At 63.1% G+C, this 112,567-nt stretch carries 110 protein-coding genes (2 of these 110 cut by a window edge); 58 read left to right on the forward strand and 52 right to left on the reverse strand.

All coding sequences use genetic code 11. From position 1 onward, the window contains the following. From AAGS40_RS00995 to AAGS40_RS01030, 8 genes are all read right to left on the reverse strand, one after another. A protein-coding gene (locus AAGS40_RS00995; RefSeq protein ID WP_345812604.1) for an ion channel crosses the window boundary here: on the reverse strand, positions 1–432 show its 5' end (the start). 537 nt of this gene lie to the left of the window's left edge; 432 of the gene's 969 nt are visible here — the first part of the coding sequence; its start codon is at positions 430–432; its stop codon lies beyond the left edge, outside the window. Between the two features lie 104 nt (positions 433–536). Further along, on the reverse strand, positions 537–782 hold the full coding sequence (locus tag AAGS40_RS01000) for a hypothetical protein (protein WP_345812605.1): 246 nt from the start codon (positions 780–782) through the stop codon (positions 537–539). A gap of 77 nt (positions 783–859) precedes the next feature. Further along, on the reverse strand, positions 860–1,090 hold the full coding sequence (locus AAGS40_RS01005; RefSeq protein WP_345812607.1) for a hypothetical protein: 231 nt from the start codon (positions 1,088–1,090) through the stop codon (positions 860–862). Positions 1,091–1,209: 119 nt separating this feature from the next. Continuing rightward, positions 1,210–2,127 (reverse strand): carbohydrate kinase, encoded by a 918-nt coding sequence (locus AAGS40_RS01010; RefSeq protein ID WP_345812609.1) that lies wholly within the window; start codon positions 2,125–2,127, stop codon positions 1,210–1,212. After that, positions 2,124–3,404 (reverse strand): AGE family epimerase/isomerase, encoded by a 1,281-nt coding sequence (locus AAGS40_RS01015; protein WP_345812610.1) that lies wholly within the window; start codon positions 3,402–3,404, stop codon positions 2,124–2,126. Before AAGS40_RS01015 ends, AAGS40_RS01010 begins: the two co-directional genes overlap by 4 nt. Continuing rightward, positions 3,401–4,387: a LacI family DNA-binding transcriptional regulator gene (locus AAGS40_RS01020; RefSeq protein ID WP_345812611.1), complete on the reverse strand. Its 987-nt coding sequence runs from the start codon at positions 4,385–4,387 to the stop codon at positions 3,401–3,403. The genes AAGS40_RS01015 and AAGS40_RS01020 overlap by 4 nt, the downstream gene beginning before the upstream one ends. A 197-nt stretch (positions 4,388–4,584) precedes the next feature. Continuing rightward, the gene (locus tag AAGS40_RS01025) at positions 4,585–6,435 is read right to left on the reverse strand and encodes an EAL domain-containing protein (protein ID WP_345812612.1); all 1,851 of its coding nucleotides are present in this window, start codon (positions 6,433–6,435) and stop codon (positions 4,585–4,587) included. A gap of 276 nt (positions 6,436–6,711) precedes the next feature. Continuing rightward, on the reverse strand, positions 6,712–7,737 hold the full coding sequence (locus AAGS40_RS01030) for a bile acid:sodium symporter family protein (protein ID WP_345812614.1): 1,026 nt from the start codon (positions 7,735–7,737) through the stop codon (positions 6,712–6,714). Between the two features lie 849 nt (positions 7,738–8,586). Here AAGS40_RS01030 and AAGS40_RS01035 point away from each other — a divergent pair. From AAGS40_RS01035 to AAGS40_RS01045, 3 genes are all read left to right on the forward strand, one after another. Further along, complete coding sequence (locus AAGS40_RS01035; RefSeq protein ID WP_345812615.1) at positions 8,587–8,877, forward strand: hypothetical protein; 291 nt, start codon at positions 8,587–8,589, stop codon at positions 8,875–8,877. Between the two features lie 553 nt (positions 8,878–9,430). Beyond that, positions 9,431–10,516 (forward strand): porin, encoded by a 1,086-nt coding sequence (locus tag AAGS40_RS01040; RefSeq protein WP_345812616.1) that lies wholly within the window; start codon positions 9,431–9,433, stop codon positions 10,514–10,516. 369 nt (positions 10,517–10,885) lie between these two features. Beyond that, a complete protein-coding gene (locus AAGS40_RS01045) occupies positions 10,886–11,833 on the forward strand; it encodes a LysR family transcriptional regulator (RefSeq protein ID WP_345812618.1) in 948 nt (315 codons plus the stop codon). 81 nt (positions 11,834–11,914) lie between these two features. Here AAGS40_RS01045 and AAGS40_RS01050 read toward each other — a convergent pair whose 3' ends face one another. Further along, a complete protein-coding gene (locus AAGS40_RS01050) occupies positions 11,915–12,874 on the reverse strand; it encodes a nitronate monooxygenase family protein (protein ID WP_345812619.1) in 960 nt (319 codons plus the stop codon). 318 nt (positions 12,875–13,192) lie between these two features. On the opposite strand from AAGS40_RS01050, the gene AAGS40_RS01055 reads away from it, so the two are divergent. Then, positions 13,193–14,083, forward strand: a complete 891-nt coding sequence (locus AAGS40_RS01055) for an alpha/beta hydrolase (RefSeq protein WP_345812620.1) — start codon at positions 13,193–13,195, stop codon at positions 14,081–14,083. A gap of 361 nt (positions 14,084–14,444) precedes the next feature. Here the strand turns inward: AAGS40_RS01055 and AAGS40_RS01060 are convergent, their stop codons facing one another. The 6 genes from AAGS40_RS01060 to AAGS40_RS01085 form a co-directional block, all read right to left on the reverse strand. After that, a complete protein-coding gene (locus AAGS40_RS01060; RefSeq protein ID WP_345812622.1) occupies positions 14,445–15,359 on the reverse strand; it encodes an MBL fold metallo-hydrolase in 915 nt (304 codons plus the stop codon). After that, positions 15,356–15,835 (reverse strand): MaoC family dehydratase, encoded by a 480-nt coding sequence (locus AAGS40_RS01065; RefSeq protein ID WP_345812623.1) that lies wholly within the window; start codon positions 15,833–15,835, stop codon positions 15,356–15,358. Before AAGS40_RS01065 ends, AAGS40_RS01060 begins: the two co-directional genes overlap by 4 nt. Then, positions 15,832–16,065, reverse strand: a complete 234-nt coding sequence (locus tag AAGS40_RS01070; RefSeq protein ID WP_345812624.1) for a DUF1289 domain-containing protein — start codon at positions 16,063–16,065, stop codon at positions 15,832–15,834. The genes AAGS40_RS01065 and AAGS40_RS01070 overlap by 4 nt, the downstream gene beginning before the upstream one ends. Positions 16,066–16,069: 4 nt before the next feature. Next, a complete protein-coding gene (locus AAGS40_RS01075; RefSeq protein WP_345812625.1) occupies positions 16,070–16,591 on the reverse strand; it encodes a YbaK/EbsC family protein in 522 nt (173 codons plus the stop codon). Positions 16,592–16,665: 74 nt separating this feature from the next. Beyond that, the gene (locus tag AAGS40_RS01080; protein WP_345812626.1) at positions 16,666–17,592 is read right to left on the reverse strand and encodes a hydroxymethylglutaryl-CoA lyase; all 927 of its coding nucleotides are present in this window, start codon (positions 17,590–17,592) and stop codon (positions 16,666–16,668) included. A 61-nt stretch (positions 17,593–17,653) separates the two neighbouring features. Continuing rightward, positions 17,654–18,595, reverse strand: a complete 942-nt coding sequence (locus AAGS40_RS01085) for a glyoxylate/hydroxypyruvate reductase A (RefSeq protein WP_345812627.1) — start codon at positions 18,593–18,595, stop codon at positions 17,654–17,656. A gap of 334 nt (positions 18,596–18,929) precedes the next feature. Between AAGS40_RS01085 and AAGS40_RS01090 the strand changes: the two genes are divergently transcribed. Continuing rightward, complete coding sequence (locus AAGS40_RS01090) at positions 18,930–19,541, forward strand: alpha/beta hydrolase (RefSeq protein WP_345812628.1); 612 nt, start codon at positions 18,930–18,932, stop codon at positions 19,539–19,541. Positions 19,542–19,731: 190 nt separating this feature from the next. Beyond that, positions 19,732–20,721, forward strand: a complete 990-nt coding sequence (locus AAGS40_RS01095; RefSeq protein ID WP_345814448.1) for a sulfate ABC transporter substrate-binding protein — start codon at positions 19,732–19,734, stop codon at positions 20,719–20,721. Positions 20,722–20,826: 105 nt separating this feature from the next. On the opposite strand, the gene bioB is transcribed toward AAGS40_RS01095, so the two are convergent. From bioB to AAGS40_RS01155, 12 genes are all read right to left on the reverse strand, one after another. Further along, entirely contained in the window at positions 20,827–21,909 is a 1,083-nt protein-coding gene (bioB, locus tag AAGS40_RS01100; protein WP_345812629.1) for a biotin synthase BioB, read from the reverse strand. A gap of 33 nt (positions 21,910–21,942) precedes the next feature. Next, positions 21,943–22,662 carry a dethiobiotin synthase gene (gene bioD, locus AAGS40_RS01105; RefSeq protein WP_345812630.1) on the reverse strand — a complete coding sequence of 240 codons (720 nt, stop codon included), beginning with the start codon at positions 22,660–22,662 and terminating at the stop codon, positions 21,943–21,945. After that, positions 22,659–23,843, reverse strand: a complete 1,185-nt coding sequence (bioF, locus tag AAGS40_RS01110) for an 8-amino-7-oxononanoate synthase (protein ID WP_345812631.1) — start codon at positions 23,841–23,843, stop codon at positions 22,659–22,661. The genes bioD and bioF overlap by 4 nt, the downstream gene beginning before the upstream one ends. Then, positions 23,843–25,207 (reverse strand): adenosylmethionine--8-amino-7-oxononanoate transaminase, encoded by a 1,365-nt coding sequence (bioA, locus tag AAGS40_RS01115; RefSeq protein ID WP_345812632.1) that lies wholly within the window; start codon positions 25,205–25,207, stop codon positions 23,843–23,845. The genes bioF and bioA overlap by 1 nt, the downstream gene beginning before the upstream one ends. A gap of 689 nt (positions 25,208–25,896) precedes the next feature. Then, positions 25,897–27,183 carry a CocE/NonD family hydrolase gene (locus tag AAGS40_RS01120; RefSeq protein ID WP_345814449.1) on the reverse strand — a complete coding sequence of 429 codons (1,287 nt, stop codon included), beginning with the start codon at positions 27,181–27,183 and terminating at the stop codon, positions 25,897–25,899. Positions 27,184–27,767: 584 nt separating this feature from the next. Continuing rightward, positions 27,768–28,217 (reverse strand): YchJ family protein, encoded by a 450-nt coding sequence (locus AAGS40_RS01125; protein WP_345812633.1) that lies wholly within the window; start codon positions 28,215–28,217, stop codon positions 27,768–27,770. Between the two features lie 5 nt (positions 28,218–28,222). After that, positions 28,223–29,353, reverse strand: coding sequence for an acyl-CoA dehydrogenase family protein (locus AAGS40_RS01130; protein ID WP_345812634.1), 1,131 nt, complete (start codon positions 29,351–29,353; stop codon positions 28,223–28,225). 32 nt (positions 29,354–29,385) lie between these two features. Continuing rightward, positions 29,386–30,063, reverse strand: coding sequence for an SDR family oxidoreductase (locus tag AAGS40_RS01135; protein ID WP_345812635.1), 678 nt, complete (start codon positions 30,061–30,063; stop codon positions 29,386–29,388). Between the two features lie 11 nt (positions 30,064–30,074). Beyond that, positions 30,075–31,268, reverse strand: coding sequence for an acetyl-CoA C-acetyltransferase (locus AAGS40_RS01140; protein WP_345812636.1), 1,194 nt, complete (start codon positions 31,266–31,268; stop codon positions 30,075–30,077). A 20-nt stretch (positions 31,269–31,288) separates the two neighbouring features. Then, on the reverse strand, positions 31,289–32,065 hold the full coding sequence (gene can, locus AAGS40_RS01145; RefSeq protein WP_345812637.1) for a carbonate dehydratase: 777 nt from the start codon (positions 32,063–32,065) through the stop codon (positions 31,289–31,291). A 137-nt stretch (positions 32,066–32,202) separates the two neighbouring features. Further along, entirely contained in the window at positions 32,203–34,032 is a 1,830-nt protein-coding gene (gene aceK, locus AAGS40_RS01150; RefSeq protein ID WP_345812638.1) for a bifunctional isocitrate dehydrogenase kinase/phosphatase, read from the reverse strand. Then, positions 34,029–34,433 carry a MerR family DNA-binding transcriptional regulator gene (locus AAGS40_RS01155; RefSeq protein WP_345812640.1) on the reverse strand — a complete coding sequence of 135 codons (405 nt, stop codon included), beginning with the start codon at positions 34,431–34,433 and terminating at the stop codon, positions 34,029–34,031. The genes aceK and AAGS40_RS01155 overlap by 4 nt, the downstream gene beginning before the upstream one ends. A 166-nt stretch (positions 34,434–34,599) precedes the next feature. Here AAGS40_RS01155 and AAGS40_RS01160 point away from each other — a divergent pair, with 166 nt between their 5' ends. Beyond that, entirely contained in the window at positions 34,600–35,673 is a 1,074-nt protein-coding gene (locus tag AAGS40_RS01160; protein ID WP_345812642.1) for an MBL fold metallo-hydrolase, read from the forward strand. 120 nt (positions 35,674–35,793) lie between these two features. Here AAGS40_RS01160 and AAGS40_RS01165 read toward each other — a convergent pair whose 3' ends face one another. From AAGS40_RS01165 to argS, 5 genes are all read right to left on the reverse strand, one after another. Continuing rightward, complete coding sequence (locus AAGS40_RS01165; RefSeq protein WP_345812643.1) at positions 35,794–37,380, reverse strand: ABC transporter substrate-binding protein; 1,587 nt, start codon at positions 37,378–37,380, stop codon at positions 35,794–35,796. Between the two features lie 357 nt (positions 37,381–37,737). Next, positions 37,738–38,517, reverse strand: coding sequence for an SDR family oxidoreductase (locus tag AAGS40_RS01170; RefSeq protein WP_345812644.1), 780 nt, complete (start codon positions 38,515–38,517; stop codon positions 37,738–37,740). 16 nt (positions 38,518–38,533) lie between these two features. After that, positions 38,534–39,172: a thiol:disulfide interchange protein DsbA/DsbL gene (locus AAGS40_RS01175; RefSeq protein WP_345812645.1), complete on the reverse strand. Its 639-nt coding sequence runs from the start codon at positions 39,170–39,172 to the stop codon at positions 38,534–38,536. Between the two features lie 168 nt (positions 39,173–39,340). After that, positions 39,341–40,153, reverse strand: a complete 813-nt coding sequence (locus AAGS40_RS01180; RefSeq protein WP_345812646.1) for an SPOR domain-containing protein — start codon at positions 40,151–40,153, stop codon at positions 39,341–39,343. Positions 40,154–40,214: 61 nt separating this feature from the next. Continuing rightward, positions 40,215–42,005: an arginine--tRNA ligase gene (gene argS / locus AAGS40_RS01185; protein ID WP_345812647.1), complete on the reverse strand. Its 1,791-nt coding sequence runs from the start codon at positions 42,003–42,005 to the stop codon at positions 40,215–40,217. Positions 42,006–42,452: 447 nt separating this feature from the next. Here argS and AAGS40_RS01190 point away from each other — a divergent pair, with 447 nt between their 5' ends. Continuing rightward, on the forward strand, positions 42,453–42,779 hold the full coding sequence (locus AAGS40_RS01190; protein ID WP_345812648.1) for a DUF1840 domain-containing protein: 327 nt from the start codon (positions 42,453–42,455) through the stop codon (positions 42,777–42,779). Between the two features lie 229 nt (positions 42,780–43,008). Here the strand turns inward: AAGS40_RS01190 and AAGS40_RS01195 are convergent, their stop codons facing one another. The 6 genes from AAGS40_RS01195 to AAGS40_RS01220 form a co-directional block, all read right to left on the reverse strand. Continuing rightward, entirely contained in the window at positions 43,009–43,218 is a 210-nt protein-coding gene (locus AAGS40_RS01195; RefSeq protein ID WP_345812649.1) for an acid-shock protein, read from the reverse strand. Between the two features lie 157 nt (positions 43,219–43,375). Next, on the reverse strand, positions 43,376–46,093 hold the full coding sequence (gene metH, locus AAGS40_RS01200) for a methionine synthase (protein ID WP_345812651.1): 2,718 nt from the start codon (positions 46,091–46,093) through the stop codon (positions 43,376–43,378). Between the two features lie 70 nt (positions 46,094–46,163). Continuing rightward, complete coding sequence (locus tag AAGS40_RS01205) at positions 46,164–47,234, reverse strand: homocysteine S-methyltransferase family protein (protein ID WP_345814450.1); 1,071 nt, start codon at positions 47,232–47,234, stop codon at positions 46,164–46,166. Positions 47,235–47,581: 347 nt separating this feature from the next. Beyond that, complete coding sequence (locus AAGS40_RS01210) at positions 47,582–47,839, reverse strand: DUF3567 domain-containing protein (protein WP_074762832.1); 258 nt, start codon at positions 47,837–47,839, stop codon at positions 47,582–47,584. A gap of 716 nt (positions 47,840–48,555) precedes the next feature. Further along, a complete protein-coding gene (locus tag AAGS40_RS01215; protein ID WP_345812652.1) occupies positions 48,556–49,785 on the reverse strand; it encodes a DUF3108 domain-containing protein in 1,230 nt (409 codons plus the stop codon). Between the two features lie 164 nt (positions 49,786–49,949). After that, positions 49,950–50,837 (reverse strand): IclR family transcriptional regulator, encoded by an 888-nt coding sequence (locus AAGS40_RS01220; RefSeq protein WP_345812653.1) that lies wholly within the window; start codon positions 50,835–50,837, stop codon positions 49,950–49,952. 160 nt (positions 50,838–50,997) lie between these two features. Between AAGS40_RS01220 and AAGS40_RS01225 the strand changes: the two genes are divergently transcribed. The 6 genes from AAGS40_RS01225 to rfaE2 all read left to right on the forward strand — a co-directional run bounded on the left by AAGS40_RS01225 (position 50,998) and on the right by rfaE2 (position 57,547). After that, positions 50,998–51,981 (forward strand): fumarylacetoacetate hydrolase family protein, encoded by a 984-nt coding sequence (locus AAGS40_RS01225; protein ID WP_345812654.1) that lies wholly within the window; start codon positions 50,998–51,000, stop codon positions 51,979–51,981. Between the two features lie 319 nt (positions 51,982–52,300). Next, on the forward strand, positions 52,301–53,443 hold the full coding sequence (locus tag AAGS40_RS01230; protein WP_345814451.1) for an ABC transporter substrate-binding protein: 1,143 nt from the start codon (positions 52,301–52,303) through the stop codon (positions 53,441–53,443). Between the two features lie 171 nt (positions 53,444–53,614). Then, on the forward strand, positions 53,615–54,517 hold the full coding sequence (locus tag AAGS40_RS01235; RefSeq protein ID WP_345812655.1) for an enoyl-CoA hydratase/isomerase family protein: 903 nt from the start codon (positions 53,615–53,617) through the stop codon (positions 54,515–54,517). Positions 54,518–54,611: 94 nt separating this feature from the next. Next, positions 54,612–55,439, forward strand: a complete 828-nt coding sequence (locus AAGS40_RS01240) for a PhaM family polyhydroxyalkanoate granule multifunctional regulatory protein (protein ID WP_345812656.1) — start codon at positions 54,612–54,614, stop codon at positions 55,437–55,439. Positions 55,440–56,035: 596 nt separating this feature from the next. Next, a complete protein-coding gene (locus AAGS40_RS01245) occupies positions 56,036–56,908 on the forward strand; it encodes a ferritin-like domain-containing protein (protein ID WP_345812657.1) in 873 nt (290 codons plus the stop codon). A gap of 156 nt (positions 56,909–57,064) precedes the next feature. Then, positions 57,065–57,547 (forward strand): D-glycero-beta-D-manno-heptose 1-phosphate adenylyltransferase, encoded by a 483-nt coding sequence (gene rfaE2 / locus AAGS40_RS01250; RefSeq protein ID WP_345814452.1) that lies wholly within the window; start codon positions 57,065–57,067, stop codon positions 57,545–57,547. 37 nt (positions 57,548–57,584) lie between these two features. Here the strand turns inward: rfaE2 and AAGS40_RS01255 are convergent, their stop codons facing one another. The 3 genes from AAGS40_RS01255 to AAGS40_RS01265 are packed head-to-tail and all read right to left on the reverse strand — an operon-like array spanning position 57,585 to position 59,655. Then, entirely contained in the window at positions 57,585–57,824 is a 240-nt protein-coding gene (locus AAGS40_RS01255; protein ID WP_345812658.1) for a hypothetical protein, read from the reverse strand. Positions 57,825–57,859: 35 nt separating this feature from the next. Beyond that, positions 57,860–58,741 (reverse strand): type III pantothenate kinase, encoded by an 882-nt coding sequence (locus tag AAGS40_RS01260; protein ID WP_345812659.1) that lies wholly within the window; start codon positions 58,739–58,741, stop codon positions 57,860–57,862. Then, complete coding sequence (locus tag AAGS40_RS01265; RefSeq protein ID WP_345812660.1) at positions 58,738–59,655, reverse strand: biotin--[acetyl-CoA-carboxylase] ligase; 918 nt, start codon at positions 59,653–59,655, stop codon at positions 58,738–58,740. Before AAGS40_RS01265 ends, AAGS40_RS01260 begins: the two co-directional genes overlap by 4 nt. 105 nt (positions 59,656–59,760) lie before the next feature. On the opposite strand from AAGS40_RS01265, the gene AAGS40_RS01270 reads away from it, so the two are divergent. The 9 genes from AAGS40_RS01270 to AAGS40_RS01310 all read left to right on the forward strand — a co-directional run bounded on the left by AAGS40_RS01270 (position 59,761) and on the right by AAGS40_RS01310 (position 67,761). Next, positions 59,761–60,894, forward strand: a complete 1,134-nt coding sequence (locus AAGS40_RS01270; RefSeq protein ID WP_345812661.1) for an ABC transporter permease — start codon at positions 59,761–59,763, stop codon at positions 60,892–60,894. Next, positions 60,891–61,769 (forward strand): ATP-binding cassette domain-containing protein, encoded by an 879-nt coding sequence (locus tag AAGS40_RS01275; protein ID WP_345812662.1) that lies wholly within the window; start codon positions 60,891–60,893, stop codon positions 61,767–61,769. Before AAGS40_RS01270 ends, AAGS40_RS01275 begins: the two co-directional genes overlap by 4 nt. A 25-nt stretch (positions 61,770–61,794) precedes the next feature. Next, on the forward strand, positions 61,795–62,760 hold the full coding sequence (locus AAGS40_RS01280; RefSeq protein ID WP_345812664.1) for an MlaD family protein: 966 nt from the start codon (positions 61,795–61,797) through the stop codon (positions 62,758–62,760). A gap of 57 nt (positions 62,761–62,817) precedes the next feature. Next, a complete protein-coding gene (locus AAGS40_RS01285) occupies positions 62,818–63,444 on the forward strand; it encodes an ABC-type transport auxiliary lipoprotein family protein (protein ID WP_345812665.1) in 627 nt (208 codons plus the stop codon). Positions 63,445–63,475: 31 nt separating this feature from the next. Further along, positions 63,476–64,633: a VanZ family protein gene (locus tag AAGS40_RS01290; protein WP_345812667.1), complete on the forward strand. Its 1,158-nt coding sequence runs from the start codon at positions 63,476–63,478 to the stop codon at positions 64,631–64,633. Positions 64,634–64,859: 226 nt separating this feature from the next. Next, positions 64,860–65,183 carry a (2Fe-2S) ferredoxin domain-containing protein gene (locus AAGS40_RS01295; RefSeq protein WP_345812668.1) on the forward strand — a complete coding sequence of 108 codons (324 nt, stop codon included), beginning with the start codon at positions 64,860–64,862 and terminating at the stop codon, positions 65,181–65,183. A gap of 9 nt (positions 65,184–65,192) precedes the next feature. After that, positions 65,193–65,837: an alpha/beta hydrolase gene (locus tag AAGS40_RS01300; protein WP_345812669.1), complete on the forward strand. Its 645-nt coding sequence runs from the start codon at positions 65,193–65,195 to the stop codon at positions 65,835–65,837. Positions 65,838–66,156: 319 nt separating this feature from the next. Beyond that, positions 66,157–67,386, forward strand: coding sequence for a D-alanyl-D-alanine carboxypeptidase family protein (locus AAGS40_RS01305; protein WP_345812670.1), 1,230 nt, complete (start codon positions 66,157–66,159; stop codon positions 67,384–67,386). Between the two features lie 105 nt (positions 67,387–67,491). Further along, entirely contained in the window at positions 67,492–67,761 is a 270-nt protein-coding gene (locus tag AAGS40_RS01310; RefSeq protein WP_345812671.1) for a DUF493 family protein, read from the forward strand. Between the two features lie 21 nt (positions 67,762–67,782). On the opposite strand, the gene AAGS40_RS01315 is transcribed toward AAGS40_RS01310, so the two are convergent. Then, on the reverse strand, positions 67,783–68,751 hold the full coding sequence (locus AAGS40_RS01315; protein ID WP_345812673.1) for a transcriptional regulator GcvA: 969 nt from the start codon (positions 68,749–68,751) through the stop codon (positions 67,783–67,785). 98 nt (positions 68,752–68,849) lie between these two features. On the opposite strand from AAGS40_RS01315, the gene AAGS40_RS01320 reads away from it, so the two are divergent. From AAGS40_RS01320 to lipA, 3 genes are all read left to right on the forward strand, one after another. After that, positions 68,850–69,176 carry a DUF2917 domain-containing protein gene (locus AAGS40_RS01320; protein WP_345812675.1) on the forward strand — a complete coding sequence of 109 codons (327 nt, stop codon included), beginning with the start codon at positions 68,850–68,852 and terminating at the stop codon, positions 69,174–69,176. Positions 69,177–69,404: 228 nt separating this feature from the next. After that, complete coding sequence (gene lipB / locus AAGS40_RS01325; protein WP_345814454.1) at positions 69,405–70,130, forward strand: lipoyl(octanoyl) transferase LipB; 726 nt, start codon at positions 69,405–69,407, stop codon at positions 70,128–70,130. 13 nt (positions 70,131–70,143) lie between these two features. Next, the gene (gene lipA / locus AAGS40_RS01330; RefSeq protein ID WP_345812676.1) at positions 70,144–71,148 is read left to right on the forward strand and encodes a lipoyl synthase; all 1,005 of its coding nucleotides are present in this window, start codon (positions 70,144–70,146) and stop codon (positions 71,146–71,148) included. Positions 71,149–71,296: 148 nt separating this feature from the next. Here lipA and AAGS40_RS01335 read toward each other — a convergent pair whose 3' ends face one another. Then, positions 71,297–72,067, reverse strand: coding sequence for a DeoR/GlpR family DNA-binding transcription regulator (locus AAGS40_RS01335; RefSeq protein ID WP_345812677.1), 771 nt, complete (start codon positions 72,065–72,067; stop codon positions 71,297–71,299). A 260-nt stretch (positions 72,068–72,327) separates the two neighbouring features. On the opposite strand from AAGS40_RS01335, the gene ugpQ reads away from it, so the two are divergent. From ugpQ to AAGS40_RS01375, 8 genes are all read left to right on the forward strand, one after another. Next, positions 72,328–73,113: a glycerophosphodiester phosphodiesterase gene (gene ugpQ, locus AAGS40_RS01340; protein WP_345812678.1), complete on the forward strand. Its 786-nt coding sequence runs from the start codon at positions 72,328–72,330 to the stop codon at positions 73,111–73,113. Between the two features lie 102 nt (positions 73,114–73,215). Beyond that, on the forward strand, positions 73,216–74,340 hold the full coding sequence (locus AAGS40_RS01345) for an ABC transporter substrate-binding protein (RefSeq protein ID WP_345812679.1): 1,125 nt from the start codon (positions 73,216–73,218) through the stop codon (positions 74,338–74,340). 114 nt (positions 74,341–74,454) lie between these two features. After that, positions 74,455–75,393, forward strand: coding sequence for an ABC transporter permease subunit (locus tag AAGS40_RS01350; RefSeq protein ID WP_345812680.1), 939 nt, complete (start codon positions 74,455–74,457; stop codon positions 75,391–75,393). Beyond that, positions 75,390–76,181 carry an ABC transporter permease gene (locus AAGS40_RS01355; RefSeq protein WP_345812681.1) on the forward strand — a complete coding sequence of 264 codons (792 nt, stop codon included), beginning with the start codon at positions 75,390–75,392 and terminating at the stop codon, positions 76,179–76,181. Before AAGS40_RS01350 ends, AAGS40_RS01355 begins: the two co-directional genes overlap by 4 nt. A gap of 46 nt (positions 76,182–76,227) precedes the next feature. Beyond that, positions 76,228–77,298: an ABC transporter ATP-binding protein gene (locus AAGS40_RS01360; RefSeq protein WP_345812682.1), complete on the forward strand. Its 1,071-nt coding sequence runs from the start codon at positions 76,228–76,230 to the stop codon at positions 77,296–77,298. 429 nt (positions 77,299–77,727) lie between these two features. Beyond that, positions 77,728–79,008 (forward strand): dicarboxylate/amino acid:cation symporter, encoded by a 1,281-nt coding sequence (locus tag AAGS40_RS01365; RefSeq protein WP_345812683.1) that lies wholly within the window; start codon positions 77,728–77,730, stop codon positions 79,006–79,008. Positions 79,009–79,053: 45 nt separating this feature from the next. Then, positions 79,054–81,054 (forward strand): ATP-binding protein, encoded by a 2,001-nt coding sequence (locus AAGS40_RS01370; RefSeq protein WP_345812684.1) that lies wholly within the window; start codon positions 79,054–79,056, stop codon positions 81,052–81,054. A 16-nt stretch (positions 81,055–81,070) separates the two neighbouring features. Next, a complete protein-coding gene (locus AAGS40_RS01375) occupies positions 81,071–82,423 on the forward strand; it encodes a sigma-54 dependent transcriptional regulator (RefSeq protein WP_345812685.1) in 1,353 nt (450 codons plus the stop codon). A gap of 80 nt (positions 82,424–82,503) precedes the next feature. On the opposite strand, the gene AAGS40_RS01380 is transcribed toward AAGS40_RS01375, so the two are convergent. Further along, positions 82,504–83,052 carry a TlpA disulfide reductase family protein gene (locus AAGS40_RS01380; protein ID WP_345812686.1) on the reverse strand — a complete coding sequence of 183 codons (549 nt, stop codon included), beginning with the start codon at positions 83,050–83,052 and terminating at the stop codon, positions 82,504–82,506. Positions 83,053–83,383: 331 nt separating this feature from the next. Between AAGS40_RS01380 and AAGS40_RS01385 the strand changes: the two genes are divergently transcribed. Next, positions 83,384–83,932 carry a hypothetical protein gene (locus tag AAGS40_RS01385; protein WP_345812687.1) on the forward strand — a complete coding sequence of 183 codons (549 nt, stop codon included), beginning with the start codon at positions 83,384–83,386 and terminating at the stop codon, positions 83,930–83,932. 331 nt (positions 83,933–84,263) lie between these two features. On the opposite strand, the gene AAGS40_RS01390 is transcribed toward AAGS40_RS01385, so the two are convergent. After that, a complete protein-coding gene (locus tag AAGS40_RS01390; protein ID WP_345812688.1) occupies positions 84,264–85,892 on the reverse strand; it encodes a YifB family Mg chelatase-like AAA ATPase in 1,629 nt (542 codons plus the stop codon). A 125-nt stretch (positions 85,893–86,017) separates the two neighbouring features. Beyond that, entirely contained in the window at positions 86,018–86,275 is a 258-nt protein-coding gene (locus tag AAGS40_RS01395) for an accessory factor UbiK family protein (RefSeq protein ID WP_345812690.1), read from the reverse strand. Between the two features lie 416 nt (positions 86,276–86,691). On the opposite strand from AAGS40_RS01395, the gene AAGS40_RS01400 reads away from it, so the two are divergent. The 7 genes from AAGS40_RS01400 to ptsP all read left to right on the forward strand — a co-directional run bounded on the left by AAGS40_RS01400 (position 86,692) and on the right by ptsP (position 94,449). After that, positions 86,692–87,030 (forward strand): P-II family nitrogen regulator, encoded by a 339-nt coding sequence (locus AAGS40_RS01400; RefSeq protein ID WP_006048089.1) that lies wholly within the window; start codon positions 86,692–86,694, stop codon positions 87,028–87,030. A gap of 43 nt (positions 87,031–87,073) precedes the next feature. Further along, a complete protein-coding gene (locus AAGS40_RS01405) occupies positions 87,074–88,546 on the forward strand; it encodes an ammonium transporter (RefSeq protein WP_345812731.1) in 1,473 nt (490 codons plus the stop codon). Positions 88,547–88,790: 244 nt separating this feature from the next. Then, positions 88,791–90,080 (forward strand): glutamate--cysteine ligase, encoded by a 1,290-nt coding sequence (gene gshA / locus AAGS40_RS01410; protein WP_345812732.1) that lies wholly within the window; start codon positions 88,791–88,793, stop codon positions 90,078–90,080. A 101-nt stretch (positions 90,081–90,181) separates the two neighbouring features. Next, positions 90,182–91,138, forward strand: coding sequence for a glutathione synthase (gshB, locus tag AAGS40_RS01415; RefSeq protein WP_345812733.1), 957 nt, complete (start codon positions 90,182–90,184; stop codon positions 91,136–91,138). A gap of 367 nt (positions 91,139–91,505) precedes the next feature. Next, entirely contained in the window at positions 91,506–92,033 is a 528-nt protein-coding gene (locus AAGS40_RS01420) for a PTS mannose transporter subunit IIA (protein ID WP_345812734.1), read from the forward strand. Between the two features lie 118 nt (positions 92,034–92,151). Next, complete coding sequence (locus AAGS40_RS01425; RefSeq protein WP_345812735.1) at positions 92,152–92,421, forward strand: HPr family phosphocarrier protein; 270 nt, start codon at positions 92,152–92,154, stop codon at positions 92,419–92,421. Positions 92,422–92,700: 279 nt separating this feature from the next. Beyond that, a complete protein-coding gene (gene ptsP / locus AAGS40_RS01430; protein ID WP_345812736.1) occupies positions 92,701–94,449 on the forward strand; it encodes a phosphoenolpyruvate--protein phosphotransferase in 1,749 nt (582 codons plus the stop codon). Positions 94,450–94,538: 89 nt separating this feature from the next. Here the strand turns inward: ptsP and moeB are convergent, their stop codons facing one another. From moeB to gpmA, 3 genes are all read right to left on the reverse strand, one after another. Next, complete coding sequence (gene moeB, locus AAGS40_RS01435; RefSeq protein WP_345812737.1) at positions 94,539–95,291, reverse strand: molybdopterin-synthase adenylyltransferase MoeB; 753 nt, start codon at positions 95,289–95,291, stop codon at positions 94,539–94,541. Positions 95,292–95,453: 162 nt separating this feature from the next. Then, the gene (locus AAGS40_RS01440; protein WP_345812739.1) at positions 95,454–97,028 is read right to left on the reverse strand and encodes a S41 family peptidase; all 1,575 of its coding nucleotides are present in this window, start codon (positions 97,026–97,028) and stop codon (positions 95,454–95,456) included. A gap of 313 nt (positions 97,029–97,341) precedes the next feature. After that, a complete protein-coding gene (gpmA, locus tag AAGS40_RS01445) occupies positions 97,342–98,091 on the reverse strand; it encodes a 2,3-diphosphoglycerate-dependent phosphoglycerate mutase (protein WP_345812740.1) in 750 nt (249 codons plus the stop codon). 135 nt (positions 98,092–98,226) lie between these two features. Here gpmA and AAGS40_RS01450 point away from each other — a divergent pair, with 135 nt between their 5' ends. The 5 genes from AAGS40_RS01450 to AAGS40_RS01470 all read left to right on the forward strand — a co-directional run bounded on the left by AAGS40_RS01450 (position 98,227) and on the right by AAGS40_RS01470 (position 101,248). Beyond that, a complete protein-coding gene (locus tag AAGS40_RS01450) occupies positions 98,227–98,667 on the forward strand; it encodes a rhodanese-like domain-containing protein (RefSeq protein WP_345812741.1) in 441 nt (146 codons plus the stop codon). After that, complete coding sequence (gene grxC, locus AAGS40_RS01455; RefSeq protein WP_345812742.1) at positions 98,664–98,927, forward strand: glutaredoxin 3; 264 nt, start codon at positions 98,664–98,666, stop codon at positions 98,925–98,927. Before AAGS40_RS01450 ends, grxC begins: the two co-directional genes overlap by 4 nt. A gap of 183 nt (positions 98,928–99,110) precedes the next feature. Continuing rightward, positions 99,111–99,581, forward strand: a complete 471-nt coding sequence (secB, locus tag AAGS40_RS01460) for a protein-export chaperone SecB (protein WP_345812743.1) — start codon at positions 99,111–99,113, stop codon at positions 99,579–99,581. 22 nt (positions 99,582–99,603) lie between these two features. Further along, entirely contained in the window at positions 99,604–100,602 is a 999-nt protein-coding gene (locus AAGS40_RS01465) for an NAD(P)H-dependent glycerol-3-phosphate dehydrogenase (protein ID WP_345812744.1), read from the forward strand. Between the two features lie 97 nt (positions 100,603–100,699). After that, positions 100,700–101,248: an O-acetyl-ADP-ribose deacetylase gene (locus tag AAGS40_RS01470; protein ID WP_345812746.1), complete on the forward strand. Its 549-nt coding sequence runs from the start codon at positions 100,700–100,702 to the stop codon at positions 101,246–101,248. Here AAGS40_RS01470 and trmL read toward each other — a convergent pair. Together trmL and AAGS40_RS01480 are read right to left on the reverse strand one after the other, a co-directional pair. Continuing rightward, complete coding sequence (gene trmL, locus AAGS40_RS01475; RefSeq protein WP_345812748.1) at positions 101,221–101,691, reverse strand: tRNA (uridine(34)/cytosine(34)/5-carboxymethylaminomethyluridine(34)-2'-O)-methyltransferase TrmL; 471 nt, start codon at positions 101,689–101,691, stop codon at positions 101,221–101,223. The genes AAGS40_RS01470 and trmL overlap by 28 nt on opposite strands. Positions 101,692–101,709: 18 nt before the next feature. Beyond that, the gene (locus AAGS40_RS01480) at positions 101,710–102,495 is read right to left on the reverse strand and encodes a ComF family protein (RefSeq protein ID WP_345812749.1); all 786 of its coding nucleotides are present in this window, start codon (positions 102,493–102,495) and stop codon (positions 101,710–101,712) included. Between the two features lie 84 nt (positions 102,496–102,579). Here AAGS40_RS01480 and AAGS40_RS01485 point away from each other — a divergent pair, with 84 nt between their 5' ends. From AAGS40_RS01485 to AAGS40_RS01520, 8 genes are all read left to right on the forward strand, one after another. After that, complete coding sequence (locus AAGS40_RS01485; RefSeq protein WP_345812750.1) at positions 102,580–103,545, forward strand: methyltransferase domain-containing protein; 966 nt, start codon at positions 102,580–102,582, stop codon at positions 103,543–103,545. A gap of 329 nt (positions 103,546–103,874) precedes the next feature. Beyond that, on the forward strand, positions 103,875–104,348 hold the full coding sequence (locus AAGS40_RS01490; RefSeq protein WP_345812751.1) for a DUF2244 domain-containing protein: 474 nt from the start codon (positions 103,875–103,877) through the stop codon (positions 104,346–104,348). Between the two features lie 66 nt (positions 104,349–104,414). Further along, the gene (coxB, locus tag AAGS40_RS01495) at positions 104,415–106,070 is read left to right on the forward strand and encodes a cytochrome c oxidase subunit II (protein ID WP_345812752.1); all 1,656 of its coding nucleotides are present in this window, start codon (positions 104,415–104,417) and stop codon (positions 106,068–106,070) included. A 44-nt stretch (positions 106,071–106,114) separates the two neighbouring features. Further along, positions 106,115–107,728, forward strand: a complete 1,614-nt coding sequence (ctaD, locus tag AAGS40_RS01500) for a cytochrome c oxidase subunit I (protein ID WP_345812753.1) — start codon at positions 106,115–106,117, stop codon at positions 107,726–107,728. A gap of 166 nt (positions 107,729–107,894) precedes the next feature. After that, positions 107,895–108,029, forward strand: a complete 135-nt coding sequence (locus tag AAGS40_RS01505) for a cytochrome oxidase small assembly protein (protein WP_345812754.1) — start codon at positions 107,895–107,897, stop codon at positions 108,027–108,029. A gap of 42 nt (positions 108,030–108,071) precedes the next feature. Next, entirely contained in the window at positions 108,072–108,692 is a 621-nt protein-coding gene (locus tag AAGS40_RS01510) for a cytochrome c oxidase assembly protein (RefSeq protein WP_345812755.1), read from the forward strand. A 35-nt stretch (positions 108,693–108,727) separates the two neighbouring features. Then, complete coding sequence (locus AAGS40_RS01515; protein WP_345814456.1) at positions 108,728–108,937, forward strand: DUF2970 domain-containing protein; 210 nt, start codon at positions 108,728–108,730, stop codon at positions 108,935–108,937. Positions 108,938–109,049: 112 nt separating this feature from the next. Next, positions 109,050–109,907: a cytochrome c oxidase subunit 3 gene (locus tag AAGS40_RS01520; protein WP_345812756.1), complete on the forward strand. Its 858-nt coding sequence runs from the start codon at positions 109,050–109,052 to the stop codon at positions 109,905–109,907. Between the two features lie 224 nt (positions 109,908–110,131). Here AAGS40_RS01520 and AAGS40_RS01525 read toward each other — a convergent pair whose 3' ends face one another. Beyond that, complete coding sequence (locus tag AAGS40_RS01525; protein WP_007179452.1) at positions 110,132–110,341, reverse strand: twin transmembrane helix small protein; 210 nt, start codon at positions 110,339–110,341, stop codon at positions 110,132–110,134. Positions 110,342–110,452: 111 nt separating this feature from the next. Here AAGS40_RS01525 and AAGS40_RS01530 point away from each other — a divergent pair, with 111 nt between their 5' ends. The 3 genes from AAGS40_RS01530 to AAGS40_RS01540 form a co-directional block, all read left to right on the forward strand. Beyond that, positions 110,453–111,169 (forward strand): SURF1 family protein, encoded by a 717-nt coding sequence (locus AAGS40_RS01530; protein ID WP_345812757.1) that lies wholly within the window; start codon positions 110,453–110,455, stop codon positions 111,167–111,169. A 68-nt stretch (positions 111,170–111,237) separates the two neighbouring features. Continuing rightward, positions 111,238–111,927, forward strand: a complete 690-nt coding sequence (locus tag AAGS40_RS01535) for a cytochrome C oxidase subunit I (protein WP_345812758.1) — start codon at positions 111,238–111,240, stop codon at positions 111,925–111,927. A gap of 22 nt (positions 111,928–111,949) precedes the next feature. Next, positions 111,950–112,567: the 5' portion of a COX15/CtaA family protein gene (locus AAGS40_RS01540; RefSeq protein WP_345812759.1), read on the forward strand. It continues 492 nt past the right edge of the window; only the first 618 of its 1,110 coding nucleotides appear in the window; its start codon is at positions 111,950–111,952; its stop codon lies off the right edge, out of view.

The raw sequence follows: 112,567 nt of genomic DNA on the forward strand, positions 1-112,567 counted from the left end.
GATCAGTCCGGTCGCCAACGCGATGCTCGACATGCCGACGAAAATTTCCAGCGTGGCGATCCAGTGCGCGTAAACGGTTTGCGGGTGCATGTCGCCGTAGCCGACAGTGGCGAGCGTTTCCACGCTAAAGAAAAACGCACCGCCGAAGCCGGCCGGGAACTGGTTCGCGATCGGCGATTGACCGGCCATGTAAAGCGCGGCAAACGCGGTGTTGAGCAGCAGGAACAGCACGGCGAGCGAGACGAAAAACATCGGCCAGCGTACGACCAGTGCGCGGTGATAGAGGTCTTGCCAGAGCGGCGTCGGCATTCCGTGCGAAATGATGACGCGGTCGTCCAGACGCAACTCGCGGCTGCCTCGTGCACGGCGCGGCGCGCTACGTGTGTCCGCGTCTTCGATGTCTGAAAAGCGCTCTGACGGTTCAGTGGCCATCGCATGCTCGCGAAGATGAGGACGCGCAAAGCGTAGCACGGCGCGCCGCCGGAAGATCACAGCGTGCCGGGTAGAACGGGTGTGAAGCGGTGTCGTGCCGCTACTTATGGAAACGCGCGCGGCTTTGGAATGCCCGCGCCGTGCTCGATGTCGTCGACGGCCTGCTGATGAGCGGCGGCGATCGCTTCGGCTTCATCGCCATAACCCATATCGCCGCCGATGGGCGTCCACGGTTTGACGGCTTTCTCGCGGTGGCGGATTTCGTATTCCGCGTCCCAGCGCGCGCCATGGCGTTCGATTGGACGGACGTGAATGGAGTACACGCCGTAGAGGAAGAGCTGTTCAGCCATGATCGCCTCCAGCCGGTTGATTCAGGGTTGGCGCAACGTCGCCGTGATGAACGGTGCAAGCGCTGCGCCCGGTCTGTCTACAGTTCGATTTCCCCGAGGATGCGGTGAGCGAGCGCCTTGGCTTCCTCCAGCGCTTCTTCTGGCGTCGACGACGTGGCTTCGACTTCGTAGAGCGTGGTTTCCGGTTCGGCGCTTGTATCGCCTTCGTCGCGTGAGAGCGAGACCACACCTTGCCACGTGTCGGCCTTTACCTCTCTGATCGAGGCAGTGGCCGTATAGAGCCCTTTGGTGTAGGTGATGTCCTCCATGGTGCCGCTCCTTGATCCAAAGGTTTCAGTTTTTTCATCGTAGCACGATGATGCTTTGCGGTACTCGACGGGCGGCGCGCCGTCTCTGGTGAGAATGCGCGCCGCACGAGGCAGCAGCATTACAACAGCGCGACGACTTCATCGAGCGACGGCGCGTGCGCGCCGGCATGCCGGCAGGCGGCTGCGCCCGCCGCCAGAGCGAACTGCAGATGTTCGGACCACGCGCGTTGCGGCGCTGTCATCAGGCTGAACAGCAGACCGCCAATCGACGCGTCGCCGGCGCCGACCGTATCCACCACTTCCACGCGCGGCGGACGCGCTTCGGTGATCGTCGCGCCGTCGATCAGCGTGGCCGTTTCCGGCCCGCGCGTGACCATGACGGTGGCCGCCGGGTTCAGCGCACGCAATCGGGCGAGGGCGGCTGCTTCGTCGTCGGTCTTGAAGATCAGGCGCAGGTCTTCGTCGGATACCTTGATCAGATCGGCGAGCGCGGCCATCTTGCGCAGCGTCGGCTCGTAGCCGTGTTCCATCAGGTTGCGGTAGTTCGGATCGAAGCTGATTTTCACGCCTTGCGCGCGCAGGTCGGCGGCGAGCGTGGCGAGGGTATCGCCGAGCGGCTGCCGCACGAGGCTGATGCAGCCGAAGTGCGCCCACTTCACGTGGCTCGTCCAGCCGTCCGGCAAGCGGGACGGATCGAACGCGAGATCGGCGCTGTTCTCGCCCATGAAGAAGTACGCGGGCGGATGCGTCTGGTGGACGATCGCCAGCAGCGGCGCACGCTCCACGCGCTGCATGAAGCGCATGTCGAGCCCGGCGGCGACGCTCGCGTTCCACAGTTCGTCGGAGAAATTATCCACGCCGAGCGAACCCGCGCAGGCGGTCGGCAAACCCAGCCGCGCGACGCAGCGCGCGACGTTCCAGCCCGCGCCGCCTGGCCGCGAGAGCCACTGCGACGCGCCGGTGCGCACGAGATCGGTGAGGATGTCCCCAGCCGAGACGAATTGAGGAAACCCGTTGTTCGTGTTCAGGTGGCTCATTGTGCGTGCTCCGCGGAATCAGACTCGGCGGCCGTGCCGTCGGACAGCGCATGCGCGAGGACTTCGTAGCACGCGCCCATGGTGTGATAGTCGGTTTTGCCGGCCGGGCTTTTTTCGTCGCTGTATTTGCGGTTGTCGCACGTGAGTATGCGATACCACGCGCCGTATTTGTGATCGACGAAGTGCGCCCAGCTATAGCGCCAGATCTCGTCGTACCAGTCCCAGAAGCGTTCGTTGCCGGTGCGCTTGCCGAGCAGCGCAGCCGCTGCGAAGGTTTCCGCCTGCACCCAGAAATATTTGTCGTGATCGCACACCGTGCCGTCCGGCCCGAAGCCGTAATACAGGCCGCCGTGATCTTCGTCCCATGCGTGCGTCATGGCGGCGTCGAATAGCTCGATCGCGCGCGGCAGCAGCCACGGCAGCGGACGGAAGCGTTCGAGAATCAGCAGCAGCTTCGCCCATTCTGTCTGGTGCCCCGGCTGGAAACCCCACGGCCGGAAAATGTTCGAACTGTCTTCTTCGTTGTAATGCCAGTCGACCGACCAGTCCGCGTGAAAATGCTCCCACACGAGCCCTTGCGACAACTTGGCCTGGCGCAGCGTGATGTTCGACGCCACCCGCTCGGCGCGATCCAGATACACCAGATGACCGGTCGCCTCGTGCGCGGCGAGGAGCGCCTCGGTGGTGTGCATGTTCGCGTTCTGTCCGCGATACGAGCTGACGTGCCATTCCGGCGACGCTTCGTCCGCGTACAGACCGGCGGCGGCATCCCAGAAGCGGTGTTCCATCAACTCGAAAGTGGCGGCGATCATCGGCTTTGCTTCTTCGATGCCGGCCATCGCCGCATGCGCATACGCGAGCAGCACGAACGCAAGACCGTAGCAATGACGCGTGGCGTCGATGACGCGCTTGCGGCCGTCGCGCCATTCGAGTTCCCAGTCGTAGCCTTCCTTTTGCGCGTCCCAGTGCACCTCGCGCAGAAAGCGCAACCCGTGGCGCGCGTATTCGAGATGCTGCGGGTCGCCGAACTCACGGTACGCCATCGCGTAGTTGAACACGTAGCGGCAACTGCTGACCAGGTGCCGCGTGGTCGCGTCGTACACCGAGCCGTCGTCGCGGAAGAAGTGGAAGAACCCGCCGCTCGGATCGAGCACGTTCGGCGCGTAAAAGCGCAGCGTGTGCTGAATGTGCGAGAGCAGGAAATCCCGGCTGCGATAGCTTTCGACAGCCGGCACGGCGGAGCTGTTGGCGGAGTGAAGCGAATCGGATGGCGTCATGGCGTTTTCACCAGAGTACTGGCACGGGCAATGAGATGGACGGGCAGGCGCACCTCGAGTTCGGCGGGTGCGTCTTCCAGCAGGAGTTCGACGCCGCGCCGGCCAAGCGCTTCCTTGTCGACGCAGATGGTCGATAGCGGCGGCGTGGCATGCGCGGCGGCGGGAATGTCGTCGAAGCCGATGATGGCGATGTCCTCGGGCACGCGCAGTCCGCGCGCGAGGCACGCGCGCAGCGCGGCGAGCGCGGCGGCGTCGTTGTAGGCGAACACGGCGTCGGGATGTGGGCCGGGTGCTTCGAGCAATTGATGCATTGCGCGCGCGGCGCCGCTGTCGGGATCAAGACCGGCGTCGATGACGACTTCGAGCGACGGGTCGAACAGCAGCCCCGCTTCGAAAAAGGCACGCCGGTAGCCAAGCGCGCGCTGCGCAATGCTGAAGTGCGCGAGCGAGCCGCCAATGAATGCGACGCGCTTGCGTTGCTGGTCGAACAGATGTTGCATCGCGAGCATCGCGCCCGCGGCATTGTCGAGATTCACCGAGCGCAGGCCGGGCGCCCACAGATCGATCAGCACGAGCGGGCGCTGCATGGCGACCAGCGTGCTCAGCGTCTCCGGCTCGACAAAACCGGCGATCGCCACTGCGTCGGGCGCATGCAGCCGCATCTGCTGGATGACGTCCTCGGTCGGACCGGCTGTCAGCACGGAAGGCACAATGCCGCGCTCGCGGCATGCGTCTTCGACACCGTGCAGTACGTGCGAGAAGAACGGGCTGACCGCGAAGTTGTTGTGCTGACGATGCAGCAGGAAAGTCAGCCGCCGGATGCGCGGCCGCAGTTGGGCGGCGTCATAGCCGAGTTTGCGCGCGGCCTGAACGACGCGCTCGCGCGTCGCCTCCGACAAGCCCGGCTGATTCTTCAACGCGCGCGACACGGTGCCGATCGATACGCTGGCCTCGCGGGCGACGTCGCGGATGGTTGTTGCCATCGAATGCTGCGGCCGCTCGGACGGTCGCTGAGATTGGGGTTCGGCGATTGTATAGTAAAACGCTGCCGACACCGCTCAACAAACGCGGCTCCAAAACGAGGAAATACCCGGATAACGGGATGCTGGCCTGCACAATCGCGTTTAGTAAAATTCACTAAACATCGCGTTGCTGCGTGGTGCGGAAGGCCTCCTCGCGCTCAGTCCGCCTTCGGCGGTGCAGCATCGTTCTGTCCGCGCAGCAGCGCCACGCACTCATCTGCGCCAATCAGCACGAAGCCGCCTGGCTCCTGCTTTGCGCGGCGTTTGGCGAGCGCCGCCACGGACGCAATTTCCTCGCTGCTGAACACAATCGTGCCATTGCCGGGTTCCACGCGTACGCAGCCAATCGCCATCGTCACGAAACCGAAAAAAGTCGGGTTGCCGCGCCGGTCTTCGCCGTGGATGCCGCCTGCAAGACGGTCCGCAGGCGCATAGAAACGCTGCGCGCCTTCGTTGAACAGATGAATCGCGCGAGACACGCGCTCCTCCCAGTCGTCGCTCTGAAAGAGGATCAGAAAGTCGTCGCCGCCCACATGGCCGAGAAAATCGCGCGTCGGGTCGCAGACGTCGACCAGCACGGCGGCGGCGAACTTCAGCACTTCGTCGCCCTGCCAGTAGCCGTACTGGTCATTGAATGGCTTGAAGTGGTTCAGATCCACATAGCACGCATAAAAGCCGGCTTCGTTGCCGAGCAGCCGGACGATGTGCGAACTGATCGGAATGTTGCCGGGCAGGAAGGTCAGCGGATTGGCGTAGCGCGCGGCTTCGATACGCACTTCGGTCACCGCGCGCACGAGCTTTTCGCCTGTGCCGAGGCCGGCGTATTTGCCGTTTTCGGTGATGACGAAACCGTCGGCGAGATAGCGCTGGTCGTCGCTCGCAAGGAGCTTGGCCATCTGCTCGACAGTCATCGACTTTTCGATGATCACCGGCGATGCATTCGCGAATTGCAAACATGGCCGCTTGCCGAACAGTTCGCGGTGGTACGGCAGCGCGTAGCGGTCCATGAAGCTGCGGCGGTTGATCAGCGCCACCGGTTCGTCGCGTTCGACCACGGCCACCGCGTGCAGCTCGGGCATGCGGTTGAACAGGTCGAGCACGTCGTTGTTGGTCGCCTGGCGCGGCAACGCGGGCGCATGCACGAGCATCTTCTCCGACGCCATGCCGCCCGATGGCGACGCGCTGCTCACCGTGCGCGTCGTCTCCGGAAACACGGCGATGTGGCCGGCGCAGAGCGCGTCGCGAGCGTCGTCCGTCACGCTGCGCGCAGGTCGCGCGTTGGGACGCCCGAAGAAGAAGCCTTGTCCGCAGTCGATTCCCATATCGCGGACCACGATCAGATCGGCTTCGTTTTCGATGCCCTCGGCGACGAGCCGCGCGCCGCTCGCGTTGGCGAAATGCTGCATGGCGCGCACCGCCTCAAACTTGAGCGGGTCGCTCGCAATGTCATGGATGAAGAAGCGGTCGATCTTCACGACGTCCGGTTGCAGATGTACCCACAAGCTCATGCTGGCGTTCGCGGTGCCGTAATCGTCGAGCGCGAATTGTGCGCCCGTGGTGCGCAGCGCGGAGATCACGGGGGCGAAACTGCCGACGTCGAGAATCGTGCTCTGTTCGGTCAGTTCGATCACGATTCGCTGGGGATCGACGCCGTGATTTCTCAGCATGGCAAGCGAGTTGTCGTGCGAGTCGGCCAGCTGCACGAGCGCCCCCGCGCTGAAATTCAGGAACAGCTTGCCGTCGAAGTCGAGTTGCGCGAACGCATCGATGCAGGTGCGCGCCGCGGCCCGCTCGAGCGCGATCGTGCAGTCTTCGGCGTGCGCCTGCGAGAAAAGCGCGAACGGCGATTCGAGCGGCGTGCTTGCCGGGCCGCGAATCAGACCTTCGTAGCCAAGAATCGCGGCGCCATCGAAATCGATGATCGGCTGGAACACTGCGGACAGCTCACGCCGGGCGATCAACTCCTCGATGCGCGGCGCGGCGGATCGGGAGGGCGAGCGAGGTTGCATGGCGGGGACGCGAAGTGATCGATCTTCGACATATCGGCTTGCAGCAACGCGGAGTTAAGTGAACTTTTAATGAAGCGTCGCACCGGCGTGGTGCGACTGATGCCTCTGGCGTCCCCGATCTTTTCCTATGTCTCTTATGTCTTCTGGCTGAGGCGACAACAACCGCGTTTGCGCGTGAAATAACAAAAAAGCCGCACGAGGCGGCTTTCTTCAGAAGACGTTAATTGCCGCTCAGGGAGGGCGCTTATGAATGTCCTGTTTGCATTACGCGCGCATTCAGCGGCGCGCGACGGCGGCGGTGGGCTGCTCTTGCGTGGTGGCGAGATTCTCGCCACTGGTGTCGCGTGCACCCCAACGCTGCGCGAGCGCGGCGCACACCATCAACTGGATCTGATGGAAGAGCATCAGCGGCAAGACCACCGCGCCGACCGCGTGCGAAGCGAAGATGACCTTCGCCATCGGCACGCCCGAGGCGAGGCTCTTCTTCGAGCCGCAAAAAATGATGGTGATCTGGTCAGCGCGGTTAAAGCCGAGCCGCTTGCTGACGAACACGGTCACCGCAAGCGCGAGCGCGAGCAGCACCACGTTGATCAGCACGAGGCCGCCGAGTGCCGACAGCGGAATCTGGTGCCACAGTCCTTCGTTCACGGCCTCGCTGAATGCGCCGTAGACCACCAGCAGAATCGACCCTTGGTCGACGAATTTCAGCACGCTGCGATTGCGCTCGATCCACTCGCCGATCACCGGACGCAGCAGTTGCCCGGCCACGAACGGCACCAGCAACTGCAGCACGATATTGCCGACCGTATGCCACGGCGACGCGCCGCCCGCCCCCTGGCTCGTGATCATCACGCCGACGAGGGCGGGCGTGATGAAGATGCCGAGCAGGCTGGAAGCGGATGCACTGCATACGGCAGCCGGAACATTGCCCTTGGCGATGGACGTAAACGCGATCGACGACTGCACCGTCGACGGCAACGTACAGAGGAAGAGGATCCCCGCGTAGAGCGCCGGCGTGACAAGTGGCGAAAGGAGCGGTTTAAGCGCGAGGCCGAGCAGCGGAAAGAGCGCGAACGTACAGAGCAGCACTACCAGATGCAGCCGCCAGTGCGTCGCGCCCGCAATGATCGCTTCGCGTGAGAGCTTCGCGCCGTGCAGGAAGAACAGCAGGCCGACCGCCACGTTCGTCAGCCAGTTGAACCCGACCGCGGCCTGACCGTGGACGGGTAGAAAGCTGGCAAAAATCACCGTGCCGACGAGGCACAACGTGAAGTTGTCGGGGAGCAGTTTTGGGCGAACCATGTTGGGATCTCTGATCGCGAGGCGGGACGTTTCATCAGCGCAGAAGGCGACTCGCGGTTCGCGCTTTCTGCCATGTCGACCATCTATTGTTGTTGCAATGCAATTGAAAAAGCAAATTCATTTACCGTATTGATTAATGAGCGTAGCGCATTTTATGCCTGCATTGACGAACTCGGCTGCGTGCTGCCGCCGAGCAAGGAATGCAGACTGGCGACTCTGTTATTGGCGTCGCGATGTATGGGTCCGTCCCATTTTTTGCGTTCCGACGCTCTTGGGTTTGTCTTATACAGACTCGACTTAGTCGTCCTGAAAAAACGCCCATGCATGGGCGTTTGAACTATGGACGCGCAAGTGCCTTGTCGCAAAAAAACGTCGCAGTAACAAGGTGTTACAACCAGGGTGGAGGCCTAACACTTTTTGGCTCGACACCCTTCGCGCGCACCAATAAATTACGTTTCAAAGGCCGTTGAGATGCGCCGCGCTGCAGCATGCGAGCAGCGCGTACAGCCGTCTCAAAACAAGTCCATCGCAGCTCGAACGATGGTCTTCAGGCAAGTTTTCGGGCATGTGAGTTTTTAGGTGGCCGGGTTGTCGACATCGAGGCATTGGGCGTTGGGCGCGGTTTTCGCCGCGCTATGCTCGCTCGCCTGTGCGAAAGCGCCGGGTGTGCCGCATGGTGCGGGATACTCGCGTGCCGCGGCCGGCCATGCGTATCGCGCTGCTCACGATAATAGGCATCGCGCTAATCACGCTTACGCGGCAACGCCGGACGCTCCTTCTCACTCAGCCGATGCCGATCGCAATGTGCCGCCGCTGCGCGGTGCGGCAGGTTATGCCACCGCGCTGGATATGAACAGCCTTGCCGCGTACAACCCGGTCCTTCAATCGGGCGTGCGGCGAATGGCTGGCGTGCCGGGTTACGACGCGGATATGCGCAGCGGCATGCAGTACACCGGCGCGATGACCCCTGTTAGCACGGAATCGCGCGGCGGTCCGCGGCCGCCTGTCAATGCGCCGGTTCGTACCGGATCGATCCGCGCGGATGTCGCGCGCTACAACGAAGAGCGTGGCGCCCCGCGCGGCATGCAGCGCCAGTCGGACGATCCTCGGCAGCAAGACGGTTCACCTTACCGGAACTAGGTCCCGACTCGCTTCGTCCGTTGGGGCAACCGCGTTCCAGCACGCGTCGACAAGACGCTCAATATCGTTTAATTCCTTTCCTCAACGTGCGCTTCGCCTGATTACAAAAGGCTTGGAAGCGACGTTCCTCCTGTTCAAGCCCTTTCCCATCGCCGCCATGTGACGTTTCGACGCCACACTTTTTTGAAAAAGATCGGCAGCACATTCCCTCCCGTCGTCAAATTTGGTCGTTTCTGCGGCACCGCGTCATCCACATGTCATATGGAGCGTTATCACCGCGTCGGGCGCAATGTCAGTAAAGCTTTGCGCGCGGCCGGACGTTTTGCGGCGGCACGCCTGGAACATCGTTGCATGGCGGTTTAACCGGCCGATAAGCGACAAAACTAATCAGACCGATATACCCGCAATAACCAGCGATATTTTTGTTCATAAAAATGGTCCGCAAAGATGGTCCCGCCCAGATTGGCTCGACGATCGAACGGACAACAACAACGGTTCGCGTGAGTTACCCCTTTCGCACAGCCACCCCCTTTTGACAAAGACAGGAGAACCCATGAAAACAAGCATCAGCAGTGCACTGAAGACCACCCTCAAGGCGACCGCGTGTGCCGCTCTGCTGGCCAGTGCATCGTCTGCTTTTGCGCAATCGAGCGTGCAGCTTTATGGTCAGGTCGACGAATGGGTCGGCGCGCAGAAATTTCCGGGCGGGAAGACGGCCGTGGAAGTGTCTGGCGGCGGTATGTCCACGTCGTACTGGGGTTTGAAGGGGGCTGAAGATCTGGGCAACGGCTACAAGGCGATCTTCGCGCTGGAAGGCTTCTTCCTTGCGCAGAACGGCCAGTATGGCCGCTTTACCGGCGACACGATGTTCTCGCGTAACGCGTACGTCGGTATCGAATCGCCTTACGGTACAGTCACGGCCGGCCGTTTGACCACGCCGCTGTTCGTGTCGACGATTCTGTTCAACCCGTTCGTCGATTCGTACGAATTTTCGCCGATGATCTGGCACACGTACCTGGGACTCGGCACCTTCCCGGCCTACACGACGGATCAGGGCGTGACGGGCGACTCCGGCTGGAGCAACGCGGTGTCGTACGCATCGCCGAACTTTAACGGCCTGTCCGCGACCGCGATGTACGCGCTCGGCAACACCACGGAAAACGGTGCGAAGAAGTGGAGCGGCCAGGTGCTGTACTTCCACGGCCCGTTCGCGGCGACCGCCGTCTACCAGTACGTGAACTTCAATAACGTGCCGAGCGACCTGGGCAGCTTCGCCAATTCCGGCGTGCCGGGCCTGAAGAGCCAGAGCGTCGCCCAGGCAGGCGTGTCGTACGACCTGAAGTACGTGAAGTTCTTTGGTCAGTACATGTACACGTACAACGATCAGCAGATCACGAGCTGGCACGTGAACACCGCGCAGGGCGGCGCGTCGATCCCTGTGGGGCCGGGCACGGTGATGGCGTCGTACGCGTACTCGCGCGACGGCGGCGGCCTCGATCAGACGCGTCAGACTGCGGCACTCGGCTACGACTACCCGCTGTCCAAGCGGACGGACGTCTACGCGGCTTACATGTATGACCACATCACGAATCAGTCAAGCGGCAACACGTACGGCGTCGGCCTGCGCGCGAAGTTCTGAGCGCAGCCGGAGCCAGACTGGCGCCTCGGCGCCGTGTGAACGGGGCCGCAGTGGCGCTCAAAGTGGCACTCAGCGGCAGATGAGTGGCAGATGAGTGGCAGATGAGTGGCAGATGAGTGCCCCATGAGCCGCATGGCCGCCATCTGAGCGCCGGCGCCCGGTGCACATAGCTTTGTCGGCATCACCCTTGAAGCCCGCTTTCTCCGGAAAGCGGGCTTTGTCTTTTTTAGCGCGCAGCGTTCTCGAAAGGGCTCACGTTCTTTTCCGAGGGGGCGAGCCACAACGAGCGGCTCATGTCACGCTTTGTCCACCAGCTTTTAATAAACCCGGCAAAATGACGCCGATTGATTCCCCAAGCGAGCGATTTGGATGGATACCCTCGTCAGCATGAAAGTGTTCCGGCATGTGGTCGAAGCTGGCAGCTTCGTCGGCGCGGCCGAACGGATGGAGATGTCGGCGGCGATGGCGAGCAAGCATGTGATGCATCTCGAACAGCAACTCGGCGCGCGTCTGCTGAATCGGACCACGCGCCGCGTCGCGCCGACCGAGGCGGGCCGCGAGTATTACGAGCGTCTGTCGCAGGTGCTGACCGAACTCGAAGAAGCCGAGCAGGTGGTCGGCGCGGCAAGCGTCGTGCCGCAGGGGCGGCTGAGAGTGTCGTCGTTATCCGCGTTCGGGCTGAGCCATGTGATGGCGGCGGTTGCGGACTACGCTGCGCAACATCCGCAAGTCACTGTCGACATTACCTTGTCCGACCGCGTGGTCGAACTGATCGACGAGGGCTTCGATGTCGCGATCCGCGCATCGCCTGGCGGGATGAAGTCGTCCTCGCTGATTGCGCGGCAGATTGCGACTGCCCACCTGGTCCTGTGCGCGTCGCCGGCTTATCTGAAGCGGCACGGCATGCCGAAAACCGTCGCCGACCTCGCGCGCCACAACTACCTGCAATACGCAGGCGTGTCACCGCTCGACATTGCCCCTGCGATCGGCGACGCGTCGCCGCGTGTGCGCCTGTCGGGCAATCTGATCGTCAATCATCTGGAAGCGCAGCGCGTGATCGTGCTGCAGGGCGCGGGAATCGCGATGCTCGGCACCGAGGTGATCGGCGACGATCTCGCCAAAGGGCGCCTCGTCCCGTTGCTCGTGGATGAAGTGCCGCCGCGCGAGTTGCCCATTCATGTGGTGTACGCGAGCCGGCGGCATCTGTCGGCGAAAGTGCGCTCGTTCGTCGATTTCCTCGCCGACCGCTTCGCAAACGAATCGCTGTGGCCGTCGCTAGAACAGATCAACGCGCTGGCGAAGCACCAGGCGAGTTGATGGAGCCGCGGCGCGCGAGCGGGCGAACACCTTGCCCGCCACGCCGCTCCCCGCTCGACCTGTGACGGTCAACCCGGCTAACTAGCGTGCAATGCCCAGCCGCGCTTTCGCGTCGTTGTATTCCTTCGACAGACGCTGCACCAGTTCGGCGACGCCCGGCACATCGTCCATCAGCCCGACACCCTGGCCCGCGCCCCAGATGTCTTTCCACGCTTTGGCCTTGTCGTTGCCGAAGTTCATCTTGGTTTTGTCCGATTCGGGCAGTGCTTCGGGGTCGAGACCGGCGTTCACGATACTCTCGCGTATGTAATTGCCGTGCACGCCGGTGAAGAGGTTCGTGTAGATGATGTCCGACGCAGTGGACTTGACGATGGCCTGCTTGTAGCTCTCCACCGCGTGCGCCTCTTTGGTGGCGATGAAACGCGTGCCCATGTACGCGAGATCCGCGCCCATCGCTTGCGCGGCGAGAATCGAGCCGCCGTTCGCAATCGAGCCCGACAGCACGATCGGGCCGTCGAAGATGCGCCGCACTTCGCCGACCAGTGCGAACGGCGACGTCGTGCCCGCATGTCCGCCGGCACCCGAAGCCACCAGGATCAAACCGTCGACGCCTGCTTCCAGCGCCTTCTGCGCATGCCGTAGGTTGATCACGTCGTGCAGCACGATGCCGCCGTAGCTGTGCACCGCATCGACGATCTCGCGCGCCGGCGCCCGTAGACTCGTGATGAAAATCGGCACCTTGTGTTCGACGCAAACACGCACGTCATGCTCGAGTCGCGTATTCGACTGATGTACGATCTGGTTCACGGCGACCGGCCCGATGATCGCGTCGGGATTCGCTGCCCGGTGTTCGGCGAGTTGCGTTTGAATCTGCGTGAGCCATTCGTCGAGCAGTTCGGCTGGGCGGGCGTTCAGCGCCGGAAACGAGCCGACGATTCCCGCCTTGCATTGGGCCAGCACGAGTTCCGGATAGCTGACGATGAACATGGGCGACGCCACGACGGGAAGTGCGAGTTTTTGCAGGACGGCGGGCAAAGCCATGGTGCGAGTCTCCTGTTATTGAGCGGGCGGTGCGGGGCGAGCGCCCGGCGACGATTGAGTTTAGCGGTACAGGGCGCGCCGTGCGTTTGGACCGGCACGCCGATGCTGCGACTCACATGTGCGCCGGCATTCACCAACACTGCCCGCATTTAAGAACGATCGTTCGATTATAGGCGAAGCATACGCCGTGTGTTGAGCTCCGCGCAGTGAGAACAGTTGGAGTGAGAGTTCAGCTTCTATGCTTGCGTGGGCTGTCCCACCTCACTGGACACATCGCGCTCCTACAATGTCAATACATCCAACGACCCGAGACATGTCATGGCCTTCGAGGATTTCACGCCCTTTCGCATTGCCGTGGGCGATGTCGACATTTTCGGGGTGAAGGGCGGCGCAGGGCCACCGCTTCTTCTGCTGCATGGTCATCCGCAGTCGCATCTGATATGGGCGCGCTGCGCGGCGCAACTGGCCGAGCACTTCACTGTCATTGCCACCGATCTGCGCGGCTACGGCGCGTCCGGCAAACCGCCGAGCGACGCAACCCACGCGCCGTATTCCAAACGCACGATGGCAGCCGATCAGGTCGCCGTGATGCGCCACTTCGGCTTCGAACGATTCCTCGTGTGCGCGCATGATCGTGGCGCGCGCGTCGCGCATCGGATGGCGCTCGATCATGCGGACGCCGTCGAACGCCTGATGCTGCTCGACATCGCACCGACGCTCGCCATGTACGAAGCCACGGACCGCACGTTCGCCACGCTGTACTTCCACTGGTTTTTCCTGATCCAGCCGGAGCCGCTGCCCGAGACGCTGATTGGCGCGAATCCGGCCGCTTATGTGGACGCCGTCATGGGCAGCCGGCACGCTGGGCTGGCACCGTTCGAGCCGTCCGCGCTCGACGCCTATCGCGCGGCGCTTGCGGAACCGGCTGCCGTGCATGCGATGTGCGAGGACTATCGTGCGTCCGCAAGCATCGACCTCGAACACGATCGCGCCGACGTCGAGCGGGGGCACAAGATCGGCTGTCCGCTGCGCGTGTTGTGGGGTGATAAAGGCGTGATCGAGAAATGCTTCGACGCGCTCGCGGAGTGGCGTCACGTGGCGCGCGACGTGAGCGGCCGCGCGATGCCGTGCGGCCATTACATACCGGAGGAGGCGTCGCAAGAACTGGTCGCCGAAATGCTGTCTTTCTTCGAGGCAGTGGAACAATAGACGCCGTGTACGTGGACTGCGTCGTGCTATAACGAAAGATGGTCGAATATTACGGATTGCAGAATAATCGCGCACGCAGTGCGCTGTCTCGCCTGCATCTGAGCGCACGGCATGTATGCGCCTTTAAAACCCGGCGTCATGGAACTGTAGGGAAATCACCGATGCGGTCAGAAAACTGGCGCGCGTATCATTCGTTCTGACGCTGATCACGTCAAACAGAGCTTGCGCCGCTCGCCTTCACGGGCCGAGCGGCTTTTCTTTTTGCGTGGTGGCGCTTCTGGATGGCTGCACGGCAACGGTTGCCGCATCGGAGTGTCGAAGCGTCGAAGTGTCGAAGCGTCGGCACGTCGCAACTTCACGCTCAGCGTGCGCTGATGCGCGAGCCCTCCACTTCCAGCGGTCCGTTCTTCGCGGCCAGCTCCTGCACAATGCTCGCCAGAAGCGCCGGCCATTCGCTGCGAGGTTTGAGCATCGACGCGGCGGCGCGCATGACGGCCGCATCGTCGAGCATGCGCAGCAGCGCGTCGAAAGTCATTGCGCGCACGTCCAGCAACTTGAATACGATCAGCACTTTCAGCGCGTTCTTTGCATTGCGCGCAGGATCGGCGCGCAACCATGCGACGCGTGAAAACGCCCGTTCGAGTGCTGCGCCGACATTCGTAAAAGGCGCACCGTGGCCGGGAATGACCACGCGCACGTCGAGCTGTGCGATCGCTTCGAGTACGGCCTGTTCTTCGGCGAAGCCGCTTTCGCCTTCCAGTTCGGGAAAAATCACGCCAAAGCCGTTTTCCCACAGCGCGTCCGCGCTGATCAGGATGCACTCGTCCGCGCAATACAGCATCAGCGAATGGGGATCGTGGCCTGGTGCGCCGAGCACTTGCCAATCGAGCGCGCCCAGCCGCAGGTCCATGCCGGGCTCGATCGTCCCCGTAAAAGTAAAACGTTCGCACGGCTGGCCGGTAGCGCGAAACGTGAGGCGCGCCTCGTCCCAATCGCGCACCGCTGGCCCCTCCGACGCCGGTATCACGGTGCGGCACGAGTAGGTTTCCTGCAGCAGCGCGTTGCCGCCGCAATGGTCCGAATGCAGATGCGTGTTGACGATCAGATCGAGCGGCCGCGCGCCGAGCGTCTGCCGGATGAGCGCGAGCGTTTGTGGCGCGTGCGTCGCATAGCCGGTATCGACGAGCGCAGCGCTGGCGTCATCGAGCAGCAGCACATTGTTCGACGAAAGCCAGCCGCGTTCGAACACGCGTACCGATGCGGGCAACGCGATCATGGCGCTTTTGCTCCCTTTTCTGATCCCGCTTTCAAGGCAGCCTCAGGCTTCGGCATCACGAGAATGGTCGACGTACCGACCAGCATGACGTCGCCGCGCTGGTTCACCACTGTTCCTTCGAGATGCGTCAGGTCGCCGTTCAGGCCCGGCTTCCAGTACGCGTCTCGCACGCGCCAGGTAATCGTGAGCGTGTCGTCGGCGTGAACGGCCTTCTTCAGTTTGATATCGAATTCGAGCCCAAGCGGCTGTGCGTAGGTGGAAAAATGCGTGGCCAGCAGCGCCATGAAGTGCGCGGTGGGCTGCGTGCCCGACGCGATCAGTCCACCGAAGCGGCTCTGCGCGGCGTAGGCGTCGTCATGATGCAGCGGGTTGAGATCGTTGACGAGCGTGGCGAACGACTTGATCGAATCCACCGATAACGCGAGCGTCGAACTGAAGGTCTCGCCGAGTGTGACAATGCGCGGCGCGGCGTTCATCGTGCTCCTCTTGCCTGTTGTCGGGCCATGAATTCGACGTGACGCAGCTCGATCGCGTTCCAGATGCCGCGTTTGGCATCGTCGCTGAAAAGCGACCAGCCGGCGATTTCGTCGATGGTGCGCAGGCAGCCTTCGCACCATCCGGTTGACGCGTCCATTCTGCACACGCTGATGCAAGGCGACGGCACGCCGCCGCTGTGCCCGTCGTCGTGTCCGTTCGCCGCTGTCATGGTGTCATGCCGTTTCGCGCAGCGCCACGTCGGCCACCGGCGCGCCTGTCAGCGCGATCAACTCCTGCGCCGTCAGATTGAAGACCGCATGCGGATGGCCAGCCGCGGCCCACAAGCTGTCCAGTGCGAGCAGGTCGGCGTCGATCAGCGTGACCGGTTCCGTGGCGTGGCCGATCGGGCACACGCCGCCAATCGCATAACCGGTTTTTTCGCGCACGAACTTCGCGTCCGCCCGGCCGATATCGCCCACTTGCGCCGCCACTTTCTGTTCGTCGACGCGGTTTGCGCCGCTCGCCACGACGAGCACCGGCGCGTCGTCCTCGCGGCGGCGAAACAGGATCGACTTGGCGATCTGCGCCACCGAACAACCGAGACCGGCAGCGGCTTCGGCGGAGGTCTTGCCGGTTTCCGGCAGCATCACGATCCGGCCCGCGTGACCGCGTTCGCGCAACAGCAACGCGACGCGGCGGGCAGAGTCAGGCAGCGCGGTGAGATCCAGAGAGTCGGGTGAAGCGTGGTCTGTCATCGTTTCAGGTCCTGATGGTTAATCTGAAGAGCCCGGTTGTGTGCGTGGCGCGCAGCAAGCGCACACCTGCGCACTCAGACGCAGTTGGCCGCTTCGTTGCGCGCCTTCGCGAGCAACGCCTTGCCGGCGCGCGATACGTTGGGCCGGCCAATCGAAGTCGAGATGAAATCGCCGATTGCCACCACCTGTGCGAGGTCGATGCCCGTGTCGATACCGAGTCCGTTCAGCAGATACAGCACGTCCTCGGTTGCCACGTTGCCGGTGGCGCCCTTCGCATACGGGCAGCCGCCAAGCCCCGCCACCGACGCGTGAAAAATCTCGATGCCTTCCTGCAACGCGGCGTAAATGTTGGCGAGCGCCTGCCCATACGTGTCGTGGAAATGACCGGACAGCTGCTCACGCGGGAACACCTGAGTGACGGCTTCGAACACTTCACGCGTGCGCCTGGGTGTGCCGACGCCGATCGTGTCGGCAATGTCGATTTCGTCGCAGCCCAGTGCGGCGAAACGCTGCACGACGTCGACGACCGACGCGACCGGCACCTCACCCTGATAGGGACAACCGAGTGCGCACGATACGCTGCCGCGAATCCGCACGCCATGTTCCCGCGCCGCCTGCGCGACCGGCGCGAACCGCTCGATACTTTCCGCAATGCTGCAGTTGATGTTCTTCTGCGAAAACGCTTCGCTCGCCGCGCCGAAAATCACGATTTCGTCCGCGCGGGCGGCGAGCGCCCCTTCGAAGCCGCGCAGGTTCGGCGTCAGCACTGAATAGATCGTGCCGGGGCGTCGCTCGATGCCGGCCATCACGTCGGCGCCGTCTGCCATTTGCGGGACCCACTTCGGCGACACGAACGAGGCCGCCTCGACATTGCGCAAACCTGCCGCCGACAAGCGGTTGATCAACTCGATCTTGACGGCTGTTGGCACGAATTCCTTTTCGTTCTGCAAGCCGTCACGCGGACCGACTTCCACGACTTTCACTTGCTGGGGTAGGGCCATGATCTGTCTCCTGCCGCACGCGGCGGCGCTTCTTCGGTTGAGTCTTCAGTTTCCGGTAGGTTCAGTATCCGCGTTCGATGTCGACCACGCCACTCACACGTTCCCCGCGAATCAGCGCGGTAATCTTTTGCGCAACCTGTGCGACGCTTTCCTCGCGTAGAGTAAGCGCGGACACGTGTGGCGTGATCGTGATGCGCGGTTCGCGCCAGAACGGATGATCGGGCGGCAACGGTTCTTCGCGAAACACATCGAGCGTGGCGGCCGTCAGTTGGCCGCTGGCTAGCGCGTCGAGCAGATCCTGTTCGACGAGATGCGCGCCGCGCGCAACGTTGATCAGATAGGCGCCGCGCGCGAGTTTCGAAAACGTGTGAACGTCGAGCACGTCGCGTGTGTCGGGCGTGTGCGGCAGCAGGTTCACCAGCACCTTGACACCGTCGAGGAAAGCGTCGAACTGCGCTTGACCGGCGAATGTCGCGACACCGTCCACGACGCGCATCCCGCGGCTGTATCCACGCACCGGCAGGCCGAAACCCGCGAGGGTGTGTGCGACATGCGAGCCGAGCACGCCAAGTCCGAGCACGCCGACAATAAACGTGTCGCGCGGATGCGGGTCGAGCACCTGCCAGCGGTGTTCGTTTTGCAGCATCTGATATTCGTCGAAACGACGCAGATATCGCAGGACCGCATGCGACACGTATTCGGCCATTTGCGGCGCCATGCCGGAGTCTTCGAGACGGATCAGTTGCGCCGCGCGCGGCAGCATGCCCGGATGCTCGTGCTCCAGGGCGAGGATCGCGTCGACGCCCGCGCCGAGGTTGAAGATCGCGCGCAGGTCGTCGCGGCCCGCCAGCATTTCGCGCGGCGGGCGCCACACCACCGCGAAATCCGCCGGCGCGGTGTCGCCCGGGCGCCACTCGCGCACATCGGCTTCGGGCAGCGCGCGCGCAAAATCGTTGAGCCATGCGCGGGCGTCGGCATGCGGCATGTAGAAGAGGACTTTCATACGGTGCGGTAGGCGCCTGCGTCATCAAGTCGGTCGGCGGAGAAGGTCAGGCGCGGCGGCAATACCGCTCGCAGCGCTCGTGGCGACGCTTGCCGCATCGGCTCTCCTCCTTTTATGAACAGGCTTCATTCTACTTTTTCGACGCGTATTGCGTGCGTTTGCGCTAGGGTGTCCGATTTTCCGGGCGCGGCTCACGAGAGGCGGCGACGCGATTTCTGCGGAGAATGCCTGCATCGCCCGCACAAAAGCCAATAAAGAAAGCACAAAAAATTGGTTCGCCGATGCCGCGACGGGCAGCACAATCAACCCCGGTTTCCCGCAGGGAGAGGCAGACATGCTTTCATGCACCAGATCGACATGGCCGCCGCGGCTCGTCACCGTGCCCGGCTTGCACGGCAGTGAAGGCGCGCACTGGCAAACGTGGCTCGAGCGGCAATTTGCACGCTCAGTGCGTGTCGAGCAGGCCGATTGGGACGCGCCTGACGTCGCGCTCTGGTCTCAATCGCTGCGGGACGTGCTGGCGCGCGAGCGTGGTCCGTTCGTGCTGGCGGCTCATAGCTTCGGGTGCCTCGCGGCGGCACATGCCTTGCAGCAGAGCTCCTATGCGAACGACGTCGTTGGCGCGCTGTTCGTCGCGCCCGCCAGTCCGCAAAAGTTCGCCTTCGCCGGGTCGTTCGAGGCGCGGCGTCTGGGTGTGCCGTCCATTCTGGTCGGCAGCGAAACCGACCCGTGGATGCCGATTGCCGGCGCGCGCGACCTGGCCCAGCGTTTCGGCAGCGCGTTCGTCAACCTCGGCGACGCGGGCCATATCAATACCGCGGCCGGCTTCGGTCCGTGGCCGCGTGCGAAGTATTTCATCGACACGCTGGTTCATTGCGCGGCGCCCCTACGTTTTCGCGAGGAATCACCCGATAGCGTGCAGCAGCCATTTGCGTGGGCCGTCTGAGTGCCGCGCCATGTGCTTACCCGGCGCGATCATTAGCGCGACGGCGCGCAGGGACGCTCCATTGCGCGAGTAAGCGATCCGTTAGAATCCCGCTTCACGCTGCACATTCGTGCGGCCACCGGTTTCATCATCCAAAGGCGGGCACAAGATGGCAGGCAACACGGGGACATCGCGCTGGTTCACGGCCGGCATGACGGCAATCGCGCTCGCGTTCGCAATCGGCGGTGCGCCGGCGGCGCGTGCAGAGACATCGCTGCTGAACGTCTCGTACGACGTCACGCGCGAACTGTACAAAGACATCAACGCGGGCTTCATCACCGCATACAGACAGAAAACGGGCGAGACGGTGTCCATTCGACAGTCGCATGGCGCGTCGAGTGCGCAGGCGCTGTCGGTCCTGCAAGGTCTGCAGGCGGATGTCGTGACGATGAACCAGCCGAACGACATCGACCTGCTCGCCGAAAAGGGCCACCTGGTGCCGGCGAACTGGCGCACGCGTTTGCCCGATGACAGCGCGCCGTACACCACCACGATGGTGTTCCTCGTGCGCAAGGGTAATCCGAAGCAGATCAAGGACTGGGACGACCTCGCGAAGCCCGGCGTGCAGGTGGTGATCGCGAATCCGAAGACCTCGGGCAACGGCCGCTACGCCTATCTTGCAGCGTGGGGTTATCGCAAGCAGCACGGCGGCACGGATGCGCAGGCAATCGATTTCGAAAAATCCATTTTCCGCAACGTGCCGGTGCTCGATACGGGCGGCCGCGGCGCGACGACGACCTTCACGCAACGCGGCATCGGCGACGTGCTCGTGACGTTTGAAAACGAAGTGTCACTGATCGACACAGGAGTGGGCGCGGGCAATTTCGAAGCCGTGTATCCGTCGGTGAGCTTGCTGGCGGCGCCGCCTGTTTCCATCGTCGACAAGGTGGTCGACAAGCGCGGCACCCGCAAGCAGGCGCAGGCGTATCTGGACTACCTGTGGTCGCCGGCGGCACAGGAAATCATCGCGCAGCATCATCTGCGTCCGCGCGACAAGACTGTGCTCGCGAAGCATGCCGCGGAATTCAAGCCCATTAAAACGTTCACTGTCGAGGAGATGTTCGGCGGCTGGCAGAAAGCGCAGCAAACGCATTTCTCCGACGGCGGCACGTTTGATCAGATCGTGGTGGACAGGAAATAAAGCCGCAAGGTGGGCTTGAGCCATAGGGCCGCCTCGCAGAAGCGAGCGCGGCCTTTTTTATCGGGCGGAGCGTTGGTGCGCTCGCCCGACGTCCTGAGCAGGCTTTCAGTTCGGCGCCGAATGTGTGTCACACCCGCGCTCGCAGCCGCTTTGATCCAGCGGCATCTGCTGCGCTGCCTCGGCACGAATCCCAAGCCGTTCGAGCAACTTGCGATCGGCTTCTGCTTGCGGATTGCTCGTCGTAAGCAACTGATCGCCATAGAAAATCGAATTCGCGCCGGCGAGGAAGCACAGTGCCTGCAGCGCTTCATCCATCTGCTCGCGACCTGCTGAGAGGCGCACCATCGCCTTGGGCATCGTAATGCGCGCGACGGCAATGGTTCGAACGAATTCGAACGGATCGATGGCTTCCGTGCCGGTCAGCGGTGTGCCTTCGACCTGGACGAGGTTATTGATCGGCACCGATTCCGGATACGGCTCCATGTTCGCCAGTTGCGTGATCAGGCCGGCGCGTTCGCGACGGGATTCACCGAGACCGACGATGCCGCCGCAGCATACGTTGATGCCCGCGTCGCGCACGCGTTCGAGCGTGTCGAGACGGTCCTGATAGGTACGCGTCGAAATGATCTGCCCGTAGAACTCCGGCGACGTGTCGAGATTGTGGTTGTAGTAGTCGAGGCCCGCATCACGCAGCGCCTGCGCCTGGTGCGTTTCGAGCATGCCGAGCGTCACGCAGGTTTCCAGACCCATCGCCTTCACGCCGCGGATCATGTCCTTGATCGGTTCGAGGTGACGGTCTTTCGGATTACGCCATGCAGCGCCCATGCAGAAACGTGTGGCGCCGTTTTCTTTCGCGGCGCGGGCGGCGGCGAGTACGTCGTCCACCGGCATCAGCTTGTCGGCCTGCAAACCCGTATCGTGATGCACCGACTGCGGACAGTAGGCGCAATCTTCCTCGCAGCCGCCGGTCTTGATCGACAGCAGCGTCGAGAGTTGCACGGTGTTCGCGTCGAAATGCTCGCGATGCGTTTGCTGGGCACGGAACATCAGATCGTTGAACGGCAGTTCGTACAGCGCGACGATGTCCGCGACGCGCCAGCGCGCGGCCTGTTTCGCGGCGGCTGCGTTCGCGTTGTGGTTGCTCGCGGCCGCGTCGGCGAGTGTTGGAGTGAGGTTGAGTTGCGTCATAGGGGCGATCCTCATGGATGGATGTGCTGTGACTCAGCGCTGCGCGTCGCGCAGCGTGTGCAGAAGCCGGTTGATATCGAGTTGGTGCGCCGCCAGTTCGGGCGATGCCGGGTTCAGATGCGGCACGATGCCGAGCAGTGGCGCGTCGTATTCACGCGCCAGATGCTCGCGGATCGACGCAATGTTTTCGTCGGGGAACGTCATGTCGGGATCGACGCGATTGGCGACCCAACCCGCGAGCGACAGACCGCGCGCCGCGATCGCCTCGGCGGTAAGCAACGCATGACTGATGCAGCCAAGCCGCATGCCGACCACCAGCACCACCGGCAGTCTGAGGGCGACCGCGAGGTCGGCCGTGTCTTGCGTCGCCGTCAGCGGTACGCGAAAACCGCCGACGCCTTCCACCACGACAATATCCGCGCGCGTCAGCGCCTGCTGATGGCACGCGACGATGTGATCGATGTCGAACGTGACCTGTTCGAGAGCGGCGGCAATGTGCGGTGCGGCGGGTTCCTTGAGCAGATACGGCGTGCGCATGTCGGGCGGCAGCAACACGTTCGACGCGGCGTCGAGCTGGTCGGCGTCCTCGTTGCGCAGCACGCCGTTCAGTTCGAACGCGCCGGCCGCGATCGGCTTCATCGCGGCCGCTTGCAATCCTTCGCGGACGAAACCGCGCAACAGCGCCGACGAAACGAACGTCTTGCCGATTTCCGTATCGGTCCCGGTGACGAATAAAGATAGTGCGCGGCTCATGCGGCTTTGGCCTCGAGGTGTTGCAGGCCGGCGTCGAGCCGGTCCAGATCCGCCAGGGAGTGCGCGGCGGACAACGAAATGCGCAGCCGCGAGGTGCCCACGGGCACGGTTGGCGGCCGGATGGCCGGCACCCAGAGGCCGGCGCGATCGAGCGCCGCTGCGATGTCGAGCGTGGCCTCGTTGGAACCGATGATCAAGGGTTGAACGGCCGTGTGCGAATCGACGGGCTGCCACGCCGTCGCCTTCAGCATGGCGCGCGTGCGTTCGATCAGTTGCTGAAGATGCGCGCGTCGCGCGTCGCCTTCTTCACCGCCGATGATCCGTAGACTCGCCGATACCGCATGCGCCGCGGCCGGCACGGACGCCGTCGTGAAGATGTACGGACGAGCCCGCTGCACGAGCCATTCGATCACGGTCTCGTGCGCAATCACGAATGCGCCCGACACGCCCGCCGCTTTTCCGAGCGTGCCGATGCTGATCAGGTTTGGCGAGCGCAGCGCCGCCTGCGCAACTGCGCCGCGTCCTTGCGGACCGAGCACGCCAAAACCGTGCGCATCGTCGACGATCAGCCAGGCGCCGTGTTGCTCGGCCAGTGCGAGCAGACGCTGCAGCGGCGCGACATCACCGTCCATGCTAAAGACGGTATCGGAGACGATCACCTTGACTTGCGCGTCGGAAGCGTCGAGCAGCGCGCTCAACGCGTCGATGTCGCAATGCGGATAGACCTGCACGTCGGCCCGCGACAGGCGTGCGCCGTCGATCAGCGATGCGTGATTGAGTTCATCCGAAAACAGGGTGGCGCCGCGGCCGGCGAGCGCGGTGAGCGTCGCCAGATTCGCCATGTAGCCGGTGCTGAAGTAAAGCGCGCGGGCATTGTCGACAAAGCCACCCGCAAACTCGGCGAGGTCGTCTTCGAGTTGCGCGTGCGCGCGCGAGTGGCCGCCGAGCAGATGCGAGCCACCGCTGCCGGCGCCATAGCGCTGTGCGCCCTCGGCGATTGCAGCGATCAGTTCCGGATGAGCGGCAAGCCCCAGGTAGTCATTGCTGGCAAAGCCAATGATTGCACGGCCGTCCACGGTCATGTGCGCGGCGCAGGGCGTGTCGGCTGTGCGGCGGCGACGGCGCAGGCCATGCGTGTCGATCTCTTTCAGGCCTTGTGCGAGTGTGTCGAGCAGGTGCATCAGCGTGTCTCCGCGAGCGTGGCTTCGAAGGTGTCGCGCGTGCGCAAGGCGAGCAGCGCGAGTTCTTCGTCATCGAGGATGTAAGGCGGCATCAGGTAAACGGTGGTGCCGATCGGGCGCAGCAGCAGCTCGCGTTCCAACGCGTTTTCGAAGAAGCGGCGAGAGAATGTTTTGGCGTGCTGAACGTTGTCGATCACGGCGTCGAATGCGAAGATGGTGCCGCACTGGCGCAGATCGCGAACCTGGTCGTGGCCAGCAAGCGGCGCGAGCGCGGCCTTCAGTTTCGCGGATTTCTGTGCGTTGACGGCAAGCACGTTGTCGCTGGCGAACAGATCGAGCGTGGCAAGCGCCGCGCGGCACGCAAGCGGATTGCCCGTGTAGGAATGCGAATGCAGGAAGCCGCGCGTGGTGTCGTCGTGATAGAAGAGTTCGTAAATTTCGTCACGCGACAGGACGATGGAAAGCGGCAGATAACCGCCGCTGATCCCTTTCGACAAACACAGAAAATCCGGCCAGACGTTGGCCTGTTCGCACGCGAAGAATGTGCCTGTGCGTCCGCAACCGACGGCTATTTCGTCGGCGATCAGATGCACGCCGTATTGGTCGCACAGTGCGCGCAGGCCTGCCAGATAGGACGCGTGGTGCATGGCCATGCCAGCCGCGCACTGCACGAGCGGCTCGACGATCAGCGCGGCGATGCGGGCTGCGCGGCTCTCGAACAGCGCGCGCACGTGAGCGAGCGCTCGACGCGCGGCATCGGCCGCGGTTTCGTTCTGCGCTGCCGTTCGCGGATCGGGCGATTGCACAACGTGGGCATGACGGATCAGCGGATCGTAGGCGTCCTTGAACAGCGCGACGTCGGTCACGCCGAGCGCGCCGATCGTTTCGCCGTGGTAGCTGTTGGCGAGGCAGACGAATTCCTGCTTGTCCGCCAAGCCGCGATTGCGCCAGGCGTGAAAGCTCATCTTCAGCGCAATCTCGACGGCGGACGCTCCGTCCGACGCGAAGAACGCATGGCCTAACGTGTTATTCGTGAGCGCGCCGAGGCGTTCCGCGAGTTCGATCGCGGGTTCGTGCGTACAGCCGGCGAGCATCGCGTGTTCGAGCGTATCCAGTTGCTCTTTGAGCGCTGCGTTGATGCGCGGATTCGCGTGGCCGAACAGGTTGACCCACCAGGAACTGATTGCATCGAGGTAGCGATTGCCGGCGCGATCGTAGAGCCACGCGCCTTGTCCGCGCGCGACGGGCACGAGCGGCACGCGCTCGTGGTGCTTCATCTGGGTGCACGGGTGCCAGACGGCGCGCAGGCTGCGGGCGATCCAGTCATCCGGTGATGCCGAGGTCGATGGTGAGGGTGCTTTCAATACGGTACTCCGGGGGTGCTCTCTATTTCCTGCTGCGACGAGGACGTTTTCGCGCTGTGCGCGGGCCTCTGTTTCGCCGCGGGGTCGAGATTAGCGGTTTATTTCGTCGTGTGCACTAGGGTTGAGAGCGGCGTTTTTGCCTGTGGCGGCGGGGTTTGGCGATGTTTTTTGCAGGTCGATGCAAATTACTGCGGATGGTTGGAGATCGGCGCAGTTAGCGACGTCAAAGTAGTGGAGGGTTGTGGGGCAAATTGGTGCCGCTGGACTCGGCTTTTTGCTTATGGCCGCGCGTTGGCCTTCCGTTTTGATCTTTGTGGGCTTGGCAAGGAAAGCGGCTGACACCGTTAGCCACGAAGCGGGCGCCCTGGCCTGAAGCGGCGAGTGGTCGATCCACGAATGATTTCTCGCGCCGCCCGCGCCCGCGCCAAAAGCGTCATTGCGTTCGCCCCGGCGATCGGATGGCCGGGCGTCAGGCGCCGGCGCCTGCATGGCGTTTGAGAAGCACGCCTAATTAATTCGGCGATGCCGGAAAGCATGGCGGCATTGATGAACAACTGCGGAAGGCGAGCGAAGTGTCGCAGGAAGCATGCTGCTGTGTGACGGATACCAGGTGTGCGGGAGCATCCATTCGAGATGCACCCTTTCCGCGCCAAATCCAAAAACTGCCGATCAGACGAAAACCTCAACCGTCATTCCCGACTGGCAATGGCGCCCCGCACATCCGCAGCCGATGATGAAGCATTCTGGCCACCCGTTTGAGCCGTCTGCGAAGACTGGTCCCCCCAAACGACGGCATTGTTCACCGCATACAAGCGGCAAGGCGCCGAACTCTGCTTCTGGCAGTTCGCGACAGCGACCGACATCGGATCATCCCCGCCTTCGGCCCACGACCATGCGCCGCTGTCGGACACAGCAAACGCCCGGCTCGGATATTGATGGAGGAAATTGCGATACCCGTTTCGACCCGCTTCATCGACATAAGGGACGGAATCCACGGCATCGACCGCGGCAAACCCGCTAGGCTTTGGCGTGGACGGATCTGCGACACGGTACTGAACGCCAGTCGGCATGCCCACGCGCGCGAGGAACGCCTCGACGGCCGGCCACCATACGTGCACGCCATCCCGGTCACCTACCAGACGATGCGCGTCATTCTTATAGTTACCGTAATCGATCATTTTCGACATCGCGCCATGTGCGCCATAGGCGGCGTACATATTGGCGACGAGCGGCGCGTTCCACACGGAATCGTTATCGCCATACAGCCACAACGACGGCACTTTGGTCTTCTCGCCGTACGCGCCAAAGGCTCGCGTGAGATTGCCCTGCCAGTCGGTGCACGCGTCCTGACGCAAACCGCCCGAGAAATTGATCAACGCGCGCACGCCCGGCGCGGCTTCGGTGCCGTAAGCCATGGTCGCCAGGCCGCCGTGCGACGTGCCGGCAACCACGATATGCGAAGCGTCCACGTAGGGTTGACGGGACATGAAGTCGATCGTGGCCGCGACGTCGCGCGCCTGGCCGAGACCATTGCGCTCCACGTCGCAACCATCCTGCTCATACACGCCGTCCGAGTGGCCGAAACCTTGACGGTTCGGCGCCACCACCACATAGCCGCGGCGAACGAACTCGCGCGCGAACGGCAGCGGGTCGCTGCGCTCCTGCGTGCGTGGATCGCCGGGAATCTTGCCGTGGTTGAAAACGATCATCGGAAACGGGCCGGCGCCGTCTGGTTTGTAGATCGTCGTTTCGAGCGTCACCGTGCCGGCAGCGTCCACGGGGACGCGGATCACCTGTTCGTTGAGGCCGGCAGTAGGCAGATAGACGTCGTCGTCGAGTGCAATACGCGGCACATGCGCGCGGCCCAGCGGTCCAGCCTGCGTGTCGGCGAGCGGGTCGGCGTGTGCAATAGCCGCAGCGCACGTTGCCGCTGCACAGAGCACCACACACTTCGACAGAACCTTGCTGAACGTCATCGACACACCTGCCAAAAAGACTGCCCCGAACACCGTGGCGCCTGCTTGCCGCTGATTGGCTGACATTCCGCTTTCGTCAGCTTTCGACAAACAAAAACACACTCGCGTGCGTTGTGCCGGAAAGCGCACGCACGCTGCTCGAGATCGCACGGGATGAACCGCAACGGCCGACGCGACCCCACGCGCCGATGATGAGCGTCACATCATGCTGCTGGATACCGCCGCCGAACCCACACTGTCTGATGCCCGGCAGAGCGTCCTGCGCATTTTGCTGAGCGGGTATGGACCTGCTCTCGCAACGTGACGCCATGAACCTACGACCTCATCCTGGCACGACAATTTTGGTTTGTGCAATCAAGGAGAACCCGTGACGAAAAAAATGCCGGGTATGAATTGCCGATATCGACCTGCGCAACGGCTGCGATCACGGTGGTTGGGTGGACGAAGCATTTGCGTCGGCTCAACGCGGGCTGCGTGCGTGTGGTGTAGAGCCAACAGAGGAAAGGCCCTGCATTGAGGGCCATATTTGACTACGCAACTAAACGCGCCATGTTGCGATGTAAGACGAGGAAATAGAAAAGGCGTTAGTCGCGGACGTCGCCATCGACATAAAGCCAACGTTCGTCGTCAGCACGCACGAAGCGGCTCAACTCGTGCAGCCGGTGCGCACGGCCTCCCACCTTGTAACGTGCGACGAATTCAACCGTGGCGTGCCGGCTGTCGGCCTCATGGAAGGCTTTGATCTGGAGTCCGAGCCAACGCGCGGCGTCCGACGCGGCGGGGTCGACGTCGAGGTCGGCGGGGCAGGTGTGCGGCGCCCACGTTGCGCGAAGATAATCGGTTGCGCCGACGACATAAGCGCTGTAACGCGAGCGCATCAGTTCGAGCGCGCGCGGCGCGTGCTCGCCGCCGTCGATGTAGCGGCCACAGCATTGCGCGAAGCGCGGCGCTTTGGCGCCACGCTGCAGCTCGGGCGACGCACCGCCGCAGGGACACTCGGACGGTCGTTGCACGTGCAACGATTGCTTGTTCATCGGATTCAGCCTATCCCGCGCGCAATGAGGATCTTCTGGATGTCGCTCGTGCCCTCATAGATCTGGCACACGCGTACATCGCGGTAAATCCGTTCAACCGGAAAGTCGCTCAGATAGCCGTAGCCGCCGTGAACCTGTAAGGCGGCCGAGCAGATCCGCTCGGCGGCTTCGGACGCAAACAGCTTGGCCATGGCCGCCTCGGTCAGACACGGCTGGCCGGCGTCCTTGAGCGACGCCGCGTGCCAGATCAACTGGCGCGCCGCTTCGAGTTGGGTGGCCATGTCGGCCAGCCGAAATTGCACGGCCTGGTGCGCGAAGAGCGGCTCGCCAAAGCTTTCGCGTTCCTTCGCATAGGCGAGCGCGGCCTCGAACGCGGCGCGCGCCATGCCGACGCTCTGCGCGGCGATGCCGATGCGCCCGCCTTCGAGCCCGGACAGCGCGATCCGGTAGCCTTCGCCTTCCGCGCCGATCAGGTTCGCAGCCGGCACGCGGCAGTCCTCGAAAACGATCTGCGCGGTGTCCGACGAGTGCTGGCCGAGTTTGTCCTCGACGCGCGCTACCACGTAACCTTCGGTGGCAGTCGGCACGATGAACGCGCTGATGCCGCGCTTGCCCGCGGATTTGTCGGTGACCGCCATCACGATCGCGACGTCGCCGTTCTTTCCGCTCGTGATGAACTGTTTGACGCCGTTCAGCACGTAGGCGTCGCCGTCGCGCGTGGCGATGGTGCGAAGCGCGGACGCGTCGGAGCCGGCTTGCGGCTCCGTCAGACAAAACGCGCCGAGCATGTCGCCCCGAGCGAGCGGCGTGAGCCACTCGCGTTTTTGCGCGTCGTTGCCGAACGTCAACAGAATGCTGCACACCGGGCAGTTGTTGACGGAAATCGCGGTGGACGTGCCGCCATCGCCGGCGGCGATTTCTTCGAGAATCAGCGCGAGCGCCAGCGCGTCCATGCCGGCGCCGCCATAGGTCTCCGGCACCAGCACCCCATACGCGCCGAGTTCGGCGAGTTGCCGGTGCACGTCTTGCGGAAATATACGTTCGCGATCCCATTGCGCCGCATGCGGCGTAATGGCGTCCCGCACGAAAGTGCGTACGGCGTCGCGAATCATCACGTGGTCCTGGTCAAGCACCATGGCTTGGTCTCCTCGTTGTTGACGCTAGCGGCTCACCAGTCGAGCGCCGTGCCGTCGTACTGATAGAAGCGGCCGTTGAACGATTCGCGCGACGCAGCCGCTTGCGCAAGCACTTCACGCATGCCGGCGACACTGCGCGTGGGGTCGATCGCCGCCTGCGCGCCACCCATGTCCGTTTGCACCCAGCCTGGATGCAGCGAGACGCAGGTCGCGCGCCGGGCTTCGAGCGACGCGAGTTTGAGCGCGTCGTTCAATGCTGCCTTGCTCACCCGGTAGAGCCAGCCGCTAGTGCCGCTGCTGTCGGCAATGCTGCCCATCTTGCTCGAAATCACCGCGAACACGCCGCCCGCTTCCTCGACGAGCGGCAGCAGGACCGGCATCAATTGCATCGGACCGCGCACGTTGGTCTGCATCACGTGATCGAAGTCTTCCGCCGTGATCGTTTCGATACCCTCAGTACGCGGACCATAGACACCCGACACGATGATGGCCGCATCGAGCCGTTCACCGTCGAGCTTCCAGCCGAGGCCGGCGATGTCTGCGGGCACGGTCACGTCGGCGGAAAAGGTTTCGGCGCCGAGTGCCTTGAGTGCGTCGAGTGCGGCGCCGTCGCGTGCAGTGGCGAGCACGCGCCAGCCGCTCTTCAGGTACTGACGCACGAACTCCTGTCCGATGCCGCGCGACGCACCGACAATCAATACTGTCTTCATCGCCTGTCTCCTCAGATCAGTTCGATACCCATTGCCGTTGCTTCACCGCCGCCGATGCACAGTGTCGCGACGCCGCGCTTGCCGCCGCGCTTCTTCAGCGCGCCGATCAGCGTGACGAGAATGCGCGCGCCCGACGCGCCGATCGGATGACCAAGCGCACACGCGCCGCCGTTCACGTTGACTTTCTCGTGCGGCAGCTTGTGCTCCTTCATCGCGGCCATCGTTACGACGGCAAATGCTTCGTTGACCTCGAAGAGATCGACGTCTTCCGCGCGCCAGCCGTTCTTGTCGAACAGCTTGCGGATCGCGCCGACCGGCGCGGTGGTGAACTTCGCGGGCTCCTGCGCGAAAGTGGAATGGCCGACCACGCGGGCAATCGGTTCGACGCCGAGCCGCTTCGCTGTCGACTCACGCATCATCACGAGCGCGGCAGCGCCATCTGAAATCGACGACGAGTTGGCCGCCGTCACGGTCCCGGTCTTGCTGAACGCCGGCTTGAGCGACGGGATCTTTTCGATGTTCGCCTTGAACGGTTGCTCGTCGTGATCGATCGTCACATCGCCCTTACGGCCGGCGACGGTGACCGGCGTGATCTCCCACGCGAACGAGCCGTCTTCATTGGCGCGTTTCGCGCGATTGAGCGACTCGACGGCAAACGCGTCCTGCGCCTCACGCGTGAAGTCGAACGACGCCGCGCATTCCTCGGCGAACGTGCCCATCAGGCGGCCTTTTTCATAGGCGTCTTCAAGACCGTCGTAGAACATGTGGTCGATCACCTGGCCGTGACCCATGCGCATGCCGCCGCGCGCCTTCGGCAGCAGATACGGCGCATTCGTCATGCTCTCCATGCCGCCCGCCACGATCACGTCGGCGGACCCCGCGGCGAGCATGTCGTGCGCGAACATGGCGGCGCGCATGCCGGAACCGCACATCTTGTTGACCGTGGTGCTGCCGGTGGAAAGCGGCAAGCCCGCGCCGAGCGCCGCTTGCCGCGCGGGCGCCTGGCCGAGACCGGCGGGCAGCACGCAGCCCATCACCACTTCGTCGATCTGCTCGGGTTTCAAACGCGCGCGCTCGACCGCGGCCGCAATGGCGGCCGAGCCGAGTTGCGGCGCGGTCAAGGCTGCGAAGTCACCCTGAAAGGCGGCCATCGGCGTGCGGGCCGCGCCCACGATGACGATCGGGTCGGATTGTATGTCGCTCATGTTCGTCTCACTCCTTGAAGTCACTCATGTTTGAGATGGTTGATCACGCCTTCGACGACAGCCGGCACGTCGCCGAGCTGTGCGGCGTCGGCGGCGAGCACGTCGTTATCCGCTTTGTGCGCACCGCCGGTGGAGACCGCCGCCACGCACTCCTGATACGTCGTGTCGAGCGCGGCCGGATCGCTGATGGTCATGCCGAGGTCGCGCACCTTGCCGTCATGCACGCCGTACGCCCAGCCATGTACCGTCAGCGCCTGACCTCGCGCCCACGCGTCGTTGACGATCGTCGTGCGGCAAACGTTCATCACCTGTTCGATCGCGTTCAATTCGACGAGGCGCCGGTGACGCGCTTCGCCGAGCGGCCATTCCTCGATCAAGGCGGCGTGCTTCGTGCGCACGTCCTGCACGTGGTGCAGCCAATTGTCAGCCAGTCCGACGCGACGGCCGTGCAGCGCAGCGCCCACGCCGGAGCAGCCATAGTGGCCGACCACCATGATGTGCTTGACCTTCAGCAAGTCGACCGCGAACTGGATCACGGACAGGCAGTTCAGATCCGTATGCACCACGACGTTGGCGATGTTCCGATGCACGAACACTTCGCCCGGCGGCAGGCCGATGATCTGGTTGGCCGGCACACGCGAATCGGAGCAGCCGATCCACAGATACTCGGGCGTCTGCTGATGGGCGAGACGCGAGAAGTACTCCGGGTCTTCGGCCAGTTTGCGGGCCACCCACGCGTCGTTGTTGTCGAACAGATGCGCGAGAGGGTGAGGTTTGGAAGCGTCGTTCGTAGTCATGTTGCGTCTGGGCCGTGTGCTCGACCGGCGTGCCGGTCGATGTCGTTACATAGATGTCTGGCAGCGGATGCGGTTGCGCACATTGCCGCGACGGGTGCCGCCGCGCCGGGCGCCGCAGCGCCGGGCGCGGCAGCGCTTCACGCCGCTCGCGCGGCAGCGCCTTGCATGACGCCCGCCGTTTGTGCCGCGTTCGCGTCGGCAAAGCGCTCCGGATATCGCACGCAAAAGCGCGCGCTGCTGTCATAAGGGAAAAAGTCGGGCAGTTCGCCTTTCAGTAGATGATCCTTGTGCCGTTGCCAGAGCGCCGGGTCGAAGAAGTCCGCATGGTGTTGCATGAAGGCACGGCGCACGCGCGGGTCGCCGAGCAGAAAGGTGCCATACGTCTCCGGGAAAATGTCGTGCGGGCCAATCGCGTACCACGGCTCGCCCGACATTTCGTCTTCCTCGTGACGCGGCGCGGGCACCGCGCGAACGATACAGTCGGTCAGATATTCGATCTCGTCGTAGTCATAAAACACGACGCGCCCGTGTCGCGTCACGCCGAAGTTCTTGTACAGCATGTCGCCGGGGAAAATGTTCGCCTGGATCAGTTCCTTGATCGCATTGCCGTATTCGCGGATGCCGTGATCCACTTCTTCGTCCGTGCCGTTTTGCAGGTACAGGTTGAGCGGCACCATGCGTCGTTCGATATACAGATGCCGGATCACGAGGTTGTCGCCGTCGTATTCGATTAGCGACGGCACTTCCTTTTCGAGTTCCCTCACGAGCGCTTCGTCGAGGCGCGAAAGAGGCAGCGCGACGCTCGAATATTCGAGCGTGTCCGCCATGCGGCCTAAACGGTCGTGTCGTTTGACGAGCTGATACTTTTCCTTGATCCGCGCGCGCGTGGTGTCTTTCGGCGGCGGAAAGGAATCCTTGATCAGCTTGAAGACGTACGGGAACGACGGCAGCGTGAACACCAGCATCACGAGTCCCTTGATGCCGGGCGCGATGATGAACCGGTCGCTGGAATGGGAAAGATGATGCAGCAGGTCGCGATAAAACAGATTCTTGCCCTGCTTCTGCAGACCCAGGGACGTATAGATTTCCGCTTTCGGCTTACCCGGCATGATGGTGCCGAGAAATTCGACATACGCCGACGGCACGTCCATATCCACGAGGAAGTACGAGTGCGAGAAGCTAAAAATGATCAGCAACTGGTCGCGCTGGAGCAGCACCGTGTCGAGTGCGAGCAGTCCCGGCTTCGCATGCCTGATCGGCACAGCAAAAGGCAGCAGCAGATCGCCGTTGATAATGCGCCCAATGATATACGCCGACTTGTTCCGGTAGAACAGCGACGACAGCACGTGGATCTGAAAGTTGGGCGCCTCGTCGAACGCGCCGAACGTGTCGTGAATGGCCTGCATTACGCAGCCCACGTCACGCGTCAGATCTTCGAATGGCGTGTCGAGCTGGAAATTCGTGACAATGCGTTCGAGGGTCGCGGCAAGACCGTCGTTGCCCGGATAGTACGCGCGGTAGGTGGGTTTCGCGGCCGGCTCGTCGTTCTCGATGTATTCGGTCGAGATCGCGGGGCGCACGAAAATGAAATCGTTGTTGAAGTACGAGCGGTGCAAAATCTTGCAGCACACCGAATTAAAAAACGTTTCGGCGCACTCGGGCTGGCGGTGTGTGGTCAGCAGGCCGATGTAATGCAGCTTGATCTGCTGCCACACTTCGTCGTCGATATGTTCCGCGTCGTATTCGTCTTCGAGTAGCGCCACGCACTCGCTCACGCGCTCGTCATACGATGTGATGCGATCGCGCGCCAGCTTCTGCAAACCGTGCCAGTCGGCGCGTTTGAACAACGTGCGGGCACGGATCGCGGCGTCGCGAAAGACACGGTAATGGCGGTCGAATCCCTCCAGCATCGTCTGCGCGACGTCAAATCCGATCTGCGACGACAGCAGTTTGGGAAAGTGATTCATGCCTGCCGCGTTTCCCGCGCCCCGCTTTCAAGCATCGCACGCGCCTGGGCTTCGTACTGCGCGAGGTCTTCCAGCGTCGCGTTCAGATCTTCCAGTTGACGTTCCAGCACTTCGCGATGCCGCGCTACCGTGGCGAGGAACGCATGCAACTGCGGAACGGTGTCCGTAGGCGATTCGTACACGTCCAGCAGGTCGCGGATTTCCGACAGCGTGAAGCCCAGCCGTTTGCCGCGCAGCGTGAGTTTCAGCCGCGTCCGGTCGCGGCCCGAATAAACGCGCCGCAGACCGCTCGACCCTTCGCGGCTGGGTGAGAGTAAACCCTGATCTTCGTAGAAGCGGATCGCGCGCGGCGTGACGTCGAATTCCCGCGCGAGTTCGGTAATCGTGTATTGCGTGTTCATCAGGACATTCCGTGGCCGGCAGAAAAACAGATAGAACGTTAGAATCGACGTTTACGTTATCGTCAACCTAAACGGAACGCAACCAGGCGCAACGCGGCACGCAAACCACGCCGACGGGCTCGCACACCTCGCCATGCCGGACGGCCGACGGAGGAAGACATCCACAATGAATGCACTCGAACATCAACTCGACTACCCGTTCAACGATACGCTGCCCGAAGCCGGTCAGGCGATGGGAGTTGCGCCCGGCGTGTTCTGGCTGCGCATGCGGCTGCCGTTCGCGCTGGACCACATCAACCTGTGGTTGTTGCGCGATGAGATCGACGGGCAGCAGGGCTGGACGGTCGTCGACTGCGGCATTACGTCCGATGAGATCAAAGCGAACTGGGAGCGCGCGTTCGACAGCGTGCTGGACGGACTGCCGGTGTTGCGCGTGATCGTCACGCACTGTCATCCGGACCATATCGGCCTCGCTCACTGGATCTGCGCGGGCGGCGACAAGAAGCGCTGGGACGTGCGGCTGTGGATCACGCATGGCGAATACATGCAGGCACGGGTGATGGCGGCCGGCGACGGCTCGAATGCAGGCGGCGAGGGTGCGGCGCGCCACTTCGCTCGGCATGGCGTGACGGACGAGGAATCGCTCGACAAACTGCGCAACCGCAAGAGCTACTACGCGAGCCTCGTACCGGCTCTTCCCGCCCAGTATCGCCGTTTGCGCGAAGGCGACCCGGTGGAGATCGGCGGCAGAACCTGGCGCGTAATAACGGGCTTTGGCCATTCGCCTGAACACTGCGCGCTGTATTGCGAAACGGCGGGCGTGCTGATTTCCGGCGACATGGTGCTGCCGCGTATTTCGACCAATGTTTCGGTGTTCGATATGGAACCGGAAGGTACGCCGCTCGCGCTGTATCTGGAGTCGCTCGGGCGCTACGAGACGTTGCCGGAAGACACGCTCGTGCTGCCGTCGCACGGCAAGCCATTTCGCGGCGTGCGTACGCGCATTCGTCAATTACGCGAGCATCACGATGCGCGTCTGGACGAGGTGAGGCAAGCGTGCGCGCAGACGCCGCAAAGCGCGGCGGATATCGTGCCGCTCATGTTCAAGCGCCAGCTCGATATCCATCAGATGACGTTTGCAATGGGCGAAGCGCTGGCTCACCTGCATCTGTTGTGGCTGGCTGGTGAATTGAAGCGCGAGCAGGGCGAGGATGGGGTCGTGCGGTTTGCGCCGGTGTAATTGAACCCGCGATGGCGTGATAAAAAAGCCCGACTGCTTCATCACAGCAGCCGGGCATTTTTCTGGCAGCGCTATTCGGCGCTTCTAGCGGGCACTCACAGCGGCCCTTACTGCAGGCACTTACTGCACCGACACCGCCGCAAAATTCTGCCGCCCAAACGGACTCACGTGATACCCGCTCACATTCGTGCGCGTGATGGCCGCGGCCGTGGGATATCCGAGCGGAATCCACAGCGCCTGATCGTGAATGATCTGCTGCGCCTGCTCGTAGGCTTTCGCGCGCTTCGACTGGTCCGGCGTGGCCTTGCCGTCGGCGATCAGCTTGTCCAGATCCTGGTCGCAGAACCGCGCGAAGTTGATGCCCGACTTTACCGCGTTGCAGCTAAAGAGCGGCGACAGGAAGTTGTCCGGGTCGCCATTGTCGCCCGCCCAACCCATGAACAGCGAGTCGTGCTGGCCCTGCTTGGCCTCCTTGATCAGCTCGCCCCATTCGATCACTTTCACGTCCGCTTTCACGCCGATCTTTGCGAAATCGGCTTGCAGCAGCTCGGCGCCAGCCTTCGGATTTGGATTGAGCACACTGCCGGTAGGACGCACCCAGATGGTGGTCTCGAAGCCGTTCGGATAGCCTGCGTCGGCGAGTAGCTTCTTTGCTTTGGCAGGATCATACGGCCATGCCTTGACTGCCTTGTCGTAGCTCCACGTGTTCGGCGGATACGGATTCACGGCCGGCGTCGCCGTGTTGTCGAACACGGTCTTCAGGTATGTCGTGCGGTCGAACGCCATGTTCAGCGCGGCGCGCACCTTCTGGTTGTCCAGCGGTTTTTTCTGCGTGTTCAACGCGACGAACGCCGTCATGAACGCCGGCGTTTGCACGATAGCGAGCGACTTGTCGCCCTTCGCGTCGGCGAGGTCCTGCGGCTTGGGCGAGAGCGCGATCTGGCATTCGCCCGTCCTGACCTTTTGCGCGCGCACCGTGGCGTCCGGCGTGATCGCGTAGATCAGGCGGTCGATCTTCGGCTTGGGACCCCAGTAGCCTGGATTCACGTCGTAGCGGATCACCGCGTCTTTCGTGTAGCTCTTCAGTTCGAACGGTCCCGTGCCGATCGGCTTTGCGTTCAGATCGGCCTGCTTGCCGGCCTTCAGCAACTGGTCGGCATATTCAGCCGAATAGATCGACGCAAAACCCATTGTCAGGATCGAGATGAAGGTCGCGTCCGGTGCGTTCAGTTCGAACTTGACCGTGTTGTCGTCGACCTTGCTCACGGATTTGATGAGCTTGGGCAAGCCCATCGACTGCGCGTGCGGAAAACCACTTGCGCCTGCCACCTTGTGCCACGGATTGTTGCCGTCGAGCATGCGCTCGAACGTGAAGACGACGTCATCGGCGTTCAGCGCACGCGTGGGCTTGAAGTAGTCGGTGCTCTGGAACTGCACGTTCGGCCGCAGATGGAACGTATAAGTGAGGCCGTCGGCGCTCACTTCCCACTTGTCGGCCAGCGCGGGCACCACTTTCTTCGCGGCCTCATCGTACGAGACGAGCGGGTTGAAGATCACGTCTGCCGACGCGTTGGTCGTGACGAGCGAATTGAACTGCACGACATCGAAGCCGTCGGGGCTCGACTCGGTGCAGACAGTCAGCGGTTTGGCGAGCACGAGCGCGGGCGCCGTGAACAGTACGGCGGCTGCGAGCAGTTTGAAGCGCATAGGTTCTCCCATAACGAGCGCAGTCAGGCAGTGCGTCTGGTTGTGTGGTTATGTTCCGTTGACGAAAGACGGCGCGGCGCCAGGCATGGCCGTCCATTTCATTGTGATACGTTTCTGGCGCTGGCGCTGGCGCATGGCTTCATGGTGACCGCGCCGCACGCGTCCCGCGTCCTTCGCGAAAGCTTATCGAAGGGTGGTTGCGGCGACAACAACTTAATCCACCTATCCATAGGGTGCGGACGACGTCGCTGTTCCGGCGTGCGCAGGCTCCGGCCGCGCTGTGCCGGCAAACGGGGCGTCACGTGGAATGGCCAAAGGTGCAGCCGGCCTCGTCTGGCGCTGCGCGCTTGCGCTGATTTACTCGGCTTCGACGGTGGTGCGCGGTTTGCGCGGCGCATGCTCGAATGCGCGGTCATATAGCCAGCGCGGCAGGATGTGCAGCAGCATGGCCACGATACGCATCTGCCAGGGGAATACCGCGAACGCCGTGCGACGCTCGACCGCGTTCGCCGCTTTCACCGCGAAGCGGTCGGCGTCCATCAGGAACGGCATGCTGTACGGGTTGTGGGCGGTCATCGGCGTGCGGATGTAGCCGGGCGCAATGGTGACCACGCCCACGTCGAACGGGCGCATCTCGACGCGCAACGCCTCCAGATACTTGAGCGCCGCGGACTTCGACGCGCTGTACGCGCCCGAACCCGGCAAACCGCGCACACCGGCGACGCTGGCAATGCCGACCAGCGTGCCCTTCTTCGCGCCGACCATGGCGGTGACGAACGGTTCGAACGTGGCGACCATGCCGAAATAGTTGATGTCCATCACTTCGCGGAACGTACGAAGGTCGCCGTGTCCGGTTGCCGCGCCGCGGCTGATGCCGGCATTGGCAATCACGATGTCCGGCAAACCGTGCTGCGCAATGAAGTGCGCCGCCGCTTCGGCGAGCGCCTCGGCGTCTCGTACGTCGACGGAATAGATGGAAATGGGGTTTTGCGGGTGAGACTGCCTGAATGCAGCAAGGGCGTCGCCGCGGCGGGCAACGAGGCCAAGAATCGCGCCGCGCCGCGCATATTCGGCGGCGAGCGCGAGGCCGATACCACTCGACGCGCCGGTAATGAAGACTTTCTGCGGAGTACTCATTCCGGCGCCTTCGACGTTACATCTTTTTCGCGCGGACCTGTGCAACCAGATAATCCAGCACCTGGATCGTGCCCGGCAGGCTGTTGGTCGCGGCCGGCCCGGTTTCATACTTGCCTTGAACAGCCAGCGTCGGCACACCGTCGATCTTGTAGTCGTCGAGCAGTTTCTTGTCTTTCTGCAGCGCGCTTTGTGTCGAGAACGAGTTGTACGCTTCCATGTACTTCTTCGGGTCGACACCGTTCTTCGCGAGGAATTTGGCCTGATCTTCCGGCGTCAGCAAGTAGTCCTTGTTGACGTGGATTTCGTTGAAGACCTTGGGCGTGAGTTGCGTGGCGAGGCCGAGCGCGTCGAGCGCGTGGTACATCTTCGAATGCGGAATGAAGTCGTCGCGGAAGGCCACCGGCACGCGCTTGAACACGACGTCCGGACCCTGCTTCTTCACCCACGCTTCGAGGTACGGGTTGAATTCATTGCAGTGCGGGCAGCCATACCAGAAAAATTCGGTGACTTCGATCTTGCCAGCGGGTTCGTCGGTGGGTTGCGGCGAGGACAGCACCGTGTAGTCCTTGCCTGCGACCGGAGCGGCCGGCGATGCGTGCGCCGTTGCGGCCACGAGGCCCAGCGACAGGAACAGAATGCTCAGCAGTTTCTTCATGTTGTGATGACCCAGGTAGGCGGTAAAGCGGTGGCGCCACGCAAATGCCCGTCACCGTCTGTCGTTTCGGCATGGGCGCTGTCAAGCGCCCTTTGTGTTTGTGACACACGCCGCACCCCGATAGTTCGGCGGCGGCGCGAGCCTGCAAACCGTGTCCGTTATGGTTGATTACTGTTTCGTGAAACGGATCACGGCGGTGTCCACGCCGGCGTCGGACAGACGCTGACGGCTCGCATTCATGTCCTCGAACTTCGAGAACGGTCCGATACGCACGCGGTAATACGTCACGCCGCCCGCGTCACGCTGTGTGACTTTCGACTCGAAGCCCTGGAACGCAAGGCGTGCGCGCTGCTGTTCGGCATCCGCCGACGTCTTGTACGCACCGACCTGCAGGAAGTAACCCGTGTTCGCGTCACCCGGCGCCGGCGCGGCGCCTGAATCCTGCCTGCCGTTGCTGGCCGTGGCGGACGAGCCGCTCTTCGGCGCGGAGCCCGACGCCGTAGCGGCCGGCGTACTCGAACCTTGCGGCTTCTTCGCCGTGCTGCCCGCCGTGCTGGTGCCGTTATCCTGCGCGGGCTTCGGTGCAACTGCCGTACCGTTCGCGCTGCCCGCCGACGGCGGCACTTCGACGATCTGCGGTTCCTCCAGCATGCCCGACTGGGTTTGCGAGTTGGTCTGACCGGGCGCGGTGTTGGGCGGTGCCGGCTGCGCGGCTTGCGGCACCGGCTGGCCCGGCGTCTTGCCCTGCAAAGGACGGTTCGGATCGTATTGCTGCACCTGGCTCGAACCGGTGTCCGGCGCCGCGGGCGGCGCGACTTTCGAGACGAACGGCGTAGGCGCACGGGTGATATACAGCGCCACCACTACCGCGATCGCCAGGCCGACGATCAGGCCCAGCACGATGCCGAGAAAGGTGCCCCCGGTTTGTTTCGATTGCTTCGTTGTGCGGCGTGGTTTTGCCATCGTATGAATCACCTGCAAAAAGAATCCTGGAACGGCCGTCGATTATAACGACGGCCGCGTGCATGTTACGCCGGAGGACTTACATCTTGACGGGAGCAGAGACGCCAATCGTCGCGAGACCGTTGGCCAGCACCTGACGCGTAGCCGCGAGCAGCGCCACACGTGCATTGCGCTCGGCTGCGTCGTCGACCAGCACGCGTTCGGCCCGATCATTGTAGAACGAGTGGAATTCCCCGGCGAGGTCGCGCAGATAGAACGCAACCGCATGCGGTGCGAGTTCTTCGGCGGCGTGCTGCAGCATGTCCGGAAATTCCGCGAGCTTGTTCAGCAGCGCCATGGCACGCTCGCTGGTGAGCGGAGATAGGTCCACCTCGGCAAGCGTGCTTTCGTCGGTGTGGTACCGCGCCTTGCATTCTGCGATGACCGAGCAGATCCGTGCGTGCGCATATTGCACGTAGTGCACCGGGTTTTCGTCGTTCTGTTTCAACGCGAGGTCGATGTCGAACACGAACTCCGTGTCGGCCTTGCGCGAAATCAGGAAGAAGCGCACGGCGTCGCGGCCGCGGCGGATCGTTTCCTCGTCGATCAGATCGACGGCGGCTTCCGAACCCGGCGTTGCGCCGCCCGACCATTCGATCAGGTCGCGCACCGTCACGTAGCTGCCGGCGCGCTTGGAGATTTTCACCTCTTCGCCATTGCGCACGACCGTGACCATCTTGTGCAGGATGTAGTCGGGATACCCCTTCGGAATGCCGACGCCGAGACCTTGCAGGCCCGCGCGCACCCGCGCGACCGTGCCGTGGTGATCCGAGCCCTGAATGTTGATGACCTTGGTGAAGCCGCGCTCCCACTTGGCAACGTGATACGCGACGTCAGGCACGAAGTACGTGTAGGTGCCGTCGGTCTTGCGCATTACGCGGTCTTTGTCGTCGCCCTCGTCGGTGGTGCGCAGCCACAGCGCGCCGTCCTGTTCGTAGGTCTTGCCGGCGGCGATCAGCGCGTCGACAGTTTTCTCGACGCGGCCTTCGCTGTACAGCGACGACTCCAGATAGTACTGGTCGAACTTCACGCCGAACGCCTGCAGGTCCATGTCCTGTTCGCGGCGCAGATACGCAACCGCGAAACGGCGGATAGCGGCGAGATTCTCGACGTCGCCTGCGCCGGTCACGGGCTCGCCGTCGCTCGCGGCCACGGTGACACCGTTCAGATAGTCTTTCGCGATGTCGGCAATGTACTCGCCGTTATATGCCGACGCTGGCCAGCCTTCGTCGCCGGGCGCGAGGCCGCGCGCACGCGCCTGCGTGGAAAGCGCGAGCGTCTGGATCTGCACGCCGGCGTCGTTGTAGTAGAACTCGCGGTGCACGTCCCAACCTTGCGACGCCAGTACGTTCGACAACGCGTCGCCGAGTGCGGCCTGGCGGCCGTGACCAACGTGCAGCGGGCCGGTCGGATTCGCCGACACGAATTCGATCAGCACGTGCCGTCCGGCTTCGCGCTGCGAGCGGCCGAACGCGTCTTTTTCCGCGAGCACGGCGGCGATCACCGCCTGCTTCGCGGCAGCGGCAAGACGCAGGTTAATGAAGCCGGGGCCGGCGACTTCTGCGGCTTGAACGAGCCCCCTGGCCTGCGGGTGCACGAGCAATGCGTCGACGATCTGTTGCGCAAGCTGGCGCGGATTGGCGCGCAGCGGCTTGGCGAGTTGCATCGCCACGTTGCAGGCGACGTCGCCGTGAGCAGCCACCTTCGGGCGCTCGAGCGTGATGGCGGGCGAGACAAAAGCGGCTTCGGTCGCGCCCTGGGAGGCGGATGCGACCTGCTTCACCGTGTCGGCGAGCAGTGTTTCGAGAGTGTGTTTATGTGCAGGCAGCATGCTTGTTGCGAGTCCAGTGAGGCAATCCGGTGATGCGCAAGAGGCGCCGGCCGCGCGCTCGTTGCGGCCGATGAATCAGAAGCGTGGAAAGCGGCGATGCACGCGCCGCGCTGCGTTGGGCGCGCCGCCGGCAGCAGGCACGTTGCCTGCAACGCCATGTGTACGGCGCACGGCGGCCTGCGCTGTTGCGGTTGCGGTGGTTCGCGGCAGTGATGCGCAAAGCCACGGCCAGCCGGCCTGAGCGCGTGACTTGTGCTTCGCCGCGCCCGGCGCAGTGCGGCGCGCTTTTCCGTTCAGACGGATTTTAGCAGGTGCTAATATGTTCAATGAGATGCCCAGCAAGGGCCGTGGCCGTCAGGCCTGACCGGCGAGCCAACGTAACGCATGCCGGCAGTGGTAGTCGAACTGCTCGCGCGTGGGTCCAACATAACGAAAAAGGGAATTGTCATGCTGATTACTTTTAAATGCCGCGCCTGCCCAGACGTGATGATGCTGGAAAACCTCGCACAATATCTGGTGGGTATCGTCGGTAAGCAGCTGGGTCAGCGGGGCGTCATCATGCACGACGAACTGGCTCTGGCAATCGAAAAGCTCGAAGCTGCGATTACGTTCGACAAACAGGAGCGCGCCGAGCACGACGGCCATTTCCACGAACACGAAGAAGGCCACGAGCACCACGAGATTCCGCCGGGTCTTGCGCAACGTGCCTATCCGTTCCTCGACATGCTGCGTGCGGCGCAGAAGGAAAACACGGACATCATCTGGGGCATTTAGGTCGGCGCGCTGTTGCCGCCCGAGCTGAATCGGCTCGAACGCGAGGCCGAGCCGTACCATACGGCGCGGCTGCGCCCGAGGTGAGGGCCAGGAAGGGTAAGGTCGGCGCAAGGTGAGGACGAGGTGGGCGCAACAGCATAGCCTCACGCCTCAATGAAAAGAGCCCGCTCGAAGCGGGCTCTTTCGCATTTCAAAGGCCGGCTTGCTACAGCCTCGCCCCACCAGCTTGTTAGCTGGCAGCGTCCGCAGGGGCGGCCGCGGGTGCCGACGCGCCTTTCTTCATTTTCTTTTTCTTCGGCTTCTTGACGTGTTTCTCGACGGGCGGCGAATACGAACTCACCGCGCCGCTGGCGCCGGCGGGAGCGGCCGTCTGAGCCAGTGCGACCGAGGCGCTGGCGGCGAGCGAAACAGCAGTCAACAACAGCGTCAGCTTCTTCATACGATTTTCTCCGTTGACGATTGCAATTAATTAAGCCGACGCGTTTTGGCCGCGTCTGGCGGGGTCCAGCCGATTCAGTCTACAAAGCCGAAAATTACGGTGCTGCAAATATTCAGTCTTTCACGCTGGATATAGTGGATTTCCCGCCACGCTTCGTTCACAGCAAAGGTGCGAGTGCCCGTTCGGCATCGGTTTTCGACAACGACATACGCCTTGCATAGTCTTCCAGCTGATCCTGGCCGATCTTGCCCACCGAGAAATACGTGCTGTCCGGATGCGCCAGATAGAAGCCGGAGACACTTGCCGCGGGCAGCATGGCGAGCGATTCCGTCACGCTCATGCCGATCTCGGTGGCATGCAGCAAGTCGAACATGTCGCGCTTGACCAGGTGATCCGGGCAGGCCGGATAGCCCGGCGCCGGACGTATGCCGTGGTACTTCTCGGCAATCAGATCCTCGTTCGAAAGCGTTTCGGCCTCCGCATAACCCCACAGGTCGCGGCGCACGCGAGCGTGCAGCGCTTCGGCAAAGGCTTCGGCGAAACGGTCGGCAAGCGCCTTGAGCATGATCGCGCTGTAGTCGTCGTGATCCTTTTCGAACTGCTTTTCCTTCACGTCGACGCCGAGACCCGCCGTCACCGCGAACATGCCGATGTAGTCCGCCACGCCCGAATCTTTCGGTGCGATGAAGTCCGCGAGCGACCGGTTCGGGCGCATGACGCCATCCACCACCGGACGCACGCTCTGCTGGCGCAGGTTGCGCCAGGTGAGCGCGACTTCGGAGCGCGATTCGTCTGTGTAGATTTCGATGTCGTCGTCGTTGACCGTATTGGCCGGCAGCAACGCGATCACGCCGTTGGCTTGCAGCCAGCGGCCCTGAATCAGCCGCGCGAGCATGGACTTGCCGTCAGAGAACACGCGCCGCGCCGATTCGCCGACGATCTCGTCGTTCAGGATCGCCGGATACGGACCCGCCAGATCCCAGGTCTGAAAGAACGGGCCCCAGTCGATGTACTTCGCCAGTTCGCCCAGATCGAAATTCCTGAACACGCGACGGCCGATGAACTTCGGTTTGACCGGTTGATAGCCGCTCCAGTCGATTTTGGTCTTGTTCGCGCGAGCCTCGGCGAGCGTGACCATGGGCTGCGCTTTCTTGTTGGCGTGCTGATCGCGAATGCGCTCGTAATCAGTTTTGAGATCGTCCAGATACTTTGCAGCGCCTTCGTCGGACAGCAGGCTCGACGCCACCGACACCGAGCGCGACGCGTCCGGCACATACACGACCGGACCTTCGTAATTCGGCGCGATCTTCACGGCCGTGTGTACGCGGGACGTGGTTGCGCCGCCGATCAGCAGCGGGATTTTCTTGACGCGGAAATAGTCGTCGCGCTGCATCTCCGACGCGACGTACGCCATCTCTTCGAGGCTCGGCGTGATGAGGCCGGACAATCCGATGATGTCCGCGCCTTCGACTTTCGCTTTCGCCAAAATGTCGTTGCAGGACACCATCACGCCCATGTTGACGACTTCGAAGTTATTGCACTGGAGCACCACTGAGACGATGTTCTTGCCGATGTCATGCACGTCGCCCTTGACCGTGGCGATCACGATCTTGCCTTTCGCGCGCACGTCCGCGCCGGCTTCGGCCATCAGCTTCTTTTCTTCTTCGATATACGGAATCAGGTGGGCGACCGCCTGCTTCATCACGCGCGCCGACTTCACGACCTGCGGCAAAAACATCTTGCCCTGCCCGAACAGGTCGCCGACGATGTTCATGCCGTCCATTAGCGGACCTTCGATCACGCTGATCGGGCGGCCACCTTCGGCGGCGATCTTCGCGCGCACTTCCTCGGTGTCCTCGACGATGAAGTTGGTGATGCCATGCACGAGCGCATGCGACAGACGCTTCTCGACCGGCTGGTTGCGCCATTCGAGGTTCTCTTCCTTCTTCGCCGCGCCGGTCTTGAACCTGTCGGCGATTTCGAGCAGACGGTCGGTGCCGTCCGGCCGCCGGTTCAGCACCACGTCTTCCACGCGCTCGCGCAGTTCGGGATCGAGGTCCGCATACACGCCGAGCTGGCCGGCGTTGACGATGCCCATGTCCATGCCCGCCTGAATGGCGTGATACAGGAACACAGTGTGGATCGCTTCACGCACCGGGTCATTGCCGCGAAACGAGAACGACACATTCGACACGCCGCCGCTCACCGTTGCATACGGCAGGTTTTCCTTGATCCAGCGCGTGGCGTTGATGAAGTCGACGGCGTAGTTGTTGTGCTCCTCGATGCCCGTGGCGATCGCGAAGATGTTCGGGTCGAACACGATGTCTTCGGGCGGGAAGCCGACTTCGTTCACGAGGAAGTCGTATGAGCGCTTGCAGATCTGCGTCTTGCGCTCGAAGGTATCGGCCTGCCCCTGCTCGTCGAAAGCCATCACGACTGCGGCCGCGCCATACCGGCGGATCAGGTTCGCATGGTGGCGGAACGCTTCCTCGCCTTCTTTCAGCGAGATGGAGTTCACGATCGCCTTGCCTTGCACGCACTTCAAACCGGCCTCGATCACTTCCCACTTCGACGAGTCGATCATGATCGGCACGCGCGCAATGTCCGGTTCCGATGCGATCAGATTCATGAAGCGAACCATGGCCGCTTTCGAATCGAGCATCGCCTCGTCCATGTTGACGTCGATTACCTGTGCGCCGTTTTCGACCTGCTGACGTGCAACCGCGATTGCGTCGTCGAACTGGTCGTTCAGGATCATTCGCGCGAACGCCTTCGAGCCGGTCACGTTCGTGCGTTCGCCGACGTTGATGAACAGCGTGCCGGAGGTGACGTTAAACGGCTCGAGGCCGGAAAGGCGCATGGTGTGATCGGTCATGGCGTATGTGCTCGATTGCTGCGGTGGAATGCGTTGGGTTCGACAGACTGACGGTGCGGCGCCGCGTGACTCAGGCCGCGTCGCGATACTGCGTGGGCCACTGGCGCGGCTTGATGTCGGCCAGCGCTTTCGCAATCGCCGCAATATGCTCCGGCGTGGTCCCGCAGCATCCACCCGCGATGTTCACGAGCCCCGCCTGGGCAAATTCTTTCAACAGGCCCGACGTGTCCGCGGGCAATTCGTCGAAGCCCGTGTCGCTCATCGGGTTCGGCAAACCGGCGTTGGGATAGCACGACACGTAGGTATCGCACAGTTTCGCCAGTTCGGCGATGTACGGGCGCATCAGCGCCGCGCCCAGTGCGCAGTTCAGGCCGAAGGTCAGCGGCTTTGCATGACGCAGCGAGTTCCAGAACGCCTCGACCGTCTGACCCGACAGAATGCGGCCCGACGCGTCGGTGACGGTGCCTGAAATCATGATCGGCAGGCGTTCGCCCGTGTTTTCGAACAGCTCGTCGAGCGCGAACAGCGCGGCTTTCGCATTCAGCGTGTCGAAAATCGTTTCGACGAGGAACAGATCGGCGCCGCCGTCGAGTAGCGCCTTGGCCTGCGCGTAATAGGCTGCGCGCAGTTCGTCGAACGTGACGTTGCGCGCACCCGGATCGTTCACGTCAGGCGAGATGCTCGCAGTTTTCGGCGTCGGTCCAATCGCGCCGGCGACAAAGCGTGGCTTGTCCGGCGTCGAGTATTTGTCGCAGGCGGCGCGCGCGAGCTTTGCCGATTCGAGGTTCATCTCGATTGCGAGGTCTTCCATGCCGTAGTCGGCCTGCGCCACCGTGGTCGCGCCAAACGTGTTCGTTTCGATGATGTCGGCGCCCGCAGCGAGGTACTGCTCGTGAATCTCACGGATCACGTGCGGCTGCGTGATGGACAACAGCTCATTGTTGCCCTTGATATCGCGACCATAGTCTTTGAAACGTTCGCCACGGTAGGCGGTTTCATCGAGCTTGTAGCGCTGGATCATCGTGCCCATTGCGCCGTCCAGAATCAGGATGCGCGACTTGAGCAGCGCAGGCAGCGTCGCGCCGCGCGTGTAAGCGGCTTCTGGACGGATGGGCGTGGCAGTTTGAGCAGGCTGGTTCATGGCGGACAAGGGCTTGCGCCGGTGTTTGCGGAAGCCTTGCATTGTAGCCGCTGCCGCGCGGTTTCGCCGGGTGCCGGCGGCGAGGGCAGCAGGCGCAGTCAAGGCGGTCGCCGCCATTCAGCGCGTTTGGCTGACATCGCAGAACGGTGCGGGCCAGATGGCAGCCTCGGGGGGAGGGCTGGTTCCAAACAGTTTTGAGACAGATGTAGACGTGCCAAATAAAACGGTCCAGCAGACGAACGCCTGCTGGACCGCTTCATCACTACAGACCGACTTGTAAAAGCCGCCGGTAAGGCCTGGCGGCGCGGTCAATGTTGGTCGCCAACGACGTGAGCCGAACCCTCTGGTTAGTGAAGAATGACCGGCTGATGCATCAGACTGTCGAATTGCCCAAGAAATTCGTCGACTTCATCCAGTGACGGTTCCTCTTCGATCAGCTTCTGTACGTGCTCGCGAAAGCGCGCCGCCATTGCGCCGTCAATGTAAATTTCACGCTGCATGTTTTTATCGACGATCTCGTAGCCGCCCGACTTCATGGCCAGCAGACCTTCCTGCGGCGGAAACTCGACGACACAATAATTAGGGCTGTTGTAGATCATTTGCATGGCGACACTCCTTATTTCCGTTGGCTCCTAGCCGTTCTTGCGCCATAGGTGGAGCATTTGGTGTGGAATTCAAGGGGTGGGTCCGGATTGACACTTGCAAAGTTCCGGACCTACCGGTTAGACCGGCCTATCAAGAAACGCTTCAAGCAGTGCAGCAAAGCGGTGAGATTGCTCCACGGGTGCCCGGTGAGCGGCATCGAGGAGTTCGAATCGTGCGCCTTCGACAGCGTCTGCTATCGTCTGTGTAGCAGCAGGTGGCGTGCCTGTGTCGACGACCCGCCACGGTCAGGGTTGGGCGACGCATGTTTCCCAGCTTACTGCGTACGTCGAAATCACGCACCGCCGCACACGCAAACGCGTCGCCTTCCAGCAACGTCCGCATGAAACCTCCCGGATGAGCTCGACGGCTTCCGGGCGCGCCGCCAGACTGGCGTCTCGCCAACCCGTTGATGGACAAACGTGAGCTACGGTCCGCCGCTCCCGTTGCTCAGCACATAACGCGTTTGATGCCATTCATCTTTACTTGCATGCGGGCTCCTCGTCCGGGGATCGCAGCGGAAGGTCCATCCACGCATGCGGGCCGTGCGCTTCGCGCTGGTGAATCGTCGGGACTCACTCAATATACGCAGCCTGTACGCGAATGGTTGCAATCAGTATGCGATTGTTGACCGCGCCGGAAGTTTCGCGGCGGGGTTCGGAGTCCGCGCGTTGAGGGCTTAAGGCCGCGTGATGCCGGGTGTGTCGGTGGGACTGGTGGAATCGGTCGGTGCCGAAGGGGTGCTTTCTGGATCCTCGGCCGCCGGCTTGCCGCGCCAGACCAGCTCGAATTGCGTGCCGTTGGGTTCTGTTTGAACGATCCGCGCGGGCAGCCAGCCGAGCGACGGCGCAAGCCACACGTCGATGCGTCGCAAATCGCCGTCGTGCCGTGGCAGGCGTTTGAAGTGCCGCGTGTCGAGATAACCTTGCGCGGTGCGGATCGTTTCGTCGCCGATCGTTTCGACGGGCCAGTTCTCACCGCTGTCGCTATCCACGACGAAGAACTGCCGCGTCACGCCCGGTTTGTAAGCGGACGGGTCGCCGCGCACGAGGCTTGCCAGTTGCATGACCATGCTGAAGCGGTCCTGCGCGCCGTCGGGCAGCGGCAGCGTGGCGGGGGTACGCGTGAAGCCGATCTTTTTGTCGGCCCGGTTGAAGATCGCGATGTCCTCGGCACGCCGGCCGCGTTTCTCGACGTACTGGTCGGGCGCGAGGCCGAACGCGTCGATATGACCGTGACTCGAATAGACGAAGGTGCCGACAAAGGGCAGCGGCACCGAGACGACCATCTCATAGCTTTGCGGACTGCTCGTCCAGTGGATCGTGCCGGGCTGGTTGCGCACGCCGTTGTAAAAGGTGTCGTACTGCAAGTCGCCCGACGGCGGCACGGAAAACTTGACGCCGGCCGACGCCGCGTGCGCGCTCGCCGCACTGGCCGCACCGGTTGGGTCTGCTGGGCTCGCCGCACTTGCCGCGCCCGTTGATTGACCGGCGACGGCCGCCGTTGTAGCCGACGCGGAACTCGCAGCGGCCGCGGCACTGGCGGCAGCGTCCGACGCAGCCACGCTTGTGGCCGGCGTCTGCGCCGAGGGTTGCGTCGCGGTCAGCACATGTTCGCGAGGCTTGACCGATTGCGCGCGTTGGGCCGGCGCAGCGGCCGGCGTTTGCGGCGAAGCCGCTGCCGGTTTGCGCTCGATACGTTCCGGTGTGAGCAACGCAACCTGCACGGGCACGTGCGCGTTGTCGGACGGGTTCAGGTTGGCGCGGTTGCGCTCCACCCATTGCGCGGCGATCCAGTGCAGCACGGCCACCACAAGCAGCACGGCAATCCAGCGCAACGTACGCACGACCGCTCGCGGTCGATCTGGCGGCGTCGGGTCAGTGCGATGCGATGTCAAGGGCGAAGCCATCAGCTAATGGACAGGTTGAACGGCAGAAAGATTCGGAAAGATTGCAGATGCGTTCCACGTGGCCCACGACGACAGCCACGAAGACAGCGCCAACGACCGCGCCTGCAATAACTTGAAGACGCGGCGCAAGGTGGACGTCGATGCCGCCGGAACCACGGCCGCCTCTAACGCGGCGTCGCACTATACCCCAGCTCATAAGAGAGCTTTTGCGCGCATTCGCGCATCGCGGTGTCGATCTCGCCGCCCCAGCTGATATCGAACGCGCCTTCGTGACCGAGCGCAACGAGGCCGAGCGCGAGTTCGCCCGTCGAGTCGAACACCGGCATGCAGAACGCGTGAATAGTGGGCAGCAACATGCCTTCGACGCGCGCAGCACCATGCTGGCGCACGTCGGTCAGCACGCGCTCGACCTCGTCCCGCGTGCGCGGCCCGCCGATATGCGCCGAGCGGCGTGAATCGGCGAGTTCGCGTTCGAGCATGGCGGCGGTCTTGCTCGCCGGCAGGTAAGCGGCAAATAGCAGACCGGTGGCGGAACTGAGCAGCGGCATTACATCGCCGAGTTTGAGCGACGCTTTCGCGGGATGGCTCGATTCCATCCAGTGCACCATGGTTGGCCCCTGATTGCCCCAAACCGCAATGCCGACGGTCAGATCCAGCTGATCGCGCATTTCCGCCAATGCGATGCGTGCGAGCTTGACGCCGTCCACTCGCGCAAGCCGCGCGAGACCGAGCTGCAGCGCAAAGCCGCCAAGCTCGTAGCGCCCCGACAGCGGATCTTGTGCGACCACGCCGAGCCGCAGAAAGCTGACCAGATAACGGTGCGCTTTCGCCGGACTCATGCCGGCGCGCTGCGCGAGATCGCGCAGCATCATCGCGCGCGGCTCGTGGGTCAGTACATCGAGCAATCTGAAACCCACCTCGATCGACTGGATCCCGGAGCGCAGCTTTTCCTCGCCTGTCTCGGCGCTTTCATCGTCGGATTCACGCGCATCGAGCGGTTCGGTAGCGTCGGAACGGTTACGGATCGCATTGGAGCGGGCGTTTGAAGGCATGAGCAAAGCGCACCTGGCGCGTGGAAACCGTGAAAAAAGGTACCGCAGGAGCGGCACGGAACTCGCGTAACCGATATGCCGGGTCACGGCATTTGGGTCGCACCGATTCACCATCGTAGAATAGATTCCTTCTATCGTCACCAACACGGTTCGCTTCTCTATGAAACTTGCCACGCTGAAGGACGGCACGCGCGATGGTCAACTGATCGTCGTGTCCCGTGACCTGCACACCGCCGCGATCGCCGACGCGATTGCGCCCACATTGCAGCGCGTGCTCGACGACTGGGCCTTCTATGCGCCGCAACTGCACGATCTGTACGACGCGCTCAATCAGGGCCGCGCGCGCAATACCTTCAACTTCGACGCGCGAGACTGCATGGCGCCGTTGCCGCGTGCATTCCAGTGGGCCGACGGGTCGTCGTACGTGAACCATGTCGAACTCGTGCGGCGCGCGCGTGGCGCGCAGATGCCGCCCGAATTCTGGACCGATCCGCTGATGTACCAGGGCGGCAGCGACGACTTCATTGGCCCGAAAGACGACGTGCTGTGCGCGTCGGAAGCATTCGGGATCGACTTCGAGGCGGAAGTCGCGGTGATCACGACCGACGTGCCGATGGGCGTCACTCCCGAGCAGGCGCTCAGAAGCGTGCGTCTGCTCACGCTCGTCAACGACGTATCGCTGCGCAATCTGATTCCCGCCGAACTCGCGAAGGGCTTCGGCTTTTTCCAGAGCAAGCCGGCTACGTCGTTTGCGCCGGTTGCCGTCACCCCGGACGAACTCGGCGAGCACTGGCGCGAAGGCCGCGTGCACCGGCCGATGATCGTCCACTGGAACGGCAGGAAAGTGGGCCAGCCGGATGCGGGCACCGACATGGTGTTTCACTTCGGGCAGTTGATCGCGCATGCCGCGAAGACTCGCAATCTGCGCGCCGGGGCGATCGTGGGCTCGGGCACGGTATCGAACAAGGACGCCACGCGCGGTTATTGCTGTATCGCCGAGAAGCGTTGCCTGGAGACGATCGAACACGGCGCGCCGCAGACCGAGTTCATGAAGTTCGGCGATACCGTGAAGATCGAAATGCTCGACGAAGCGGGCAAATCGATTTTTGGTTCGATCGACCAGAGCATCGCGCCGCTCGATTGACCGGCAGATCGACAGAAAAGGGTTTCGCCCGATGCCGGCGCGGAAGCGCGCCGCTAAACTGACTGGCGCGGTGGCGCGCCGCGCGGCCGCCGTCACGGAGGTGAACTTCGGAGGTAGGGGCCGGGCTGCCTTCAGAGGCAGCAACGGATCGGCAGCAAACAAGCAACAGACAGGCAACAAGAGAGCAGCGTTTCGGCAGGACATCAAAACGAAAAACCGACGTGAGGAGACAGGCATGCCGCAAATCGAATTCAGGCAAACGGGAACCGTGCGCGCTCAGACGAGCGGCGCGAAGACATCGAATCATCGGCTGACACGCATGGCGGCGACGCTGTGTGCTGCGTTCGCCGCTTCGCTGCCGGCGCTCGCGCTTGCCCAGGTCAAGATCGGGCTCGTGCTCTCGCTGACCGGACCGGCCGCGTCGCTCGGCATTCCCGCGCGTGACACCGCCACGCTTCTGCCCAGGCAGATCGGCGGGCAGAGCGTCGAGTACATCGTGCTCGACGACGCGTCCGACACCACGCAAGCCGTGCAGGACACCAAGAAGCTGATCTCCGAAAATCACGTCGACGCGATCATCGGCTCGTCGATCACGCCGAATTCACTGGCGATGATCGACGTGGTCGCCGAAGGCGAGACGCCGATGATTTCGCTGGCGTCGTCGGCGAAAATCATCGAGCCTGTCGACGCCAAACGCCATTGGGTCTTCAAGACGCCGCAGACGGACGCGATGATGGCGTCGGCCATTGCCGAACATGCGAGCACGCATAACGTCAAAACGATGGCGTTCATCGGTCAGGCCGACGCACTCGGCGAAACGTTCTACGCGGAGGTCGCGAAGTTCGCGCAGTTGCATCACATCAACATGGTGGCAAGCGAGCGCTTCAACCGGACCGATCCGAGCGTGACAGGTCAGGTACTGAAAATTCTCGCCGCGCATCCCGATGCGGTCGTGGTCGGCGCGGCCGGCACGCCCGCCGCGCTGCCGCCAAAGGCGCTCAGGGAACGCGGCTTTAAAGGATTGATCTATCACAATCATGGTGTCGCCAATAACGACTTCCTGCGCGTGTGCGGCGCCGATTGCAACGGCACGTTCCTGCCCGCATCGCCTGTGCTGGTCGCGGCGCAGTTGCCGTCGGATCATCCCGCGAAACGCCTTGCGCTCGACTATATCGCGCGCTTCGAAGCGTTCCGCGGACCGGGCACGGTCTCCGCATTCGGTTCGTACACATGGGACGCCGGCACGCTGCTCGGCCATGCGGTGCCCATCGCATTGAAAGCGGGCGCGCCGGGCACGCCGGAGTTCCGTCGCGCATTACGCGACACGCTCGAAGCGACGCACGGTCTCGCAGACACCAACGGCGTCGTCAACATGAGCGCCACCGACCATCTCGGGCTCGACCAGCGCGCTCGCGTGATGGTCGAGATCAGCAACGGAAAGTGGATTTACCAGCCACGCTGAACGTCGCGCAATGGGCGCAATGGGCGCAATGGGCGCAATGGGCGCAATGGGCGCAATGGGCGCAATGGGCGCGACTGGGCGCAAGAGCCACAGCGCTATGGCCGAAGCAATGGCCGCGCCGATTCGCTGCGCGACATCGCGACACCCTGATCATGAACACGGATTGCTCACATGTCTGAAGTACCTTCGCAAGCGCCACACAGTAACGACGCGTTTTATGCGCACTACCAGTCGCTGCGGTTGCACCGCCATCCGCACGGCGTGCTCGAGATCGTGATGAGCGGCGAGGGCGCGAACAAAAGCGGCCTCGCCACCGCGAATGCACGGATGCACTTCGAGCTGGCCGAAATCTGGCGCGACATCGATCGCGATCCCGAGACCCGCGTTGCGATCATTCGCGGCGAAGGCAAGGGTTTCTCGGCAGGCGGCGATCTGCAACTCGTCGAGGACATGGCGACCGATTTCGATGTGCGTGCGCGCGTGTGGCGTGAAGCACGCGATCTCGTCTACAACGTGATCAATTGCAGCAAGCCGGTCGTCTCGGCGATGCATGGCCCGGCCGTGGGTGCAGGGCTCGTCGCCGGGCTGCTCGCGGACATTTCGATCGCCACGAAAACGGCGCGCATCATCGACGGACATACGCGGCTTGGCGTTGCGGCCGGCGATCATGCGGCGATCGTCTGGCCGCTGCTGTGCGGCATGGCGAAGGCCAAGTATTACCTGATGCTGTGCGAGCCGGTGAGCGGTGAGGAAGCGGAGCGCATCGGTCTCGTCTCGCTTGCCGTCGACGAGACCGATTTGCTGCCTAAGGCTTTCGAGGTTGCGCAAAAGCTTGCCAACGGGTCGCAAACGGCCATTCGCTGGACCAAGTACGCGCTGAACAACTGGTTGCGTTCGGCGGGACCGACGTTCGATACGTCACTCGCGCTCGAATTCATGGGCTTTGCGGGGCCAGATGTGCGCGAGGGCGTGAAGTCGTTGCGCGAACGGCGCGCACCGGATTTCGGCGACGGCGATCCATGGCGCGGCAAAGCAGGCGAAGCCGGCCAATCGTCGGACGGCGGGAAATCCTGATGCAGCTCGTTTGACTGAACCCCGCGCGGTATGATCGAACGGCAAGCGCACGGCATGGCGACCATCTTTCCTTTTCAGCAGCGAGGCGACAAGCATGACTGAATCATCCGACACCACGCCGCCCTTTCCCGGCTTTCCTGGTTTTCCGCCCGCCGAAATGCTCGAGCGCATGTGGGGCATGATGCGGTTCTCGCCGTTCTCGGCGGCGCAACCGGCCGGCGGCCTGACGCCGTCATTGTCGATGATGTCTGACATGATGGCGCCGCTCACCAACGTCGAAGAACTCGACAAGCGCATCACCGACATGCGCGCGGTCGAGCAATGGCTCAAGCTGAATCTGAGCATGCTGCAGTCGGCGATTCAGGCGCTCGAAGTGCAGCGCGCAACGCTCGCCACCTTGCGTGCGTTCGGCGCGTTCGCCCAGCAGTCGATGTCGCAGCCATCGGCGCCGGCGCCCGCGCCGGGTCCGTCGCCGGCGCCGTCAGGGTGGCCGCATAGGCCCGCGGGCGGATCGGCTTCGTCCGCGGCCAGCGCAGACGCCGCTGCCGGAACAGCGGGCAAAGACGAAGGCCAGGATGAGCCGGACACCGCTCCATTCGATGCGTCCGCGTGGTGGAGTCTGCTGCAATCGCAGTTCAACCAGATCGCACAGTTCGCAATGACGCAACCGGCGGTCGCGGTGGCAGCGGCGGGCGGCGCAGCGGCACAGCCGCAGGCCGACGCCAGCGCCGGCACTTCGCCGCCGGCGGACCATGCCAACGAAGCGGACGCCGACGCCGACGAATCCGCCGACGAAGCGGGGCGTGCGCCCCCGGATTCAGCGTCGCCGGCACCACGGGCGGCGGCGAAGCGGGCGCCTGCCGCCACGAAGCGCGGAGCTAGCGGGACGAGCAGCGCGCGCACCACGAAGAAATCAGCGTGAAGCAGGCATGAACGTGGACGGAGGCGGTGACATCGGGCCGCTTGCCTCGCCTTCTGCACGTGGGCGGGTCCGAACAGCAAACGTCCGGATGTCACGGTTTTGACGCCAACTATCACTCACACTTCGCGGTCGGTACGCTGGATTGAGCGAAATCAATCAGGCATTGGAATTGCGACTTCTACGGCGAGGGTTTGGTTAAAACAGCATGCTATGATTGTGTAAGCTTGAATTTTGGCTTTTGGGCGTGCGCTGAAAACTACCAATCCAGCCGCCCTCGTCTCATTGCCGCCGGTATCGCTGGCGGAGGGCTGGATGGTGCGGTTCTCATCGCAAACTGGCTCGACCTCAGGCACAGGGTATCCCTCACCCACGGTTGGCCGCGCGGCGCGTCACTTACGGTTAGCAGCGCACGCGCAACGCCCGGACTTCTTTGCTGCCCCGGTGCATCTAGGCAGCGGATTACCGCGTAAAATTGAATGCTTGGCTGAACGCTCGGCCGGGCAGACAGCGAGCGGCGAATGCAGTTCGCTACAGGCAAAAGTGCTACACGTAGTAGTTATAGACACAGACAGTATGCGCAGAACAGGGGTGGGACTATGAACACCATGCTTTATCCGGAACTTTATAAATCGCTCGAATCCGTTCGATGGGACATGGAGAAAGACATTCCCTGGGACAAGTTCGATGCATCGCTCTTGACCGACGAGCAGGCCGCAACGATCAAGATGAATGCGATCACCGAATGGTCGGCGCTGCCCGCCACGGAAATGTTTCTGCGTGACAACCATCACGACAGCGATTTCTCCGCGTTCATGAGCGTGTGGTTCTTCGAGGAACAGAAGCATTCGCTGGTGCTGATGGAGTATCTGCGCCGCTTCAAACCGGAAATGTGCCCGACCGAAGAGGAACTCCACGCAGTGCGTTTCGAATTCGATCCGGCGCCGCCGCTCGAAACGCTGATGTTGCACTTCTGCGGCGAAATCCGTCTGAACCATTGGTATCGCCGTGCGGCCGAATGGCACACCGAGCCGGTCATCAAGCACATCTACGAAACCATTTCGCGCGACGAAGCGCGTCATGGCGGCGCATATCTGCGCTACATGAAGAAAGCGATGATGCAAACCGGCGACATCGCACGCGCCGCATTCGCGAAAATCGGTGTGCTGATGGCATCCGCACGCCGCACGGAAAAGCCGCTGCATCCCACCAATCTGCACGTGAACCAGGCACTGTTCCCACGCGACACGATCCAGTCGCGTCTGCCTGATCCGGAATGGCTGGAGCGCTGGCTCGACGAGCAGATCCGTTTCGACGACGGCTGGGAGAAAAAGGTCGTCGAGCGCATTCTTCACAATCTGTCGTTGCTGTTCGAGCGCACGTTCACGACCGCACAGGAACTGAACCGCTATCGCAAGGAAGTGGTGACGCGTCTGCAGGCAGATCAGAAAACTGCCGAACAGCCGGCCTGACGCTCGCGTTTCTCAAGGTCCGCGCGCTTCATGCGCCACCCGGTTGGATGGTTGAAGGAACGGCCCGACAAGCGTCAGCTTGCCGGGCCGTTCTGTTTCGAGGTGCCGTTCCGCGTGTATCGTGACGGCATTTTTCTCTTTTCTTCGCTCTGGCTCATGGCTGCTACTTTCGAACGCAAGATTTTCACGCGAGATGCGCTGGCGGCGCTGCGTCCGTCGCTGAAGGCGCCGGTCGTCTTTACGAACGGCGTGTTCGACATCCTGCATCGCGGGCACGTCACGTATCTCGCCGATGCAAAAGCGCTGGGCGTGTGTCTGATCGTCGGCGTGAATAGCGACGCATCAGTGCGCATGCTGGGTAAGGGCGACGACCGGCCGATCAATAACGAAGCCGATCGCATGGCGCTGCTGGCTGCGCTGGAGAGCGTCGATTACGTGGTGTGTTTCGGCGAGAAAACGCCCGTCGATCTGATCACGGCGCTGCGGCCGGACGTGCTGGTCAAGGGCGGCGACTACGACATGGACGTGTTGCCCGAGTCGGCGATCGTGCGCGGTTGGGGCGGCAAAGCGCTGGCCATTCCGTTCGAGCACGACCGCTCGACCACAGCGCTTCTGAAGAAGGTGCGCACGCACAGTTAGGTCGGCGCGGCGCACCCGCAGACCGCTGTCCAGCCTGCTATTGCGATAAGGCAGAAGCCGCAATCGGCGCCGTGGGCGCGGGGCCGCCCACCACCGCCTGGTCGGCAGCCTCGGCGGCGGTCACCGGTTGCACCTTCAGCACTTCCGGACGAACCTGCCGGTTCAGATGATTGGGCTCACGGCCACCTGCGGTCGGCGTGGGGCCGAAAACGCCGCGCACGGCGACGAATGCCAGCAGGTTGGCGAGAAACAGTATGGCGATCAGCCAGCGCAGCATGGGGGATGTCCTGTCCAGAAGTTGAGCGGCCGTATTCACGCCCGCGATTGAGCCGCCGTTTCGCTTGTCGCGCGATGCTCGGCGGCAATCAGCGCGAGCCCCGCCAGCACGAGCGAATCGTGGCGAGTATGCGGCACTTTGAGTGCGCTCGCCACTTCATCCACGGCGCCGCCGCCGACTACGAGCCGCACCGGCACCTGCCATTCATCCTGCAGGTCACGCCACATCCGTTCGATCAGACCTGCCTGCGCCAGCGTGCAACCCGCCGACAACGAACGCGGCGTGTCCGTCGCGAAGAATGGGCCGCGCCGTTCGGCGCCGGCTTCACCGTTCACCCCGTGCATCGGGTCCACGCTATTGACGCTATTCGCGGGATTCACGCCGAGCAGGCCGCGGGCTGCGCTGGCGTCGAGTGTAGGCAGTTGCGCGGTATGCTCGCCGAGCGAGCGCATCATCAAGGTCCAGCCTGGCGCGATCAGGCCGCCGACGAAACGGCCATCCGCGCGCAATGCTTCGAGCGTAGTGGCCGTGCCGAACGTCGCGATGAGCAGAGGTTCGCCGGGAAAGGCCGCGCGCGCGCCGATCATGCCTGCCCAGCGGTCGCTGCCGAGCGCGTGCGGCGTGGTGTAGCAGTTCGTCACGCCGCATTGCTGCGCGCACGCGCGGATCGTGGTGATCGGCAAGCCCGGCCAGTGTGCGTCGACGAGCAGCGCGACGCGCGCCGCGACCGCCTCGCCCGCGACATTCGAAAGCCATGCGCGGCGCGGCGCAGGCAGACCGGCCCACGCCGGTTGGCCGTCGCGGTCGCCGTGCGCCAACGCGCCCGCCGCGATCTGCGTGCCGTCCGCCTGTACCAGCGCCCACTTGATGCGGCTGTTGCCCGCATCGATCAGCAGATCGGGCGCACCGTTGTTCATGCAGCACCTTCGGCGAGGCGCAACGACACGTCACCGGTCGCGACGGTCTGACGGCCCGCCGCCGTGTCGAGCAGCAACTGGCCGCGCTCGTCTGCACCCGCCGCCACGCCGCGCGCGATTTCCTCGCCTTGCTCCAGCAGCACGACTTCCCGGCCCGCGTACGCATGCACGGCGTTCCAGCGGGACTGAAACGGCGCGAAGCCTTCGGCGCCGAAACGCAGCAGCGCCGGTTCCAGCGCGTTCAGCTCCGCAGCGAGCGTATCGGTGAGGTTGGCGTTGGGCAGCGCGCGTTGCAGCGCGGTGGGCACCGTGCCGCGCGCCTGGGGCGGCACGTCCGCGTTCAACGCGCCGACCTTGGCCGCCAGTTCGTCCGCACCCTTTACATTGGTGCCGATGCCGATCACCACGGCGCTCGCGTCCTCGGTGCTCCATGCGGTTTCGATCAGAATGCCGGCCAGCTTGTCGCCTTCCAGCAGCACGTCGTTCGGCCACTTCAGCGCGATCTGTCCGGGGCCCGCGACCGGCAGCGAGCGCAGCCCGTCGACCAGCGCGACACCCACCGCGAGGCTCAGCCCCGCCAGTCCTTCGAGCGGACGCGGCAGCACGCAGGCCACCGAAAACAGCAGCGCGTTGCCCGGCTCCGCGTACCACGGGCGCCCGCGCCGGCCGTGCCCGGCGGTCTGCAGATACGCGACCCGCACGATCGGGCGCGGCAGCGCGCCGGGCTTGCGTGGCAGCGCTTTCACGCGGGTCATGAGGTCGGCGTTGGTCGAGCCGGTTTCTTCGACGATTTCGATCGGCCAGTCATGCGCATGAGGACCGAACAGCGTGACGGCGCGCTCGCGGTCGATGCGCCAGTCGGGTTGGCCCGAGGCCGCCGCTGCGGCTTGCGAGGGAGTCTTGGAGGCGTTCATGCTCATATTGTAGCGATAGCGAACGCCGTGAGTCCGCTAGCGCGGCCCGTTGCGCGCGCGTTCGCTACAATGGCCGCTAATCCGATAACCAGATTACCGCGATCCTTGAACTACGACACTCCGCCCGGCCTTGAAGTCGCGGCAGGCAGCCAAGGCAAGATCGTCCGGCTCTCGGGCCAATGGACGGCGCTCGCGCTCGCGCGCGACCGCGCCACCGGCCACGTGATTCCGCTACTGCGCTCGCTGATCGGCGCGCAGGGCATTCGCCAGTGGGATCTGTCGCGCATCGACCGGATGGACCACGTCGGCGGTCAGGCGCTGTGGCGCGTCTGGGGCCACAAGATGCCGCCCGACACCGAGCTGACCGACACGCAGCGCGACATTTTCGAGCGTATCGCGCTGCTCGACACCGGGCGCGACGCGGCCGAGCCGGTGGTCCGTCTCGATCCCTTTACGCGTCTTGGGCTTGCGATCTTCTCGTTCTTCGAGCATCTGTACGGCGGCGTGGGCATGCTCGGGCGCGTCGTGCTCGATCTGTTCTCGATCGCGCGCAAACCGAATCTCATGCCGTGGACCGAGATATCGGCGAACATCTACAACGCCGGCACCAAGGCGCTGCCGATCACCGCGCTCGTCGCGTTTCTGATCGGCATCGTGTTGAGCTATCTGTCCGCGCAGCAGTTGCGGCTTTTTGGCGCGAACCAGTACATCGTCAATATTCTGGGTCTGTCGGTGATTCGCGAACTGGGGCCCGTGCTGGCCGCGATTCTGGTGGCGGGCCGATCGGGTTCGGCGATCACCGCGCAAATCGGCGTGATGCGCGTGACCGAGGAACTCGACGCCATGCGCGTCATGGGCATTCCGCACGGCCTGCGTCTGATCCTCCCGCGCGTGGTCGCGCTCGGCATTGCCATGCCGCTGCTCGTCATGTGGACCAATATCATCGCGTTGACGGGCGGCGCGCTCGCCGCGAAGATCGCGCTCGGCATCGACATGAACTATTTCGCGCGCGCGCTGCCGGGCGTCGTGCCCGTCGCGAATCTGTGGATCGGGCTGGGCAAGGGCGTCGCGTTCGGCATGCTGATCGCGATCGTGGGCTGTCATTTCGGTTTCCGTATCAAAGCCAACTCGCAGAGTCTCGGCGAGGGCACGACGACCTCGGTGGTGACTTCGATCACCATCGTGATTCTCGCGGACGCGGTGTTCGCGATTCTCTTTCAGAACGTGGGGCTCGGATGATCGCGCCGCTCACCCAGGCCGTACGCGGCCAGCCAATGCCTTGTATCGCCGAGCCGGTGATCGAAGTCGTCGACGTGACGAAGCGCTACGGCCGCAACATCGTGCATCAGCATCTGAATCTGGACGTGCGCCGCGGCGAGATCATGTCGATCGTCGGCGGGTCGGGTTCCGGCAAGACCACGCTCGTGCGGCAGATTCTCGGGCTCGAGAAACCGTCGTCGGGAACGATCAGGCTGTTCGGCGAAGACCTCGCGACGATCTCGCCCGAAACCGCGCTGCTGATGCGCAGCCGCTCCGGCATGCTGTTCCAGCGTGGTGCGCTGTTCTCGTCGCTGTCGGTGTTCGACAACATCGCGCAGCCGGTGCGTGAGCTCGGCAAGGTGCCGGAAGACCTGCTGCGCGACATCGTGATGCTCAAGCTGGAAATGGTCGGCTTGCCGTGCAAGCACGCGTCGAAAATGCCGTCGGCGCTGTCGGGCGGCATGATCAAGCGTGTCGGCATTGCGCGCGCGATCGCGCTCGAACCCGAACTGCTGTTTCTCGACGAACCGACTGCCGGCCTCGATCCTCAGGCCTCCGATGAATTCGTCGAACTTATCTCCGCGCTGCACCGCGCGCTCGGTCTGACGGTGGTGATGGTCACGCACGACCTCGACACCATGATCGCGCTGTCCACCCGCGTGGCCGTGCTCGCCGACCGCAAGGTGCTGGTTGCGGCGCCGGTCGAGGAGGCTGCGGGCGTCGATCATCCGTTCATCCGCGAGTACTTCCTCGGACTGCGCGGACGTCGCGCGCTACAGGCGCTGCCGCCCGAACGCCGTGCAAAGCTGCCGCGCGCGGCGCTCGAGCCGGCGTCGTCCGAATTGCCGCTGTGAAGCAGGGAAACCAGGGAACCTGACTATGGAAAACAAATCACATGCCTTCTGGGCAGGGCTCTTCACGATCGTCCTGCTGGTGGCGATCGCGGTGGCGGCTTTTTTGTTCAATGTCGACCGTTCCGTGCGAGTGCCGTACGATCTGCTTGCGCACACGAACGTGACGGGTCTCTACACCGACGCGGCGGTGCGCTATCGCGGGCTCGACGTCGGCAAGGTGCAGTCGATCAAATTCGATCCGGATCATCCGGGCCAGATTCTGATCCGCATTCTCGTCGACACCCACGCGCCGATTACCCATTCGACTTTTGGAAGCCTTGGTTTTCAGGGCGTGACCGGGATCGCCTTCATCCAGCTCGATGACAACGGCCGCGACACGACGCCGCTGGCGTCGTCGGCCAAGCAGGTGGCGCAGTTGCCGATGCGGCCGGGTCTGCTCGATCAGCTTCAGCAGCGCGGCGACGTGCTGCTGCGCAAACTCGAAAAAGTCACGGACGACGTGAATAATCTGCTGTCGCCGGAAATGGTCGCGCAATTGCAGGGCACGGCGGCAAGCATTCAGAAAGCCGCCGACGGCGTCGCCACGCTCAGCCAGCAAATGGCGCCCGCGGCAGGCAAGCTGCCGCACACGATAGATCAACTGGATCGCACGCTCGCGTCGACCAATCAGCTGATTACTTCGCTGAATCGCCCGGACGGTCCGTTCGAGACCAATCTGAACAAGGTCGGCACGGCGGCGCAGCAGGCGGGCGACGCGCTGGCGTCGATGAACGGCTCGCTGCAGGAATTGTCCTCGCGGGTTGGTTACGACACGTTGCCGCGCGTCAATTCGCTGGCCGAAGACGTGCGCTCCGCGGCCCGCTCGGTGGACCGCGCGGCGGACACGTTTAGCAACAATCCACGCAGCGTGCTGTTCGGCGCGCCCGTCGCGGCGCCGGGCCCGGGCGAGCCGGGATTCACGTGGCCGGCCGCCCGTGCCGCCGCGAAATGAAATTGATTTTTTGAATCGGCAGTTAGAGATTCGAAGGTTTGTGAAAGGAAGATTGTCATGTCACGTTTGACCCACCGATTGTTGTCCACGAGCGCCGGTTTGGCGGTGCTGCTCGCCTTCGGTCTGCTGGCCTCGGGCTGCGCAGGCACGCCCGCCGCGATCTCGGACATCCGCTACGACCTCGGGCCGCCGAGCCCGGCGGCGTCGGCCGGTGCGATGCCCGCCGTCAAAGTGCTGGACGTGGCCGCGCCGGACATGCTCGAAACCGACAAGCTGATGTACCGCCTCAGTTACGCCGACTCGCAGCAAACGGCCGCGTACGCGAACAGCCATTGGACCATGACGCCGTCGCAACTGCTGACGCAGCGTCTGCGTGGTGCGCTGAGCTCGCGCGGCACCGTGCTGACCGGCGCGGACGGCGTGTCCGCGCCGGTACTGAAAGTCGACCTGAGTGAGTTCGAGCAGGTTTTCGACAGCCGGTCGGAAAGCCATGCGTCAGTCACGGCGCGCGCCACGTTGATCCAGTCGGGCAAGGTGATCGGCCAGCGCACGTTCATCTCGCGCGCGCCGTCCAGTTCCGGAGACGCCGCCGGCGGCGCGCAGGCGCTGGCCGCCGCGAGCGACGATCTCGTCTCGCAGATCGGCGCGTGGCTCGGCGTGCAGGCGCTGGTCGCCGCGAAGTGACCGGCATGCAGCGCACGTTCCGGAGCGCTGCATGAGCGTCAAACCCTGGGCGCGCCGGCCATCGGCGCTTGCCCGGCAAGCGCTGCTGCTGTACACCGCGCTGATCGTCTACGGATCGTGGTATCCCTTCCAGGGGTGGCGCTCGCTTGGGATCGCGCCTTTCGCCTTTCTGTCCGACCCCATGCCGCAGTACCTGACGGCGTTCGACGTCGTCACCAACGTGCTCGGCTACATGCCGTTCGGCGCGCTGGTGGTGCTCGCGGTGTACCCGCGCTGGCGCGGCACGCTGGCTGTCGCGCTGGCGTTCGTGCTCGGCGGCATCCTGTCGTGCGTCATGGAGGCGGTGCAAACCTATCTGCCGACGCGCGTGGCATCGAATCTCGATCTGGCCGCCAATGCGCTCGGTGCGCTGCTCGGCGCGGCGATCATGTCGCCCGCGACCGGCGCGCTGCTCGACCGTGGCCTGCTGAGGCGTCTGCGGTTGCTGTGGTTCGAGCGCGAGAGCGCCGCGCTCGTCTGCCTGGTGGCATCGTGGCCCTTCGCGACGATGTATCCGGCCCCTCGCCTGTTCGGCCTCGGCAACTGGCCGCGCGCGCTGTGGCTGCGTTTCGACAGCACCACGCAGGACGCGCTGCTCGCCTTTGCGCCGCCTGCATGGCACGTCGGCGCGTGGCCGTCGCTGGTTTCCGCGCGTTTGCCCGAAAGCGTGTGGGAAGCGCTGATCACGACGCTCAATCTATCCGCTGCGCTCATGCTGGCTTCGCTGCCGGTGCGCCGTCACGCGCCGCGCGTGCGGTTATTGCTGGTGTTTATCGTCGCCACCCTGGTGGTGAAAGTCGGTGCCACGTTTCTGCAGTCCCAGTCGGGCCTCGCTTTCGACTGGGCAACGCCTGGCGCGCTGTGCGGCCTTGTCGCGGGCGCCGTTGCGGGCCTGTTGACGCTGCGTCTGCGGCGGCGTTCGCGCGCCGTCCTCGCCGGGGTCGCGCTGATCGTAGCGCTGGTGTTCGTCAACCTGTTACCGGTGAATCCGTATTTCGACGTGGTGCTCGCCGACTGGCGGCAGGGCCGTTATCTGCATTTCAACGGACTCGCGCACTGGCTTGCGTGGATGTGGCCGTATGCAGCGCTCGTGTGGCTCGGATATCTCGCCGAGCATGCGTGGCTCAGGCGGCGCATGAACCACGCGTGAACCATGCGTGAACCACGCGTGAACCCGCTTGCGCCGCGCCCATAGGGCACGCATGGTACACATCGGGCTGGCGGGACGTACCCGTCACACGCCGGCGAGACCTCCGTCGCATAGTGCGCGCCGGCAGCGACAGGCTGCCTCGCTCGCTATAATCGTCCGCATGGCACGGGCGCGCCGCCGGCCAGTCAGCGCCATTTCCCACCGTCACAGTCTCGCTCCGGACACCATGGACTCCTTCTACAAGTACCACGTCTTCTTCTGTCTCAATCAGCGCGATCCCGGCGCCGAGCGCCCGAGCTGCGCGAACTGCAACGCACAGGAAATGCAGGAGCATGCGAAGAAGCGCGTGAAGAAACTCGGCCTTGCCGGTCCCGGCCAGGTGCGTATCAACAAGGCCGGTTGTCTCGACCGTTGCGAACTCGGACCGGCGCTCGTCGTGTACCCGGAGGGCGTGTGGTACACCTACGTGGATGAGAGCGACATCGACGAAATCGTGGATTCACACCTCGTCAACGGCAAGATCGTCGAGCGTCTGAAAATCGATCAGTAAGCTTTTGCGATGAACATACACACAAAAAAATATCTGATCGACGGCCCGGTCGGCAAGATCGAGGTCGCGCTGGATCTGCCCGACGAGATGCGCGAGAACGGCGTCGCCCCGCGTGGTATCGCGCTGGTTGCGCATCCGCATCCGCTCTTTGGCGGCACGATGGACAACAAGGTTGCGCAGACGCTCGCGCGCACGCTCGTCCAGTTGAACTACGTGACGTATCGCGCGAATTTTCGGGGTGTCGGCGAAACGCAAGGTGAACACGACGCGGGCGTCGGCGAGCGCGACGATCTGCGCGCCGTACTGGATCACATGCGCGCTCAAGCCGGGCAGGCCGACTTGCCGCTCGTGCTCGCGGGTTTTTCGTTCGGCACCTTCGTGCTCTCACACGTTGCGCAGAAGCTGCGCGACGAAGGCGAGGCGATCGAGCGGATGGTATTCGTCGGTACGGCGGCAAGCCGCTGGGAAGTCGCGCCGGTTCCCGAAAACACGCTCGTGATCCACGGCGAAACCGACGACACGGTTCCCATTCAATCCGTGTACGACTGGGCGCGGCCGCAGGAGTTGCCGGTCGTCGTGATTCCAGGGGCAGAGCACTTCCTGCACCGCAAGCTGCATATCCTCAAGCGGATCATCGTGGACGCCTGGCGGTGAACGACCGCCTCCGCGTATTTTGCGGGGTACAGGTACGCGCAAACGTTAACTAATCGCTGCGCGCCGTGCAAAGTTGCCTGGTTAGCACGCGTATAATGAGCGCTCTTTTTTGGGCGCAGCACCGCCCGTCCGGCAGTTCGCGCGCCGCGTATCGTCATGTGCGCGCAGCGGTGCCGGAGTCAGCGCGTGCTGCGCGAACCGACCGCGTGGCCGGAAGTCCAACGGGCGCCGCGCCGTTTTTACGGCCCGATGCTCGCCGACCGGCTCTTCCAACTCTGCGCACTGCGCGCGATGTTTCTATCTGCACGAAATCGACCCTATGCGTTTCTCCACCTCCGGCCGCACGTCATTCCCTTCCTTTGCATCCTTCGCTCCTGTTTCCATTAGCCGTGCCGTCACGCTCGGCGTCGTGCTGCCCGCCACGCTCGTGGCGAGCACCGCGTTCGCGCAGGTGCCGCCGCCCGCAGTGAATGCACGCTCGTGGGTGCTCGTCGACGCCACCAGCAATCAGGTGCTTGCATCGGGCAATGCCGACGAGCGCGTGGAACCGGCGTCGCTCACGAAGCTGATGACCGCGTACCTCGTCTTCGAAGCACTGCAGACGAAGAAGATCACGATGGAACAGACCGTGATGCCGAGCGAAGCGGTGCGTCGCGTGCGCACGGACGAGTCGCGCATGTTCATCGAGGCGAACAAGCCGGTGACCGTGCACGATCTGGTGTACGGCATGATCGTGCAGTCGGGCAACGACGCGGCGATCGCGCTGGCGGAACTGGTCGGCGGCAGCGAGTCGCAGTTCGTCAACATGATGAACAAGGAAGCGCAGCGTCTCGGCATGACCCACACGCATTTCGCCGATGTGAACGGCATGCCCGACCCGCAGCACTACACCACGGCGGGCGATCTCGCGGTGCTGTCGGCGCGTCTGATCCGTGACTTCCCCGACTACTACAACATCTTCTCGGTGAAGGAATTCACGTACAACAAGATCAAGCAGCCGAACCGCAACCGTCTGCTGTGGATCGACCCGACGGTGGACGGCCTGAAAACCGGCCATACGCAAGCTGCCGGTTACTGCCTGATCGCGAGCGCGAAGCGTCCGCTGCCGGGCTCGAACGACGCGTCGCGCCGTCTCGTCTCGGTCATGATGGGCGAGACCAAGGAACACGACCGTGTGCAGGACAGCCTGAAAATGCTCAACTACGGCTACACCGCGTACGACACGGTGCGTCTGTACAAGGCGAATCAGGTGGTGGGCACGCCGCGCGTGTACAAAGGCTCGCAGGACACCGTGCAGATTGGCGTGAAGAGCGATCAGTACATCACCGTGCCAAAGGGCATGGGTGACAAGGTGAAGCCGCAGATCGAACAGATCGATCCGCTGATCGCGCCGATCGCGAACGGTCAGCAGGTCGGCACAGCCAAACTCGTGGCGGACGGCAAGGTGCTCGCGCAGTTCCCGATCGTGGCGTTGCAGGCGGTGCCGCAAGCCGGCGTAGTAGGCCGCGTGTGGGATTCGCTGATGCTGATGTTCAACAAGAAGAAGTAAGCGGCTGACGTAACGAGCCTTAATCTGCCTCGGCCTGGCATGCAGCGGCGCGCATTTCGCGCCGCTCCTGGCCGGTTCCGTCGGCAGGGTAGCAAGGAGCGAAAAGTGAATCCCGAGAAAACGTCATTGCTTGAGTTTCCGTGCGACTTTCCCATCAAGATCATGGGCAAGTCGGATCCGGAATTTGCCGACACGATTGTCGAAGTGGTGCGCCAGTTCGATGGTGCAGTCGATCCGGCCCGCGTCGAAACGAGGCCGTCAAGCGGCGGCAATTACACCGGCCTCACGGTCACCGTGCGCGCCACGAGTCAGGCGCAGCTGGACGATATTTACCGTGCGTTGACCGGGCATCCTATGGTCAAAGTGGTGCTGTAAAGGCACCTGTTGGAGTTTGTTTTACGGCGCGGCGCGCAATGCGTCCGCTGCCAGATCGGCGCTTGCTGTTGGTCCTGTTTCGCAAGCCAGATCGAATAACTGCTTGAACCGTCCCACCTCTTCGAATACCCAATCCCGGAACGCTTTGACCCGCGCGGTTTCCAGCATCTGCGGCGGGCAGATGAAGTAGTACTGCCACGGGCTCGGACCATCCACATCGAATAGCCGCACGAGACGGCCTGCCGCGACTTCATGCATGGCGAGCGAGCGGCGCGTGAGCGCGACGCCCTGCCCGTCGATCGCCGCCTGCAGCAGGTTCGACGAATCCTGGTACAGCACTCCGCGTTTGGGCTCCGGCCAGTCGGTAAGCCCGGCGGCGTCGAACCACGGACGCCAGAGCTCGTCGTCGGAACGTAGCAGCGGGACTTTAGCGAGGTCGGCGGGCGTTTGCGGCAGCTTGCCGCCGTTGAAATTCGGCGAGCAGGCCGGAAAGAAGATCTCCTCCAGCAGAAGCTCGGCGTGCAGCCCCGAGTATTTACCGAAGCCGAAGCGGATCGCGGCGTCCACGTCGTCGCGTGCAAAGTCGGTGAGCGCATTGGTGGACAGCAGCTCCAGGTCCCATTGCGGGTTCGCCTCGATAAAGCTGCCGATGCGCGGCGTCACCCAGCGCGCTGCAAACGACGACAGCATGGACACTACGAGCCTCCGTTCGCGGTCGCCGGCGCGAATTTCGCGGGTCGCTTCGGCGAGCGACATCAGCGCGCTGCGCACTTGCGTGGCATAGCGGCGGCCGGCCTCGGTGAGCCGCACGCGCTTGCCGTCGCGGGCAAAAAGCGACGTACCCAGCTCGGCCTCCAGCGCGCGAATCTGATGGCTGACCGCGCCGTGCGTGACGAACAATTCGTCCGCGGCGCGCGAGAAGCTTTCGTGGCGAGCAGCGGCCTCGAATGCCTTGATCGCGTTCAAAGGCGGCAGTTGACGAAGGTCCATCGCAAAATTTCTCACATAGCAGTGAAAATAGATCGTTTGGTATCAGCCCTTGCTACGCCTAGGATTGTAGTCACGAAACGACTTTTGGCGAGGGCATTATGCGAGAAATTTCCTCTAGCATTGGCTTTGAATTGCGCAGCGGCGAGACCATTCCGCTGAAGGTGGCGCGCAGCACCCGGCTCGTCGTACGCGGCGGCGCAGTGTGGGTCACGCGCAGCGACGACACCGAGGACTACTGGCTCCAACCGGGCCACACGTTGCGCCTGCGTTGCGGCGAGCGGCTTTGGCTCAGCGCCGAGGGCGACACATTGGCGAAAGTGTCGTTTTCCGTGCCCACGCGTTGCGACGAGCGCGCGCTGAACTGGTTTGCGCGGATCGGCGAACGGCTGGCGGCGCGTTTGCGCGGCGGATGGCGGACGGTTTGAAGTCTGGCGGCGGCGCGTCCGTGCGGAAACGGCGTGCAAGCGCATGTCCCGAAGCATTGACTCGATTGCGGGCCGCGGTTTCTAGCGATGGTGGCCGTTGTCGACTCAGCTAACGGCCGGCGCGCAAGCGAACTTGTCACGGCGCGCCGGGTCTGCCCTTCCACGCGGTCATGCGCGATTGGCCGCACGTCGGCGCGGTTTCCCAGATTTCGGTAAACTGTGGTGATCATGTCGTCCACTCCGGTTCCACCGTCCTCCCCGCCTGATGCAGCGCCCGTCACATTGCGCTGGCTTGTCAACGAACCCTATCAATCGAGCTTCGACGCGATGCGCGCGTTCACGGACGAACGCACCGCCGACACCCCGGATGAGATCTGGCTGGTCGAGCATCCTCCGGTTTTCACGCTTGGCCAGGCCGGCGACCCGGCGCACCTGCTGGCGGCCGACAGCGGCATTCCTCTGGTCAAAGTCGATCGTGGCGGACAAATCACCTATCACGGGCCGGGGCAGGTGGTGGCTTACCTGTTGATCGACTTGCGGCGCCGCAAGCTGATGGTCCGCGAGATGGTCACGCGCATCGAGCAGGCGGTGATCGACACCCTCGCAGCGTATAATCTCGCCGGAGAACGCAAGGCGGGCGCGCCGGGCATTTATGTCGCGCCGGGTCCACGGGCCGGGCAGCATGCCGGCGCCAAGATCGCCGCGCTGGGTCTGAAAATCCGCAACGGCTGCAGCTATCACGGTGTGAGCCTGAACGTGAACATGGATTTGAAGCCGTTCCTCGCGATCAATCCATGCGGCTACGCGGGGCTCGAAACTGTCGATATGGCAACGCTTGGCGTGACCGCCGACTGGGACGACGTGGCCCGTACCTTTGCAGCCCGTCTCACCGCAAACCTCGACGGCAGTGCCGCGGCCGTCGCCCAACCACAGGCTGGTGCGCTCACCGCCTGAATGGATCGAACGAATGACTGACGTTACCGCGAACCTCGCAGCTGTTCCTGCTCCCGACGCCATGCCGGCGCCCGCCGCCTACGACGCCACCGCGAAGCAGAAGGCACAAGCCAAAACCGCTCGTATTCCAATCAAGATCGTTCCGATCGAAAAGCTGAAAAAGCCGGACTGGATCCGCGTCAAGGCGGCGACCGGCAATTCGCGCTTCTACGAAATCAAGCAGATCCTGCGTGAGCACAATCTGCATACGGTGTGCGAAGAGGCGAGCTGCCCGAACATTGGCGAATGCTTCGGCAAGGGCACCGCCACGTTCATGATCATGGGCGACAAGTGCACGCGCCGCTGCCCGTTCTGCGACGTAGGCCATGGCCGGCCCGATCCGCTGGATCCGGAAGAGCCCGGCAATCTCGCGCGCACCATCGCCGCGCTCAAGCTGAAGTATGTCGTGATCACGAGCGTCGACCGTGACGATCTGCGCGACGGCGGCGCGGCTCACTTCGTTGAATGTATTCGCCAGACGCGCGAGCTGTCGCCGGAAACGCGCATCGAGATTCTGACGCCGGATTTCCGCGGGCGTCTGGATCGCGCCATCGGCATCCTGAACGCCGCGCCGCCCGACGTGATGAACCACAATCTCGAAACGGTGCCGCGTTTGTACAAGGAAGCGCGTCCGGGTTCCGACTACGCTCATTCGCTGAAGCTGCTGAAAGACTTCAAGGCGCTGCATCCCGACGTCGCGACGAAGTCCGGTTTGATGGTCGGCCTCGGCGAGACCGAAGAAGAAATTCTGCAGGTGATGCGCGATCTGCGCGAGCACGACGTGGACATGCTCACGATCGGCCAGTATCTGCAGCCTTCGGAGCACCACCTGCCGGTGCGCGCCTATGTGCATCCGGATACGTTCAGGATGTACGAGGAAGAAGCGTACAAGATGGGCTTTACGCATGCCGCAGTGGGCGCGATGGTTCGTTCGAGCTATCACGCTGATTTGCAGGCTCACGGCGCCGGCGTAGTTTAACGGCCGAAGCTTTTAATGGTGGTTCGAGAAAGGAAGCCCGCAATTGCGGGCTTCCTTTCATTTCGGAGTCCGACAGCGGCGCAAGCGCGACCGGTGTCGCCGATTGACCGGTGACACGCTCGTAGAAACCGGACGATCGCGTGAACCGCTAGGCGAGCACGATCTCGTCGAGCTTCTTCTTCAATGGTGAAAAGTCAGCAGCTTCGGCCGCTTTCCTGTTCGTGACCAGCACGTCGATCCGCTCGACCGGACAGTACGAGATGCGGCTACGCTGGCCGATCTTGCTGAAGTCGGCGAGGATCACCACCCGGTCCGCATTCGCGACCATCGCGCGCGCCACCTCCGTCTCCGCGTGATCGTAGCTGGTCGCGCCGTGCCGGTGATCGACGCCCACGGGCGAGAGCAGCGCCATGTCCGCCCGATACCGTTGAATGTCGAGCACGGTGGTCGCGCCGGTCGTCGCCATCACGCGATCGCTGATGGAGCCGCCGAGCAGAATGACTTCGTTTGCACTGTCAGCCTGGTCGCCCGCGCCACGCATTTTCAGCGCGACGTCGATCGAGTTGGTGACGATCGTCAGGTTCGCCAGTTTCGCCAGTTCTTCGGCGAGCGCCGTGGTCGTGGTCCCGGCGTCGATGAAAAGCGTCTGGCCGCTCGCGACCAGACCGGTTGCCGCTTTGGCGATGGCCGTCTTGAACTTGACGCGCATATGGGCGCGCTCGGCGATCGGTGCCTCGTCGGCCGGCCTGATGGCGCCGCCATGCACACGCCGCAGTTCGCCGAGCGCTTCGAGGTCGAGCAGATCGCGCCGCACGGTTTCGCGCGACACGCCGAGATCCGCCATGATCCGTTCAGTGGATACCCGCTGCAACGTGGAAAGCAACGCGCGAATTCTCTGATGACGATCCTCCTGCCACATACCTGTTTTCCTGGTGACGAGCGCGCGTCCGACCGACTGGACGCGACCTGTTTCGAATCCAACATCGTTGGCACGGATGTGTGTCCCGACGATGTCAAGCGTACTACCAGGACCCGATTGTGTTGTATTTTTTTGGCAGCTTGCAAGTTTGTGTATTTGAACTTAGCCTTCGCAGTTCAAAAGCGCGGTGCCTGTTCTGGACGGCGACCGGGCGCGTGTCGAGAGCATAATCATTCGCTCTATCTGAAAGGTAACGAGACGTGGGAAACGGGACTGATCGCGCTTTATCCGCACACTGGCCGTATCCGCCACTCGTCGCGCATCGCTGCGGCGGCACGCTGGCACCCGAGAACACCCTGGCCGGCTTCGACGCCTGCGTCCGTCATGGCTATCGCATGGTCGAATTCGACGCCAAGCTTTCCGCCGACAATCAGCTCTTCCTGCTCCACGACGACACACTCGAGCGAACCACCAACGGCCACGGTGCCGCCGCCGACCACACGTGGGCGCAACTCGCGCCGCTCGACGCCGGCGTGTGGTTCGGCCCGCAGTTCGCGGGCACACGGTTGCCGACGCTCGCCGACGCGGCCGGGCGCTGCGCCCGTGACGGCATTGCGGCGAACATCGAAATCAAGCCCTGTCCCGGTCGCGACGAGATCACCGGCCGTCTGGTCGCGCGCGGCGCGCTGACCTTGTGGGAAGGACTCACGCCGCCGCTGCTGTCGTCATTTTCATTCGACGCGCTCGCCGCCGCGCGCGAGGCCGCGCCGTCGCTCGAACGCGGCATGCTGTTCGAAGAAGTGCCCGCGGACTGGCTGCGCATCGTGCGCGAACTGGAGTGCGTGTCGCTGCATGCGAGCCACCGCCACCTGAGCGAAGCGCTCGTCGCCGGGATACACGCAGCCGGTTTGCGCGTGCTGGCCTATACGGTGAACGACCCGGAGCGCGCGCGCCTGCTCGCCCAATGGGGCGTCGACATGATTTGTACAGATCGGATCGATACACTGCATCCCGACATGCTGTCTGCGCCGCCGAACCCCGCTTGAAACGGCACCGCGGCGCAGATCGCGAAGTACGTCACCGTGTGTCCTGAGGCTCGAACCAGAAATTTTCCAAACGTAGCAACTTAGGCAGAGGATGGGAACACCATGAACCGCACTGCGTTAGCTCGTGCAGTAACCCGCGTACTTTCGATGTCGGCGGTGGCGGGCGTTGCCTCAGCCGTCGCAAGCAGCGCGTCGGCCGCGTCGCTCGACGCACTGGTGGCCGCCGCGAAGCAGGAAGGCCAGCTTACCGTGATCGCGCTGCCGCACGACTGGTGCAACTACGGCGAACTGGTCGCCGGGTTCGGGAAGAAGTACGGCATCAAGATCAACGAGTTGAATCCGGATGCGGGGTCGGGCGACGAGGTCGAGGCCATCAAGGCGAACAAGGGCAACAAAGGCCCGCAGGCGCCCGACGTGATCGACGTGGGCTTGTCCTTCGGCCCCTCCGCGAAGGCCGAAGGCCTGCTGCAGCCGTACAAGGTAGCGTCGTGGAACTCGATCCCCAAGGAGAACAAGGACGCCGACGGCTATTGGTATGGCGACTATTACGGCGTGCTGTCGTTCGAAGTCAACAGCGACATGATCGACAAGGCGCCGTCCGACTGGAGCGATCTGCTCAAGCCCGACTACAAGAACGCGGTGTCGCTCGCCGGCGATCCGCGCTCGGCAAACCAGGCGATTCAGGGCATCTACGCGGCCGGGCTGTCGCAGAGCAAAGGCGACGCGAGCAAGGCCGACCAGGCCGGTCTGAAGTTCTTCGCCGACCTGAACAGGAACGGCAACTTCGTGCCGGTGATCGGCAAGGCGGCGTCGCTCGCGCAAGGCACTACGCCGATCATCGTTCGCTGGGACTACAACGCGCTGGCCGACCGCGACACGCTGAAGGGCAATCCGAAGGTTCAGGTCGTGATTCCGAAGACAGGGGTCGTGGCCGGGGTATATGTGCAGGCGATCAGCGCCTATGCGCCGCATCCGAACGCGGCCAAGCTGTGGATGGAGTACCTGTATTCCGACGAAGGGCAGATTGGCTGGTTGAAGGGCTACTGTCATCCGATGCGCTATAACGAACTGGTGACGGGCAAGAAGGTGCCGCAAGCGCTGCTCGACAAGCTGCCGCCGCCGTCGGCCTATAAGAGCGTGGTATTCCCGACGCTGTCCCAGCAGGACGCCACCAAGGAAGCGGTGACGAAGCAGTGGGACTCGGTGGTCGGCGCGAACGTCAAGTAAGCGGCGGGCGTGCGCAAACAGGTGCGTGCGTTGAGCCGCATTCAGTGCACACGCCGCGGCCGTCGAACAACGTGACGTGAAGTCATGCAGGTCATCGAGCTTCGAGGATGAGCTATGAGCGCTCCACCAGATGCCGGGTCAGTGCCGCCCGAGTTGTTGGCGCCAACCGTGCCAGGCCCGACGCCTCGCGTCGACGGTCCGGGTCGCGCGTCGCCGTTCCTCGCGTGGATCGGCGTGGTGCCGTTCTTTGTCTTCGCGCTGCTGTTCCTCATTCTGCCGACCGGCTTCCTGATGGTCGGCGCATTCCAGGACGCGCAAGGCCATTTCACGCTTGCCAATTTCCGTGACCTGCTTCAGCCAACCGTACTCGACGCCTACTGGATCAGCTTCAAGGTGAGTGCGGCGTCGTCGTTCGGCGGCGCGATCATCGGCTCGCTGCTTGCATGGGCGGCGGTGCAAGGCAAACTGCCGGGCTGGATTCGTCCGACGCTGATGACCTTTTCCGGCGTCGCGTCGAATTTCGCCGGCGTGCCGCTCGCGTTCGCTTTCATTTGTACGCTGGGGCGCGTCGGGCTCGTCACCGTGTTGCTGAAGAAGTACCTCGGCTTCAATCTGTACTCCACCGGCTTCAGCATTCTGAGTTTTTCCGGCCTGACGCTCACGTACCTGTACTTCCAGATTCCGCTGATGGTGCTGATCGTCACGCCCGCGCTCGACGGTCTGAAACGCGAATGGCGCGAGGCCTGCGACTGTCTCGGCGGCACGCCATCCCAATACTGGCGTTACGTAGCGCTGCCGGTGCTGTGGCCGAGCATTCTGGGCGCGGCGCTGCTGCTGTTCGCCAATTCGTTCGGCGCTGTGGCGACCGCCTATGCGCTCACCGGCAGTTCGCTGAACATCGTCACGATCCTGCTGTACGCGCAGATTCGCGGCGACGTGATGCACAACCAGAACCTCGGCTACGCGCTTGCGCTCGGCATGGTGCTCGTGACGGGCCTCTCGAACGGCGGCTACATCTGGCTGCGCTCGCGCGCCGAAAGGGGACGTGGATGAAGAATCAGTCTCGCGTGGGAGCGTGGACCGCGATCATCGTCGGTTCGCTGTACTTCCTGATTCCGTTGGTCGCGACCTTCGAATTCAGTCTGCGTATGAAGCGCGGCACGTACAGTTTCGAAGCGTATCGCGTCGTGCTCGGCGATCCGCGTTTTCAGGCGTCGTTCGGCTACTCGATTCTGATGGCGCTGCTGACGATCGTGGTCGGCGTGCTGCTGGTCGTGCCGACTGCGTACTGGGTGCAGTTGCGTTTGCCGAAGCTGCGGCCGGTCGTGGAATTCGTCACGCTGTTGCCGCTCGTGGTGCCTGCAATCGTGATCGTGTTCGGATATCTGCGCATCTACAACAGCAGTTCGATTCTGCCGCTCACCGGCAACGAACGCGCAACCGATCTGCTGCTCGTATTCGGCTACGTGACGCTCTCGTTGCCGTACATGTACCGCGCCGTGGACGCCGGACTGCGCGCCGTCGACGTGCGCGCGCTAACCGAAGCCGCCGAATGCCTCGGCGCGAGCTGGCCGACCATTCTCTTCAAGGTGATTTTCCCGAACATCCGCTCGGGCATCCTGTCCGGCGCGTTTCTCACGTTCGCCGTGGTGATCGGCGAATTCACGTTGGCGAGCCTGCTCGACCGGCCTGCGTTCGGGCCGTACCTCCAGTTGATCGGCGCGAACCGCGCGTATGAACCGTCCGCGCTCGCGATCATCGCGTTCGTGATTACGTGGGCGTCGATGGGACTGATCCAGGTATTTGGCTCGGCTCGCGCATTGAGCGGCCAGAAGCTGTGAGGCATGAGTTCGGCGCAATGAGTGGGACTGACTAAGGCAGCGAATCATGGCATTCCTCGAAATCGAAAATCTGCACAAAGCGTTCGGTGCGAATACGGCGCTGCATCACTTCGACATGAAGATCGAGCGCGGCGAGTTCATCACGTTTCTCGGACCCTCGGGTTGCGGCAAGACGACGGTGCTGCGCATGATCGCCGGGTTCGAAACGCCGACGCGGGGCGTCATCCGGCTGGACAACAGGGACGTCACGCATGTGCGCACGCGGCAACGCAAAGTGGGCATGGTGTTTCAGTCCTACGCGCTGTTTCCGAACATGACCGTGGCGGAGAACATCGGCTTCGGGCTGAAAATCGCGCGCCGGCCGCAGGCGGAGATCAGCCAGCGCGTGGAGGAAATGCTGCAACTGATCAAGCTCCCGCAGCTTGGCGGACGTTACCCGTGGCAACTGTCCGGCGGCCAGCAGCAGCGCGTGGCGTTGGCGCGCGCGCTCGCCGGCAAGCCGCAGGTGTTGTTGCTCGACGAACCGCTCTCCGCGCTCGACGCCAAAATCCGCATCTCGTTGCGCCAGGACATTCGCGCGTTGCAGCGCGAACTGGGGATCACGTCGATTTTCGTCACGCACGACCAGGAAGAGGCGCTGTCCATTTCCGACCGGATCGTCGTGATGAACGAAGGGCGGGTCGAGCAGGTCGGCTCGCCTTCGGAGATCTATAACTATCCGCGCACGCGTTTTGTTGCATCGTTCGTCGGCACGCTGAATATTCTGTCGGGGCAGGTGGTCGATCCGGCGACCGGCCGGATGGCGGTGGACGGTCAGGAACTCACCACCACGCAGACACTCGCCGCTGACGACGCGGGCAAGAAACGCCTGCTCGCGCTGCGTCCCGAGGCGATCGTACTGGAACCGGCCGCGCCCGGCCGTAACACGCTGAACGCGACGGTCGAGGAGGTGAATTTTCTCGGCGCGGTGGTGCGAATCAGAACGCGCGTGAAGGACGCTGTCATTTCCCTCGACGTGTTCAACGACCCGAATCGCGGCTTGCCGGAGCGGGGGCAGCCCGTGTCGCTCGGCTTCTCGCATGACAATCTGCTGGTGCTGGAAGAGGGCAGTGTGTGAGGGCTGTAAGCAGCGTGCCTCGCATGTCGACGGCGGCGAGCGTCGCGCAAGCGATTTAGCGCATCATTCGCGCCGTAAAGCCTTCGGGTATTCCCGCGCATGCGGCTCATCGCGATTCCAGTTATCCCGACAACGCTCGTCCGGATTTCCGGAATCCCGGACAGACGACGTGTCGAGTCGTCAAAAAAGCCATAAGAATCAATGAGCCGTGCTGGCGATACGGCTGGCATCGACCTTGCAAAACAAGCGCTGCGGCCGCAACGGTCCGACAACTAAAGCAAGGAGACAACGATGTCCGATTTCCCTTCCCGGTATTTCTGAATTCGTCGTCTTGTCGCGGTCTGATCGCGTGCACAGGCAGGACGATCATTCGTTCGCATGATGCGCGGCGTGGCAGGCCATGAGCTCATCCATATCGCAGGAACCATCGTGAAGAAACCTATCCACAAAGTGCTGTACGTCCAGGTGATCGTGGCGATTCTTATCGGCATCGCGCTCGGGCACTTCTATCCGAATCTCGCCGTCGACATGAAGCCGCTGGGCGACGGCTTTATCAAGCTGATCAAGATGGTGATCGGGCCGATCATCTTCTGCACGGTGGTGACCGGCATCGCCGGCATGGAGGACATGAAGAAGGTCGGGCGTGTGGGCGGCAAGGCGTTGCTGTATTTCGAGATCGTCTCCAGTTTCGCGCTGGTGCTCGGCCTGATCGCGACGCACGTGCTGAAACCGGGCGTGGGCTTCAACATCGACCCGGCGACGCTCGACGGCAAGGCCGTCGCGTCGTACGCCGCGAAGGCGCATGGGCAGACGACCGTGGACTTCCTGATGCATATCATTCCGGACACGCTGTCTTCGGCTTTCGCGCAAGGCGAAATCCTGCAGATCCTGCTGATCGCGCTGCTGTTCGGCGCGGTGCTGGCAACGGCGGGTGAACGCGGCAAGGTCGTCACGAACTTTATCGAGGGCCTCTCGCACGTCCTGTTCGGTATCGTGCGGATCATCACGAAGCTGGCGCCGATCGGCGCATTCGGCGCGATGGCGTTCACGATCGGCAAGTACGGCATCGGCTCACTGCTGCCCATGCTCAAACTGATCGGGACGTTCTATCTGACCTCGATCGTGTTCGTGGTGGTCGTGCTGGGCATCATCGCGCGTGCGGTGGGCTTCAACATCCTGCGCTTTGTTGCGTACATCAAGGAAGAAATGCTGATCGTGCTCGGTACGAGTTCGTCGGAAGCCGCGCTGCCCCAGTTGATGCTGAAACTGGAAAAGCTCGGCTGCTCGCGCTCCGTAGTGGGCCTTGTCGTGCCGACCGGCTATTCGTTCAATCTCGACGGCACGAACATCTATATGACGATGGCCGTGCTCTTCATCGCCCAGGCGACCAACACCGATCTGTCGTGGACACAGCAGCTCACGCTGCTGGCGGTGACCATGCTGACCTCGAAGGGCGCGAGCGGCGTGACCGGCGCGGGTTTCATCACGCTGGCCGCCACGTTGGCCGTGGTGCCGACCATCCCGCTGTCGGGCATGGTGCTGATTCTCGGCATCGACCGCTTCATGAGCGAGTGCCGTGCGCTGACGAACATCGTCGGCAATGGCGTGGCGACGGTCGTGGTGTCCGCATGGGAAAAGGAACTGGACCGCGACAAGCTGAATGCCGCGCTGCGCGGCAACGTGCCGGTGAAGGAGCCGGCGCGCGTCTAGGCCTGCGGTTTTCAGAGCGTGGACCCTGGCCGCGGCCACCTGCGCATGAATCGCGTGGACGCGTGCCCAACCCCCACGCCGTCGGCCGATGAAGCTCGGGCCGGCGGCGTGCCGCCTTATGCCACAATATCCGATCCCCACAGATTGGACATTGCCAACGTGACGCGCCGCCTGTTGATCCTCATCGCGCTCGTCGCCGGGCTCGTGGCGGCGTGCGGTCTGACCTATAGCGTGGCGTGGCAAAGCGGCATCGACAGTCTGCGGCGCAACGCCGCGGTGCGCGTGGATCGCACCGCGAGCGCCCTGAAAAGCACACTCGAGCGTTACGAGTCGCTGCCGTATCTGCTGGCCGAGCATCCTATCGTGCAGGACGTGCTGGTCAATCCCACACCCGCCAACGTCCGGCGCGCCAATCTCTACCTCGAAGACCTCAACCGCCACGCGCGCGCCACCGTCACGTATGTGATTCCGGTCGACGGCAATTGCGTTGCTGCGAGCAACTGGCAGGGGCCGGGCAGTTTCATCGGCGCGGGCTATCAGTTCAGGCCGTATTTCGTCGATGCAATCAAAGGCGGCGTGGGCCGCTTCTTCGGCATCGGCACGATTTCACAGGCGCCCGGTTACTACATTTCGCAACCCGTGAGACGCGACGGCAAGATTGTCGGCGTGGCGGTCGTCAAGCTCGATCTCGAATGGTTTCAGGGCGTGGACGTCGCCGAGCCGCTCGTCGTGACCGACGATCATGGCGTGATTTTCCTGTCGTCCGTTCCGGCATGGAAGTACCACACGATCCGGCCGCTCTCCGGCCGGGTGGCCGATTCGATCTACCAGGCGCGCCAGTATGCGCAGCAGCCGATTGCGCCGCTGCCGGTGTCGATCGAACGCACGCTGGAGGGCAACGCGCAGATCGTGCGCATCGGCGGCGGCCGTTATGCGCCGCGTTACCTCGCGTCGCAACGCGGGATGGGCGAGCCGGACTGGCATCTGATCACCATGGCGCCCGTCAGCGCCGTGGACGCCGATGCGCGCAAGGCCACCCTCGTCACCGCTTGCGGTTATGTGTCGCTGGTGCTGCTGGCGTTCTACTGGCGCATGCGGCGTGCGCGGGTGCGCGAAGTGATGAAGAGCCGCGCGTTGCTGCAAAAAGCGTATGCGGAACTGAACCGGCGGGTGGCGGAACGCACGGCGGATCTGTCGCAGGCCAATGAGCAACTGCAAAGGGAAGTGGCCGAGCGCACGCGCGCCGAACAGGAGTTGCGCGCGGCGCACGACGAACTGGTTCAGGCAAGCAAGCTGGCGGCGCTCGGACAGATGGCGGCCGGCATCACGCATGAACTGAATCAGCCGCTCGCGGCATTGCGCGGCTTCTCCGACAACACGCGCGTGCTGCTAGAACGTGGCGACCAGGCGTCGGCGCGAGAGAATCTCGAAGCGATTGCGGCGCTCACCGAGCGGATGGGCAAGATCACGAATCAGCTCAAGCTGTTCGTCGGGCGGGCCCGGCCACGCAACGCTCGCGCATCCGTGGTGCGCGCGCTGCGCAACGTGGTGGCGTTGCTGCAAAAACGCCTGCAAGGGGTCGAACTGGACTTCACCTTGTACGAGCCCGAGCGCGGTACGCGCACGCCGCTTCTTCTTGCGAACGACCATCCCGAACTGATCGCCCATTGCGACGACCTGCGTCTCGAACAGGTGCTGATCAACCTGCTCGGCAATGCGCTCGACGCCACCTCGGATGAGGTCCCGCCGCGCATTTCACTCGAAGTGGAAGTGAGCGAAGCGAGCCTGTCGTTCAACGTGACCGACAACGGACCGGGGATTGCCGACGATGTACTGCCGCGCCTTTTCGAGCCGTTCTTCACGACGAAGGAAATGGGCCAGGGCCTGGGTCTTGGGCTGGCGATTTCGTCGTCGATCGCGCGGGATTGCGGCGGCTCGCTCGTGGCGCGCAATGCGCCCGCGGGCGGCGCATCATTCGTGTTGACGTTGCGCCGCGCCCGCGTGCCGACGAGCCACACCACGGACCCGCTGACCACGGGTTCCTGAATCAGACGGGAACGACATGGTGAATCACGGCCTGCAAGTGCTGTATATCGAAGACGACGAACTGGTGCGGCGCGCCAGCGTCCAAAGCCTGCAACTGGCGGGCTTCGACGTGGTTGGCCATGCGTCGGCGGAATCGGCTGCCAGGACGATCAATGCGGACTTCTCCGGCGTGATCGTCAGCGATATCCGTCTGCCGGGTGCGAGCGGTCTCGAACTGCTGGCGCAATGCCACGAGCGCGCGCCGGACGTGCCGGTGATTCTCGTCACAGGTCACGGCGATATTTCGATGGCCGTGCAGGCCATGCGCGACGGCGCTTACGATTTCATCGAAAAGCCGTTCGCATCCGAGCGTCTGATCGAAACGGTGCGGCGTGCGTTGGAGCGTCGCACACTGCTGCTGGAAAACCTTGCGCTGCGGCGCGAACTGGCCGGGCAGAACGCGGTGGCGCCGCGCATCATCGGCAGGAGCCCGGCCATCGAGCAGGTGCGCCGTCTGATCGCGAACGTCGCGCCGACGGATGCGTCGGTACTGATCAATGGCGACACGGGGGCGGGTAAGGAACTGATTGCGCGCAGCCTGCATGAGTTGTCGCCACGGCGGGACAAGCCGTTTATCGCGGTGAATTGCGGCGCGCTGCCGGAGCCGATGTTCGAGTCCGAAATGTTCGGCTATGAACCCGGCGCTTTTACGGGTGCGGCGAAGCGTCGGATCGGCAAACTCGAACATGCGTCGGGCGGCACCCTCTTTCTCGATGAAATCGAGAGCATGCCGCTCGCTTTGCAGGTCAAGCTGCTGCGTGTGTTGCAGGACGGCGTGCTGGAGCGCCTCGGCTCGAATCAGCCGATCCGCGTGAATTGCCGCGTGGTGGCCGCGGCGAAAGGCGATATGGCCGAGCATGTTGCGGACGGCTCGTTCCGCCGCGATCTGCTGTACCGGTTGAACGTGGTGACGATCGCATTGCCGCCGTTGAGCGAGCGCCGCGAAGATATCGTGCCGCTTTTCGAACATTTCCTGCTGGACGCGGCCGTGCGCTATCAGCGTTCCGCGCCGATTCTCACCGACCGTCAGCGTGCCAGCCTGATGCAACGCGACTGGCCCGGCAACGTGCGGGAGTTGCGCAATGCCGCCGATCGCTTTGTGCTCGGCATCGCCGACGACCCGGTCATGTCGTTCGGCGACGAGAGTGCGGCGGCGCAGCCATTGAAGGAGCGCGTCGAGCAGTTCGAACGGGCGGTAATCGCGCAAGCTTTGGAGCAGGCGGGCGGAGCGGTGGCACTTGCCGCGGATCGCTTGCAACTCGGCAAGGCGACGCTCTACGAGAAGATCAAGCGATATGGCCTTGCAGCCAAAGGGGAAGGGGAGCGGTGAAAACTTGACGCGCCGGCCTGAACTTGCCGGCGCGCTTGAATCGGACGACGGACGCGCGCGTGCTGAAGCGGTTCAGGTGCTCAGACCGGCTTCAGCGCTTTTTCCAGCAGCTGATCGAGTTCCGCGAACTGCGGCTCGCCCACGTAGCGCTTGAGAATCCTGCCGTCTTTGTCGACGAGGAACGTGGTCGGCGTGAGTTGCACATTGCCGAACTGTTTCGCAGCCGAGCCGTCGTCCATCGCAACCTTGAACGGCAACTGACGTGTCTGCGTGTAATTCGTCACGTACATGGGCGCGTCGTAGTTCATCGCCACTGCGACGAACTCCAGACCCTGGCCCTTGAAGCGGTTATACGTCTGGACCATTTGCGGCATTTCCTTCATGCACGTATCGCAACTGGTCGCCCAGAAGTTGACGAGATAGACCTTGCCTTTCAGGTCGGCCGTCGAGATTTTCTGACCGGACAGAAGAGTGAAAGTGGCCTCCGGTACGCGCTGTTGGCCGGCGAATGCGAAATAGCCGGCGATGGCAATGGCAATCGCCACGATCGCGCCGATGATGTAGCGAACCGGATTCGCGCGCCGGGCAGAGCCGGACCCGGTGGATACGCTGGACACTGTGGTGCTCATGAGCGGGACCTCGAAATTCGCGCGTTGCGCGCGGGACAGTACGCCGGTTCGTGCGTTGGGCCGGTGCCGGGTAGAGCCGCTATTGTAGTCGTATTCTGGCGGCGCGGCAGGAGTGCGGCCAGGACGGATAATAGGGTTTCGCGTCACTTTCAACTCTTTTAATAGCTGAATTTTTGTTCCCATGTTCCGAATTGCTCGTGTCATTTATGCGTTTCAACGTGTTGCCCGACTGTCGACTCTCCTGTTATCCGGCGGCAGCCTCCGTCACGGGTCCATCGGCTTCCGGCGGCGTTCAGCGCCGGTAGTCACCTTTGAAGTGGCCTCGCGCCCCATGTCACGGCCCGTGCGGCTCGGCGCCACGCTGTGCGCTGCGCTGGTGCTGGGCGCCGCACTCACTGCCTGTTCGCCGACGTTCGACTGGCGGACCATCATGAACGACGACAACGGTTATACCGTCGACCTGCCTGCCAAGCCGGGCAACGACCGGCGCGACGTGCAGATAAACGGCATGCCGATGCAAATGGCGATGCAAACCGCCGAAGCCGGCGATGCCGTCTTCGCGGTCGGCACGATCATGCTTCCCAACGACAGCGAAGCCACGCAACGCGCGGCGCTCGACTTTCTGCGCACCGGACTCGCGCGCAATGTGGGCGCCGCGCCGGATGCTCGTGCGGTGCAGATTCCGCTCGCAGCGGGCGGCAAGGTGCTGGGCCTGGAAATGACGCTCAAAGGCGAGGCCGGCTCAAAGCACGAGTCGCGGACGGTCTACGCACGCCTTGTCGCGCGAGGCCGACACGTGTACCAGGCCGCTATCATCGCGGCCGGACCCTTGCCGCAGGAACAGATCGATCAATTTTTCTCGTCGTTTCAGATATTTTGAAGCGGTATGTTTGACCGATTTTGCGCGTGACTGGACTGCCCGGATAGTGAAGGCTCTTTCATAGCATTGCGCGCTAATTGCCGGTTTACGTTGAAGTTTTGGACTCGTCCACAGCGCCTGTGGATAACTCTGTGCAGAACTTCATTTCAACGGGCGCAAATGCCCATCCGGTGGGGCTCCTGTCAGAACTCATGCAGTTCTCTCCGTTTAAAAAAGCCAATTGAATCAATGCCTTTGGTTTGCACCTTTCGCTAAGCCTTTCAGATGTTTCAAAATTTGTATGGAACGTTAGAGTGTGCATAAGTCAAGTCTTGACAGTAGATTTTTCGCTTCATAGACCAGTGAATGCACGCCGATATTGAATGGCTTCTCCAACCTGCGCAGCGCTTGGCATGGCTGCGCCTGCAAGGTCCGCGATGCTGCGCGCAACCTTAAGAACGCGGTAATAGGCCCGGGCTGACCAGCCAAAGCGTTCGCCGGCTTCGCGCAACAGCGCCTCGCCTGCAGAATCGGGCCGGCAAACCTCATCGACCTCGCGCCCTCCGAGTTCGCGATTGGTTTTGCCCTGCCGCGCCAGTTGCCGCTCGCGCGCGATGCTTACGCGCTCTGCAATCGCCGCGCTGCTCTCCCCTGTGGACGCGGCGCGCGCCGACAGTTCCGCTGGCGTCAGAGCCGGAATCTCGATCTGGATGTCGATGCGATCGAGCAGCGGACCTGACAGTTTGCGCAGATACCGCGCCGCAATGTCCGGCGTGCAGCGGCACCGGCCGTTCGGATCGCCGCGCCATCCGCACGGACACGGATTCATGGCCGCGATCAACTGGCAGGCTGCGGGGAAATCCGCCTGCAATGCGGCACGTGAAATGGTGATGCGCCCCGCTTCCAGCGGCTCGCGCAGGGTCTCCAGTACGTTGCGGTCGAATTCAGGAAGCTCATCCAGAAAAAGTACCCCAAGGTGCGCCAGCGTGATTTCGCCCGGCTGCGGCGGATTGCGTCCGCCCACCAGCGCTGCCGCGCTCGACGAATGATGCGGTGACCTGAAAGGCCGCCGCCGCCAGTGGGACGGGGAAAATCCCAGCCGGCTCGCGGAGAGCAGCGCGGCGGAGCTGAGCGCTTCATCGTCTGTCATGGACGGCAGCAGGCCGGGCAGACGCGCGGCAAGCATCGACTTGCCCGCGCCAGGCGGACCGACCAGCAACACGTGATGCCCGCCGGCTGCCGCAACTTCCAGCGCGCGCCGCGCGCCGCGCTGACCGATGACGTCGCACATATCGGGGACCGGCGCGCACGCATCGGCCGCGGGGTCCGGCGCGGCGACAGGGGAGAGGCGCGCATCGGGCGCGCCGGCCAGATGCGCGCACAGCGACGGCAGATCGGCGGCGCCATAGACATCGACGCCCGGGACCAGCGCCGCCTCCGACGCGCTGGCGGCGGGAAGATACAACTGCGGCGTCGACCACGCGGACGGTGCGTCCCCGACAGGGCACCGCTCTCCGTGATCCGCACGCGACAACTGCGACGCGGTGTCCGACGCAATGCCCAATGTGTTGCTTGTCGGAGCGCCTGCGCGCGCCGTCCCGCACGCCATTGCAAACGCACCGCGCATGGGCCGAAGCGCGCCGGTCAGCGATAGTTCGCCGGCAAATTCACGATGGAGCAGCGAGTCGGCAGGAATCTGCCCGCTGGCCGCAAGGATGCCCAGCGCAATCGGCAGATCGAATCGGCCTGACTCCTTGGGCAGGTCGGCCGGAGCAAGATTGACGGTGATCCGGCGTACCGGAAAGTCATAGCCACAGTTTTGCAGCGCCGCGCGCACGCGCTCGCGGCTTTCGCGCACTTCGAGATCGGGTAATCCGACAATCGAGAAGGAGGGCAGACCGTTGGCGAGGTGGACCTCGACGGTTACTTCAGGCGCGCGGCCAGCGGCCGGCGCGCGACTGCGCACCACGGCAAGCGACATGTTTTCTCCCGTCGGACCGTCGCGCAAGACGTGCGGATCCCCTTAACACACTGATGACGTCACGGCTCGCTTGCCAGTGATGTACAGCTAGCGCAGCTTGATTCGCTGCGCGGAGCACGCCTCGCTCAAGGCGTCTGCGTCGGCACCGGCAGCTTCTGTTCGAGCTCGGCCACGCGGCGCTCCAGTTCTTCGAGGCGCGCACGGGTGCGCACCAGAACCTGGGTCTGGGTATCGAACTCCTCGCGCGTGACCAGATCGAGCTTCGAGAAGCCTTGCGACAGCATGGCCTTCACATTGCGTTCGACATCTTTGGCCGGCGAGTTCTTGAAGAGCTCGCTCATGCGCGCCTGGAAGTCATTAAAAACGTCGTTCGGTTGTTTCATGGTGTCCTCTTGTTGCACAAGATTTGTGCGTGTTTCGTTACGTCTGTGCTTTGTTACGGAGAATGAGCGTTCGTGGTGCATTCGCTATTGCGATGCCGGTCGCGCATGGGCGCCTTTGGTGCGCGCCGCGTTCATTAAAGCTTGCGGACACTCTAGCAACGATCCAATAGCCGCGCCACCGCCTGTCGCCAACGCTGGCCGTTCGGCCAAGGGTATTTGCGCCCCTTTTGCGTCGCGCACCGCGCAAAGTCTGACACAACATGGCATGGGGGTTGCTTTTACTGCCCCGCGCGCACTGCCGGGGCTTTTTACCGGCGGCGGAGAGACCACGCAAACGGGCTATGAGTTAGCAGTCGGATACGCAACGGGTTACGGAACGGGTCACGCACGGGTGACGCAACTTAGCGAGGGATTTCATGAAACTCATTACCGCAATCATCAAGCCGTTCAAGCTCGATGAGGCGCGCGAAGCCTTGTCGGCCATCGGCGTCTCAGGCATCACGGTGACAGAAGTCAAAGGTTTCGGCCGCCAGAAGGGCCATACGGAACTGTACCGGGGCGCGGAATATGTCGTGGATTTTCTGCCGAAGGTGAAGATCGAGGCCGCTGTCTCGGACGACATCGTCGACCAGGCGATCGAGGCGCTCGAACGCGCGGCGCGCACCGGCAAGATCGGCGACGGCAAGATTTTTGTCACCCCGATCGAGCAGGTGATCCGGATTCGCACCGGGGAGACCGGAGCGGACGCTCTGTAATACCAAAAGATAGCGACACAGATAGCGATAAGAGGAAACGAAGATGCGCAAATTATTGATGTCCTTGCTGATGGCCGGTTCGCTGCTCGCGGGCGGTATCGGCGCCGCCCTCGCGGACGACGCTTCCGCCCCGGCCGCTGCCTCGGCAGCTGCGTCCGATACGACAGCGAGCGCTGCGTCGACCCCGGCTGCAACCGCAGGCACCGCCAACGCAGCGGCTTCGGCACCGGCCGCCGCTTCGGCAGCATCGGACGCCGCGCCGGCTGCACCGACCGCACCGTTCTCGGTCGATTCGTCGAAAATCAATTCGGGCGACACCGCCTGGATGCTGACCTCCACCGCGCTCGTGCTGTTCATGACGATCCCGGGCCTCGCACTGTTCTACGGCGGCATGGTCCGCAAGAAGAACGTGCTGGCGACGCTGATGCAAAGCTTCGCGATCACGTGTCTCGTGACGATCATCTGGGCGGTCGTGGGCTACAGCATCGCATTCACGCCGGGCGGCTCGTTCATTGGCGGCTTCTCGCGCGTCTTCATGAGCGGGATGAACTACATCAAGGGCGACAAGGCCACGACGCTGACCGTCAGCCATCTCGCGCCGACGATCCCGGAAACGGTCTACTTCGTCTATCAGATGACGTTCGCGATCATCACGCCGGCCCTGATCACGGGTGCATTTGCTGACCGGATGAAGTTCTCCGCGATGCTCGTGTTCATGACGCTGTGGTCGATCATCGTCTACTCGCCGATCGCGCACATGGTCTGGGAACCGACGGGCTGGCTGGCTACGGCAGGCATTCTGGACTTCGCGGGCGGCACGGTGGTGCACATCAACGCGGGTATTGCAGGTCTGGTGTGCTGCCTCGTGCTCGGCAAGCGCGTGGGCTACGGCAAGGAAGTGATGGCTCCGCACAACCTGACGCTCACGCTGATTGGTGGCGCCATGCTGTGGGTGGGCTGGTTTGGCTTCAACGCAGGTTCGGCGGTGGCGGCAGACGGCCGTGCCGGTTTCGCGATGTTCGCGACGCAGATCGCAACGGCAGCCGCGGCACTCGCGTGGATGTTCGCCGAATGGGCCGCCAAGGGTAAGCCGTCGGTGCTCGGTATCGTGTCGGGCGCAGTGGCGGGTCTGGTGGCCATTACGCCGGCTTCGGGCTTCGTCGGCATGACCGGTTCGCTCGTGATCGGCATCGTGGCGGGCGTGGTCTGCTTCTGGTCGGCCACGTGGCTCAAGCACAAGCTCGGTTACGACGATTCGCTCGACGCGTTCGGCGTGCACTGCATCGGCGGTATCGTCGGCGCGTTGCTGACGGGTGTGTTCGCGGTGAAGGACATCGGCGGCGCGGACGGCAGCATCGTTCTGCAAGCCAAAGGCGTGCTGACGACGCTGATCTACAGCGGCGTGGTGAGCTTCATTCTGCTGAAGATCATCGACATGGTGATGGGCATCCGCGTGACGGAAGAACAGGAGCGCGAAGGTCTGGACGTGAGCCTGCACGGCGAACACGTCGAATAAGGACCGCGTCGAAAGATCGTTTTGCAGGTTTCCAGGGCCTGCGAATCTGAAATAAGCGCAGCGACTTTGGCCCGCCTTCATGGCGGGCTTTTTTCTTGCGGAAAGAACTTGGGAGCAGCAGTTTTTCCTGCCTATCATGCCGATAGGCAGAATGCATTCGCGTCCGCTTGCGAATGGAGAAACCGTCCCCAAATGGACAAAGCATTTGCTCTACAATCTTTTTTCTCCAGTCTGCGAGTGATCAATGGTTCCGCACCTAGTTACGGCGTTAAACGGCCCGCTGCTCGATCTCGAGCGGAAGATCCTCGACGCTACGCCCGCCATCGAACGCTGGTTCCGGCTCGAATGGCAGGAGCACACGCCGCCGTTCTACTGTTCCGTCGACCTGCGCAATGCGGGCTTCAAGCTTGCGCCCGTCGACACCAATCTGTTTCCCGGCGCATTCAATAATCTGCCGGAGGAAGTGTTGCCGCTCGCCGTGCAGGCCGCCATGGCATCGATCGAAAAGATCTGCCCGGACGCAAAAAATCTGCTGGTGATTCCCGAGCGCCACACGCGCAATGCCTTCTATCTTGAAAACGTTGCACGGCTCGCCGCGATCATGCGCCAGGCGGGCCTGAACGTGCGTTTCGGCACGCTCGACGAGAGCATCCACGGGCCGGTGACGATCGCGCTCGCCGACGGCCAGAAACTGGTGCTCGAACCGCTCGAGCGCTCGCAGCGGCGTCTCGGTCTGAAGAATTTCGACCCGTGCTCGATTCTGCTGAATAACGACCTGTCGGGCGGCATTCCGCCCGTGCTCGAAAATCTGCACGAGCAGTATCTGCTGCCGCCGCTGCACGCGGGTTGGGCCGTGCGCCGCAAGTCCACGCACTTTTCCTGCTATGACGACGTCGCGAAGAAATTCGCCAAAATGGTCGAAATCGATCCGTGGATGATTAATCCGTACTTCGCGCACGTCGAAGGCGTCGACTTCCAGGAACGCACTGGCGAAGAAGCGCTGACCGAAGCGATCGACGGCGTACTAAAGAAGATCGCGAAGAAGTATCGCGAGTACGGCATCTCGGAGAAGCCGTACGTCGTGATCAAGTCGGACGCCGGCACCTATGGCATGGGCGTGATGACCGTGCACGACGCGTCGGAGGTGGCCGCGCTCACCAAGCGCGAGCGCGCCAAGATGGCCGCTACCAAAGACGGACTCGACGTGCATGACGTGATCGTGCAGGAAGGCGTGTACACGTTCGAGCGCATTGGCGAGGAAGTGGCCGAACCCGTCGTCTATATGATCGACCGGTACGTGGTGGGCGGTTTCTACCGCGTGCATGGCAGCCGTGAACGCGACCAGAATCTGAACGCGCCCGGTATGCACTTCGTGCCGCTTGGCTTCGAACACACGGCGCTGCCGGACGCGCATGCCAAGCCTGGCGCCGCGCCGCCGAATCGCTTTTACATGTATGGCGTAGTCGCGCGGCTTGGACTGCTGGCCGCGTCGGTTGAACTGGAAAAGACCGATCCGGAAGCGATCCAGGTCTAGCCACATTGGGTGGCCGATGGCGGCATGCGTGCCGCCATCTTCATTTCCAGCGACTATATTGACGATCAATGCCAAGCCCGACAGGGCGCACCGGAATTTTCATGGACATTCTCTTTATCGCCGACCCGCTCACGCAGTTCAAGATCTACAAAGACTCGACTTACGCGATGATGGCCGAGGCCGCGCGTCGCGGACACACGCTGTACACCTGCGAGCCTAAGCATCTGGCGTGGACGGGCGGCGACGTCGAGGCGAACGTGCAGCGCTTCCAGATTACCGGCGACGTGACGGATCTGCATCGTGAAACGTGGTATGCGGCCGAGGCTGCCGCGCCGCGTTCGCTGAAAAGCTTTAGCGCAGTCGTCATGCGCAAGGACCCGCCGTTCGACATGGAGTACGTCACGTCGACGTGGCTGCTGGAGCTGGCCGAGCGCGGCGGCGCGCGCATCTTTAATAAGCCGCAGGCAATCCGGGACCACTCGGAAAAGCTCGCAATCGGCGAATTTGCGCAGTTCGTTGCGCCCACGCTGGTGACGCGCGATGCGGCGCGACTGCGTGCGTTCCATGAACTGCATGGCGATGTGATCCTCAAGCCGCTCGACGGCATGGGCGGCATGGGCGTGTTCCGCGTGAAGGCCGACGGCATGAATCTCGGCTCGATCATCGAAATGTTGAGCCACGATGGCGCGCGTTCGGTGATGGCGCAGAAATTCATCCCGGAAATCAAGGAAGGCGACAAGCGCATCTTGCTGATCGGCGGCGAAGCAGTGCCGTATTCGCTCGCGCGTATTCCTCAGGGCAACGAGGTGCGTGGCAATCTGGCAGCAGGCGGACTTGGCGTGGCTCGCCCGCTCACCGATCACGACCGTAAGATCGCCGACACGCTCGCCCCCGTTCTGGCGGCGCGCGGTCTGCTGCTGGTCGGCCTGGACGCCATTGGCGACTGGCTCACCGAAGTCAACGTGACGAGCCCGACGTGTTTCCGCGAAATCATGGACCAGACAGGATTCGACGTTGCCGCCATGTTCACCGACGCGCTGGAGCGCGCGGCCGGCTGAGCGGGGTCGATCGGCCCACTTGAATGGCCGCCCTCGTCCCCAAACTGTGTGTTAACCCCGCGTCAGTCGCGGTTGCAAGGCCGCTTTGAGCTTGAGACTGGCTTTGGCGTGAAAATGGGCCTGATACAATGCCCGCTCGTTCGCGCGAGGCCGGCAACGCGGCGCCCGTCAGGCGCCACGAGCAGGGCTGACGGACTTTGGCGAGACTTGGTTTGCGCGCGTAATGGCTGATTTGCGCCGCGCAGCTCGCCGTAATGCGCATGGGGCGCAATCCGGCTCTCATGACCCACGGCCGGTCGAGAGCGCTTGCGAACCGGGTATCGTCCCGGTCCACGGTTCGTGGCCGTTATTTTGCAGTAAGGCTGACATGGCAGGCATTCTGATCATTGCGCACGCTCCGTTCGCCACCGCGTTGCGCGACTGTATTTCGCATATCTATGGCGGCTTGCCGGCTCGGATCGGCGTCATCGACGTTTCGCCGGATTGCGATCCTGCGCAGATGGTGTCGTTCGCGAACTCCGAGATCGACAGGTTGAAAGAAGAAAACGGCGCGCTCGTGCTCACGGACATGTTTGGCGCGACGCCCGCGAATATCGCCGGGCGGCTTGCCTCGGCCCCCGACGTGCGGGTGTTATGCGGGGTCAATCTGCCGATGCTGGTGCGCGCCGTGTGTTATCGCGCCACGCCGCTCGACACGCTGGTTGACAAGGCATTGGCAGGCGCTACCAAGGGTGTGCATGCGATCGGGCCGGCCACGCCGCCGCCGGTGGCGCCCCCAGCAGCGTCTGGGGACTGTCTACCCGCACTGCCGCCCGACGCTGCGCCCGGCGATTGCTTACCGGCTTTGCCCGAAGACGCCGACCTCACGCAGAAGGTGACGTCCACGGGCATCTAGCCGCAGGCAGGCGGACTGTCGTCCGCGTCCAGCTACGACGATCGCGCCCAGGATGCGCGATCCCGACGGTTTTGATTCGATTTTTTGACAACGCTTACCCGCGCTCTCGGACCAACATATGCTGCAACAGGAAACGACTATTGTGAACAAGCTGGGGTTGCACGCGCGCGCGTCGGCCAAGTTGACGCAACTCGCGGGCAGCTACCAGTCGGAAATCTGGATGAGCCGTAATGGCCGCCGTATCAACGCGAAAAGCATCATGGGCGTCATGATGCTGGCCGCGGGCATCGGCAGCACGGTGCTGATCGAAACCGAAGGCGCCGACGAAAAAGCAGCGATGGACGCATTGTTGAAATTGATCGCTGATAAATTCGGCGAGGGGCAGTAAGCGCGCGTGCATCGCCAACCCACCCACGCCGCGGCTTTACCGCGGCGTTTTTTTTAGCGCGTCACACTTTGCGCTCGCGACAAGTCAGCAGTCAGATAACAGGTCCGAGCGTGTTATAGCGCAATTGAGCGCGCAATGGAAAGCGGCCTTCGTGCTAATCGTGCTGCGCTGCACATACCGCCGGTGCTCTTGCCCAGAGCACGGAATTTATAATGAGAACGAGTGTCTGAGTGCTTTGCAGCGGTTTGCCGCGGCATCACACAACTAGAGGAGGTGCGCGTGTCATTCACGCTGCATGGAATTCCCGTGTCACGCGGTATCGCCATTGGGCGCGCTTACCTGATCGCCCCGGCTGCACTGGACGTTGACCACTATCTGATCGAGCCCGCTCAGATCGAGAGCGAGATCGAACGCTTTCGCGCGGCCCAGCAACATGTGCATCACGAGCTGGACACTTTGCGCGCGGACCTCGCGGCCGACGCGCCTAGCGAAATGGGCGCGTTCATCAACGTGCACTCCATGATTCTGAACGACGCGATGCTCGTGCAGGAGACCATCGATCTGATCCGCACACGCCGCTATAACGTGGAATGGGCGCTCACCGAACAGCTCGAACGACTGTCGCGCCACTTCGACGATATCGAAGACGAGTACCTGCGCGAACGCAAAGCCGACATCGAGCAGGTGGTGGAGCGTGTGCTGAAAGCGTTGGCTGGTGCGTCGGCCGGGCTAGGCGACGGCGTGCATGGTGCGTGCGACGAAATGATCGTCGTTGCGCACGACATTGCGCCGGCCGACATGATGCAGTTCAAGACACAGACGTTCCAGGGCTTCGTGACGGACCTGGGCGGTCGCACGTCGCACACGGCGATCGTCGCGCGCAGTCTCGGCATTCCGGCGGCGGTGGGCGTGCAGCATGCGAGCGCGCTGATCCGCCAGGACGACCTGATCATCGTGGACGGCGATCATGGCATTGTGATCGTCGATCCAGCGCCGATCGTGCTCGAGGAATATTCGTATCGTCAAAGCGAAAAGGCGCTCGAACAGCGCAAACTGCAGCGTCTTAAATTTTCGCCGACGCAAACGCTGTGTGGCACGCGCATCGAGCTGTGCGCGAATATCGAGTTGCCGGACGACGCGCGTGCGGCGCTCGATTCGGGCGCAACGGGCGTGGGTCTGTTCCGCACCGAGTTTCTGTTCATGAATCACAAGAACAGCTTGCCGGAAGAGGAAGAGCAGTTTGCCGCGTACCGTCGCGCGGTCGAGCTGATGAACGGCATGCCGGTCACGATTCGCACGATCGACGTGGGTGCCGACAAGCCGCTCGATTCGATGGGCGGCGGCGACGGCTACGAAACGGCTGCCAACCCTGCGCTCGGTTTAAGAGCGATCCGCTGGAGCCTCTCCGAGCCGCAGATGTTTCTTACGCAACTGCGCGCGATCTTGCGGGCGTCCGCGTTCGGCACGGTGAAAATTCTGATTCCCATGCTCGCGCACGCGCAGGAAATCGACCAGACGCTCGATCTGATCCGTGAGGCCAAACGTCAGCTCGACGACGCCGGCATCGCTTACGACCCGAACGTCCAGGTTGGCGCGATGATCGAGATTCCGGCTGCTGCGATCGCGTTACCGCTATTTTTGAAGCGGCTCGATTTCCTGTCCATCGGCACCAACGATCTGATCCAGTACACGCTGGCGATCGACCGCGCGGATAACTCGGTCGCGCACTTGTACGATCCGCTTCACCCGGCCGTGCTGCATCTGATCGCATTCACGCTGCGTGAAGCAAAACGCGCGGGCGTGCCCGTGTCGGTGTGCGGCGAGATGGCGGGTGATCCGGCACTGACGCGCCTGTTGCTCGGCATGGGACTCACCGAGTTCTCGATGCACCCGAGCCAGTTGCTGGTCGTGAAGCAGGAAGTGCTGCGTTCGCATCTGAAAACGCTCGAGAAGCCGGTTGCCGATGTGCTGGCTTCGTTCGAACCGGAAGAGGTGCAGGCGGCGCTCAAACGTGTGGCGCAGGCTTGAAAAGTGCCCACGCTGGGGTGTAAACGTAAAAAACACCGCAACGAGCGGTGTTTTTTGTCCTCACGTATTGCGCCGTTCAGCGCTGCGACTCAATGCTGCTGCCCGCACACCGGGCAATCCGGCTGACGTGCAATGCGCATGGTGTTCCATTCCATACGCATTGAATCGAGCATCATCAGGCGACCGATCAGCGGCGTGCCCATGCCGCCGATCACCTTCAACGCCTCGGCCGCCTGCATCGATCCGATGATGCCGACCGTCGGCGCGAACACGCCCATCGTCGAACACGCGACTTCCTCGAACGCTTGATCTTCAGGGAACACGCACGCGTAGCAGGGCGACGCTTCGTCGCGAAAATTGAACGTGCTGATCTGGCCGTCGAATCGCAACGCCGCGCCCGACACGAGCGGCACGCGGTGCTTCACGCATGCTCGATTGATCGCGTGACGCGTCGCGAAGTTGTCGGTGCAGTCGAGCACGACGGTAGCGTGCGGCACCTCGCGATCGAGCCATGCGTCATCGATGCGCTCCGCTATCGCGTTCACCTTCACTTCGGGATTGAGTTGAGCGATCGCGTCGCGCCCCGACTCCACCTTTGCGCGACCAATCGAGGCCGTCACGTGCAGGATTTGCCGTTGCAGATTGGTGAGGTCGACCGTGTCGCCATCGACCAGTGTGAGCCGCCCGACGCCAGCCGCCGCCAGATACATTGCAGCGGGAGACCCCAATCCGCCCGCGCCGACGATGATCGCGTGTGCGTCGATAAAACGCTGCTGCGCCTCGATGCCGATTTCGTCGACGAGGATATGACGGGAATAGCGAAGGAGTTGATCGTCGTTCATGGCGGCAGCGCGTGGGTGAATCGCGCAGTGTGACGCAGGCGGAGAGACTGCGGTGCGTGTGCTGGTTATAGCTATTCTAATCGCGCACGGTGAAGGTGTTGCGAGGAGCGGAAGGGCCTTCGCAGCGAGGCTGCGAAGGCCCGTGAAGCCAACGAACGAGGCTTAGTTCGCCGGCGTAGCTGCCGAAGCGCCGGCCGGGGCGGACGCGCCCGGCACCGGTTGCGTCGGCTTGACCGCAACCGGTGCGGACGCCGATGTACCCGGCTTGCTCTGTGCGAGACGGCGCTCGCTCAGCGACTTCGATTCCTGAACCGGTTTGCCTTCCAGCTTGTTCAGCGCCTGTTGCAGCATGAAGTCGTCGCTTGAACCGAATTCCACCGGCTTGCGGTCACGATCTTTCTGACGCTGTTCGGGCGTCTTCTTGTCGTTTTGCTCCTCGAGGATGCGCAACTGTTCCATGCGGTCCGATTCGCGCTGTTCCGCTTCCTTCTTCTCGTTCGGATCCTGCGTGTTGGCCAGGTGGTTCGAGTAGTCGACTTCGCGGGTAACCAGTGCGTCGTCCGGATCGCCTTCCGCGTATTGATCCACCGCGATGTCAGGACGGATACCCTTGTTCTGGATCGAACGACCGCTCGGCGTGTAGTAGTACGCCGTGGTCAGACGCAGCGCCGTGTCGGCGGTCATTGGACGAACGGTTTGCACCGAGCCCTTGCCGAACGTGGTCTTGCCGACGATCAGCGCACGATGCTGGTCCTGCAGCGCGCCCGCGACGATTTCCGACGCCGAAGCCGAGTACGCGTTGGTCAGCACGATCATCGGCACGGTCTTGAAGATCGGCGCTTCGTCCTTCAGCGGATCGCTGTCGAAAGATTGCAGACGGTAGTTGTCGTAGGTGTCGCGATACACCTGTTTCGAATCCGGAATCTGGCCGTTGGTTGACACCACAACCGAATTCGGCGGCAGGAACGCGCCGGCCACGCCGACCGCGCTTTGCAACAGACCGCCGCCGTTGTTGCGCAGGTCGAGCACGAGGCCCTTCAGATTCGGCTGCTGACGCGCGATGTCCTGCAGTCTTGCTGCGAGGTCAGGCGTAGTGCGCTCCTGGAAGCTCGTAATACGGATGTACGCGTAGCCCGGCGCCAGAATTTTCATCTTGACCGACTGCACCTTGATGATTGCGCGAGTCACGGTGAGCGGGAACGTGCGGTCGTCGGTCTTGCGGAAGATCGTAAGCGTGACCTTGGTACCCGGATCGCCGCGCATCTGTTTCACAGCCTGGTCCAATGTCATGCCGCGCACCGGCTTGTCGTTGATGCGCGTGATCAGGTCGCCCGGACGAATGCCGGCGCGAAACGCGGGTGTGTCTTCGATCGGCGAGATCACCTTGATCAGGCCGTCTTCCGATGAAATCTCAATGCCGAGACCCGCGAAGCGACCCTTGGTCTGTTCCTGCAATTCCTCGTAATCGGTCTTGTCGAGATACGACGAGTGCGGGTCGAGGCTCGATACCATGCCTTTGATGGCGGCGGTGAGGAGCTTTTTATCGTCGACCGGTTCGACATATTCGTGCTTGATCTGCCCGAATACTTCGGCGAAGAGCCTGAGCTGGTCCAGCGGAAGCGGGGTGGCTGCGGCGCTGGCGGGCTGCTGGGCCGAAGCGGAAAGTTGCAGGGTTGCAAATACACCGGTAGCAAGGCCCGCGGCAATCAGGCCGATATTTTTCAGGTTCTTTCGCATAGAGTCTGTTGCGGTCGGAAGCGCGTGGCAGCGTCGATAGAGATAGGGACGGACAAGTATAACTGCACACCCGCCCACTCAGGGCGCAGCGCAGGCAATCGAGATTCGACAGCCGAGGCCGCAGCTGGTTCGTGAGATCGTAACCTTCGCTGCAAAGTAATGTGCGGTAACAGGCGGGACGGGAGACATGGCGCGTTGTCGGACCGACCACGAGACTCGGGCCACGCAAGCCGGTATGCATTGCCGGCTGGCGCAGCCCGAGGAACGCCATGCCGCTGCATGCATGGCGCCAACATGGCAGGGAGATGGCGGATCAGCCAGCGGCCTTGCCTTGCTTTGCCACGGCAGCCTGCGCCTTCGCGATCGCATCCTGGTCGCCGAGATAGTAGTGTTTGATCGGCTTCAGGTCGGCGTCCAGTTCATACACGAGCGGTACGCCATTAGGAATATTCAGGCCGACGATGTCGTCGTCCGAAATATTGTCGAGGTACTTCACCAGCGCGCGGATCGAATTGCCGTGCGCGGCGATCACCACGTTGCGGCCGCCCTTGATGGCCGGCGCGATCGACTCGTTCCACAGCGGCAGTACGCGCGCCACCGTGTCCTTGAGGCACTCGGTGAGCGGCAACTGCTCGCGCGGCACCTTGGCATAGCGCGGGTCGTTGTACGGCGCGCGTTCGTCCGACGCGTCGAGCGGCGGCGGCGGCGTGTCGTAGCTGCGGCGCCAGATCAGCACCTGTTCGTCGCCGAATCTGGCGGCGGTTTCCGCCTTGTTCAAACCGGACAGACCGCCATAGTGGCGTTCGTTCAGCCGCCACGAATGCACGACCGGGATATACATCTGATCCATCTGGTCCTGCACGTGCCACAGCGTGCGAATCGCGCGCTTGAGCACCGAGGTGTAGGCGATATCGAACGCGTAGCCTGATTGCTTCAGCAGCAGACCCGCCTGCTGCGCCTCGCGATTACCCTGCTCCGTCAGGTCGACGTCGACCCAGCCCGTGAAGCGGTTTTCCTTGTTCCACGTCGATTCGCCGTGGCGGATGAGAACGAGTTTGTACATGAGATTGCCGGTCGGTAGTGGGGAAGCAGTAAGCGTTGCGGGGTCCGTGGAAGGAGCGCCGCCATCGCGTCAGGTGGTTATTTTATAATGGCTGGATTGCCCTTTTCGATTTCTCTCTTTTTCGGCGGATTTTCCGTGAAGTTTTTCACTGATTACACAAACCTTGTACTGATCGCGATCGTCCTCATCTCCGGCGGACTGCTGCTGTGGCCGACCATCAGCCGGCGCGGCCGTGGCGGCCTGTCAGCCGCTGAAGCCACGCAACTGATCAACCGGCGCAATGCGGCGGTGATCGATCTGCGGCCATCCGCGGAATATGCCAAGGGGCACCTGCCCGCGGCACGGCATCTCGAATTCGCGGAATTGCAGGCCAAAGTCGCGCAGCTCGTGAAGAACAAAACCAATCCGGTGCTGCTGGTTTGCCAGAATGGCCAGCAGTCGAACAAGGCAGCGCGTATCGTGCAGGATGCGGGATATGCGGAAGTCCACGTTCTCGACGGCGGTGTCGACGCATGGCAGAAAGCCGGCATGCCGGTCGTGAAGCAGCAGGTCGTGAAACAAGGAGCAGCCAAGTGAACAAAGTGATCATGTACAGCACCCAGGTGTGCCCGTATTGCCAGATGGCCGAACGTCTTTTAAAGTCGCGCGGCGTCGAGCACATCGAAAAGGTACTGATCGACAAGGATCCGGCCCGGCGTGAAGAAATGATGACCCGGACCGGTCGTCGCACGGTGCCGCAGGTGTTCATCGGCGAGACGCATGTCGGCGGCTACGACGACCTGTCCGCGCTCGATCGCGCGGGCGGTCTGACGCCTTTGCTCGAAGCTACGGCTTGAAGTCATTGCCGGAAGTCATTGCTGAATCCACTGCCTGAATCGCGCGCCAGCCGGCGCGCAGACCGGCGGACTCGACACACTGGCGCAGCGCCGCCCTGGCAGGCCGGCAATGCGTCGCAACGATCTGGCGGCCCGTGAAAATCATGGGCTGCCGTTACGCCTATCTATTTGGGATCCCCCATCATGTCCGACGAGAATAATCAGCCGTTCTTCAACATCCAGCGTATCTATCTGAAGGACATGTCCCTCGAGCAGCCAAATTCGCCGGGCATCTTCCTCGAGCAGGAAATGCCGTCGGTGGAAGTGGAAGTCGACGTAAAGGCCGAGCGCCTCGCCGACACCGTGTTCGAAATCCTCGTCACGGGCACCGTCACGGCCAAAGTGTCGGACAAGGTTGCTTTCCTGATCGAAGCCAAGCAAGCCGGCATTTTCGACATCCGCAACATTCCGGCTGAACAGATCGATCCGCTCGTCGGCATTGCCTGCCCGACCATCCTGTTTCCGTACCTGCGCTCGAATATTGCAGACGCCATCACGCGCGCCGGTTTCCCGCCGATCCACCTCGCCGAAATCAACTTCCAGGCACTGTACGAGCAGCGCCTTGCGCAGCTTGGCGGCCAGGAAGGCGCGGCGCAGAACGGCGTCGCGCACTAACCGGTCACAGGCAGTGCCGGCTATGAAGGTGGCTGTACTCGGCGCCGGCGCGTGGGGAACAGCCCTCGCCGGCCATCTGGCCGCGCGTCACGACACGGTGCTGTGGGCGCGCGAGCCCGCACTCGTCGCCGACCTCACCGCTTCGCACGAAAACGCCCGCTATCTGGCGGGCGTTGCTTTGCCGGCGTCGCTTCGCTACGAAGCGGACCTCGCCGCCGCGCTCGGCCACGCGCCTGGCGAAAGTGCGCTCTGCGTCGTCGCCACGCCGGTGGCGGGATTGCGAGGTCTGTTCCAGGCCATGCGTGCCGCGGGCAAGGTGCCGGCGAACATCGTGTGGTTGTGCAAAGGCTTTGAAGCGGACTCGCAGTTGCTGCCGCATCAGGTGGTGGCCGCCGAACTGCCCGAGCACGCCAGCAACGGCGTGCTGTCCGGTCCGAGCTTCGCGCGGGAAGTGGGGCAGGGCCTGCCGGTTGCGCTGACCATCGCGAGTGCGTCGGCGGCCTGTCGCGAGCGTACGGTCGCGGCGTTTCATCACGGCGCCATGCGCATCTATACCGGCGACGACCTCGTCGGCGTGGAAGTGGGCGGTGCGGTGAAAAACGTGCTGGCCATTGCAACGGGTATCGCCGACGGTCTCGGGCTTGGCCTGAATGCCCGGGCCGCGCTGATCACACGCGGTCTCGCGGAAATGTCGCGGCTTGGCGTGACGCTCGGCGGACGCGCGGAGACGTTCACGGGTTTGACCGGCTTGGGTGACCTGATTCTCACCGCCACGGGCGATCTGTCGCGCAATCGCACGGTGGGTGTGCAGCTTGCCAGCGGTCGTTCGCTGAACGAGATTCTCGGCGGGCTGGGCCATGTCGCCGAAGGCGTGCGTTGCGCGCAGGCCGTACTTGGCATCGCTCGCGCCCATTCGATCGAGATGCCGATCACACAGGCGGTCTGCGCCGTGCTATTCGACGCGGTGGCGCCCCGCGACGCCGTCAGCGCGCTGTTGCGGCGCGACTCAAAAGCTGAATAAGCGTTGTCGATCAGCCGTTTAGCGCTGTATTGCGCTGAACGGCTGCTTTCTGTCGCTGTCCACGTTTTCATCGACGCTTCGGATCAGCGAGGTTCTCATGCTCAGATTCAACCAGTGCACGCTGGAAGCCCGCGTGGTGGACATCACCACGCTCGACGTGGATGCCATCGTCAACGCGGCGAATACGTCGCTGATGGGCGGCGGCGGCGTGGACGGCGCGATTCACCGCGCGGCCGGCAAGCAGCTGGTGCGCGAATGCGAGACGCTCGGCGGTTGCGCGACCGGCGACGCCAAAGTCACACGCGGTTACGACCTGCCGGCAAAGCACGTGATTCACGCGGTGGGTCCCGTGTGGCGCGGCGGGGCGCATGGCGAGGCCGATCTGCTCGCCTCCTGCTACCAGCGTTCAATGGAGGCGGCGCGGGCCGCGCATTGCACGAGCATCGCGTTTCCGGCGATCAGCTGTGGCGTGTACCGTTTTCCCGCCAACAAAGCCGTGCCGATCGCGGTCAGCACCGTGCTCGAAACCTTGCCGCACACGCCGCAAATCGAGCGGGTAATCTTCGCCTGCTTCGACGAAGCAATGTTGGCGCGCTATGAAACCGAACTGAAAAGGCGTCAGGCGCCGCCCTCGAAGCCCATTTGACGCCACGCTTCGAATACCACGATAGCAACGGAATTCGAGAGATTCAGGCTGCGATTGCCCGGCCGCATCGGCAAGCGCACGCGCTGCGGGTTCTCGAACTGGTCGAGTACGCCGTCGGGCAGGCCGCGCGTTTCAGCGCCGAACACGAACCAGTCGCCGGCGTGAAACGCGTGCTCGTGAAAACGCCCGGCGCCGCGGGTGGTAAAGGCGAACATCCGGGCTGGGTCAGGCGACTCTTTCGCGATGAACGCCGACCAGTCGGCATGCACGTTCATCTGCGCGTACTCGTGATAGTCGAGGCCCGCGCGGCGCAGCTTGGCGTCGTCGAGTGGAAAGCCGAGCGGTTCGATCAGATGCAAACGTGCGCCGGTATTCGCGCACAGGCGGATGACATTGCCGGTGTTCGGCGGAATTTCGGGTTCTACGAGAACGACATTGAACATGGCGAGATTGGTTGAAAACTAGTTTTTTGGCGTGCGCAGCGCGACGAAGCTGGTGACGCGTCGCGCGCCTGCCGCCTTCAGCGTGCGGGCCAGCGCTTCGAGCGTGGCGCCGGTCGTCATCACATCGTCGACGATACCCACGTGCAAGCCTTGCACCGCAACCGCCACCTGAAACGCGCGGCCCACGTTGAGCCGGCGTGCGTCGAGGTCGAGCCGGGATTGCGGCGCCGTGTGGATCACGCGCCGCACCAGCGTTGCTTCGCCGCGAACCTGAAGCGCGCGAGCGAGCGGTCTGGCAATCTGCCACGCCTGGTTGTAGCCGCGCTCGACCAGACGTCTGCGTGCAAGCGGAACGGGCGCGATGACATCCGGGCGCTCGTCGGCGGTTTGCCAGGTGTCTAGCGCGAGGCGCGCGAGACGTTGTGCGAATTCGTCGGCCAGCATCAGCCGGGCGCGGAATTTCAGGCCGACTGCGAGCGTGTCGAGCGGCGCACGGTAGTCGGCGAGCGCGAATGTCGCGTCGAACGGCGGCGGCTCGCGCGTACAGTCAGGGCACAGATACTTCAGAGGCGCCACGCGCCGCCCGGACGCGAGCGGCAGCGCGCAAGCAACGCAGCGAAGCCGGCCTTCGTTCCAGTGAGCGTCGTCGCAATCCCCGCACAACGTGTTATGCGACAAATTGCCGCATAACGCGCACAGATTCGGCAGCGCGGCGTGCATCACGCGGGGCCAGGCCGAACGCACCCTGCGCGCGAACTGCGCAATGGATCGACCGCACGACGACGAAATTTGCCGCAATGGCATGTGTGGACCGCCCGCGAGGGCCTATCACGCTGAATGGAAGGAAGCGAACGAGTATACTTCCTGCTTCACGCCAGCACGACACCCATGTCCCCAACAACCGCTCAATCTGGCCGTCCGGCCTATGATTCCCGGCGCCTGCGGCGGATTTTCGACCGCCGTGCCGCGACTTTCGACGACGTCGCGTTCCTGCCGCGCGAGATTGCGCAGCGCATGCGTGAGCGTCTCGACTACATCAAGGTCGCGCCATCGAGCGTGCTCGACGCCGGCTGCGGCGCCGGCGAGGACATCCCCGCATTGCGCGAACGCTTCCCGGAAGCGCCGGTGTTCGGCTCCGACCTGTCGCACGGCATGCTCGTCCGTGCATTGCAGCATGACTCGGGCGACACGAGCTGGCGGCGCTTTCTGCCCGCATCGATCGGCAAGGCGCTCGGCGCGCGCGGGCCCCGCTTCGCACAGGCCGATTTCTCGGCGCTGCCGTTCGCGGCCGGCGCGTTCGAGTTCGTCTGGTCCAATCTCGCGTTGCACTGGCATTCGCGCCCCGATCTCGTGTTTCCCGAATGGCAGCGTGTGCTGAAAGTGAACGGCCTGCTCATGTTCAGCACGCTCGGCCCCGACTCGCTCAAGGAGTTGCGCGGCGCGTATGCGGAGGTCGAGGCCGCGCATGGCGTCACGTCGCGCAAACATGTGATCGACTTCGTCGACATGCATGATCTCGGGGATATGCTGGTGGAAAGCGGCTTCGAAATCCCGGTGATGGACCAGGAGACGCTCACCATCACCTACAAGTCACCCGGGTCGCTGCTTGCCGACGTGCGTCGCTGGGGCGCTTATCCGTTCGAGCGCGAAGCCGTGCCTGGCGCGGCGGCGCGCCGGTTGCACAAGGCATTGCTCGCAGCGCTCGAGGCGGGCCGGCGCGCCGACGGCACGATCGCGCTGACGTTCGAAGTGATCTACGGACACGCATGGAAGGCTGTGCCGCGCACCACGGCGGAAGGTCACGGAATCGTACGGATCGAGGATATCGGCAGGGGTTCTGCAAGGAATCGGTGAGCAATCGGTGAGCAATCGGCGAGGCGTAAAGAGGGCATCTGTTATGCCTGAAATTACCGCTTCGACAGACGCACAAAAGCCGCGTCAAAATGGCGCGGAGGCTTGTCGCAAGGGGCTTGTGGGCCGATCGGCGCTTGCTTGTGGATGCTATGGATCGCGCCTATAATGCGTCAGTTTGTCGCCCGGCGTTCCCACATTTGGGGCGACAGGCCCGAGGCTAAGGGCTGCAGCAGGAGAAGCGCGGCAGTGATCGAGCGGGCCCGGTGTCCGGGGCTGCAAAACATGTCGCAGGCAGTGCGTGGATTGGAGACAATCGGCAGGAGGCAGCGGTGGGTGCATCTGATCTGCTGGCGAATTCGGAACCGGTTCTGCAAGACTGGACGATGAAACGCAACTGTTCGATATCGCCGCGGCAGTTCGTGTATTTCTATGTGTCGCTTGCGTTGTTCTCGTTGGCCATTGCTTTCATGCTGGTACTGGTCGGCGCGTGGCTGGTGTTGCCGTTCACCGGCGTCGAATTGCTTGCGGTAGGCATTGCGTTTGCCATTTATGCGCGTCATGCGGTGGATTACGAGCGTATCCGGCTGTTTCCAAATCGGCTCGTCATCGAGCAGGTCAGCGCCGATCGGCTCACGCAGTTCGAATTCAATCCGCGCTGGGTGCGGATCGAGGCGGGCGCAACGCCGCGTGACCAGATCAAACTGGTCTCGCGCGGGCAGACGATCATGATCGGGCAACATCTCGCGCAGTATCGGCGCGCGCAGTTCGCAGGCGAACTGCGCATGTGGCTCGCACGTTGTTAGAACGTGCCGGGCACGCGCCGTTCACGGGGAGCGCGGGAGTGCCTGCCGGCGGGGTCGAGGGTTTGAATGGAAATTTTGGGTAAGGAAGCTATGAAAACAATCAAGCGAGCCCTCATGGGTGTGCTGGCGATGAGCGGACTGCTTTTCGCCGGCGCGGCCCTGGCAGTGGGCGATGTTCCGGGCGGCCCTGCCGTCAACGAGATCAATCTCCAGCCGCCTGCGACCAAAATCGCTGAGGAGCTTTTCAGCCTCCACATGTTCATGCTGGTTCTGTGCCTCGTCATCTTCGTCGGCGTGTTCGGCGTGATGTTCTATTCGATCTTCGCGCACCGCAAATCGAAAGGCCATAAGGCTTCCAATTTCCACGAAAGCACCACGGTCGAAATCATCTGGACGATCGTGCCGTTCATCATTGTCGTGCTGATGGCGCTGCCCGCCACCAGGACGGTGGTCGCAATGAAAGACACCACGAATGCCGACGTCACCATCAAGGTCACCGGCTATCAGTGGAAGTGGGGCTACGACTACGTGAAGGGCCCGGGCGAGGGCATCAACTTCCTGTCCACGCTGGCCACCCCGCGTGCCGAGACCGACGGTCGTGAACCGATTTCCACTACGTATCTGCAGGAAGTGGACAACCCGCTCGTTGTCCCCGTCAACAAGAAAATCCGCATCATTACCACCGCGAACGACGTGGTCCACTCCTGGTACGTGCCCGCCTTCGGCGTGAAGCAGGACGCGATTCCGGGTTTCGTGCGCGACACCTGGTTCAAGGCCGACAAGACCGGCACGTTCCGCGGCTTCTGTACTGAACTCTGCGGCAAGGAACACGCGTTCATGCCGGTCGTAGTCGAAGTGCTGTCGGCAGACGACTACGCGAAGTGGGTCGACGCGCAGAAGAAAAAAATGGCGGCGGGTCAGGACGATCCGAACAAGACGTACACCATGGCCGAACTGATGGACCGGGGCGGTAAGGTCTACGCTGCGAACTGCGCGGTCTGTCACCAGCCGACCGGTAAGGGCGCGGGCGCATTCCCGGCGCTCGACGGCAGCAAGATCGCCAACGGCGCGATCGCCGAACACGTGAGTCTCGTGCTGAAGGGCAAGAACGCCATGCCGTCGTGGGCGCCTACGTTGAACGACGTCGAGATTGCGTCGGTCATCACGTACGAACGTAATTCGTGGGGCAACCACACGGGTGACATGCTCCAGCCGAAGCAGGTGGCGGACGCCCGCAATGGCAAACTGCCGGAAGGCGGCAACCATCTGGCGGACGCAGGCGCGGCGGGTGCGGCGAGCGGCGCGGCGGCAGGCGGTGCCGAAGCGGCATCCGGCGCGGCGGCGGCTGCGGACGCATCCGGCGCGCAAGCGGCCGGGGCGGGGTCGGACAGCGCGGCGTCGCAGGCGGCTTTGCCGGCCAGCGTCTACTTCGACTCGGGCAAGAGCACGTTGCCGGCCGACGCGAAAGCGGCGGTCGAGGCGGCCGCGGCCTACGCGAAGGCGCACCCGGATGCACGATTCGCCGTGTCGGGCTTTACCGACGCCACCGGTTCCGCCGACCTCAACGCGAAGCTTGCGAAGAGCCGTGCAGAAGCCGTGCGCGACGCAATGAAAGCAGCCGGCATCGCCGAAGATCATATTATCTTGAAGAAGCCGGAAACGATCACGGGCAGCAGCGACGCGAAAGAAGCCCGGCGTGTTCAGATCAGTCCGGCTGCCTGACGTGTTCCTGGTCAGCACCGCAGTATTCGCATTAGGAGATTGTCATGTCTAGCATCGGACACGATGTAACAGCGGGCCACGAGCACGTACACGGCGACCACGCCCACGAAACGCCGCATGGCTGGCGTCGGTGGTTGTTCGCGACCAATCACAAGGACATCGGTACGCTGTACCTGATCTTCTCGTTCACCATGTTCCTCTCAGGGGGCGTGATGGCGCTGATGATCCGTGCTGAACTGTTCGAGCCGGGCCTGCAGATCATGCGTCCCGAATTCTTCAACCAGCTAACCACCATGCATGGGCTGATCATGGTGTTCGGCGCGATCATGCCGGCGTTCGTCGGCTTCGCGAACTGGATGGTGCCGCTGCAGATCGGCGCATCGGACATGGCCTTCGCGCGCATGAACAACTTCAGCTTCTGGCTGCTGCCGGTTGCCGCGGTGCTGCTCGTCGGTTCGTTCTTCGCACCCGGCGGCGCGACCGCCGCAGGCTGGACGCTGTACGCGCCGCTCTCCACGCAGATGGGCCCCGGCATGGACTTCGCGATTTTCGCGGTCCACCTGATGGGCGCGTCGTCGATCATGGGCGGGATCAACATTGTCGTGACGATCCTGAACATGCGCGCACCCGGACTCACGCTGATGAAAATGCCGATGTTCGTGTGGACGTGGCTGATTACCGCGTACCTGCTGATCGCCGTCATGCCGGTTCTGGCGGGCGCGATTACCATGGTCCTGTTCGATCGTCACTTCGGCACGTCGTTCTTCAACGCGGCAGGCGGCGGCGACCCGGTCATGTACCAGCACATCTTCTGGTTCTTCGGGCACCCCGAGGTGTACATCATGATCTTGCCGGCGTTCGGGATCGTGTCGCAGGTGATTCCGGCGTTCTCGCGCAAGCCGCTGTTCGGCTATAGCTCGATGGTGTACGCAACGTCGTCGATCGCGATCCTGTCGTTCATGGTGTGGGCGCACCACATGTTCGCGACCGGCATGCCGGTCACGGGCCAGCTGTTCTTCATGTACGCCACCATGCTGATCGCCGTGCCGACGGGCGTGAAGGTGTTCAACTGGGTCGCGACAATGTGGCGCGGTTCACTGAGCTTCGAAACGCCGATGCTGTTCGCAGTAGGCTTCCTGATCGTGTTCACGTTCGGTGGTCTGTCGGGGCTGATGCTGGCCATGGCGCCGCTCGATATCCAGTACCACGGCACTTATTTCGTGGTGGCGCACTTCCACTACGTCCTGGTGGCGGGTTCGCTGTTCGCGCTGTTCTCCGGCTGGTACTACTGGGCGCCGAAATGGACCGGCTGGATGTACAACGAAACGCGCGGCAAGATCCATTTCTGGGCGTCGCTGTTCTTCTTCAACCTCGCGTTCCTGCCGATGCACTTCGTCGGTCTCGCAGGTATGCCGCGTCGTTATGCTGACTACCCGGCGCAGTTCACCGACTGGAATCAGGTCATCTCGATCGGCGCGTTCGGCTTCGGTCTGGCCCAGGTGTACTTTCTGTTCGCGGTCGCACTGCCGGCTTATCGCGGCGGCGGCGAGCTCGAAAAGGCAAGCGACAAGCCGTGGGACGGCGCAACGGGCCTCGAATGGACCGTGCCGAGCCCGGCTCCGTTCCACACATTTGAAAACCCGCCGACCGTCGAATGACAGCGGTCAGCGAGTGAGCCGGTTCCGGTGCCGATCCGTCGACATGTTTGCAGAGCGTTCGAACTGTGCGGTCAGCAGCGGAACCGGGCAGCCGCCGCGGCGGCGAGCCCGGCGCGATGAAAGACCCAAAACTGGCACCCAGAAACTCGCATTCAGATATTCAGGCATGACGCGCAATCCACAGGAAAGACGGTCGCCGGAGCAGATTCGCGCGGGCAACAGGCGGATAGGGTTGGTGATGCTGGCTATCGCGGCGTTCTTTTTCGCGAGCGTCATCATCAAACAGGTCTGGTTTTCCTGATCGGGCGAACCAGGCTTGCTTGCAGGTTTGTTGAGGAACGAGATGTCGATGCAACCCCCGGCCCAGGCCGATCGCTCTTTTAACCGGTCCATGCTGATCAAGCTGTTCATCGTCGCGTTGATGATGTTCGGTTTCGGTTTTGCGCTGGTGCCGATGTATCGCGCGATCTGCCAGATCACCGGCATCAACAATCTCGTGCAGCGCGACGCCACGGCGCGCGAGGCGAAGAATACGCAGGTCGACACGAGCCGCACGATTTCGATCGAGTTCGATGCGAACGCGCGCGGCCCGCTGGGTTTCAAGCCGGAGCAACGGAGTCTGGACGTGCATCCGGGCGAGGTCACAACGGTGATGTACGAGGTCAGCAACGAACAGGCACGCACGATTCAGGCGCAAGCGATTCCGAGCTATGCGCCGAAGCAGGCCACTGAGTACTTCAAGAAAATCGAGTGTTTTTGCTTTACGCAGCAGACTTTGACGGCGAACCAGACGAGGCGGATGCCGGTGGTGTTCGTGGTCGATCCGAAGCTGCCGAAGGACGTGAAGACGATCACGCTGTCGTACACGTTCTTCGAACTGAACACGCCGGCGGCGGCGCAAGCCGGCGGCGCGGCACCCGCGGCGAACAATACGGCTGCGGCCACCCCCGCCAATCCCGCATGACGGTGCGAACCGAAGGCGAAGGAAGACAGGACAAGATGGGCGATAACGGCGGCACGCCGCGCAAGAGCAGTTTCGGTCAGTCGATGCGCGCTGTGTTCTGGTCGTTTTTTGGAGTTCGCAAGCGCCGCGATCTGGAGGCGGACGCCACGCAGCTCAATCCGCTGCATGTAATCGCAGCCGCGTTGATCTGTGCGGCAATCTTCATCGTGGCGCTGATTCTGATCGTGCGTGTGGTCGTCGGTTGATGCATCGGGCCAGGCAAGGCCCACGAATTAGAGAGACGCGGCGCGGTATCGACGCGCCGCCGAGACACAGCCGGAATTTCCGGAACAACTGGACTGAAGTGGAGAATCAAGAATGAGCGGTCAAAACGAGAGCCCGTACTACTTCGTACCGCATCCGTCGCGGCATCCGATCAGCGCCGCCCTTGGGTTGCTGGTCATGCTCGGATCGCTGGCGGCCTGGATTAACGAACATGACTGGGCGCCGGTCGGCGTCGTCGTCGGTCTGTTGTGGCTGCTCTTCACGCTATGGCACTGGTTTGGCGACGCAATCGCCGAGTCCGAAGGCGGCATGTACGGCAAGAACGTCGACAAGTCGTACCGCTGGAGCATGAGCTGGTTTATTTTCTCCGAGGTCATGTTCTTCGGCGCCTTCTTCGGCGCACTGTTCTACGCGCGTCAAATTGCCCTGCATGAACTCGGCAGCCTCGACTACAAACTGATCTGGCCGGACTTCTCGGCGGTGTGGCCGAACAATGGCCCAGCTGCACTGGTCTCCACCTTCAAGTCGATGCAGCCGTGGCCGGTGCCGACCATCAATACGGCGCTGCTGCTGTCGTCGGGCGCGACGCTCACCGTGTCGCACCACGCGCTGCGGGAGAATCATCGCCGCAAAGCGATCATCTGGCTGGCGGCAACGCTGGTGCTGGGCGTCTGCTTCCTGTTCCTGCAAGGGTTCGAGTACTTCCATGCGTACAACGAACTGAACCTCACGCTGTCTTCGGGCGTGTATGGGTCCACCTTCTTCCTGCTCACCGGATTTCACGGTTTTCACGTGTTTCTCGGCGGCACGATGCTCGCCGTGGTGCTGGTCCGCATGATTCGCGGACACTTCACGGCGGATCATCACTTCGCGTTTGAAGGCGCCGCGTGGTACTGGCACTTTGTCGACGTGGTATGGCTGGGTTTGTACGTCGTGGTGTACTGGCTGTAACGCAGTCTGGCCTGCACTCCCGGCAACGGATGCAACTGCAGGCTTCCCTCGCTAACGCTCGATGCGGGCGCAGCGCGAGGGCAGTAGACGGAACATGATGCAGCGCCGCCCTCGACCCTGTCAGGGCGGCGTTTTGTTTGGCGGCGGTCTTGCCTGGTGGAGAGGTTGTGCGGCGTCCGCGCCGCGTTGGCCGGCGAGAATGGCGGCTGAAAGAAGGACCAGGCTCAGCGTCCGTAAGGAATGCCGGTCGACTGGATCCAGCCCATCCAGTGAGCGAACAGGATGAACAGGAACAGCGAGATCGACAGGCCAACACGCGTGGCCAGCGACCAGACCATCCGCTTGGTTTTGCCTTTGTCATGCATCATGAAGTACAACGCCGACACCATGCTGGCGATGATCAGGACGAAGGCGATGGGAACGAGAATGTGCATGGAACCAACTGAAACCAGAAAGCGCAGCGGCAGGAAGTTCATTATCGCACCGCGCGCGGGGCTCTGCCGCAGGTTGCCGATGATGCCGAACGTGGCGGCAGGGCGTGCCCAATGAAGTTTCGCCTTGTTCCGGTATTGCTGATACTGCTGGTGGTTGCCGTGACGGTGCGGCTCGGATTCTGGCAACGCAGTCGCGCGCTTCAGAAGGAAGCACTCGAAGCACAGATCACCCAGTTCGAGCATGGGCCCGCGCAGACGGTCGGCGCTGTGCCGGTCCCGTTGAAGCAGATCGAGTTTCATCGCGTGAAGGCGCGCGGCAGCTTCGTCGCGGATAAGGTCGTGTATCTGGATAATCGTCCGTATAACGATCAGCCGGGCTTTTACGTCGTGATGCCTTTTAAACTCGCGAGCGGCGGTTATGTGCTGGTCAACCGCGGCTGGCTGCCGCGCAACATGAATAATCGCGAGACGATCGCGCCGTACACGACGCCGCAGGGCGAGATCGAAATCGAAGGCATTGCGCGCGCCGACGCGTCGCGCGCTTTCGAGTTGGGAAACGGCGGTTCGGCCGCGCATCAGCCGATCCGTCAGAATCTGGACACGGCGGCCTACGCTGCGGAAACCGGCTTGCCGTTACAGCCATTCGTGATCCAGCAACTGAGCGACGACGGCGACAAGCTCGTACGTGACTGGCCTGCGCCGACGAACGGCGTCGAACGCAATTATGGCTATATGCTCCAGTGGTGGGGCATGGCGCTCGCGGCGCTCGGCTTCGGCCTGTATGCCGCGCGCCGTGCGGCGAAGAAACAGCACGCGCCGGGCGTGTGATGCAGGCACGCGGCGTATGGCTTCAACCAGAGCCACGCGTCGCGCAATCATTGAAAGAGGTCCATGTAGTGTCGACGCAATCTCCCCGTTCGCCGCAAGCCGGCAAGCCCGCTGCGGCCGCTTCGCGCGCAGCGCCTGCATCGTCGAACGCAATGCCGGGCCAGCCCAATGGCAAAGGCTCGTGGCAGCGCGGCCGCTGGGTGCTGCTGCTGGTCGCGATCATCTGCGCGGCGCCGATTGCCGTGTCGTACTTCACGTATTACGTGATTAAGCCGACGGGCGGCACTACGAGCTATGGCTCGCTGGTCGAGCCGCAGCGGCCAATCCCCGAAGCGATCGTGGCGACGGGCGAAGACGGTAAGCCCGTGAAGCTCGCGTCGCTGCGCGGACACTGGCTGATGATTTCCGTCGACGGCAGCGCGTGCGATAAATCCTGCGCCACGAAGCTGTATTTCATGCGGCAAATCCGCGCAGCTCAGGGCCCGGAACGCGAGCGTGTCGTGGAAGTGTGGCTGCGCACCGATGCACACAACGTCCCCGACGTGATACAAAAGGCGTATCCCGACACCGACATGCTGATCGCCGATCCGGCGCAGGTGTCTGCATGGTTGCCCGTTGACGCCGGCACGAAAGTCACCGACCACATCTATCTGGTCGATCCAAACGGCAATCTGATGATGCGGTTTCCGAAAGACCCGAACCCGAGCAAGATCAAGGGTGACCTGACCAAGCTGCTGAAGTGGTCGCGCATCGGTTGATGCCGCAATCCAGGTAAAAGAGATGTTCGTACTGCAATTGGCCTTGATCGGCTTGTGTATCGCGTTGTTGCCGCTGTCCTACGTGTGGGTCAAGGCCGACGACAACAAATTCCGCAAGCTGGTCTGGCTCACCACCTTTCTCACGCTCGATCTGGTGATGTTCGGCGGCTTCACGCGCCTCACCGATTCGGGGCTCGGCTGTCCGGACTGGCCGGGCTGCTACGGCACGTCGTCGCCGTTCATTGCGCATGCCGCGATCGCCGCCGCCCATCAGGCCATGCCCACCGGCCCGGTCAGTATGACCAAGGCGTGGATCGAGATGATTCACCGTTACTTTGCGATGGCGATCGGCGTGCTGATCATCGCGCAGACCATCATTGCGTGGACGGCGCGCATCAGGCGCCGCCCGTTGCACGTGTCGCCGTGGTGGCCCACTTCGTTGCTGCTGCTGATTCTCGTGCAAGGCGCGTTCGGTGCGTGGACCGTCACGATGAAATTGCAGCCGGTCATCGTGACCACGCATTTGCTGCTCGGTCTTGCGCTGCTCGGCACGCTCGGCTGGCTGGCCGCGCGCCAGACGCCGTTGCCTGCGCATGAACCGGAGGCCGCGCACTGGCGCGCGGCAGCCATAGCGGGTCTG

The sequence above is a fragment of the Paraburkholderia sp. PREW-6R genome, assembly GCF_039621805.1.
Lineage (GTDB): Bacteria > Pseudomonadota > Gammaproteobacteria > Burkholderiales > Burkholderiaceae > Paraburkholderia.

Excerpts from the sequence above, each read along its gene's own strand:
- bioB (WP_345812629.1), bottom strand. The coding sequence starts at position 21,909 with ATGACGCAACTCAACCTCACTCCAACACTCGCCGACGCGGCCGCGAGC.
- AAGS40_RS01090 (WP_345812628.1), top strand. The coding sequence starts at position 18,930 with ATGCTTTCATGCACCAGATCGACATGGCCGCCGCGGCTCGTCACCGTG.
- AAGS40_RS01020 (WP_345812611.1), bottom strand. The coding sequence starts at position 4,387 with ATGGCAACAACCATCCGCGACGTCGCCCGCGAGGCCAGCGTATCGATC.
- AAGS40_RS01370 (WP_345812684.1), top strand. The coding sequence starts at position 79,054 with ATGAATCGCGTGGACGCGTGCCCAACCCCCACGCCGTCGGCCGATGAA.
- AAGS40_RS01030 (WP_345812614.1), bottom strand. The coding sequence starts at position 7,737 with ATGGTTCGCCCAAAACTGCTCCCCGACAACTTCACGTTGTGCCTCGTC.
- AAGS40_RS01010 (WP_345812609.1), bottom strand. The coding sequence starts at position 2,127 with ATGAGCCACCTGAACACGAACAACGGGTTTCCTCAATTCGTCTCGGCT.
- AAGS40_RS01395 (WP_345812690.1), bottom strand. The coding sequence starts at position 86,275 with ATGAAACAACCGAACGACGTTTTTAATGACTTCCAGGCGCGCATGAGC.
- AAGS40_RS01070 (WP_345812624.1), bottom strand. The coding sequence starts at position 16,065 with ATGACAGCGGCGAACGGACACGACGACGGGCACAGCGGCGGCGTGCCG.
- gshB (WP_345812733.1), top strand. The coding sequence starts at position 90,182 with ATGGACATTCTCTTTATCGCCGACCCGCTCACGCAGTTCAAGATCTAC.
- bioF (WP_345812631.1), bottom strand. The coding sequence starts at position 23,843 with ATGCACCTGCTCGACACACTCGCACAAGGCCTGAAAGAGATCGACACG.
- AAGS40_RS01505 (WP_345812754.1), top strand. The coding sequence starts at position 107,895 with ATGACGCGCAATCCACAGGAAAGACGGTCGCCGGAGCAGATTCGCGCG.
- AAGS40_RS01050 (WP_345812619.1), bottom strand. The coding sequence starts at position 12,874 with ATGGCTTTGCCCGCCGTCCTGCAAAAACTCGCACTTCCCGTCGTGGCG.
- AAGS40_RS01130 (WP_345812634.1), bottom strand. The coding sequence starts at position 29,353 with ATGGTGCTTGACCAGGACCACGTGATGATTCGCGACGCCGTACGCACT.
- AAGS40_RS01315 (WP_345812673.1), bottom strand. The coding sequence starts at position 68,751 with ATGGACCTTCGTCAACTGCCGCCTTTGAACGCGATCAAGGCATTCGAG.
- AAGS40_RS01305 (WP_345812670.1), top strand. The coding sequence starts at position 66,157 with ATGCGTTTCTCCACCTCCGGCCGCACGTCATTCCCTTCCTTTGCATCC.
- AAGS40_RS01260 (WP_345812659.1), bottom strand. The coding sequence starts at position 58,741 with ATGAACAACGGTGCGCCCGATCTGCTGATCGATGCGGGCAACAGCCGC.
- AAGS40_RS01320 (WP_345812675.1), top strand. The coding sequence starts at position 68,850 with ATGCGAGAAATTTCCTCTAGCATTGGCTTTGAATTGCGCAGCGGCGAG.
- AAGS40_RS01295 (WP_345812668.1), top strand. The coding sequence starts at position 64,860 with ATGGACTCCTTCTACAAGTACCACGTCTTCTTCTGTCTCAATCAGCGC.
- gshA (WP_345812732.1), top strand. The coding sequence starts at position 88,791 with ATGGTTCCGCACCTAGTTACGGCGTTAAACGGCCCGCTGCTCGATCTC.
- AAGS40_RS01210 (WP_074762832.1), bottom strand. The coding sequence starts at position 47,839 with ATGCAAATGATCTACAACAGCCCTAATTATTGTGTCGTCGAGTTTCCG.
- AAGS40_RS01015 (WP_345812610.1), bottom strand. The coding sequence starts at position 3,404 with ATGACGCCATCCGATTCGCTTCACTCCGCCAACAGCTCCGCCGTGCCG.
- secB (WP_345812743.1), top strand. The coding sequence starts at position 99,111 with ATGTCCGACGAGAATAATCAGCCGTTCTTCAACATCCAGCGTATCTAT.
- moeB (WP_345812737.1), bottom strand. The coding sequence starts at position 95,291 with ATGAACGACGATCAACTCCTTCGCTATTCCCGTCATATCCTCGTCGAC.
- ctaD (WP_345812753.1), top strand. The coding sequence starts at position 106,115 with ATGTCTAGCATCGGACACGATGTAACAGCGGGCCACGAGCACGTACAC.
- AAGS40_RS01515 (WP_345814456.1), top strand. The coding sequence starts at position 108,728 with ATGGGCGATAACGGCGGCACGCCGCGCAAGAGCAGTTTCGGTCAGTCG.
- AAGS40_RS01080 (WP_345812626.1), bottom strand. The coding sequence starts at position 17,592 with ATGGCCCTACCCCAGCAAGTGAAAGTCGTGGAAGTCGGTCCGCGTGAC.
- AAGS40_RS01215 (WP_345812652.1), bottom strand. The coding sequence starts at position 49,785 with ATGGCTTCGCCCTTGACATCGCATCGCACTGACCCGACGCCGCCAGAT.
- AAGS40_RS01385 (WP_345812687.1), top strand. The coding sequence starts at position 83,384 with ATGTCACGGCCCGTGCGGCTCGGCGCCACGCTGTGCGCTGCGCTGGTG.
- AAGS40_RS01245 (WP_345812657.1), top strand. The coding sequence starts at position 56,036 with ATGAACACCATGCTTTATCCGGAACTTTATAAATCGCTCGAATCCGTT.
- AAGS40_RS01055 (WP_345812620.1), top strand. The coding sequence starts at position 13,193 with ATGGCCTTCGAGGATTTCACGCCCTTTCGCATTGCCGTGGGCGATGTC.
- AAGS40_RS01040 (WP_345812616.1), top strand. The coding sequence starts at position 9,431 with ATGAAAACAAGCATCAGCAGTGCACTGAAGACCACCCTCAAGGCGACC.
- aceK (WP_345812638.1), bottom strand. The coding sequence starts at position 34,032 with ATGAATCACTTTCCCAAACTGCTGTCGTCGCAGATCGGATTTGACGTC.
- AAGS40_RS01205 (WP_345814450.1), bottom strand. The coding sequence starts at position 47,234 with ATGAACCAGCCTGCTCAAACTGCCACGCCCATCCGTCCAGAAGCCGCT.
- AAGS40_RS01075 (WP_345812625.1), bottom strand. The coding sequence starts at position 16,591 with ATGACAGACCACGCTTCACCCGACTCTCTGGATCTCACCGCGCTGCCT.
- AAGS40_RS01195 (WP_345812649.1), bottom strand. The coding sequence starts at position 43,218 with ATGAAGAAGCTGACGCTGTTGTTGACTGCTGTTTCGCTCGCCGCCAGC.
- AAGS40_RS01255 (WP_345812658.1), bottom strand. The coding sequence starts at position 57,824 with ATGCTGCGCTGGCTGATCGCCATACTGTTTCTCGCCAACCTGCTGGCA.
- coxB (WP_345812752.1), top strand. The coding sequence starts at position 104,415 with ATGGAAATTTTGGGTAAGGAAGCTATGAAAACAATCAAGCGAGCCCTC.
- AAGS40_RS01085 (WP_345812627.1), bottom strand. The coding sequence starts at position 18,595 with ATGAAAGTCCTCTTCTACATGCCGCATGCCGACGCCCGCGCATGGCTC.
- AAGS40_RS01470 (WP_345812746.1), top strand. The coding sequence starts at position 100,700 with ATGCTCAGATTCAACCAGTGCACGCTGGAAGCCCGCGTGGTGGACATC.
- AAGS40_RS01140 (WP_345812636.1), bottom strand. The coding sequence starts at position 31,268 with ATGAGCGACATACAATCCGACCCGATCGTCATCGTGGGCGCGGCCCGC.
- argS (WP_345812647.1), bottom strand. The coding sequence starts at position 42,005 with ATGCTGCCTGCACATAAACACACTCTCGAAACACTGCTCGCCGACACG.
- AAGS40_RS01225 (WP_345812654.1), top strand. The coding sequence starts at position 50,998 with ATGAAACTTGCCACGCTGAAGGACGGCACGCGCGATGGTCAACTGATC.
- AAGS40_RS01345 (WP_345812679.1), top strand. The coding sequence starts at position 73,216 with ATGAACCGCACTGCGTTAGCTCGTGCAGTAACCCGCGTACTTTCGATG.
- bioD (WP_345812630.1), bottom strand. The coding sequence starts at position 22,662 with ATGAGCCGCGCACTATCTTTATTCGTCACCGGGACCGATACGGAAATC.
- AAGS40_RS01160 (WP_345812642.1), top strand. The coding sequence starts at position 34,600 with ATGAATGCACTCGAACATCAACTCGACTACCCGTTCAACGATACGCTG.
- AAGS40_RS01235 (WP_345812655.1), top strand. The coding sequence starts at position 53,615 with ATGTCTGAAGTACCTTCGCAAGCGCCACACAGTAACGACGCGTTTTAT.
- AAGS40_RS01230 (WP_345814451.1), top strand. The coding sequence starts at position 52,301 with ATGGCGGCGACGCTGTGTGCTGCGTTCGCCGCTTCGCTGCCGGCGCTC.
- AAGS40_RS01280 (WP_345812664.1), top strand. The coding sequence starts at position 61,795 with ATGGAAAACAAATCACATGCCTTCTGGGCAGGGCTCTTCACGATCGTC.
- AAGS40_RS01170 (WP_345812644.1), bottom strand. The coding sequence starts at position 38,517 with ATGAGTACTCCGCAGAAAGTCTTCATTACCGGCGCGTCGAGTGGTATC.
- AAGS40_RS01400 (WP_006048089.1), top strand. The coding sequence starts at position 86,692 with ATGAAACTCATTACCGCAATCATCAAGCCGTTCAAGCTCGATGAGGCG.
- rfaE2 (WP_345814452.1), top strand. The coding sequence starts at position 57,065 with ATGGCTGCTACTTTCGAACGCAAGATTTTCACGCGAGATGCGCTGGCG.
- AAGS40_RS01240 (WP_345812656.1), top strand. The coding sequence starts at position 54,612 with ATGACTGAATCATCCGACACCACGCCGCCCTTTCCCGGCTTTCCTGGT.
- lipA (WP_345812676.1), top strand. The coding sequence starts at position 70,144 with ATGACTGACGTTACCGCGAACCTCGCAGCTGTTCCTGCTCCCGACGCC.
- AAGS40_RS01025 (WP_345812612.1), bottom strand. The coding sequence starts at position 6,435 with ATGCAACCTCGCTCGCCCTCCCGATCCGCCGCGCCGCGCATCGAGGAG.
- AAGS40_RS01420 (WP_345812734.1), top strand. The coding sequence starts at position 91,506 with ATGGCAGGCATTCTGATCATTGCGCACGCTCCGTTCGCCACCGCGTTG.
- AAGS40_RS01355 (WP_345812681.1), top strand. The coding sequence starts at position 75,390 with ATGAAGAATCAGTCTCGCGTGGGAGCGTGGACCGCGATCATCGTCGGT.
- AAGS40_RS01125 (WP_345812633.1), bottom strand. The coding sequence starts at position 28,217 with ATGAACAAGCAATCGTTGCACGTGCAACGACCGTCCGAGTGTCCCTGC.
- gpmA (WP_345812740.1), bottom strand. The coding sequence starts at position 98,091 with ATGTACAAACTCGTTCTCATCCGCCACGGCGAATCGACGTGGAACAAG.
- AAGS40_RS01380 (WP_345812686.1), bottom strand. The coding sequence starts at position 83,052 with ATGAGCACCACAGTGTCCAGCGTATCCACCGGGTCCGGCTCTGCCCGG.
- AAGS40_RS01405 (WP_345812731.1), top strand. The coding sequence starts at position 87,074 with ATGCGCAAATTATTGATGTCCTTGCTGATGGCCGGTTCGCTGCTCGCG.
- AAGS40_RS01045 (WP_345812618.1), top strand. The coding sequence starts at position 10,886 with ATGGATACCCTCGTCAGCATGAAAGTGTTCCGGCATGTGGTCGAAGCT.
- AAGS40_RS01285 (WP_345812665.1), top strand. The coding sequence starts at position 62,818 with ATGTCACGTTTGACCCACCGATTGTTGTCCACGAGCGCCGGTTTGGCG.
- AAGS40_RS01220 (WP_345812653.1), bottom strand. The coding sequence starts at position 50,837 with ATGCCTTCAAACGCCCGCTCCAATGCGATCCGTAACCGTTCCGACGCT.
- AAGS40_RS01335 (WP_345812677.1), bottom strand. The coding sequence starts at position 72,067 with ATGTGGCAGGAGGATCGTCATCAGAGAATTCGCGCGTTGCTTTCCACG.
- AAGS40_RS01065 (WP_345812623.1), bottom strand. The coding sequence starts at position 15,835 with ATGAACGCCGCGCCGCGCATTGTCACACTCGGCGAGACCTTCAGTTCG.
- AAGS40_RS01135 (WP_345812635.1), bottom strand. The coding sequence starts at position 30,063 with ATGAAGACAGTATTGATTGTCGGTGCGTCGCGCGGCATCGGACAGGAG.
- AAGS40_RS01425 (WP_345812735.1), top strand. The coding sequence starts at position 92,152 with ATGCTGCAACAGGAAACGACTATTGTGAACAAGCTGGGGTTGCACGCG.
- AAGS40_RS01525 (WP_007179452.1), bottom strand. The coding sequence starts at position 110,341 with ATGCACATTCTCGTTCCCATCGCCTTCGTCCTGATCATCGCCAGCATG.
- can (WP_345812637.1), bottom strand. The coding sequence starts at position 32,065 with ATGACTACGAACGACGCTTCCAAACCTCACCCTCTCGCGCATCTGTTC.
- AAGS40_RS01165 (WP_345812643.1), bottom strand. The coding sequence starts at position 37,380 with ATGCGCTTCAAACTGCTCGCAGCCGCCGTACTGTTCACGGCGCCCGCG.
- AAGS40_RS01465 (WP_345812744.1), top strand. The coding sequence starts at position 99,604 with ATGAAGGTGGCTGTACTCGGCGCCGGCGCGTGGGGAACAGCCCTCGCC.
- AAGS40_RS01290 (WP_345812667.1), top strand. The coding sequence starts at position 63,476 with ATGAGCGTCAAACCCTGGGCGCGCCGGCCATCGGCGCTTGCCCGGCAA.
- AAGS40_RS01000 (WP_345812605.1), bottom strand. The coding sequence starts at position 782 with ATGGCTGAACAGCTCTTCCTCTACGGCGTGTACTCCATTCACGTCCGT.
- AAGS40_RS01440 (WP_345812739.1), bottom strand. The coding sequence starts at position 97,028 with ATGCGAAAGAACCTGAAAAATATCGGCCTGATTGCCGCGGGCCTTGCT.
- AAGS40_RS01060 (WP_345812622.1), bottom strand. The coding sequence starts at position 15,359 with ATGATCGCGTTGCCCGCATCGGTACGCGTGTTCGAACGCGGCTGGCTT.
- AAGS40_RS01360 (WP_345812682.1), top strand. The coding sequence starts at position 76,228 with ATGGCATTCCTCGAAATCGAAAATCTGCACAAAGCGTTCGGTGCGAAT.
- AAGS40_RS01520 (WP_345812756.1), top strand. The coding sequence starts at position 109,050 with ATGAGCGGTCAAAACGAGAGCCCGTACTACTTCGTACCGCATCCGTCG.
- AAGS40_RS01485 (WP_345812750.1), top strand. The coding sequence starts at position 102,580 with ATGTCCCCAACAACCGCTCAATCTGGCCGTCCGGCCTATGATTCCCGG.
- AAGS40_RS01005 (WP_345812607.1), bottom strand. The coding sequence starts at position 1,090 with ATGGAGGACATCACCTACACCAAAGGGCTCTATACGGCCACTGCCTCG.
- AAGS40_RS01375 (WP_345812685.1), top strand. The coding sequence starts at position 81,071 with ATGGTGAATCACGGCCTGCAAGTGCTGTATATCGAAGACGACGAACTG.
- AAGS40_RS01300 (WP_345812669.1), top strand. The coding sequence starts at position 65,193 with ATGAACATACACACAAAAAAATATCTGATCGACGGCCCGGTCGGCAAG.
- AAGS40_RS01350 (WP_345812680.1), top strand. The coding sequence starts at position 74,455 with ATGAGCGCTCCACCAGATGCCGGGTCAGTGCCGCCCGAGTTGTTGGCG.
- AAGS40_RS01510 (WP_345812755.1), top strand. The coding sequence starts at position 108,072 with ATGTCGATGCAACCCCCGGCCCAGGCCGATCGCTCTTTTAACCGGTCC.
- AAGS40_RS01530 (WP_345812757.1), top strand. The coding sequence starts at position 110,453 with ATGAAGTTTCGCCTTGTTCCGGTATTGCTGATACTGCTGGTGGTTGCC.
- trmL (WP_345812748.1), bottom strand. The coding sequence starts at position 101,691 with ATGTTCAATGTCGTTCTCGTAGAACCCGAAATTCCGCCGAACACCGGC.
- AAGS40_RS01275 (WP_345812662.1), top strand. The coding sequence starts at position 60,891 with ATGATCGCGCCGCTCACCCAGGCCGTACGCGGCCAGCCAATGCCTTGT.
- AAGS40_RS01035 (WP_345812615.1), top strand. The coding sequence starts at position 8,587 with ATGAACAGCCTTGCCGCGTACAACCCGGTCCTTCAATCGGGCGTGCGG.
- AAGS40_RS01155 (WP_345812640.1), bottom strand. The coding sequence starts at position 34,433 with ATGAACACGCAATACACGATTACCGAACTCGCGCGGGAATTCGACGTC.
- AAGS40_RS01390 (WP_345812688.1), bottom strand. The coding sequence starts at position 85,892 with ATGTCGCTTGCCGTGGTGCGCAGTCGCGCGCCGGCCGCTGGCCGCGCG.
- metH (WP_345812651.1), bottom strand. The coding sequence starts at position 46,093 with ATGACCGATCACACCATGCGCCTTTCCGGCCTCGAGCCGTTTAACGTC.
- lipB (WP_345814454.1), top strand. The coding sequence starts at position 69,405 with ATGTCGTCCACTCCGGTTCCACCGTCCTCCCCGCCTGATGCAGCGCCC.
- AAGS40_RS01120 (WP_345814449.1), bottom strand. The coding sequence starts at position 27,183 with ATGACGTTCAGCAAGGTTCTGTCGAAGTGTGTGGTGCTCTGTGCAGCG.
- AAGS40_RS01175 (WP_345812645.1), bottom strand. The coding sequence starts at position 39,172 with ATGAAGAAACTGCTGAGCATTCTGTTCCTGTCGCTGGGCCTCGTGGCC.
- AAGS40_RS01480 (WP_345812749.1), bottom strand. The coding sequence starts at position 102,495 with ATGCCATTGCGGCAAATTTCGTCGTCGTGCGGTCGATCCATTGCGCAG.
- AAGS40_RS01190 (WP_345812648.1), top strand. The coding sequence starts at position 42,453 with ATGCTGATTACTTTTAAATGCCGCGCCTGCCCAGACGTGATGATGCTG.
- AAGS40_RS01095 (WP_345814448.1), top strand. The coding sequence starts at position 19,732 with ATGACGGCAATCGCGCTCGCGTTCGCAATCGGCGGTGCGCCGGCGGCG.
- AAGS40_RS01265 (WP_345812660.1), bottom strand. The coding sequence starts at position 59,655 with ATGAACGCCTCCAAGACTCCCTCGCAAGCCGCAGCGGCGGCCTCGGGC.